Here is a 115,343-nt window from a genome sequence, read left to right on the forward strand (position 1 = left end):
TACTTATTTGGATCTATCAAAGAACAAAGATTTCATGTACACCATTTCAAATACGAATGAAGGCGGTGGCATCACCTCATTCAAACGCAATGAAGCCGGCACGTACGACAAGATCGCCGACAGCTCTACGGAAGGCTCTGCACCTTGCTACATCTCTTACGATGAAGACCGTAAACTCCTTTTCACTGCAAACTATCACGGCGGTTTTGTTACCGTTTATAAAGAGAACGCTGACGGCACATTGACCGTAACCGACCGCGCGCAGCACGAAGGATCCAGCATCCATGAGAACCAAACAAAACCACATGTTCATTACACCAGATTATCACCTGACAAGGAATTCTTGTTGGTCTGTGATCTGGGAACGGATCGCATCTATTCATATGCCGTATCGGATGACGGCAAGCTGGAAGAGAAAGCGCGTTACCAAGCGACTCCCGGCACCGGTCCTCGTCACCTCGTGTTTCACCCTAACGGTAAGATTGTCTACCTTTTCGGCGAATTAAGCAGTGATCTTGAGGTATTGCGCTATGATGAAAAAAATGGCTCTTTCGCTCTTCTGCAAGTCATTCCGACCATCCCGGCTGAGCATACCGGTTTTAACGGTGGCGCAGCCATCCGCATTTCGGCAGACGGAAAATTCGTTTATGCATCGAACCGCGGACATGATTCCATCGTGGTATACGCAGTTTCCGAAAACGGCGAAAAGTTGGAATTGGTGGAATATGTGCCTACGGAAGGCAAGACGCCACGCGATTTCAACTTGGATCCAAGCGGAAATTTCGTGATTGCCGCCCATCAGGATTCCGATAACTTGACCTTATTCGAACGCGATGCGTCGACAGGCAAATTGACGCTGCTTCAAAAAGATGTGTACGCTCCTGAATGCGTCTGCGTGTTCTATTGATTCTTATTTTTCGATAAGACTCTACCCTCAAAAAACTTCCCGTTCTATGATGAACGGGAAGTTTTTTTGTCGCTTCGCATCCTTTTCTGTCATACCGCCGCCTTTGAAAAACAGAACATCTGATGATGATAAGCAAATACCATGCGCATTCCTATTTTTTTTCGTATACTCAAATATGAAGAATACGAAAGGGGAAAAGACATGATCACAGGATTCCATCATCTGTCGGCGATAACGAAGGACGCAGACAGGAACATGCAATTTTACACACAGGTACTCGGGCTGCGTTTGGTGAAAAACACGGTCAATCAAGAAAACTTGAAGGATCCGCATTTATTCTATGGGGATTATCAAGGCAATCCCGGTACGGTGCTCACTTTTTTTGAAATTCCGAAGGTGGGAAACCGTCACGACGAAGACTCTTATTTCCACACCGTCTATTTGAATATTCCCAAAGGAAGTCTGCCTTTCTGGAAAGGACACCTTTCCTTGAACCAGATTTCCTTTAATGAAGGAAGCGAAAGTGAATTACTATTTGCGGACCCGGACGGCATGGACATCGGTTTGATTGAAGTAGATGACATCATCGCCGCTGAGAACGCAACGCGCCATACGGCTATCCCAAGGGACAGACAAATCATCGGCATCCACGGCATCCATTACACCGTCCGTGCCCTTGAACAAACACTGGCCTTTTTCACCCAAGTGCTAGGGATGCGTTCGGAGGACAATGTTGTCTACCCGCAGAACTCCCGTGAAGACGTGAATTGGTTGGCGCAATCGACAAGTACGGAATCGTCCCGACTCGGAAAAGGCGCCATCGATCACATCGCCTACAGCGTTCCCGATGCCTCGGATTTTGAAGCTCTGTTGGCCAACGCAAAAGAAAAATCTATTTTGATTGAGAAAGTCATCGACCGGGGTTATTTCAGCAGCATCTACCTGCGTGAACCCAGCGGTCTGAGGATAGAGGTTGCCACGGAGAAGCCCGGCTTCACCTTGGATGAAACATTGGAGCATCTGGGCGAGTCTTTTGCCTTGCCGGATTTCTTGGAACCGAAACGGGAAGAAATCGAAGAAAACATCAGAAAGAGGGTTTAGCATGCACCATTTCAAAGCAAAGGATTTAACCGATAAACAGATGTACAAATTCCTTAGCGGCAGCATCATCCCGCGTCCCATCGCATGGATTACGACTCAGAACCCGGAAACCAAGATCGTCAATGCCGCACCATTCAGTTTTTTCAGTGCCGTCTCGAATGTCTCCCCCTTGCTTACGATCGCCATCTTGCGTAATGGCGGGAAGATAAAGGATTCCGCTAAAAATCTTTTGTCAGGGAAACAGGGTGTTGTCCATATCGTCAGCGAGGAATTGGTTGAAGAAATGAATAAAACATCCGCTCCGCTTCCCGATACTGAAAGTGAGATTGATTTGACCTCATTGACACTGACTGAAAGCCATTCCGTATCCGTGCCCGCCATCAAAGAAGCCAAAATCCGAATGGAAGTCACCTTACACCAATATGTCCCCGTCATGGATGATGAAGGGAATGTCATTACCGATTTGTTCATCCTGCAGGCAAATGAATTCTATTTTGATGATTCCGTCTTTGACGAAGAAAAACAATATGTCCTGGCCGACCAGTTGAAGCCGGTTGCCCGTCTAGCGGGAAACGAATACGCAACGATCGGTGATATCTACTCAATCAACAGACCCAAATGACAAAAGCGGGTTCCCTGAACGATTTCAGGGAACCCGCTTTTTATGGCATGCCATTTATTCTTTCGTTGCAACGCTTCCGATTTCAGCGTTCGCGGCCGTTTCGCCGGTTACAGCCAAAGTGTAATTTTTTACTTTATCCATATTTGTGATGACAACGACCATCGCGTTATCTTTTTCGGCTGCCTTTAATTGCTCTAAATCAACTTCGGCAATCAAGGTATCCGGTGTCAATGCTTGACCTTCTTTCACAAAAATAGTAAAAGGTTTGCCGTTCAATTCCACCGTATCCAACCCCATGTGCAACAGCAATTCCACCCCATTATCCAATAGGATGCCGATTGCGTGCTTTGTAGGGAAGACGCTTAATACTTTCCCCTGTGCAGGGGAATAGATATTCCCATCCGTTGGAATGACTGCGAATCCATCGCCCATCATTTTTTGAGAAAAAACTGGATCTGAAACTTCTGTAATAGGGACCAATTTCCCGTTGACTGGTGAAAATAAAGTTGCTTTTTCAGCAAGTTGTTTATCTTTTTTTAAAAAGCCAAACATATTATCGCCTCTTCCTGATTAATAATCTTAATATTCAAATTCTACACTTCATTTTAACACAAATGTGTCGGTTTTGTTACTCTTTCTCATAACGCTTACAAAAATAAGTTACCAGCAAGCATCTTCCGTAAGACATGTGACGAAACTGCCGGAAGGCAAAAGCATAGCAGAGAAAAAACATTTCTTCATATAAAAAAATAATTATGCCAGGTCTAAAGCCCTATTTTGATATGTATTTTCTGAAAAGTGTTGGCTTATCTTTTTTGTTTCGCTATACTTAGGAAAGAATAAAATTATATTTTGAAAGGAATGAATACGGAATTGATAGAAATTATAAAAGCAATCATCCTCGGCATTGTTGAAGGCATCACGGAATGGCTACCGATCAGCAGCACCGGACATATGATTTTGGTTGATGAATTCATCCGATTGAATCTTACGCAAGAATTTAAAGATATGTTCTTATATGTCATCCAACTCGGAGCTATTTTGGCAGTCATCGTCCTCTATTTCCACAAGCTGAATCCTTTTTCTCCCACTAAAACAAAAGCGGAGAAAACGCAGACGTGGGATATTTGGAAGAAAGTTGTTGTCGGCTGCCTACCGGCTGCAGTGATCGGGCTGCCATTGAATGACTGGGCGGATAAACATCTCTTGAACGCAACAGTCGTTGCCATTGCCTTGATCGTCTACGGGATTTTGTTCATCGTTGTCGAGAACCGCAATAAAGATAAGGACCCTCATGTGAAGGATTTTAGCGATCTGACTTACAAAATGGCATTCCAAATCGGATTGTTCCAGGCGCTTTCCATCATCCCGGGAACATCCCGCTCTGGATCGTCGATTTTGGGTAGTATGGTGTTGGGGACTTCCCGCTTCATCGCGACCGAATTCTCCTTTTTCATGAGTATTCCGATCATGTTCGGCATCAGTTTCTTGAAAATCATCAAATTCGGCTTCCATTTCAGCGGACTAGAGGCAACTGTCCTTTTATCCGGAATGATTACGGCATTCATCGTGTCGGTCCTGGCCATCAAGTTCCTGATCGGCTACTTGAAACGGAATGACTTCAAGGCATTTGGTTGGTACCGCATCGTACTGGGCGCCATCGTATTAATCTACTTCTTCATTTTCTGATGAGACACCTGCTCCCGTCCACAATTTCTGTGGATGGGATTTTTTTATCCGCAATTTTCAAATATCATAGTCCTCCCTTCTTGTTTGTAATCATTATAATTTAAAAGAGGTGTTTATAACCCATGAAAACCTTATTATCTAGCGTATTCGCCATTATTATTGTGTCAGAATTATGTACATTGAGAATGATATTCATTTCCGTTTGATTGTAATGATTATAATCTACTTCCTTAAAGTGCTATGATTCAAATAGAAAAAGAAATGAAAAAAAGGAGTGTCTCGTATGAAAGATCTATTAAAGAATAAGGCGATGATCGCTACCATCATCAGCGGTATTCTCATCGTTATCGGAATCATCCTGCAATGGCAAAATTTAGATACAGCAGCAGCCATCATTTTCGTCCTTTCCTTTGTAATCGGCGGTTTTAAGCAAGCAAAAGAAGGCGTCATCGATACCTTTGAAAACAAACACCTGAACGTGGATATTTTGATGGTCCTTGCGGCAGTCGGCGCATCCCTCATCGGTTATTGGATGGAAGGCGCATTATTGATCTTCATCTTCTCACTTTCCGGATCATTGGAAGAATATGCTATGGATAAGAGCACAGAAGCCATCACCGCTTTGATGAACATCGTGCCTGATGTTTCAAAACGCATCAAAGCAGACGGCACAATCGAAGAAGTCGCCACGAAGGATCTAAAAGTCGGCGATACGTTGTTGGTTCCAAAGGGGGCAAGCATCCCAATCGACGGCGTCATCAAGGAAGGCCTCGGTTTGATCGACGAAGCCGCCATCTCCGGCGAATCGGTCCCGGTGGAAAAGAAAGTGGGCGATGAAATCTTCGGAAGTACGATCAACTTGAATGAAGCCATTAAGATGACCGTAACAAAAGAATCGAAAGATACTTTGTTCGCTAAAATCATCCGCATGGTCGAGGAAGCGCAGAGCACACCTTCACAAACGGCCAGTTTCATCAATCGCATCGAAAATACTTATGTAAAAATTGTATTGATCTTTGTCCCTGTCATGATCGCCATCTTCTACTTCTTGCTGAACTGGGGCTGGAACGAATCCTTCTACCGCGGCATGGTGTTACTGACAGTGGCATCCCCTTGCGCCTTGGTTGCATCGGCAACGCCGGCTACCCTATCTGCCATTTCAAACGCAGCAAAACGCGGCATCCTGTTTAAAGGCGGTATCCCGATCGAGAACTTCTCGCAGATGGATTGCATCGCATTCGATAAAACCGGGACGTTAACGGAAGGCAAACCAAAAGTAACGGAAGCCGTCTATGCAGCTGCAGAAGATGAAGAGCATATCATGTCAGTTGTGTATGCTTTGGAGCATAGCTCTACCCACCCGATTGCAACTGCTCTAGTGAATTATTTGGACACAAAAGAGTATAAACATACAAAAATGGACTGCATCCAAGATTTGACAGGATTTGGACTTGCAGGTTCTGCTTTCGGCAGCGACTGGAAAATCGGCAAACAATCCTTTGTTGTATCTGAAAATCAACAAAATAAACAAAACCAACAGATTGTTGCCGATGCTTTCACCCTTGAAAAGGAAGGCAAAACCGTTATCTATGTTTCTAAGGATGATAAGGTAGTCGCTTATTATGGGTTATTGGATACACCAAAAAAAGATGCAAAAGATATGATCGCCTTCTTCAAGGCAAACGGTGTCCACACCATCATGATCACCGGCGACAATGAAGCAACCGGCCAAACAATCGGCAAACAATTGGGTGTAGATGAAATCCGCGCAAATTGTCTTCCAGAAGATAAGACAACCATCCTAAGAGACCTACAGAGCCAGTATAAGCTTGTCGGCATGGTTGGGGATGGCATCAACGATGCCCCTGCCCTGGCAAATGCCGATATCGGGATCGCAATGGGCGAAGGTACGGATATCGCAATGGAAACGGCTGATGTTGTCTTGATGAAAAATGAGTTGGACAAATTGGAATATGCTTACGGCCTCTCTATTAAATTGAAAAAAGTGACGATGCAAAACATCATCTTTTCGGTATGTGTCATCCTCACGCTGATCACCTCCAATCTATTCCAATTGATCAACTTGCCGCTAGGTGTGGTTGGACACGAAGGCAGCACAATCCTGGTCATTTTGAACAGTCTGCGTTTGTTGGCAGTCATCCCAACGTATGCCTCGAACAAACCGATGAAACCAATAGTCAAAAAAGAAGCCCCGCAAAAGGCAGTCGAAGAAAATTAAAAAAAATGAGGAGCGGATTCATTTCCGCCCCTCATTTTTTGTAGTTTTGTCTGTTCTTTCCGAAGAAATTCAGCGTTTCCGTTCATCATGAGAACGATGCTTTATGCACAAAAGCTCCCATCACCCAAGCCATTGTAAACAGCTTGGGTGATGGGAGCTTTCTTATTTAAAAGTGTAAGCGAAACAGGTAGGGTCCGCTTTTTCGCTTACTTATTGGTTCTTGGGAAAAAAGCATCATAGAGAACTTTTACGGCCCTCGCTTCATCTTTTTCGTCGATTCCGAACATGACGCTGACCTCGGATGAACCTTGGTTGATCATCTCCAAGTTGATGTCCGCTTCTGCCAACGCTGTACATGCTTTGGCAACCGTCCCTACGGATGATACCATTCCTTCGCCGACGATCATCAGCAAGCATAGGTTTGGCTTGATGCTTACATCATCGGCATCCAATTCCGTCTTCAAACGATACAGCAACTCTTGTTCTTGTTGCATGGTCATTTGATCTTCGCGCAAGATGATGGATAAATCGTCGATGCCTGAAGGCATATGTTCAAAATTCAAGCCAAAATCTTCGAATATTTGCAGTACGCGGCGTCCGAATCCGATTTCCCTGTTCATCAGGTATTTGCTGATATAGATACCGATGAAGCCGGTCGAGCTGGCAATACCGGATACGATATGTTCGTTTGCCGGTCTTGACTTGGTGATGCTAGTACCTGGTGCGGATGGATTGTTTGTATTTTTTACCACCACTGGGATTCCGCCACTGAACGCCGGTTGCAAGGCTTCATCATGGAAAACGGAGAATCCGCTGTAAGATAATTCACGCATTTCACGGTAAGTTAGATGAGCGATTTTCTTAGGGTGTTTCACCAATTTCGGATTTGCCACATAAATAGCATCGACATCTGTGAAGTTCTCATACAAGTTGGCTCTGACGCCGTTTGCGACAATCGCACCCGAAATATCCGATCCGCCCCTAGAGAAAGTCAACAATTCGCCCTCTTTTGTGTATCCGAAGAATCCTGGGAAAACGATGACTTCCTTAATATCCCTCAAAGCATACAAGTTTTTATAGGTTTCCGGCAATACGCGGGCATTTCCTGGATTGTCGGATACTAAAAGTCCGGCATCTTTCGGATTGACATATTTGGCAGGTATTCCTTCTTTGTTAAAGAATGCAGCAATCAATTTCGCATTGTTGTCTTCCCCACTCGCCTTAAAAGCATCCATTGCATACCATTCATCTTTGAACTGGGTTTGAATCAAATCGGCATAATTTTTTGAAATTTCTTCCATAATACTGTTATCGAGTTGCAACTCGTCGACGATGTCCTGATATCTCTTTAAGATTTTTGCCAGAGTGATGTGATAATCTTCTTTTTGATTCACTTCATTCGCCAATTGGATCAATAAGTCCGTTACTTTTTCGTCGGAATCATTTCTCTTGCCTGGAGCGGAAACAACGACAACTCTTCTGTCCGCATCATCTTTTACAATCTGCAATACTTTTTTTAATTGAGTTCCATTTGCAAGTGAACTCCCGCCAAATTTAATTACTTTCAAGCCGCACACTTCCTCGCATAGTTTCTTTAATCAGATTCTCATTTTTTCTTTGTTTTATCATTTATGTTTTAGAATATCATCATCCGGCCCGTATGGCAACACATTTTAGGTTCTTTCCAACGTTAAGTGAAATTTAACACATAAGGACAGACTCCGATAAAATATATTTGGACTACTCCTCTAAGACTGGAAAGGACCACATTTTAGAATTGCACAAATTTTGTAACATATTTGTATTATGAATGCTATGGTCATTTTCAAGAAAAAGAATATACTATGGAAGTAAGTTAATTTAGGAGGTCATCGGATCAGTGGAAAAAAAGAATCCTTGGAGGATGTTATTCGGATTGTCTGTTTTAGCAAGTATCAGCTCAGCATTGTTTCAGTCGCATTGGAAGAAAAAAGGTTCCGATAAGACGAATGTATCTACCTCATTAACGCCCTATGTCGGTACTTGGAAAAATGATAATCGATCCTTGAAGGTTGAAATTACTGATGACCTGGATATCTTGATCAACAACCAAACATTGGATGCAACGCTGGAAGAAGTGAAGCCTGATGAATTAGTGTTCCGGGACCATTTCGGCTATTATATAATATTGAAAAAGCAATCATATCCTAGTTTATACATCTATGACGAAGCAGAAGAGAAAGAATATCACTTAAATCGCGTACAACCCAAATAAAAACATACGAAGGCGGGATAGAAAATCATTTTTGGATGATTTTCTATCCCGCCTTCTTTATTTTGTCGCATCAGCTTTTCGGTTTGATTTTCCATATTTCATCAGCATAGCGTCGGATCGTATAGTCTGACGAGAACGGCCCTGAGTTGGCAATATTCATCAATGCCATCCGGTTCCATTTCCCTCGATCGGCATAGATTCTGTCCGCGCTGTATTGCGCTGCGATATAGCTGTCGAAATCCTTCAACAGGAAGTACTCGTCATTGAATTTCACCAAAGAATCAAAGATATCGCGACCTTCTTGTTCGATGCCCGGAATGGAGCCATCGACAAGCATGTTCAGCACACGCTTCACACGCGGGTTCTTTTCGTAGATATCGTAGGCATGATAGTTGCCGTTGCGGTAATACGACTGAACTTCTTCACTCTTTAGTCCGAAGACAAAGATATTTTCGTCGCCGACATTGTCCCGGATTTCTACGTTTGCGCCGTCCAAAGTGGCCATTGTTATGGCGCCGTTGGACATCAATTTCATATTGCTCGTCCCGGAAGCTTCTTTACCGGCCAAGGAGATTTGTTCACTGATATCCGCGGCTGGAATGATCAATTCCGCAAGGGAAACGCCGTAATTTTCCACAAAGACGATTTTGATTTTATCCCCGATGGTAGAGTCATTATTGATCAAATCGGCAATCGCATTGATCAATTTGATGATTTCCTTCGCATAATAATAGCTTGGTGCCGCTTTTGCACCAAAAATGAAGACGCGTTTCGGGAAATCCAAAGAAGGATCATCCTTCAGCTGCAGATAGCGGTCCAAAATATGCATAACGTTCAGCAGTTGGCGTTTGTAGGCATGCATCCGTTTGATCTGCACATCGAAGATGGCAGTCGGATCGATTTCAATCCCCATTGTTTTCAGTACATAGTCGGCAAACCGCTGTTTATTTTTCAACTTCACGGTTTCTAAAGCTTCCAAGACTTCTTCATCTTCCCGGAATGCCTTCAACAGACGAATTTCCAATGGATTTTTCTTCCATTCTGCCCCAATCGTATCATCCAACAAATCCGTCAACGCTTCATTGGCGATTTGAACCCAGCGTCGTTGCGTGATGCCGTTCGTTTTGTTGTTGAACTTCTGAGGATACATCACAAAGAAATCGTGCAAGGTTTCAGCCATCAGGATATCGGTATGCAGTTGCGCAACCCCGTTGACGCTGTGGCTGCCGATGATCGCCAAATTGGCCATTTTGATCTGGCCCTGGTCGATGATGGCTGTCCGGTAGGCCAATTCATTTCCATAGATAGGTATTTTTTTCTCGATGTGACGGCGATTTATTTCGGCGATGATTTGGTAGATGCGCGGCAATAGCTCCGCAATCATGCCTTCCGGCCAGCGTTCCATCGCTTCCTGCAGAATGGTATGGTTGGTGTAGCTGATCGTTTTTTTCGTTATTTCCCAAGCCTGATCCCAGCCTAAGCCTTCTTCATCCAACAATATCCGCATCAATTCGGGAATTGCCAAAGTCGGATGGGTATCATTGATATGGATGGCGGTCTTTTCCGGAAATTGATTCCAGTCCAGCTTCAGTTTTTTGAAGTACCGGATGATGCTTTGTATCCCTGCGGAAGAGAAGAAATACTCCTGTTTGACGCGCAATAAGCGCCCTTCATAGTTTGAATCATCAGGATACAACACTTCGGTTATGCGCATGACGTCATCCCGTTCTTCCACTGTGGAAAAATTGGCTTCTTCGCCATAGGGGATTTCGGCAGACCATAGACGCAGATTATTGATAACCCCGTTTTTGTATCCGACTTGAGCGGTATCGTAGGGGACGGCCAAAATATTACGCGTATTTTCATAGCGCACCGTCATCTTGCCATCTTCATCGGCCGCGAGATTCACTTGCCCGCCGAAACGGACGATGACGGCCTTATTTTCTTTTCTGACTTCCCAGACGTTGCGGTTCCGCAGCCAGTTTTCCGGTAATTCAATTTGGTAGCCGTTGACGAATTTTTGCTGGAACAGACCATAACGGTAACGGATACCGTTACCATGGCCTGCAAGACCGGTGGAAGCGATGGAATCCATGAAGCAGGATGCCAATCGCCCTAGACCGCCATTTCCCAAAGCGGGGTCCACTTCACCTCGTGCTACTTCATCAAAGTCGAGCCCCAGTTCCTGCATGCCTTCGCGCACGCAATCCAGGATGCCCAAATTCAATAGGTTGCTTTTCAGCATTCTTCCCGGCAAAAATTCCATGGAAAAATAGTAGACCTGTTTTGATTGATCTGCTATATAATCTTCAACCGTACTTTTCCACTCTTCAGTGTATAGCCCTCTCACCAAATCGCCGAGCGCGATGAAACGTTCAGTAGTTGATCCTTCATCATAACCATATGCAAATAATTCTTCGAACTTTTTTGTATATTCTTTTTTGAATTCTTGTACATTGAATGCCATGTGAATACCAGACCTTTCCGTTACTCATTTACTAAAGATTCATATATTTCCAGGTAATCTTTAGCCGGTTCTTTCCAGCTGAAATCCTGGCTCATCGCTGTTTGTACCATCGCAGCCCAAGCTTTCGGCTGATTCTCGTATACATCCAAGGCCCGGTAGATGGTCCCAAGCAGCGCATAGCCGCTGAAGTCCATGAAAGTGAAGCCGGTCCCTTCGCCTGTATAAGCGTTATACGGCACAACGGTATCTTTTAAGCCACCTGTTTCATGAACGATCGGCAAAGTGCCGTAGCGCAATGAAATCATTTGTGACAAGCCGCATGGTTCAAATGCGGATGGCATCAGGAACAGATCGCTGCCCGCATACATCAATTGCGCCAACGTGATATCAAAGTCTATCACGGCGCTGAATCGATCCGGGTATTCGGAGGCAAAGTAACGGAACGAATTTTCGTACTCCGCTTCTCCCGTTCCCAAAATGGCGATTTGGACATCGCGCGAATTCAATAATTCCTCAGCTTTTTCTTGGACCAATTGATATCCTTTTTGATCCGTCAAGCGTCCGACGCTCGTTATCAATGGGATATCAGGGTTCACTTCCAGCCCCAAGCGTTCTTGCAGCGCTGCTTTATTTTTAGCTTTTCCGGATAAATCAGTGCTGGAGAAATGGTAGAGCAGCTTCGGATCGGTTTCCGGGTTATTGATATCATAGTCGATGCCGTTGATGATCCCTCTTATTTTGCCGCTATTGTAGCGTAGTGCGCCTTCCAATCCTTCGCCGAATTCCGGTGTTTGGATTTCATTGGCGTAGGATGGACTCACCGTCGTCACGACATCAGAAAAATTGATGCCGCCTTTCAGGAAATTGACGTTATCGTAATATTTCACTCCGGCCTCATGGTAGATGTTCATTCCTGTTCCGAAGATGCTGGAAAGTACGACCGGATCAAAGATACCTTGGAAACGGATGTTGTGGATGGTGATCACTTTACGGATGTCCTTGAATGCCTGCACCCACTTGTAATTGAATCCTAAGCCGCCCATTTCGATTGGCTTCGTCACATTCGCCCAAGCGGTGCTCTCTTCAGCGATCATGTAGGCATCAGGGGTTCTTTCGAATATTTTTTTGTTCATTTTTTGAAGGAACTGAATGCCTTCACGGTTATGATTGCTGCCGTCTTCATTCGGTGTCCACGGGCCATCATCGTAGTCCAAGTAGAGCATGTTGGAAACCGCATCGACGCGGATACCGTCCAAATGGAACTCCTCCAGCCAGAAAATGGCGTTTGAGATCAGGAAACTGTGCACTTGTGATTTGCCTAAGTCAAAATTCAACGTGCCCCAACGATTGTTGACGCCACGGTTCGGATCCGCATACTCGAAAGTCGGCGTCCCATCAAAATAGGACAGCGCATAGTCGTTACGGCAGAAATGGCCTGGAACCCAGTCCATGATGACGCCGATGCCTTCTTTATGAGCCTCTTCAACAAATTCCCGCAATTCCAATAGATTGCCATAGCGCGCAGCCACAGCATAATAGCCGGTGATTTGATAACCCCAAGACGCTTCCAGGGGATGTTCCATCAATGGCATGAATTCGATATGTGTGTAGCCCATCTCTTTCACATACGGGATCAACGCTTCCGCTAGGTCCTTGAAGGAATACCAACTTCCATCTTCATGTTTCTTCCAGGAACTGAAATGCACTTCATAGATATTGAGGGGTTTTTGATAAATGGCTTTCCTCTTCTTGTTTGCTTGCCATCTGCCGTCTTTCCATTTTTTGTCAGGCATGTCAAGAATGACGGAGGCATCTTTCGGTGGAACTTCATACGCGAAGGAATAAGGATCTATTTTGTATTTCTTCTTGCCGTTCTTATCTTCGATATAATATTTGTAGCATTGTCCTTCTTTAGCATCCTCAGTAAAAACAGACCATCCGCCCGTCTTGCCGATTCTATGCATTTCGATAGGTTTCCAATCGGAAAAATCGCCGACTAATGAAACGCTCTTCGCATTAGGTGCCCAAACCGTAAACCGCCAGCCGTCTTTATTGTCCTCATTGCGTTTTTTACTGCCAAAAAAACGATAGCTCTCAAAGTGTTCTCCAATGTTAAACAAATACATTTGTTTTTCAAGCTCATTGAGTATGTTCATTTCTGCACTCATTAAAGCACTCCCCTCTCAACTATATTGTGATTCAAAAAAATCAGAATTGTTATATATCGCTCGATTTAACCTCATCTTCATCATGTTGTTTATCATAACATTTATCGGTTTGTTTTGCCATAAAGCATAATAAATATATTGAAACAAGTATTATTTTTAGCCATAAATAGGACAAAACTATCCCTTTACAAAAAATCTAATTAACAACAATGGAAACGAATAACATTCTTTCTATATCAATATAGCAGATTCATATTTTTCGTTGATTGTAAAATTAAAGTAAAGTTAGAATATGATTAGAAAACTTAAAAATAATCTTCTTGCATCCTTGCTCAACGAATAGATCCCTTGTCGGACCGCATACGATAGAGAATTCCAATTTGAATACTTATTCACAAGAAATCAAATCTTATGAGCAACTATCTTGCGTACGTTTACAATTAAGCTAAAAAAAGAATCCCAATTTGTAAATAGTTTAGACATCCTATTTACAAATTGGGATTCCTATTGTTTTTCATTATCATTTGAATCTTTGCATAAGCAGTTCCACCGTTGGGATATCCGCCGGAGCCCAGTCGAGACGATCGAGATTACAAATGCTTTCCCAACGCATATCTTGATGCTCGGAAAGTTGCGGTTCTCCCTCTTGCAAGCCGCACAGCAGCGTGGCCAACTCCACGGTTCCGAAAGCATATTCATGAATCACGGTAACAAGTTTTTCCTTTACGATAACTTTACAATTGAATTCCTCCTGCATTTCACGGATGAGCGCCTCTTCCTCGGATTCGCCCGCCTCCATCTTGCCGCCCGGAAATTCCCACAGTCCTGCCAACGATTTGCTGCAACCTCTTTGGGCACAGAAGATTTTCCCATCCTTTTCTAACACGGCTCCAACAACCTTTACCATCTTCAAAAAAAACCTCCATTATTTCCTGAAATTCACATGACTTAAATCATGTCTATTCTGGACTATCTTTCTCATAAGAATACTTTATTGATTACCCTGCCATCCGTGACTTCAGGGAACTTCAACCCGATGGCATGCAGGAAAGTAGGCCCTTCGTCAACCAACCTGCCCTTTTCGATGACGGCATCCGCGTCAATTCCCGGACCTGACAGCAGCAGCATCGTGCCGTAGTTTTTCTTTTTGGGGCTGAATCCATGTGTGGCTTTATGCAGCTTGCGATCGGGCAGACTCTTCGCGGTGCTTTCCATGAAAGGATAGCGGACATCGCTTTCGAAATAGTAGCCGCGTTTCGCCTCTATCATAAACAGGCAGTTCTCGTCCGCTCCCATCTTGCTGGCTTCTTTGGCAGAATAGATGGTATCGATTCTGTCATCCAAACCTTTCAGGGCATCCAATATCATCTTGTTCGTGATGCTATCGTCCCTGCGGTAAATATAACAAGCTCCGTCGGCGGCTTTCGCCAACACTTTCCAATCCTTGATGTCTTTCTTCTTATCTAACGTTTGCCAACCTTTATCCAAAAACAAGTGATTGGGGCGGATAACGGTATGTGTATCGATCTGATAGTGATCCCCCAATACGGCGAATACCGTATCTTCAAAAATGCCGCTTTCCTTCATGGCGTCCATTATTTGGCCGAGATGACGATCCATCCTGACGATGGCTTCCTTCGCCTGATTGCTCAAGACACCGTATCCATGCCGCATGCTATCCAAATCCACAAGGTGGACAGCCATCAGATCCGGTTGCTTCGTTTTGATGGTATCGACGGCGATTGCTGTGATAAATTCGTCCAATTCCGGTTGTGCGATGCCATTGCGCATTTTCCCGAATTTTTTATTCATCGCTAGTGCGTAGCGCATACTGGAAGCAAAAGCGGATACCGTCACTTGGGTTTGCCAGGGGCGATTCGGGAAGATCTCGGCCAGGTTATAATCGATGGAGGGACTCTTACCCGTCACCGGCCACAGCAAGGCGCAGACCGTATAACCTGCCTGCTTGGCGACGTCAAATATAGTCGCTTTCTTGATTTCTTTTGCATACCAATACCAATCAGGGGACTGCCGTTCTGGTTGAAGATGCGTATTGTGAATGACACCATGGCGATTCGGATACATTCCGGTTGCGATCGAAGTATGGGCAACATAGGTCAGCGAAGGATAGACAGACTCCACTTCTTTGACTAATGCGCTTCGGTTAATAATTTCTTGAAAATGGGGCAATGTCTTGGCAAAAGCCAAATCATCAGCACCAAATGCATCTAATGAAATGATGTACAGTTTTCTTTTCCCCATATCCACGCCCTCCTATACGATTATTTTACCATATGTTTGCATCGCCTTATGTGAACGTTTTAAGAAAATGGTAAATATTCGGCAAAAACAACGATTTTTGAAATTCCCTTTAAAACGCTGGCCTTTCTTTTCGCGATAATGCTGCATATCTTATTCGAAACAAAACAACAAAAAGAGCATCCTCTGAACCCCATCAAACCTCCCTGGAAAGAACGTTGGCCTTCTTCCCGTGTTACTTGCCGTCGTCACTGTTCTGGGGCTCCTGCAGCGTCGGACTTTTCCATGCAGAACCATCCATTCCCTTTGAGATTTGTATCCCGTTTCGGTTCGTCGGTTCGGGATTCCACTCCATCTCACAATGGACATGCTTGCCGTTTTCCGGCGCACATGTGAAAAAGTCCAGAATGATTGTTCCAGACCTTCTCCATCATTATTTTTCCGTTCTTTTTTCCTCAGTGGGTTGTTCCGCTGGGCTTTCCGTTTTCACCTCACTGCCGAGCAGTGTATTTTGGCTCATGTCCTCTTTCGATGGTTCTTTCGGATTTTCCGCTGGCTTATTCGCTGCGTTTTTTGCATCCGTTTTTTTTGGATGTGTGCGCACAAATCTTTCTTTCCTTCTGTCTTCGATTATTTTCTTTTCTTGGAGCTGTCTTTCTATCCGCTTCTTTCCCCAACGGGTTTTGAAGAATATTTTTTTGATGAGCCAAAACAGCAGAACCAATCCCAATGCGGCAACAATATATGGCAATGCATAGATGAGCCCGATGGCAGCATCTTGCACCCAGTAGTAGAAAGCATACACAGAATCCAGGAAAGCTTCTTTTACACGGCCCCAAAACGGAACCGCTCCTCCGTGGTTCGTGCTGATGCGGGAACGTTCAGTAACCGTTAAATGGAGAGCGGTATAATCGATCAGAGAATCCATATTATCCAATTCGGACTGCAACACTTCCCGCTCGGAGATGGTTGCGCTCAGACTGTCTTCGATGGCCAGGATTTGATCGACTGCTTCCGCTTTATCCAACAAGGCCAACAGCCGCTCTTCCTTCCTTTGCAGCACGCTGATGCGGGTTGCGGTATCTTTGTAGGATTGCGTGACATCCTGGTTGCCGATTTGTTCGCTGATTTTCGTCCCCAGATTTCCCTCCAAATCCTGCATGAACGGATTTACGGAAGCGTTCGGAATGCGGATGGTATAAGTCCCTTGACGGTAGTTTGTGGATGTGGAAGCAGAATTGTAGATGCCGTTGTTCCCGCTGTATTCATAGGAATATTCAATATAGGCGCCGTATTTTTTGATAACTTGATTCAAATAATCAACTGAAGCCTGATATTCCAGCGTCTCGTAGGATAGAGTGATGGTGGTGATGACTTTTTCGCCAATCAGCAACCCTTGACCTGTGGCACTGTCGGTTTTTGCCACCTCCATCGTTGATACGCTGTTGACGCCAGCCGTATCCTGGGTCGTATTCGTTGTTACATTTGTCCACAAGGAGCAGCCAAACAACGTCAGAGACAGGAGAAATACAATAAATAGTTTCGCTCTCTTCACCAAAATCGCCTCCCCATCAAAAATGCCCATATTCTTATCTAAATTATACAGCATTCCCGAACCAGCTCCTAAAATAAAGCCCTTACAAAAAAAACGCAAAAAAAAAGATTGAAAGTCCCTAAGAACTTCCAACCTTTTAGTACGGCATGATAAATCATGGATAACTCCTGTTCACAGCAGTTGTTATCAAACATCCACATCCTGTGGTGTGCAAAGCACGCATGTCCCGTTAAGATTCGCAATCACCAGCCGCCAAAGCGGAATGAGTAAACTCATCTGATTGCTCGTCGCCTCATCGCATGTATAGAATAATACCATGCCCCCGCTGCAATAGCAAGCCTATTTCCAAATTAATGCTCATTTCCCCTTTTCGAATTGTTGCATCCAAGCTTCTGCAATCAGTTCATGCCCTTTTCCGGTGGGATGGACGCCGTCTTCCGACAAGGCTTCGTAGCCTACTTCTTCGCCCACTTCGTTAAGATAGCGGTCCAAGCCTATGCACTCGGCCCCAAAGTTGTCCGCCAGTTCCCGGACGATGGCGATTTTCGGATCCAAATCTTTGCGCCACATCTTTCGGTCCTCCGGAAAAGGGAACACAAACGGCTCCAGCAAAATGATGCGTGCTTGCGATTGGTTCCGCAAGGATGCCAGTAGATGCGTGTAGCACATCTTGAACAAGGCCGCTGTCTTCTCTGTCCCAAAAAGGCTGTCGTCGCCCACATTTTGCCACGTATCATTGATGCCGATCAAAATGGTCACAACATCCGGCTGAAGGGATACACAATCCTTGTGCCAACGCTCAACCAGATCCGTCATTGTGTTGCCGCTGATGCCTCTATTGATGACCTGATAGCATTCTGCTTCGCCGCGACGCTGGAATTCTTGCTGGATCATCGAAACATAGCCGCTGCCCAGCGAATCGGGATTCGCCCTGTTTCGATGCACGTCAGTGATGCTGTCCCCGATGAAAAGCAGTTTTTGTTTTTGCGTCGTTTCCATCTCCCTCACCTCCCGCAAATTTTTTCATAAAACAAGGGACCGAGACAAAACGCTTTTTGTCCCGGCCCTGCTGCAAACGTGTAATCGCCTATTTATTTTGGATGACTTCGATCTTATAGCCATCCGGATCGGTGACGAAATAATACCTGACCGATGAGTCCGGCAGGCCTTTGTAGTCCGTGACGGTGAAGCCGGCCGCCACCTGTTTGTCGTGCAATTCTTCGAATTCATCCACGCCAAGCGCGATGTGCCCGTAGCCATCGCCGATATTATACGGTTCGTGGTCATAGTTGTAGGTCAATTCCAATTCATAGTCATCGTTTTCCAGGCCTAAATAAACGATCGAGAATTTGTGCTCAGGGTAATCCAACATTTTCTTTTCTTTAAAACCGAAAGCTTCTTTGTAGAATGCCAATGATTTATCCAGGTGCTGTACGCGAATACAAGTATGAAGCATTTTCATATCCAACCATCCTCTCTTTTCTACCTGTCTTTTATCATACCGAATATTGCCGTTTTTTTCAAAGTTTTGTCGCAAAAATAGACTTGCTATATCTTGTAATCTGAATTATCCTAGAAGTTAATGATTCAGAGAAGGAGCCGTCAAATGAAGACATGTGTATATTGTCATAACCGCATTCCAAAAGAAGCTTTAATTTGCCCCATGTGTGGATCAGATGTTTCCGCTTCTGAAGCGATCCATAAAGATGAAGTGTATCAAGCCTCTCTATTTGAGGATAACCCAACTGATGTTGTTGACGTCACAAACAAAGAGGATTCTTTACCAAATTCAAGATTGCAAAAAAAGGCATTTTCTTTTCAACAGCTGAGAGGTAAATTTGTCCGCTATTGCTCTTTTTTATGGAAGAAAATGAAAGATCCCGATGAATCAAGGAAAACGCGCCGGGATACCCACGAACTATACGGCTATTTCACCTTCATCGCATCCGCCCTGTTGTCTGCAGGCCTCATCACAAGGATGTTGGCCGCTTTTGCAGTTCAGTATGACTTGCTGTCGCAGATATCCTTGTTTCCGGCAGTTTCGTTTAAGATCGAACCGCTCGTTTGGTATATGAAGGGTTTCCTGCTGCTTCTATTATATTATTTGCTGTTCCCGATCTTATCCTACGTCATCAAAACCTATTTTTTGCATAGACGCCATGCATTTCCTAATTGGATGACGCAATTTGCCGGAATGAATGCATTCAGCTTTGTTTTATTGGCCGTCTCCTTTATCTTTGGCATGATCGCCCCTATCCTTATGGCGGTGCCTGTCCTTTTATTATTCCTGATCCATTTGATGTCCTATCTCGTGACCTTCATTGCCAGCCTCTACCAGACGATCAATGAGACAAAATACGAAACACTCTATCTGTGCTTAGGCGGCATCAGCGCACATCTGCTCATCATGATCAGCATCACCTATCTGCTCATCTTCAAAATGTAAAACAAGCTGCAGGATTTGCTCGCATAAGCGAGTCATCCTGCAGCTTGTTTTTAAATATCCATATCGGTGAACGCATACGGCACCAATGCTTTAAGCGTCAGTTCCATGATTTCGCCGTTGTTTTTCGACAGATAGACCGGCGTTTCGTAGTCGCAAAGTTCCACCATGACTTGCCTGCAGATGCTGCATGGCGGCAAGAAATCTTCGGTATCCCCCGAAATAGCAATGGCCATCACGTCCTCTTTATGATAGCCTTTCGCGATGCCGGCAAACAAGGCCGTCCTTTCGGCACAATTGGTCGCACCAAAGGAAACATTCTCGACATTTACCCCGGTGATGACTTCCCCGCTCTTATAGAGGACAGCCGCACCGACAGGAAAATGCGAATACGGGCAATAGGCATTCTGTTTGGCCTCTTTCGCTTTTGCCACTAATTGTTCAACATCCATTTGCTTTCCCTCGCTTATCTTGATGAATCGATTTTTCCATTTCCCCGCATCCCCCGGACAAATAGCCTTAACCCAAGTATACCGACTTTACATCCTTTTTGCCAATTTTGGCAATACCGCGGCCCTATTTGACACGCATCCGGCACGGAAAGGATGCGAACGAGCGACTGCACTAAAAAAATAAAGGAGCGCGAACCCCCCTTATAATCACGGGTGTTCGCGCTCTTCATTCTTTCTTGAAAATGACTAATCTTTCAATCCCGGAATATTGGCCATATAGTTTTCCAATGCTTTGATTGCTTGAACCATCAAGGCGGCATTCACTTCATAAGGCAAACCATGAACCGGTGCTTCCGGTTTCGTAGCCAATGTGGCGATGTCCAAGATTTCTTCGTCCGTGAGACGATCCAAATGCAAGTCATGCAGGCTCTTGGGGATGTCCAGATGTTCATAGAACGGAATCAGGTTATCGATTTCCGCCCATTTCTTCTCGAACGCCAGTTGTACCAGGATGCCATAGGCGACCTTGTGACCGTGCAGAAAATGATGCGATTCCGGATAAGCGGTGATGGCATCGTGGATTTCATGCGCAATGGTCGTCCGGGCCAATGTATCCCCCATCCCACCGACCATCCCGCTGATGGAGATGATGACTTCCGCCAATTTCGCGAAGGTCTCCGTAGCTTCACCGGCTTCCAAACCGGCGATGGCCATTTCCGCATAGTCAAGGATGGCTTGTCTGCAGATGGAAGCCGCGTGGCGGGCCATCATCAACATCGGCTGATGCTCATTTTCAGGCAAGGACAGGATTTCATCGGACTCGTACCATTTCGCCAATGTATCCGCCAATCCGGCCACAAAGAAATCTTTGGGGGAATCAACGAGCAATTGCGGATCCAGCAGCAGGATGGAAGCTTGTTGCGGCATGAAATCATAGCGGATGAATACGCCATCCTCCGTATACATGACGCTCAGCGGTGTCCAAGGCGCACAGTTGCTGGCCAATGTAGGCACCATGACATTCAGCAGACAGCCCGCTTTGGCTGCCGCATATTTGACGGCATCCATGATTTTACCGCCGCCCACAGCGATGATGGCATCCGCTTGATGGCTAGTTGCCAGTTCGGCAATGCGATTCACTTCCTCGTAGCTGCATTCTCCGCCGAACTTGTCTTCCCATATTTCAAAGTCCGCCGCATACAGGTCATCCAAATAAGGACGGGCTTTTTGCCAGGACACGCCGCCGTGTACGACTACTATTTTTTTTACGAATCTTTCCGAAAGACGTTTCGGCAACGTCGCCAAGACACCAAGTCTGCACTCATACTCTTGCGGGCCGGGTCTTACGGTTAATGCAGTTGTCATCTTCCTTTACCTACCTCTCCCAAAATAATCAGACCGTGCGCACAAACGGGTCTCTGCTGATGCCCGCTGCCAATACTTGTTTCGCATATTCTTTGGCGCCAAACAAGGAATGATCGCGGTAATTGCCGCATTCCTTCGCTGTCGTTGCCGGAACGACCGTCGTTTCCAAGACGATGTTCAATACTTTTTCCAACGCGGAAGCGATCTCTTCCGTCGTGTGCTCGCCCCAACAAATCAGATAGAAGCCCGTGCGGCATCCCATCGGGGAAAGGTCGATGACGCCGTCGATGTAGTCGCGGATATTGATCGCCAACAGATGCTCCAATGTATGCAAAGCGCCTGTCGGTAAGGAATCTTGGTTCGGTTGCACAAAGCGTAAATCAAATTTTGTCACAATCGCTCCTGTTTCGTGTTGTTCATAACCTGCTTGACGGACGTAAGGCGCCTTCACCAAGTTGTGGTCGAGTTCAAAACTTTCTACTTTTGCCATTCTTCATACCCCTTTTCGAATAAAAATATATATTAAAAAATCCTAATAGTCACTTTTTCATTATACCGAAGATTTCACAAAACTTCCTTAAAAATTTCGTCTGATTTATGCTATCATACAATGATAGGAAGTCGTTCCATAAAACGATCCACGAAAGGAGGAACGCGGTACTATGCTTTCCATTGTTTTTCAGCAAATGTTGACGATGTTCGCTCTCATGTTTTTTGGCTTTGTTTTAGTGAAGGCGAAAGTCATCACCAGTGAAGGGACGCGCCAGATTTCAACGATTTTGTCGCTCTTCGTTATGCCGGCGACGATGATCACGTCCTTCAATGCGGCGTTTGATGCGCATCGCTTGAAATTATTGTTTTGGGCTACCTTCGCGGGTTTCCTGACAATTTTCACAAGGATTTTCATCGCCCGCCTCCTTCATAAAAAAGACGACCGCATCGACCAATATGCCACCATCTTCCCGAATGCGGGTTTCGTGGGTATTCCCTTGGTTCTGGCCACGGTCGGGTATGAAGGGGTCTTCTTCATGTCGGGTTACATCATGGCAAATAACGTCACGCAATGGACGTATGGACAATACCTTATTTCAGGGGATAAGGAGGCGATGACGCTGCGGCAAACGTTATTGAACCCTGGGATGATCGGCGCCGTCATTGGTTTGGCCATCTACGTAACCCGCCTACCGGTTCCGGATTTCCTATGGAATGCAACAAACAGTCTGGCCGGTTTGAACACGCCCTTGGCCATGGTGATTTTGGGCAGTTACATCGCAAACAGCAATCTGTTGGAAGTATTCGCTTTTCCCAAGGCTTACTGGACTTCGCTGTTGCGGCTTGTGGTGACCGCTTTTGTCTCCATCTTCATTATTTATTTGCTTCCGATAGACAACTATGTAGTGGAAATCGTCTTAACGATTGCATCCTGTGCTCCCGCTGCCACAAATACCGCCATCCTGGGCCGGTTATTCGGCGGAGATTACGAATACGGAGCACGCCTTGTGGTTTTGACCACACTGCTTTCTATTCTGACCATCCCCCTGATCGTGGAATTCGCCCAAACCCTGTTCGGGTGAAAGGTGCGCTGAAAAATCGGTTGATTCGGATTCTTAAAGATAAGAAAAAACTTCGCAGCCTGTAATGGCTTCGAAGTTTTTTTAGGTTCATTTTTTATTGTTAGAGCGATCTTGCGGGGGCCGCGCTTTTTCCGACAACCTTCCAGACAACTTGCGCCAACCAGAAATCCACCATGCTGTGGATGACGGTGCCGACGCCGATCAGAAGCATGACGGATGTCAACAAACCTTTGTCGTAATAAGCAGTCGTCAAGTTCCCGGCAAAATAGAATAACGTCACGACGATCACTTCGCAAGTGGCATGCAGGACGCCCAGGACCAAGCTGAATAACAAGGTTTGCTTGCCGCCTTTGGCCAGCTCAGGTTTCTTTTGGATATATTTCGCTCCGAAATAAGAGAAAATCATATGCGTCGCTGCTCGTAACGTGACAACCAACGGAAATCCGCCTAGCATAAAGCCTACTGCTGTACCGAATGCGACAGCAACGGCAATGCCTGGCGAGATAAACATCGCAATCATCGTTGCAACATGGCTTGCCAATGTAAAGGATGCAGGCTCCAATATTATTTTAAATGGCGACACCATCGGTATCAGAATCCCGATTGCGATCAATAATGCCGCTATAGTAAGATCTTTTGTTTTCATGCGCGTCTTCATGTTTACATCCCTCCAAATATATATTTACAACTGTCTTGACAGTTTCAGTTAATTATATAATTTTTTGTGTAGATGTCAAGTGCCCTTTAGCCTTCGAAAAGGATGCCCGCTTGCTTCAGCTCGTGTTTGATGCGGACCAAAGCCGCTTCATCTTTGCAGGCGATCGTATGGATATGCACACCCCCGGTAAGGGATGATAGCATGGTCACTTCTTTGGCGGCCACTTTTTTCATGAAATCAGCTACATCATGGCGTGAGCCGATATGCAGTTCCCCGGTTATGGTCCCGTACAAAGGATGCTCCACCTGCACATCGACCACTTCACCGCCGTTATCGACAACGATCGTCAATTCCGTTTCGACTTCTGCTTCACTGTGCAGGCAAGCCACTTTGGCGGTGAAGGATTTATCCTCCCCTTTTAAGGCTTTGCCCGAAAGATATCCCCTCGGCGTCGCAATCACTTCTATCCCTTTTGCGCGGATCAAGGCGATGTCCCCTACAATGATTTGGCGGCTCACCGAAAATTGTTCCGCCAACTGCGTAGCATTGACCGCTTGATCGGATGCCTCCAATATTTTTATGATTTCATTTCTTCTGTCTGTTGCTTTCAACTGTATCACCTTTCCTGTGCGGCTTCTCACCCTTAATAGTACCCATTTTTCATCCCTATCGCAAGTGGACAAATCGACCCGAGCCTAATTTCCCGGAAACGGCAAGAAAAGATGAGTCAAAAACCGTTCTTTCCGGTCTATGCCTCATCTTTTCTTGATCGCAAAACGTATTATTTTTTTGAAATAAGAAGCGCATCATTTTAGGTGTTTCACAGATTCCTAAACTGTTTGACGCCCTCACATGATGGCTAGCGGTCCAAGCCTGCCTCTCGGAATAAAGATGAAGGGTTCTCTTGGCTCTGTGAGCCAAGACATACTGTTCGACTAACCTGCTGAGGCAGGAAGTCTCTCAGCAATTGCGCTCTACGATGCTCATTTGCATGGGACTCTTAGGGATTCATCCCTTAGAGTCCCAGTATAAGGTGACCGTAGGGAAAGTTGCAGGCCAGATTTCCTAAATTGTCATGCCTCTTGCGATTTCAATCGCTTAGAGGCATGATACACTTGGCCGTTTTTTGGTCACAGTGTTTCCTTACTAGTCGAGGCAAGGCGGGCTTGTCCCGCTTTTCTTTTTTCGTCATTTATTTTTTGTGGCGGCTATGTAGCAGCCGAGCAATCGGAAATAGACGCTGTTTTTCTGAAGCAGCCGCAAAGCGCCGTTCACGTTTTCTTCCGCGATATTGCCCTCGAAGTCCAAATACAGCAGATATTCCCACTTCTCCCCTTGGACGGGGCGGGACTCGATTTTGATCAAGTTGATGTGGTATTCCGCAAAGTGCCGCAATAATTTGAACAGCGTCCCCGCTTCGTTATCCAACGAGAACACCACACTCACCTTGTTGCAGCGCGGGTTTGATTCCAAGTCTTTCCCCAGAATAATGAAACGCGTCGTATTTTCGCTCTCGTTTTGGATGTTATCCGCCAGAATGGACAGGCCATGGATTTCGGCTGCCCTTCTGCTGGCGATTGCGCTCTTACGGACATCCTGCGAATCCTTCACCAACTTAGCGCTGTCGGACGTGCTATGGAATGGTATTTGACGCCATTTTTCATGGTTTTTGAAGTATTCCGTCGACTGTTGGAACCCTTGCGGATGGGAATAGACTTCCTCCACTTCATCCAAGTTTGTCCCTTCCAGCCCGATCAGATGCTGTTCGATTTTGATGTACTGTTCCCCAACGATGGAGAAACCATATTTGGCCAATAGGTCATACACCTGCGAAATCGCACCGGTCGAGGAATTCTCGATCGGCAAAACGCCGTAGTCGATTTCCTTGTTCCGGATGGCCAAAAACAGAGACTCAAACGTATGGTAGTTTGACGGGTTTGCTGGCGCTTCGTCGAAGTAAGCCAACATCGCCTCTTCACAGAAGGAACCCGTTTCCCCGAAATAACCGATTTTCGGATCGTTCTTCGGCGGATGGCTGGCGAACAGCTGGTCGTAATCGACGGTGGAGGCCCGGACATCTTTCTGGACCTCTTTCGATAAGTCCATTACCGTCTCCAAAAAGTGACGGACCTGGACCTCGGAATCCTTATCCGTTATCTGCCGGATGTTTTGAAGCAGCACTTGTCGCTCGCGTTCCTTATCGTAGATCGGTAAAGATTGATTTTTTTTGTAATTGCCTATTTTTTTGGATACCGCCAGTCTTTTCTCGAATAAAGAGACCAATTCCTGATCGATGGCATCCAGTTCTTTGCGATAGTCCTCTAGATCCGACATGTTTCCACTCCTCAGCAAAAATTATTGGTTTTTGTACAATTTGGAGTCCAACAACAAGTCCAAAATCGCGATGGCGGTCACGGCTTCCAATACCGGAATCGCGCGCGGCACGATGATCGGGTCATGTCTTCCTTCCACTACCAATTCGGCATTGGTTTTTTCTTCGATGTCGATGGTTTGCTGTTTGATGGAAATGGACGCCGGTGGTTTGATGGCTACCTTGAACAAAATCGGCATGCCATCGGTGATCCCGCCTACGATGCCGCCGTTATGATTGGTGCGCGTTTTGATGGTGTCCCCCTCATAATAGTAGGAATCGTTCGCTTCGGATCCGAGCATTTCGGAAATGCCGAAACCTGCCCCGAATTCCAACCCCTTGACGGCTGGCACGGAGAAGATGATGTGGGATAGGACCGATTCCACGGAATCAAAGAACGGATTCCCAATTCCGGCTGGGATGCCCAACACGCAGACTTCTGCCGTTCCGCCTAAGGAATCGCCTTTCGCTTTCGCTTCACGGATGATCTCTCTCACTTGCGGTTCCAGCGCTTCGTTCAGCAAAGGCAGTTCTTTTTCCGAAAACCCTCTCAGCAGGTCCGGCGTCACTTCGCAATCCGAGAAACTTTCGTCTTGGATATTTGCCACACTCTTGAGATGCGCTCCAATCGTGATGCCCTGTTTTTCCAACAGTTGCTTCGCGATGGCACCCGCAAAAACAAGCGGTGCTGTGATCCTTCCAGAAAAATGCCCACTCCCGCGATAGTCGTTGAACCCTTCGTAGCGGACATAGCCCGGATAATCCGCTTGGCCCGGACGCATCAGTTTTTTCATTAGGCTGTAGTCCTTGGAACGGGTGTCGCTGTTGCGGATGATTGCAGTCAAGGAACTCCCGGTCGTGCGATCATTGAAATAACCGCTCACTATTTCCGGTTGGTCTTTTTCTTTGCGCGGCGTCGTCAAGGCGCTTTGGCCGGGCGCCCGTCTCTTCATTTCTTTTGCCACGTTTTCCATATCGATTTCATGTCCTGGTGGCAGACCGTCGATGACGATGCCGATAGCGGCGCCGTGTGATTCGCCAAAAATGGACACTTTCAATTTATTTCCCCATACATCGCTCATTGAATCTTGCCCCCTATTGATTGATAATCTTCCCAAAAATTGGGGTACGATTTTGATACGCATTCCGCATCCGTAACAGTGATCGGTTCTTCGCACACCGTAGCCGCAATGGCCAGCATCATGGCGATGCGGTGGTCTTTGAAACTCCAGACCCGTTCGCCGCCTTTCAATGATTTGATACCATTGATCAGCAAGCCCTCCGGAAGTTCCTGGATATCCGCTCCCAATTTTTTGAGTTGGCTGGCGGTCGCCTCCAAGCGATCACATTCTTTGATCCGCAATCTGCCGGCGTTGATGATTTCGGTTCTGCCTTCGCTCAGGCAAGCCGTCAATGCCACCACCGGGATGATATCCGGACATTGGGCTGCATCGATCAGCGTACCGTGAAGGCCTTCGTTGGCCGTACCGATCATCCCTGTGTCCACTTGTTGGAAAGTGACGCCCATCGCCTCCAGAATGGAGACCACTGCCCGGTCACCCTGCAACGAATCTTTTGATAGGTCTTCGACCTGAACAGCATTCCCCAAGGCGTCGGCACAAAGGAAAAAGGCCGCTTGAGAGTAGTCGCCTTCAATGCGGTAATCCGTCGCATGATAGCTTTGATTCCCTTTGATGATGAACTTTTGATTCCCCTGATTTTCGATGTCCACGCCGAAGTCTTTCATGACCTGCAGCGTCAAATCGATGTAGCCGACCGATTCCAAAGGCGTCGTGATCGTGATCACGGAGTCTCCCGCCAACAAAGGCAACGTGAACAGCAGACCGGTGATGAATTGGGAACTCACATTGCCCGGGAACGAAAAGTGTCCCGGCTTCAGCATCCCATCGACCGTCAGATTCAATTCATCTTCTGTCGCCTGATAAGAAATGCCTTGTTCCTCAAAAATATCGTAATAGATGGTCAACGGGCGCTTGCCTAAATTCCCTCTCCCGACAAAACGGCTGACGCCGGCAAACAAGGTTGCGATCGGAACAATGAAACGAAGCGTCGAGCCTGATTCATTGCAATCGATGACGCGTTCCTCGGAGCTGGCGGCATCGCCGGTCCTCTTTACATTGCGTCCTGCTCCATGGATGGTCAACGTACTGCCGTCCTGTTCGATGGTTGCACCAAAAGTTTTCATTGCCTCGGTCGTCGCGATAATATCATCCGACAGGGCGATATTATCGATTTTACAACTGCCGTCGGAAAGGGCTGCACAGATCACTGCACGATGCGCCAAACTTTTTGAAGGCGGCACAGTGACTGAACCCGAGAGTTTTTGGGGTAAAATTGTCAAATCCATTTTATTCCTCCCGTTTCTTTTTTCTATATTCTCTTCTATACTATTCTTTCTAAATCATCAAAAAATGAAATGGATTCGTTCTGGATGATGCTCTCGCCGATTTCTTTCAGCAGAATGACCTTTAGATGATCGCCCAGGTTCTTCTTATCCAGGGTCATGATGGCCAGGAAACTGTCCCACTCGCCGACCTGGAATTCGGTCGGCAGTCCGATTTGTTTTGCCAATGCTTCGATTTCATCGGCCGTGCCCGGTTTGGTGATGCCCTTTTTTTCGGAAAGACGGGTGATCGCCACCATGCCGATCGTGATGGCTTCGCCATGGGAGTACTTGGAATAATCTGTGTAGGTTTCGAGCGCATGCCCGATGGTGTGCCCGAAGTTCAGCAGCATCCGTTCCCCGGTATCTTTTTCATCCGTTTCGACTACTCTCCGTTTGATATCGCAACAGGTATAGAGGATGTCCTCTATATGAAGCATCAATTCTTCCCTTGTGTGCATCGTCTTCAAAAAATCGAAGAATGCCGCATTTTTGATGCAGCCATATTTGATGACTTCGCCCATGCCATCACGGAAATAATGGTCCGGCAAAGTGTCCAGCATTTGCGGATCGATGAATACTTTCTTGGGTTGGTAGAAGGCTCCCACCAAGTTTTTCCCTCTCGCTAGATCCACGCCCACTTTTCCGCCGATGCTGCTGTCAACCTGCGCCAACAATGACGTCGGAATTTGGATGAACGGGACACCGCGCAAATAACTGGATGCCGCAAACCCTGTGACATCGCCGATGACGCCGCCGCCCAAGGCAATGATCAGCTCATCGCGCGTCAACTGGAAATCCAATAATTGATCGTAAATGCGGGGAAGGACCATAAAATCTTTCGTATGTTCCCCCGCAGGCAACGTAATCAGGACCGTTTCATAACCAGCCGCCTGCAATCCGGACTCCAATTGGCTTCCATAATACATGCCGACATTGTTATCGGTGACGATGGCGATTTTGCTGCCGCTATAGATTTTTTTGATTTCTTCAGGCAAACGATGGCGCAATCCATTTTCAATAACGATAGTGTAGCTGTTGTTTCCAAGACCCACTTGTAACTCTGACATTTTTCCACTCCTCACTTAGATCGAGACCAGACAAAAAGATTTCTATCCTTATTCTACCTTATCCAAGTGTTTCCCTTCAATGGCAATCAGTTGTTTTACGGTAGCCATCAATTGATCGAACTCGTCCGGGTTCAAACATTGTTGGCCATCACTCCATGCGTTCTCAGGGTCATGATGGATTTCGATCATCAAACCGTTTGCGCCGGACATGACTGCCGCTTTGGACATCGATGGTACCAGGTAAGAAGAACCGCCCGCATGGCTTGGATCGATGATGATCGGCAAGTGGGAAAGCTTTTGGATAACCGGTACAGCTTGAATATCCAACGTATTACGCGTTTCCGACTCAAAAGTACGGATGCCGCGTTCGCATAGAATGACGTTCTCATTCCCTTCGGACATGATGTATTCCGCCGACATCAACCATTCTTCATAGGTTGCCGACAAACCACGTTTCAATAGCACTGGTGTCTTTGTCTTGCCGACTTCCTTCAATAGATCGAAGTTCTGCATGTTTCTGGCACCGATTTGGATAAGATCGACATCTGCCTCGAACTCATCGACGAATTTCGTGGACATCAACTCCGTTACGATCGGCAGGCCGGTCGCTTCTTTCGCCAATTTCAATAAGCGCAGCCCTTCCAATTCCAAACCTTGGAAGCTGTATGGCGAGGTCCGCGGTTTGAACGCTCCGCCACGCAAGAAGTTTGCGCCGGCAGCTTTCGCGCGGCGGGCAATATTGATGATCTGTTCTTCCCCTTCAACGGAACAAGGGCCTGCAATCACACCGAAGTAGCCGTTCCCGATGCGTTGACCATCGATTTCAACAACTGTATCATCCGGATGGAACTTGCGATTGGCTTTCTTGTAAGGTTCTTGCACCTTCAAGACGCGTTCGACGATATGGTGTTGTTGGATGCTGTCCATCGACACTTTCGTCGTGTCGCCTACCAAGCCCAAAATGGTCATGTTTTCGCCCACTACCGGGCTGACGATGACGCCCTTATCCGTCAAACGTTTTGTCAGTTCATTGATTTCCTCTTGTTTTGCGTTTTTCTTTAAGATGATGATCATATTGTGTTCCCCCTGTTTTGTTTTCTCATGCTTTAAAAAAAAACGGCGCTCATTTTTATATGAGCACCGTTTTGAAGCTTCGTATCCAAAAATTCCGATGTCCCGTTGATTTGCTTGACATCTTAATCTTTACATCCATGATGTAGTCTCATATTCACCCTATGAAGTTTTTCGCAAACAAAATAGCCAGCGCTAAAAAAGAAGCCCCAGAATGTAAAGTATGTAAAATAAAAGTTTGTTTGCAAATGATTCATAATGTTCAGTGAGTTCATCAATTGGACCTCTTCTCTTTTGTATCATTTTTTGTATCCAAGCGATCGCATCTTCTGCCCGAATGAGCACCATAAACAATCGATTTCCACTATTATAGCAAATACTCTCATCTAATCAAGTCTTTTTTTAATTATTTTTTAATTTAATTTTTATCTTGAAATTTAATGCCCCATCAACTACACTTTGCTAAAAGGAGTGAAAAAAATGCAATTTTTTGGATTATTTGGCGAGCATTTAAGCCACAGCTTTTCCGAGAGAATTCATACGGAATTTTATAAGCTGATCGGCCTGCCCGCTGCCTATAAACATTTTGAGATCGCTCCGGATGATATCGAAAGCGCTATTGCAGGCATCCGTGTCCTGCAGTTGACAGGCGTCAACGTCACCATTCCATACAAACAAACCGTCATCCCTTATATGGATGACATCACACCCGAAGCCCTGAGGATCGGTGCCGTAAATACGATTACGGTGAAGGATGGCAAGCTTTACGGCGCAAATACGGATTATTACGGTTTCGGAACCATGTTGGAATCAAGTGGTGTTCTTGTCAAAAATCAAACCGCGATGGTCCTGGGATTCGGCGGATCCGCAAAAGCGGTTGTCCTGTACCTGTTGGATCATGGCGTCAAAAATATTATCATTGTTTCACGTAAAAAAGGCGAACTGACGGACGTCCCTGATGATCCGCGCATCCAGCTGAAGGGCTATGATGAAGTCGGATCCGTCACAGGAGAGCTGATCATCAATACGACGCCGCTCGGCATGTTCCCGGATAAAATCGGCATCAGTCCCGTTCCGGTCGAAATCATCCGCAACTTCAAATCGGCCGTTGATCTGATCTATAATCCGCGGCAAACAGAGTTTTTGCGTTTAGCGGAAGCAGCCGGCCTAAAAACGTGCGATGGGCTGAAGATGCTCGTGCATCAAGCCATCAAATCGGAAGAAATTTGGTTGGAACAAGCATTTGAACCAAAAATAAATCAGGCAATTTATGAAAAAATAACGTCATCATGAGAGAAGCAGGTGAAGAGTTTGGGTAAAAATATCGTTCTGATCGGGCTGCCGGGTGCAGGCAAGACGACTCTTGGCAAGTTATTAAGCGAGGCACTGGGCTTCCCTTTTATCGATTCCGATTGTTATATCGAGGAGCGGACCGGGAAAACCATACCAGAGCTTTTCGAAGCAGGTGAAGAATCTTTCCGCGCCATCGAAGCGGAGGCGTACAAGGAAATCGCCCTTTTGGAGGACACCGTCATCAGTACCGGTGGCGGCGTCGTGAAAAGAAACGAGAACATTGAAGCGTTGAAGAAAAATGGGACCATCTATTATATCGATCGTCCGGTCGAAGATATCACCCACGATATCCAAATTTCGAACCGTCCTTTGTTGAAAGATGGTTTGAAAAAGATCTACTCTTTAAAAGCTGAAAGAGAAGCCCTCTACAACGCGGCGGCCGACATCGTCATCCGCAATGACAAGCCTTTAGAGGAAATCGTTGCAGCGATTGCGCAACAACATGCAGCACAAAATAACGAATGAAGGTGATTCCCATTAAGACCCCAAACAAAGATATGACCATCACGATAGTCGGTCTGGGCGTCATCGGCGGTTCGTTCGCCATGTCCTTGCAGGAGGCCGGTTACCACAATATTTACGGAATCGACATAGACCAAAACACGTTGGATAAGGCCAAGGCTCAACGGATCATCAAGGAAGGATACACGGACGGGAAAACCATTTTGCCGACTTCCGACCTGGTCATTTTTTCGCTGTATCCCCGCCTGGTCCATGATTTCATCGTAAACCACCGCACCTTTTTCAAAGATGGCTCGATTTTGACGGATGCGACCGGCGTCAAGAAATTCTTCATCGCCGATATCATGGAAGTCCTGCCCAATTCGATTGATTTTATCTTTGGCCATCCGATGGCCGGTCGCGAAAAACGCGGCATCGATTTTGCCAGCAGCTCGGTCTACAAAGGGGCAAATTACATTTTGACCCCTATCCCTTCCAACAAAAAGGAAAATTTGGACTTCATGGAAAGTTTGATCATGGAAATGGGATTCGGCCGGATCACCCGCATTTCCGCCGACTACCATGATGAGCTGATTGCCTTTACGAGCCAGTTGCCGCATGCGATTGCGGTTTCCTTGGTGAACAGCGACGTCGAAGGCCGCGAAACCGGAAAATTCACCGGCGACAGCTACCGGGAATTGACGCGGATCGCCAACATCAATGAGGATCTGTGGAGTGAACTGTTCCTGGAAAACAAGGAACCCCTGCTGAAGAGCATCCAACAATTCGAGGACCAGCTGGACCTCATCAAAAATGCGATCAAAACGGATGATAGCGCAGCTTTGAAGGAACTCTTCATCAAATCGACAAAACGCAGAGAACAATTGGATAAATAAATTCACTTGAATCCATAAGGAGGCTGGGACATAGGTCCTAGCCTCCTTCGCATTTCCTAACAATTAATCGTAAACGTGTTCCAAAAAGCAGACCTGAAGTCACTTCACGAATAATGCTCAGACGGTCTGCGACCATCCTCCGCTTATTCGCTCCAGTGATTCGGGTCTAAACGCTTTTTGTCTCACTCTCTTTATTTTTGTTGGCTGCGGAGGATTGTGGTTTTCCGGGGAATACCCCGCCGAAAACGGTTAGGCGGGGTTAAAATACAGTTTTCTCCACGGAATAACCTGTCGAAGGCTCCACGGAAGGTTATTTTCGCGATGGAACAATCAAAAAAACCGTCGTTGACTTTTCGGAAGGTTTTCCCGACATTATCTGCGCCAAATAACCCGCCGCGCTCCCTCGATCCAGCAATCGAAAATACGGAACAGATCCGCCCTTTTGCTGATCCGTTCTTCGCTACTTTTATCGGCTTTGTTCAACCACAGCCAAAAGAACGTCCCTTCCGGAATGCCCTTGGTTGACCATCCCCACATAGTGAATTAAAATGAAGGAAAGGTTTGTCATTGGCGGAACGGCAAAAAATAAACAGAGAGCTGGCAGATCATCATGCGGGAAACGATTAAAAAAATAAGTTATTACATCATCATTTTTATCTATGCAAGTTTCATCCTAATCACTGGCTATGAATTATTTCAGATCATTCAGACAAACGGGACACCAAAACAATCGGAGCATTTCCTGAGATTCGTGCAGGCCGGTTTTGGGCTGATTGCCCTGCAATTCCCTACCGTATTAAGGAAACGAACCTCCATCCTGTTGCCGCAAAGAATCAGCTTCCTTTATGCCATCTTTCTGTATATGGCGCTTTTGCTGGGCAGCATTGGCGGTTTCTATAATACCATCACCGATTGGGACAAAATTCAGCATGCCCTGAGCGCCGCTTTAGTAGGGGTCCTCGGTTTTTCCGTCATCGCCAATCTGCAACAGAACGGCAATGAAGAGCTGAAGCTGACGCCTTTGCTCTCCTCTCTTTTTTCCTTTTGTTTGGCGACAACCATTGGCGTCTTTTGGGAATTTTACGAATTTTTTGCGGATACCTATCTCGGCCAAAACGCCCAAAAATTTATGACGGCCGATGGCACTTTACTGGTAGGACAAGCAGCGCTTGTGGATACGATGGGCGACCTGATCGTCAACTGCACCGCCGCGGCCATCGTCGCCACTCTGGGCTATATTTCCCTGAAGAAGGACATCGGATGGCTGGAAGGCTATCTTATCGTCATTTCCCAAGATGAAACGAAGGAGAGAAAGAATAATACTAAGAAAAAAAGGAGAACAAAATGATCCATATCCAAAACCTATCACTGGCCAACATTGACGAAGCCATCCATCTGGTTGTGGATGATTGGCAACGCAAGTATGTTTTACCCAACGCTGAAATGATTGCATGGGCCTATGTCGATCCCCAAAACCTGTTCCCGCTTGCACTTTATGATAACGAGACGCTGGTCGGCCTTGCTTTTGTACGGCGTGAAAAAAACACGGCAATCATGACCCTCCAACAAATCATGATCGGGCAAACTTTTCAATCCAAGGGCTTCGGCTCCGATGGCACTCGCAGGATAGTCGAATGGATCGAAGAACAGTTCGACTGCCAATTGGTTCAAGCGAACGTCGCCATCGGAAACCAACGCGGACGCGACACCTTGGAAACAGCCGGGTTTATGAAGCGTTCAACCGATTTGGACAAACGTGAGATCGAAATGATCTATATTATGAAATGATGATAGATAAGGAGCGAACAACATGAAACCTGGACAATACGAAGCCTACATCCAATGGCGTGCAAGCATGGTCGATTTTGCGGAGGACCTGGACGATGACGAAGCCGCACACAACATCATTTGGGGCGCAAACGATCCCGATGCGAGAGAAGATTTCAATCTGCTTTTGGCTTTCAAATCTTTGGATCAAGTCAGTTTCAACGAAATGAAACTGATGGAGATCCAATACGACAGCGAATTCATCTAAAAACTGTTGGCTATACACAAAAAAGTTGCGGACGCTTTTGCGTCCGCAACTTTTTCTATTACCATCATATCTTACTAGGGAAATGAGGCCATCCCTCTGCTTATCGCTTGATTGCGCCCGATTCCGAATTCATGAAGTCCTCTACTTCTTCTTCAGAGAATTGGTTGCAGTCCCCGTTGATGGTGTGCTTCATGCTGGATGCCGCAATCGCAAAGTCGACGGTGTGTTCCGCTGTGAAGCCTGCTAAAATCCCGTGAAGGATGCCGGCTGCATAGGCATCGCCCCCGCCTACGCGGTCAACGATCGGCGTGATGGTATGGACGTTGGAATAAGTCGTTTCCCCGTCCTTCCACATCGTCCCCTGAAGAACATTGTGGCTGGCGGAATGCACTTGACGAATGGTGGAATAGATCACTTCGATGTTCGGGAATTTCTCGGACATCTTATCATAGTAATAGGTCATATCGTCTTTTTCGCTGGTGTTTTCCGCGATGCCCATCAAATACAAAGCATCCAATTTACCGGCGGACAGATAATCCACCATAGGCAATACTTGGTCCAATAACGCGCCGCATTCGGCCTGTGTCCATAATTTCGCACGGTAATTGATGTCATAGCTGACTTTGATGCCTCTATTTTTCGCTTCCTTCACCAATGCGACCGTCCAATCGGCCCAATTCTTCGATAAGGCAGCCGTCACTCCGGAAATGTGGAACAGTTTCACATCGTCAAATAACTGATCGAAAGACCATTCCAATTCTTGCATGCTTGAAAAACTGGAGTAGGCACGGTCGTAGACGACGGATGCCGCCCGTTCCCCTACACCGCTCTCCAAATAATAGGTCCCGAGGCGTTCCCCGCCTTTACTCAATAGAGACGTATCCACACCATAGCTCTTTAGATGCTTGCGCACGGCAACGCCTAAGGGATTGGCTGGCACTTTGCTGGCGAATTCCACGTCGTGGCCAAAGTTGGCCAAACTGATGCCGACATTCGCTTCCCCTCCGCCGTAATGCCCTGTAAAGTTTGTAGAATAGGTCATCAACGTCCCTGGATCTGTTGAAAGACGCAACATGATTTCACCCAATGTCAAAATTTTACTCATCCTATCACACGCTCCTCGATTATCTTTTTATGCCAAAAATATTTGAACGCGTTTCCATCGCCCGTTAAAAAAGGTGCGTATTCGCATTCGCTCTACCTTATAATTTCCAAATAAGAAATATTGTTTTCGTTTAGGAAATAACTAATTTCATTATACGTTCAAATGAAACCTTTTTCAACGGTTAATACGATAAAAAACGGACTGATTTCAATTAGGCAACTCTAATGAAATAGTTTGTTCACATTTTCAGGAAAACGCGTTCTTTTCCTGTGCAAAAAAATAGGAGACCGGCGTGTTTTGCCTGTCCCCTATTTTTTCTATAGATATCCATGACTATCAATGGTTGAACGGATTCAATCGCTTCAATTCGGCTAACAACTGTCTTTTTGTTTCCAAAACTTTTGCAATCGTCTGTTCTTTCTCAAAACGATATTTCGGCGTGCTGACGCTGAACGCTCCAAAAATTTTCCCGTTCACTACCAAAGCGGCACCGATGCAGATGACGTCCAAATCGCTTTCTTCGTCATCCGTTGCATAGCCATCTTCTTTTACCTTCGCAATCTGCTGCTGCAGGATGTTGACATCCGTAATGGTCTTTGGCGTATCCGCGACCAGTTCGACGCGCTTCAGATAAGCCGCCAACGCCTCCTCGTCAAACTCGGCCAACAAAGCCTTGCCCATAGCCGAACTATACAGATGATTCGTGTTTCCGATCCGGGAATTGATGTTGGCGATCGCCTTTTGCGTTTCCAGTTTATTGACGTACAATATCTCATCCTTATCCAGGATGCCCAAATGGACCGTTTCGTCCAGGCTAGCCTGCAAATTTTTCAAATAGGGATCGGTGACTTTGATGATATCCAAGCCGGCCAAATGGTTGTTCGCATGGCGGATAAGCGCCGTTCCCAACGTGAAAATTTTATTCTGTTCATCTTTTTCGGCATAGCCGATCAACAGCAAGGTATCCAATATTTTTAATGCCGTTGGACTTGACAGACCCGTATTCGCTGCAATGGCAGTCAACGTTTGCCCTTCACGACTATCCGATAGAAAGTCGATAATTTTTGCCGCCTTTATCAGCACTGTCCCGTATGGTTTTTTCTCTTCTGCCATGCTATTCACCCGATTTCATTTATTTCCTATATGGAAATAGTTTACACGAGATTCCGAATTCCGTACAGTTAAATTTCCGAATAGGCAATCCGAAAAAAAATAAGGCAAAATGCCTAGGGAAGCAAGTAGCTCAGGAAATACCCGGAAACAAGTTTCCTCCGGTGAACCGGAGTGCCGCCGGAGCAGAGACTCAAAAAAAATGTATCCTCCGGTCGGCTAGGCTTCGCCGGAGTTCGGCTGCCCGGAGAAAAGTCTGCTCCGGCCGACATTTTCCTCGCCGGAGCTGGGGACCCGGGAGATCCCCGTTCTCCGGCGAATGCTTCCTTGGTCGGAGATGGCGCTCTGCTCCGATGAACCGGAGTACCGCCGGAGCAGAGACTCCAAAAAAATGTATCCTCCGGTCGGCTAGGCTTCGCCGGAGTTCAGATGCCCGGAAAAAAGTCTGCTCCGGCCAACATTTCCCTCGCCGGAGCTGGGTACCCGGGAAATCCCCGTTCTCCGGCGAATGCTTCCTTCAGCGGAGATGGCGCTCTGCTCCGGTGAACCGGAGTCCCGCCGGAGCAGAGATTCCAAAAAAAATGTTACCTCCGGTCGGCTAGGCTTCGCCGGAGTTCGGATGCCCGGAAAAAAGTCTGCTCCGGCCAACATTCTCCTCGCCGGAGCTGGGTACCCGGGAAATCCCCGTTCTCCGGCGAATGCTTCCTTGGTCGGAGATGACGCTCTGCTCCGATGAACCGGAGTGCCGCCGGAGCAGAGACTCAAAAAAAATGTTACCTCCGGTCAGCTAGGCTTCGCCGGAGTTCGGATGCCCGGAAAAAAGTCTGCTCCGGCCAACATTTTCCTCGCCGGAGCTGGGTACCCGGGAAATCCCCGTTCTCCGGCGAATGCTTCCTTCAGCGGAGATGGCGCTCTGCTCCGGTGAACCGGAGTCCCGCCGGAGCAGAGATTCCAAAAAAAATGTTACCTCCGGTCAGCTAGGCTTCGCCGGAGTTCGGATTCCCGGAAAAAAGTCTGCTCCGGCCAACATTTCCCTCGCCGGAGCTGGGTACCCGGAAGATCCCAGTTCCCCGGCGAACGCTTCCTTGGTCGGAGATGGCGCTCTGCTCCGCTGAACCGGAGTACCGCCGGAGCAGAGAATCCAAAAAAATGTCACCTCCGGTCGGCTAGGCTTCGCCGGAGTTCGGATGCCCGGAAAAAAGTCTGCTCCGGCCAACATTTCCCTCGCCGGAGCTGGGTACCCAGGAGATCCCCGTTCTCCGGCGAACGCCTCCTTCAGCGGAGATGGCGTTCTGGTATCCAAACCTTGTGGGAAAAGTGTAAAAATTTAGGGCTGCCTCGAAAAATGAGGCAGCCCCTTCTATCCCAACATCATCATGGAATTTCTTTTAGTTCTTCGATCTGCGTGACTTGCCATCCTTTTCCATCGATCCAGGATAGGGTGACGCGGTCAATTTTTGCTTTGGCTTTGTCGGAAACAGTCGTCGTGACTTGTTGGTCACCGGCGTTTCCGACCCACCATTCTACCATTTCAGAGGCGTTGATGCCCGTCGCCGCTGCTGTCGCTTGTTTGATCTCCGTTCGGTCTGCGGAACCGTCGTCATAATTGGTTACATGTTCCCCCGTTTGGGTCGTTCCGACGGGCGCCCAATCGCCGGTATAAGCTTTTTCGACATTGCTATCTGTAGAAGCAACTGCCTTAGTCTCCGTTTTCTTAGCTGAACTGTCCGCAGCGGTGCTATCCTTCTTGCTGTTTTTCGACTTGGAAGAGTCGGATGCGGCGCTGGACTTGGTGCTGCTTACGCTTTGTTCATTTGTTTGGCCTTTCGTCGCCAAGGAGGCAGGTGCTTCCTCACCGGAACCGTAGAAGAACTGATAAAGTAAAACGAAGCTGAGCAGGACTCCCCCTACGATCGCCAACGCAACATATAGCTTATTTCGTTTATTGTTTTTATAAAGGTCTTTACGTGTCTGTTTAGGATTATTCTCGGACATATGTATACTTCCCTTCTGAATTTACACCAGTTTATCACATTTACAATACGGCAGGTTTAAATTCCTTTTACAACTATGTGTCAGGGTGGTGCCAAGGCTACCGTTCCCTCATTTCCCTTTTAGCCGTGCTTCCCTTTCTTTTGCCGCCCTGATCCTTTCCAACACGCCAAATACGCTGTCCACGAAGAAGATCGCCAACGCGATGGCGCCAGAGATTTGCAGCGTCTCGACTAGGCTGGCTTGCGCCGTTACGTAATCATTGCGGATGAAAGCATAGACAACCTGATAGACACCCATTCCCGGAACTAAAGGGATGAAGCCCGGGATGAAATAAACCGTAACCGGCGTCTTCAGCTTGCGGGCCAAAAGATGCGACAACCACGCGATGAAAAGGCCGGCGAACAGGGTTGCCGTCACCTTGCTCATGTAAAACAAACCGATCAGATAGACGCCCCAACCCAACGCTCCCGTCAACGATACGAAAGGCAAGGTCCTCTTCGGCGATTCCAGCGTTATGGCGATGAACCAAACCGAAACATAGGCGATCGCCATTTGAACGATGATATTTGTCATCCGAAAATCTCCCCTCCCACGATCAGTCCTGAACCGATGCCGATTGCGATGAACAAGGCAATGACGAAGGCCTCTAAAACTTTGGCTGAGCCGGACATGTAGTCCCCGCGGAACGTATCCCGGATACCGTTCGTCAGCGCGGTTCCCGGAAGCAATGGCATGATGGCACTGATGATGATCAGGTCGCTTTGCACGGCAAAAGGTGCAACCCTCATCAGAATGGTAGCCACAAGCGCAACCGTAAAGCTGGATAGCATATTCTGGATGAACGGACGTACGCGCCATTTCCTTCCGAGACGCAAAATGATGGCTACCGCCGTGCTGACCGGCAGCGTCAACAAAAAGTCATTAAAGGTCCCGCCCATCAGGAAGATGAACGATTGGATGAAGCCGATGATGGCGAAATCCTGCAGCCGTTCATTGTACTGGATTTCATCGATGTGCTGCAGGGCATGATAGGCCTCATCGAGGGACAGCTTGTCATCGATGAAATCCCGCGATACCGCATTCACTTTTGAAATTTTATTGAGGTTTGTGGAACGTTCGGTAATTCGTTTCACGACGGTGATGGCGTGCATGTTCGGGCTGTCCAGCGAAGCGACCAGACCCGTCGTCATGGCCAAGGTATCGGCCATCTCGAGACCGGTCTTATGGAGGATCCTTGTGACCGTATCTTCCACACGGTAGGATTCCGCGTTGCTTTCCAGCATGATTTTGCCGGCCAAAACGGCGGTATCCATATATAATTCATAATCCATTTCAGGATTGGGTTTATTAGTCATAAACGGCTCCTCTCGTATCGAACACAATCACTGTCCATTATAGCTCATTCTGCCTAATAAGTTTTCACAAAAAGAAGCATTCTTTTATGCAGAATGCTTCTTTTTGTGAAATTTATTTTTTCTTATCGTCACTGTCGTCAACGATCTTTGCAGTTTCCGGCAATTCCATGAATTCTTCCAATTTTTCGTAGGCTTTTTCTGTGTTGGTCAGATCGGGGAAGACAATGTCGAAATCATCGCTGATGCGCAGCACAGCTTCATCGCCGGAAAAGGTAGCCGGTACGTTCGTATTCAATGCCATATGCGTATTCACTCCTTCAGAAACTTTATTTTGGAAAAGCATAATCCTTCCGCAAGCAAAAGTAAAGTATTTTGCCATCCTTCCGGAAAGGAGTGACTTCAGAGATCCAACAGCTTCATCAATCCCGCTTCGCTGAACGCCGTGATGGATTCCCCGCCGGACTGTGTGACGGAATCGATCAGTTCCCTTTTTTGGGCCTGCAGTTCATTGATGCGCTCTTCGATTATTCCGGTTGCGATCATGCCGATGACTTGGTCTACCACCTAAGCTAACCGCCCCGAGATAAGTGAAAATCAATTTTTTTGTTGACTCGACAATTTTATGATTGACAACCCTTTCAATGTGACATACTATATAACTATTAACACATCACATTAGAATTAGAGGTGAGAAATTGGAACTTACGGAACGACAAAAACAGATCATCGAAATCGTGAAGAAGCAACAGCCGATTTCCGGGGAGAAGATAGCCTCCCTGCTCGGTTTTGCCCGCGCCACCCTTAGGCCGGATTTTTCTCTGCTGACGATGAGCGGCGTCCTCCTGGCCAAACCGAAAGTCGGGTACTTGATCAATGAAGAGCACAGCAATTCCTTTTTCGTCGATCAGATCGCCAAACAGAGAGTCGAAAAAGTGATGGCCATATCGGTGAACCTCACCAAGGAAACCAGCATCCAGGACGCCATCATCCAGCTCTTCCTGGAGGACTGCGGTTCCCTCTATGTCACCGACAATCTTGAGATCCTGGGCATCGTCTCCCGCAAGGATCTGTTGAAGAGCGCATTAGGCGAAAACGATTTGACAAAAATACCGGTCGGCATGGTCATGACGAAAATGCCGAATCTCTATACCGTCTTCAGCGACACCACAGTATTGGACGCCACCAAATTATTGGTTGCCCATAGAGTCGACGGTCTGCCGGTCATTTCCAGAAAAACCTATGAAGAAACCGGCAGGAAAGAAGTCATCGGAAAATTTTCAAAATCAACCGCCAGCAGACTGCTGCTTGATATCTTCAACAAAGACATATAGGAGGCACGCGCACACATGGAACCTTACGCAATTTACCTTATCTCCGATTCCATCGGGGAGACAGCCGAGCTGGTCGTCCGTTCCGCCCTGTATCAATTCGAAACGGACAATTACCAAATCAGGAAATATTCCTACGTCCAGACGACGGAAGAAATCGAGAGCATCATAGAAAAAGCAGCCTTATCCGAAAACGCCATGATTTTTTATACCTTTGTAAAACGGGAGATGGCTGCCCACATGAAAATGCTGACGGAGCAGAAAAAGCTCTTCAGCGTGGATATCTATACCCCTATCCTGAACGGATTGTCCCAGCTGTTCCAAATGCAGCCCTTGGAAAAACCGGGCATCAATCGCCAACTGGATGAAGAGTATTTCAACCGGGTCGAAGCGATCGAATTTTCCGTCAAGTACGACGACGGACGGGACCCGCGCGGCATCGAGAAAGCCGATATCGTCCTGATCGGCGTATCGCGGACATCGAAGACGCCGTTGTCCATCTACCTGGCGAACAAGAATCTCAAAGTGGCGAACATCCCGCTCTTCCCCGAATCGAAGCCGCCGAAGGAACTTTACCAGATCCCGCCGGAACGCATCATCGGCTTGGTGAACTCGCCGGCGAAATTGAACGAAGTCCGCAAAGAACGCCTGAAATCCTTGGGGCTGCCCCCTTCGGCCAGCTATGCCGGCATGGAGCGTATCCTGGAGGAACTGGAGTACGCGGATCAGATCATGAAGAAGATCGGCTGCAAAAAAATAGACGTCTCAAACAAAGCCATCGAAGAGACGGCTGACCACATCCTGCACTACATGGATGCCCTACATATAAAACGAAAGCAACTATAATCCAACATCAGGGAGGAAGAAGAATATGACAAAGCAATGGGTTTACCGTTTTTCAGAAGGATCAAAGGAACAAAAAATGTTATTGGGAGGAAAAGGCGCTAATCTGTCGGAAATGACGAACCTCGGCTTGCCCATCCCGCCCGGCTTCACCATCAGCACGGAATCCTGTATCCATTTCTTCGATGAAGGGAAAACCCTTTGGCCTGCTTTGAACAAGCAAATTGAAACCGCTCTTACCGAGTTGGAAGAGACAGTCGGCAAGTCTTTCCATGATCCTGCCAATCCGCTGTTGGTTTCCGTCCGTTCCGGCAGCGCCTTCTCGATGCCGGGCATGATGGACACGATCCTGAATCTCGGTCTGAACGATAAATCCGTTGAAGGCTTGGCAGAACAGACGCAGAATCCTACCTTCGCCTACGACAGCTACCGCCGTTTCATCCAGATGTTCGGTGATGTCGTGAAGAACGTTTCCCGCATCCATTTCGAATCCATCCTGGATACCATCAAGCACGTCAACGGCTACGAATTCGATAATCAATTGACGTTGGAGGATTTGACCGATCTGATCAGGCAATACAAGGAAGTCTACTTGCGCGAAACCGGCGAAAACTTCCCGCAGGAACCGATGGACCAATTGCGCCAATCGATCCAGGCCGTCTTCGCTTCCTGGAACAATGAAAGGGCTATCTTGTACCGCGACATCCACCATATCGCACACGATCTCGGGACAGCCGTCAATGTGCAGAGCATGGTGTTCGGGAACCGCGGCGACGACTCCGGGACCGGCGTCGCCTTCACCCGCAATCCCGCGACGGGAGAAAAGAAATTGTTCGGCGAATTCCTCATGAACGCCCAAGGGGAAGATGTGGTGGCCGGCATCCGGACCCCACTCAGCATTGATTCCCTACAGCTGGTCATGCCGGCGGTCTACACCGAATTCAAGACTATCGCAGAGAAATTGGAAGAACACTACCGCGATATGCAGGACATCGAATTCACGATCGAAAAAGGCAAACTGTACCTGCTGCAGACGCGCAACGGGAAACGGACGGCGACAGCCGCCATCAGCGTGGCCGTGGACTTGGTCAATGAAGGCATCCTTTCCAAGGAGGAAGCTGTGCTGCGCATCGAAACGGGCCAATTGGATCAGCTGCTCCACCCCACTTTCGATGAAAAGGCCCTGCCGAATGCCATCCTCTTGGCAACCGGGTTGGGCGCTTCGCCGGGTGCAGCTTCAGGACATATCTACTTCTCCACCCAGGATGCCGAGGAAGCCAACAAACAGGGAATCCCGGTCATTCTGGTCCGCCGCGAAACTTCGCCCGAAGATTTGGCCGGCATGGTCAGCTCCGAAGGCATCCTGACGGCGCGCGGTGGGATGACCTCCCATGCGGCCGTAGTCGCCCGCGGACTGGGCAAATGTTGCGTCGCAGGCTGCACCGCTGCCGTCATCAATGAAGATACCCGGACTGTCATCATCGGCGACATCATCCTGCACCAAGGCGATACCCTTTCCATCGACGGCGCAACCGGAAGGGTCTATGCCGGGAACGTCCCGAAACAAAATCCGACTTTGAGCGGTGACTTCAATACCTTCATGGGCTGGGTCAATGACATCAAGCAAATCGGCGTCAAAGCGAATGCGGACTCCCCTGCCGATTTGAGACAGGCCCTTGCATTGGGGGCGGAAGGCATCGGCCTCTGCCGGACTGAGCACATGTTCTTCCATAAGGACCGGATCCCTGCCATGCGGAAAATGATCCTGGCCCGCTCCGTCGAAGAACGCAAGAAATACCTGTCGCAACTTTTGGGCATGCAGCGTCAGGATTTCTACGAAATGTTTGCCTTACTGCAGGAAAAACCGATGACCGTCCGTCTGTTGGATCCGCCGCTGCATGAATTCCTGCCGGTCGCCAAAGAAGACAAAATCGCCTTGGCCGATGCGATGGATACGACCCTGTCCCAACTGGAGGAACACATCGACTCGCTGCATGAAGTGAATCCGATGCTGGGGCACCGCGGTTGCCGTCTGGCGGTCACTTACCCGGAAATCTACCGGATGCAGGCGCGCGCCATCATCGAAGGCGCCCTCCAGGCCGCGAAAGAGACCGATAGTGCCATCACGCCGGAAATCATGATTCCGCTTGTGTGCGACGTAGATGAGCTGCGCTATGTGAAATCCGAGATTGAGGAAGAAATCGACGAAGTCTTCATTGAACAGAATATAACCATCCCTTACCACATCGGCACCATGATCGAAATCCCGCGGGCAGCGGTCACTTCCGATGAAATCGCCACGGAAGCGGACTTCTTCAGCTTCGGCACGAACGACATGACGCAAATGGGCTTCGGCTTCTCGCGTGACGATTCCGGGAAGTTCCTGCAAGAATACGAAGACAAGGGCCTCCTGAAACCCAATCCGTTCCATTCCCTGGACGTAAAGGGCATCGGCAAACTGGTGAAGCTATCCGCCACTTTAGGGCGCGAAGCCAATCCTGACCTTGTCCTCGGCATCTGCGGCGAACACGGCGGCGACCCAAGATCCATCGCCTTCTTCTACAGCATCGGCTTGGATTACGTTTCCTGCTCCCCGTTCCGCGTGCCGATCGCACGTCTGGCCGCGGCACAGGAAACCATCAAACAACGCAAACAGGAAACACTGCCTGAGCACACGAAGGTGAAAGAAGCAGTGCATTAAGCGATAAGAACGAATGACAAAACGAACGGGGCTGTCTCTAAGAGGCAGCCTTTTCTTGTTATGCGTTTGATGCGGAGGGGCATCGGGGGCCGGAATACCCCGCCAAAAGCGCTTCGGCGGGCTAAAATACAGTATTTTTTCATAGAATAGCCTTCCGTAGGCGCCGCGGAAGGCTATACTTGGAATGGATCAATCCGAAAAAACCGCCGCCGACTTTTCGGAAGGTTTTCCCGGCATTCTCTGGGCCAAATAACCCGCCACGTTACCCGAGAACCAGCAACCGATAACATGGAATGCAGGGATTCACGAATGAAGCATTTCGCAACAGCCCGTTCGTTTTATTTTGTTCGCCGTTTTTTACGGCTTGCGAAAAGCCATAAAAAAGCCTTCTATTGCTTTTTTAGCCTGTTCATTGAAAGAACTTTTGTGCTTATTGGCTATTATTCTTATATTGCCTCCAAAAGGTTGTCAACAAGCAGAAAATATGGCAGTATATAAGAAACTTTAGGTGCCAGATGTGAATAAAGCGGCACCGCGAAGGTTCAATCAAAGACCCTGAAACAATACGAAAATCTACCCTATGGAGGAATGTAAAATGATGGAATTACCTAAATGCCCGAAATGCGGCTCAGAATACACCTATGAAGACGGCACGATGTTGGTCTGCCCGGAATGTGCCCACGAATGGAGTGCGGACGCAGCAGCAGAAACACAAGAAGACCAATTGGTTGTGAAGGATGCAAACGGCGCTATCTTGAGCGACGGCGATACCGTTACGGTCATCAAAGACCTGAAAGTAAAAGGAAGCCCCACTGCCTTGAAAGTCGGCACAAAAGTGAAGAACATCCGCTTGGTCGAAGGCGACCACAATATCGATTGCAAAATCGACGGTTTCGGCGCAATGAAACTGAAATCCGAGTTCGTCAAGAAGGCTTAATTTCTCCTGTAATACGAAAACGTGCGAGGCAATCCTATTGGATGGCTTCGCACGTTTTTTATTTTCATTCATGTGGATGATCGGTGAATAGCTATTCTTCGAGGACCTCAACTGCCTTTCAATAATACAGCGGCTGTCACGCCCGACAGCTGGGAGATAGTTTACGGATCACCATTCCTTTCTGGTCGGATACCTTTGCAAAAATCCGAATGATCATCACCCCCTACTTCACTTCACCAATCCATTGACGATAAGCGATGCATGATACCCAGTCCGCTCAGAGCAATCATGCCCAAATAAAAACACACGCATCACTCAGCATGTGTTTTTGTTTGGGGTATTAACTGGGCATAGACAGGCAACGGAAAGGACAGCCAGTGCGCGAAAAACACCATTTTGTCTTTCTGGTCTGCAAAATGATTTGCCTGACGCGAACATTGCGATCACTCCCCTACTATCATTGTAAGAAGCCTGCCTTTTTCTTATCATCTTGCCTTCATTATACTAGCCTTCTTTGCCGTTCTCAATAGGTTTACATCATCATTACAATCTTTACGCTTTCTTCATTTTATGAGGCATTTACCCTTTCGAAAGTGCTTTCTTTTGACTTTTCTGCCGCACTTGCATACAGTTAATCTACCAGGAATATTCCTTCCCTGGTTCACTTATCGAAACTGACAGTCAGTGTGAACGCAAGGAGGTACGCAACATGTCCAGCATTTTAATTACCGGTGCAAGCGGGAAAATCGGCCAAACGCTAGTCGCCCATCTCAAAACGAAATACGACCTAACCTTAGTGGATAGCGACTTTTCCAGTGTGGACGAAAGGCTGCTAAAAGGCACTACTGTGAGAGAATTGGATTTGACCGTCATCGGCAATCTGGATGGCCTTTTGGAGGGGATCGACTATCTCATCCATCTGGCCGACGATTCTTCTCCCGAAACGGATTTTGATGATGCGCTGATCAATCTGAATTACAGGCTTCCCTACAATCTTTTCGACGAGGCATCCAAATACGAAAACTTCGTGAAACGGATTATTTTTGCCAGTTCGCTCGATACAGTCGGCGCCTATCCAAAACATGTACAAGTCTCCGTGAACGACCCGGTCCGGCCGATGGACCTGTATGGCGTATCGAAAGTCTATTTGGAGGGACTGGCCAACTACTTCGCTTACAACAAAGGACAGGAGGCAATCGGCATCCGCATCGGAAAGTTTGATGCAGACTTGAACGATCCTTCTCTTGACGAAACCGTGCTTGCGGAATACCTCTCTCCGCGCGACCTGTGTCAGTTGGTCGACTGCACCTTAACGGCCACTTTGCAGGAACCCTTCCTTTTGGTTAACGGCCTATCGGACAATCGCTTCCCGCGTTTGGATATCCTGCAGGCACGGACGACCATCGGCTACAAACCACAAGACGATGCCTTCACCCTGAAAGGTTATTTCGGTGTCGATATCGGCGATCCGGTGGAGCTGGATGAATGATTTCAATGGAAGGAGCAGCCCGCTCCACCAGAATTTTGAATACCGATAATCCACGCCCCGGTCCCTGTACCCTTTCATTTGTGAACAAAATATCTATGTTTTTGAAAATGCGGTCCTTCTGTTAGAGGTAGCTATTGAACAATAGGAAACGTACTGGTACTATAGCTATTGTGAGAAACTTTTAATATACAAATATATATCCGTATATAGATGGAAGGATGACCGTAATGGCAAAGAAAAGTAAAGGCAATCAAATCCAACGCAGAAATGTAACACCAACGGTTCCAAATCTTCACAACAACGGCAATGCGCAGGCAACCAAAAATATCCCCGCATCTGAAAATCCGGCATTGCAAAATTCATACACCTATACGATGGCAGGGATGCTGCTGGGTGCATTAGTGGGCTACTTCTTGTTGGGCAATCTGAATCTAGGTTTCGGGATTGGTATCCTGATCGGTGGTGTCGTCGATGTCTTCTTAAACAACAAGAAGAAAAAGAAGCGCGAAGCAATCGAAAAAGAAAACGCCGAGAAAAAAGTGTAAGCCTATTCCTGATCAGCGCGCGGGTATTGATTGGGAATAAAATTTAAAAATGCTGAAAGTGCTGGATTCTGTAACGTACAGAATCCAGCACTTTTTTCTATTTATAGAAATAATCAATCAAAACCAAGTATGTCCGGATGAAAAAAGAGAAAAAAAAAGTCATAGGCTGAACGGATACATCCAACATATGACTTATTTTATTATGCGGCCAAGAAGACTCGAACTTCCACGGGAGAAACTCCCACCAGCCCCTCAAGCTGGCGCGTCTGCCATTCCGCCATGACCGCGAAACCAACTATTTCATTATAATATTGAAGCGCTTTTCTGTCAACGCCTGTCTGATAATTTATTTCTCAAACATCTGGAAAGGTAATTTGAGAAAATAAAGCCCATTGCAAATATTTATTGTATAGAATTTACTTGAATATTTCTGTAAGAATTCTCTTCTCCACGGATCAATTGAGCCAAACCGATATTTTTCTTCCCTTTACAGCAGTTACCGTTAACAATGAGCATGGTTATTTTGAAACAAAACATTTATTTATTAATGTGATAACTCCAGCACCTTCTCGTGAACTGCCGATTTATAATTGTTATGATGCATTCCTTGAAATAAGAATACATCATAACGCTTCTTTGAAATTTATATCTAGGTTTGTATTCGTTATTCGATAAGCTTTACCGTTGTATATTTGCTTAATGAATCTAAATCATTGGAACTTGCATCAACAGAGAATTTAGCTCCATTAACATCAACTATTTTTGCTATAATACGTCCGTTAATATGACCATTTGGCCCGCCATTATCTGTAACAGTGCCATTTGGTGCATAAAGAATTCCATAAATTTCACTGGTCCCACCATTAAATGTTATATTTCCATTGATAGAATAAAAAGTCACTGAATCCGCTGAAGTTTGAGCGGCACTATTAGCAGTTATATTCCCAGTAGCAACCACGACTCTATCCCCCGGTATACGGGCTGTGATAGTTAAATTCCCGATAAAATAAATATCGTCAGTGCCTGCGACTGCATTATTAAATTCTGCGACTGTTGTGCAAATAGTAGCTTGAGCTTTTATTAAATTCGAAAAATCCGGCATAGGTATTACGGGATTATTTGTAATCGTGTCCCCTGTAATCGTTCCACTCACATTGGCTGTACTTGTAGAGCTGACAACATCACCGTCTATTTCATTCCCTGATCCATTAAAAGAAACCCCATTTCTACCATATACACTTCCACCGATTATGTGTTTGCCGCCGGTAAAAGTAAGAGCACCGCCGCCAGCAAAAACAGCATAATTAAAAGCATCTCCACCTTCAGTTGCCTTTTGAGCTACTGCACGTGCCTTTACATTGGTTTCTAGTAACCCCAAAACTCGAGCAAAAGTATATGAAACATTTTTTGTGGAGACAACTTCAATTTTGCTTGGATTATTATCATAAGTAGTGTCAACCAATGTTTCTGTTTTTGGAACTCCATTCGCTTCAGCATAATTTTTAGCTGTGGCTTCAGCATCAATGGCTGTCCCCAAGTCCTGTGCTCCAGCCAAAGCAGCTGCATCCGCTGCATTTTGAAGTTGGCTCTTTTGTACATAAAGGTTACCGACGTCAACGACTAGAGCAGCAAATCCCAGAAGCACCGTTAGCATTAAAGCAACCATAATCAGCGCTTGACCTTGCTCTTCTTTTTTGAGTCTCTTGATTAGCTTCAGCAACATCATCCCCACCTCTCAAAAAGTATTCTTGTCTTGAACTGAAAGACTGATCGACTAATTTTCTTAATACCATTTTCCCTAGTCATTTCCATCTATTACATTAACCAAGATATAGAATTGTATCAGTACTGATGTCAAATCCTCAATTATTGAAGATGAGCTTATCTCCAATCTGCAATTTTTCATTTAAGATGTATGCATTCGCTTCAATGACATATTTTGCTTTCCTGACGATAGGCGAGATGCTCCCAGGTTTCACGCTGTCCATGATATGAACGACTCGGTTCTCCTTGTCCAAAAAAATGACATCAATCGGGAATTTCATGAAGAAACAATGCACGCTATTGCAGGGAGTTATCATTAAACCACTATTTTCGGGTATCGATTTGACACCCATCAAACCGCGGAAACGGCTGAAAAAGGTTTCCGCGATTCGTAGATCCTCCAAAATGACTTGATTGGTTCTTTCGTTAATTAATTTAGCCATATCACATTTTACCTTCCAATACGTTTCTTGCTTTGTTCTCTTCGTGCAACGTTTCTTCTGCCCGGTAGGTAAATTGGTAGCCACCGGACTCAAATGAATCCTGATTGTAGATTTCTTTATTTGTAAAAATTTCCCGGTTCAATTTGAATATCCCGGGCGGTGAGGTCATAAGTTCGATATGAATCGGAAGATAAGCCTTCGACAGAGAGCGGTACCCTTCCAGCCATTTACGATTGGTGTGACTGGTTGTTACATGTACCGTCAACAAATAAGGGATTTTAGGGCCATTCAAGACCAAATCAGCATCTGACGACATCTCTCCGAACCCAATAACTATCTCGCCAATTTTCTTCGGCAACAGCATCTCTTGCGAAGCTTCGGAAAAATCTATCCGCTTATATTCTAAATAACGCGGAATCTGCAGCGCTTTTTTCATTTTCAACACGTATAGCAGTCTCCCTATCATAAAAGCAAATAGCGGCAAAAGAAGTACAATAGCCACTGCGGCTCCATTTTTTGCGAAGAAATCTCGAATATTGAGGATGAACAATGCTGTTCCAGAAACGACTGTCACAGTTCCTTTTATGTCTGCCTTTACGATCGTCAAGGGATCTTCAGCTGCTACATTCACAGTAAAGTCCTGTTTTTCCAACGATGCGTCTTCCGACAGGTTGACCGTAAGGGGTGCATCCACTGTTTGGTTTGGTTTCAAAGTAAGGATTTTTTCTTCTGAAGATGCGTTTTCGGATGCCAGCGTTACATGCACCGTTTCGCTTCTGCCGGAATGATTTTCCAAACGCAGCGGCATGGTCACCTCTCCGCCCGGTTTCCCGGCCAGATTTGTTTCAACCAACGATCCTTCAATTTCGCCGGAAGACACGACTTGATAGGTTCCCATCTCTTTTTCCAAAGTGAAATTACCGCCCGGATAGCTGCCTTGAACGACTAGGGTAGCGAAGAAGTCACCTTCCACATCAAAAGGCAGCACCATGGTATAGATACCATCTCCCGTTACGGCATCGCCGCTGCTTTCCTGTTCGCCATCGCGCATGGGATAGATTTCTTGTCTGCCGTCCGCAAAGTTTCCAACCAAATTGAAGCTGTTTATCGTAATATCTTGCGTTCCGTCCATTTGAAGATAGCCGGTTACGGTTTGGTTTTCCGACACCTTGAAGATGGCATCTTGGAGAGCCACCTCGCTGGCCAACACGGGCAGTTGCTGCACGGACACTGTCGTCAGGCTGTTCGTCACAATTGTTCCCCCGTCTTTGATTCGGGTATCCAAGGTATACGTTCCTGCTTGATCGACTTGATCGTAACTTCCCACGTAATTGCCCGCTTCAAGCGTCAAAGGGATCGTTTCTGTCTCAGAAGCGCCATTTTTAGATACCACAACTTCCACGGACATGTCTTCATTAAGTTCGCCGGTAACGGCAACCGATAACGCAATCGGTTCATGGAGCGGTAGCTGTGTATTGGCTTTTGGTTCCACAAGCCAAGATTTTAAGGATAGATCCTTGTCGCCGAACAATTGTACATTGCCCGTCCCGTTGATGACCAGTTCCCACTCTCCGTTCAATTCTTTGTCTGCTTGATTCATCGTGACGATGCTGTAGTTTTCATTTTTTTGTACGACAACTTTACCTGTCGTATCCGTTCCGTTTGCCGACCGGACAGTAACGTTGGTACCCGTTGTGTCATTGGCTACTACCATCGTCACCTGTGAGGTATAATTATCCACCTGAAAAGGCAAAATAGTCTCTCCGGTGACCGGCATTGTTTCGTTCCAAAATCCCTGCCTGTTCTTCAACGTCCGCAGCACTTCAAAAAAGTTGACCGCGATTTCGCTGGAGCTTCCAAGAAACTTGGCTTCCCCCCGCGTGTCCGTTGCTATCCTCTGTAGCGTGCTTGGGTCAGCAGTACCGAATCCAAGTGCATAGACCGCGTAATTCTTAAGCCCGAGTTGGGCTGTCGTTTGCCACAGTGTATCCATGTAGGCGGACATGAAAGCGGCATTTTCGCGCAATGCGTAATCCGGTTCCGGCACGCCATCCGTCAAGAAGATGATGACTTTCCGGATATTTTTGTCAGTATAGCTGTCCAATTGTTGTTCCGCCTTTTGCAAGGCCAACTGGTAATTGGTGTTCCCGTCTGCACCCACAATAGCCGCTAGCGTTCCTTTGATTGCCTGTTTGTTCGTTGCATCTCCGACCGATTGCATCGGGGCCAATTCTTTCACGTCCGTCGAAAAGGAGACGATGCCCACATAATCTTCCGGACTGAGCATATCTACAAAGATTTCAGCGGCCGTCTTCCGGAGATTGCCGGGATCCGTCTCCGCCATGCTGCCGGATGTGTCGATGACGAGGGATACGGCAATCTCTTCCGAGGTGCTGTTCTCTGCTGCCGATAAGGATGGCATAAATCCGAATCCGACGATAGCCATCGTTAACCAGATGGTCATTATTTTTTTTAGCTGCATGCTCTGCGCCTCCTTTCCTGCGGTTATTTCATTAAGGTGTTCATGACGTTGATGGCAGCCGGTCCCAGAATGACGACGAATAGCGCCGGAAACATGAGGAATACAATCGGGAAGAGCATCGTAGTCGGTATTTTAGCCGCTTTTGCTTCCGCCCGTTGGCGTTTGCTCAGCCGCATCGTATCCGCCTGGATCCGCAAGACATTCCCGATGTTGGATCCCATTTCCTCGGCCTGGATGATGGACGTAACGAAAGTCCCCAAATCAGCGACTTGTGTCCTTTTGACCATATCCCGCAAAGCTTCGGAGCGATCCCTGCCTTTATTCATCTCATTCATGGTGTACAGCAACTCATCGCTCAAAGGCCCTTTCATCTTGTCCGTCGTCCGATAGATGGCCATGTCGAATGACAGTCCGGCCTCCACACTCACATAGAGGATATCCAAAAAGCTGGGCAAAGCATATTCGATCTCCTCTATCCTTTTTTGCGATTTTGACTTCAAGGAAAAATAGGGCAGCAAAAATCCGATGGCGCCCGCCAAGAAAACATACAACGTGTTGGACGGTTGGGCGGTCACTTTCATCAGATAGTAGGCCACAAACGAAAGGAGGATGCCCAACATCAGCTGGGTGGCGATGACATTGTTGAACTTTATTTTGTCTTTTGCGCCGCTGCTGCTGAGCAAAAGATCATACTGGTCTTTGATGGCCGATGGCGCCAGATTCCCTAATGTTTGGATTATTTTTTCATAGCCCGGATTGATGACCCGTTCGGCAAAGGATTCCCGCATTTCTTCATCAAAGACATCGCGGGTATCCGCCATCTCCTTGACATTATCGAGTCGCTCCCGCAGCATCTGTCTGGGACGCAGCAATAGATCATAGCACAGATAAAACAGAAGCGAACTGGTGACAAACAGCGACAAGTATACAAGCAATTCCATTTTTATCCCCCCTATAATTTAACTTTTACGATTTTAGTCAATGCAAAGGCTCCGACTAGTATCATGCCGACCGCAACGCCCAACATCATCAGGCCCAATGGTTCGGTGAATAGGGTGCCGATATATTCTGGATTAAACATAAATATCACAGCGGCAATCGCCACCGGCAGGATGCCAATGACAACGGCCGACATCTGGCTCTGCGAAGTGAGTGTGTGGATATCCCCTTTCAGTTTGACCCGCTCGCGGATGGTTTGGGAGATGGTATCCAGTATTTCGGAAAGGTCCCCACCGACCTGCAGATGAATCAGCAAGGTCGTGATTAAAATGTCCAGGTCCTCATCATCCGTGCGTTTCGCCAATTCTTGCAAGGCCTCATCCATGTTCTTACCGTAGGAATTGTCACGCAATACTTTCGCAAACTCGTCGGCGATGGGTGCCTCCATTTCCCTGCTGACGACAGCCATCGCCTGCGGGAAACTGAACCCTGCCCGCAAACCATTGGCGATCAGACTCAACGCCTGCGGCAATTGGGCATTGAGTTGCTTCGCCCGTTTCTTGCGGGTGCTTTCCACAACGGTTTCCGGCAATCTGTAGCCAAGGATGAATCCCAACGCCAGCAGCAACCCGTTATCCGTCAACAGAAACAGCACGCCCCCTAAAAAAAGCCCACTCATTATGGAGATTTCAATGAATTCGATGGGTTTCATCTTGATATACGCCTGCAATAATTTCAATCTAATGTTCGCATAATAATTGGATTTTTCGATATTTTCTACAACCTGTTTCAACACCCCCAGCAAAAGGGTAGATTGTTTTGTTTCTTCTTCCGATTGGTATTCCTGAAGCGTCTTGCCCGTCCGTAATAAGCGGTTCTTGATGCTGTATCTGCGCTCAAAAAACAACAAATATAACGTATAGAAGCAAAAACAGGCTGTCACAAAGATGAACATTACTAACATCGTATCCATGTCAGCTCCCCTTTCTGAAAGGGTCCAGATTGCTGCCTATTGTTTTGAAAAGGCTTGGCGGGACGTGCTCGCCGTGCGCTTTTATTTTGTCCAGAAAATTCGGCATGATGCCGGTGGCTTGCAGCTTACCTTTGACGGTTCCGTGTTCATCGAATCCATTTTGCTTAAAGATGAAAACATCCTGCAAGGTTACCATATCCCCTTCCAAGCCTATGATTTCACTGATTTTCGTCACTTTCCGCGTGCCATCGATCATCCGTTCAACCTGGACAATCAAATCGATGGCAGACGCAACCTGCTCACGGATGGCGCGGGACGGCAATTCAATCCCTGACATCATCACCATCGTCTCCAAACGGGACAGACTGTCTCTCGGCGTATTGGCATGGATGGTCGTCAAGGAGCCATCATGCCCCGTATTCATCGCCTGCAGCATATCCAAGGCTTCGCCGCCCCGGACTTCGCCAACGATGATGCGGTCTGGCCGCATCCGCAAGGAATTGACGACGAGATCACGGATGGTGATGTGCCCCTTGCCTTCTATATTGGCCGGCCTTGATTCCAAGGTGACCACATGCGATTGTTGCAGTTGCACTTCAGCCGCATCCTCGATTGTGACAATCCTTTCCGATTCCGGTATGTAGCTGGAAAGAACATTCAGCAGGGTCGTTTTCCCCGAACCGGTTCCTCCCGACACGAGAATATTGATCCGTCCTTTTACGCATAGGCGCAGGAACTCTGCAATGTCGCCATTTAACGTTCCAAACGTAATCAGATCATCGGTCGTCAAGGGATCCTTGGAAAATTTACGAATGGTGATGGAAGGTCCCTTCACAGCCAATGGCGGAATGATGATGTTGACCCGCGAGCCATCGGGCAGACGGGCGTCCACGAGTGGTGAACTCTCATCCACCCTTCTCCCCAAAGGAGAGATGATTTTGTCGATGATGTGCATGACATGTTTGTCATTGCGGAATTCGTTGTCCGTCTTCACGATTTTCCCTTTTCGTTCAACGAAAATATTCATGGGACCGTTCACCATGATTTCGGTTACGGTATCATCATTCAACAAGTCGCTGATCGGGCCGAATTGATAGATTTCATTCATGACGGACTGGCTTACCTTCTGCTTGTCCGCAAAAGACAGATGCCGTTTCTGCTCAAAGATCCTGCTTCCGATGATTTCATTTATTTTTTCCAACGTCTTTTTCTGTGCAGAGGCGTCATTGTCCTCTTTTGTCGCAGGGATCTGGTCAATCACAATCTGCAGGACATCATAGGCCAATTCATCCAGGTCTCTTCTTCTTTTCACCAATCCATTCTGAATTTCTTCTTTTTCTTCGGCATTCGTTGCCGCTGCAAAGCCGAAATTCCCATAAGTTTCCAGATTCATGTTACTCACCCTCTTCTTACTGTTTCTTTGTTTTTACGCTTTCATCGGCTCATCCTGAATAAATTGCATGCGCATTTTATCGATATTTTTGGAAAGGATATTTTTCGGATACTCATAAACAAGCGGCACACCGCGATTCAAAGAGGAAAGTACCCTGCGATAATCTAACCCGATCGAAGCATCCACTTTTTTATTCAGTGTAGCTTCCACATCCTTTTTCTTGATGTCTCCTCTGCTGTCTTCTTTGTTCAGTACGATCCGAAGTTTGGATTGTGGAAAGTTGAGGTCCTTCAAGGTGACGAGCAATGCCTTGGTATTGCGGACGGATGAAATTTCTGGGGCGGTGATGACCAATAGATGGTCAGCCAGTGCCAAGGCTGGCATAATCGTCTCGATGAACCGCGCCGGCATGTCGACGATGACGTAGTCAAATGACTCCCTTAACGCTTCCAGTATGATGCGGATATGTTCGGCATTGATGAATTCATTCATTTGTGGTTGGAGGTTTGCCGGCAAGACTTTGATGCCGGACTCGTGGGGAATGAGGTAGCTTTCAATCAAGTCGCTGTCCATATGCCGGATATCATCGATGACATCCGAAATGGTAAATTTTGGGTACAGATTCAGCGCTAAGGCAGCATTGCCCAAGTCCAAATCCAAATCGACGAGGACAATCCTTTTTTCAGGATCCTTTGCCAAGGATACCGCCAGATTGATGGACACGAAAGTCTTCCCGACACCGCCTTTGGTGCTGAATACCGTGTAGACTTGTCCGAGTTCACTTTTTCTGATTTTTTTCTGAGGAGCTTCCTGTTTGGTGGTCACGGTGCGTTCCTTCAATTGCTGGATACGATAGATGGCATTCAGCAACTTTTCCGGATCAACCGGTTTGACCAGTACATCCTTCGCACCGGCAAACAACGCATTGTGCATCGTCTCCTCCAGCAACTCTTCCTCCATCATGATGATGCCGGTGTGAGGATACTGGTCAGAAATCTTTTTTGCGAATGCATATCTTTCACCGTTCCTACCGGAACCCATCAACAGAATGTCCGCCGGGGAGCGTTCCATCGATTCCCAGGTCTGCTCTTCATCGATGAAGTCGCCAGCCAATCGGATATAATCAATGTTTTTCAACATCTCCACAATACGCAGGCGTTCCGTTTCCGAATCAGCTAATAACAATAATCTCATCTTATTCACTGTGCTCACCGCTCTTTCCATGAATCAAAATTTGCTGTTCCGTAATTTGGTAATTCTTGTTTCACAGTGTCTACAACATTTCGAAGCGTAAAGTAGAACGTTCCATTGACTGCTGCATAGGCGATCACTTCTGCTTGCGCTGGTGTCACTAATAACGTCAACGATGTAGGGATGCCCGTTTGCTGTCCTTCTGTTCCCGTCGTATAGGGGCCTTTTTCTAAAATTTTAATATTCTGCAGTTGTGTCATTACAACCTTTTGGTCTGCGGAAGGAGTGTAGTTCACCAAAACGTCAACACTATCACCGGGCATAATGTACCCACCAATACCGCTCGTTTCGGTTGTAGGCACCGTAACCGCCCTCATATTTTCAGGGATTTGATAGGCCAATGGTGAATCGCCGGTATCCGTCACGATGCGATCGGTCAATACTTGTTCCCCTGCAATCAACGCTGTCGTGGTTGTACCCCCTACTACATCTGCGATACTCGTATACGTGTCCGCATGCACTGCTTCAGTCGGGATTTTCTTTATTTCCAGCATTTCTTCCGTCACTTTCACATGGGCAGGAACCGTGCTGATGGCCACGACCACTTCACTCATTGCCGCTTTATTTTCCTGGCTGGCAGCCTCTACTTGACCCAGATAGAAATACACCATCCCTGTAGTGATTAATGCCAAAATTGCTGTGATGATCCAAATTCTCTTTTTTGTTTTCATTCAGATTTCACCTCTCCCTAATTTTTCGAATCATATTATCGTTATCGCCAATTATTGTCCCCCAGATTACAAACGTTCTCTATGTATTTGTCATTCCATTCTCATACTGACTTGGCTTTGCAGTGTGACGGGGTCAGGCAGAATGGTACTCGGCAAGAACCCCACTAATGGCGATATCTTTGTTGATACGGTTACGGTTACCTGACTGCCTTTAGTATATGTACTAGGCGAAACAGTCACAACTTTGATTCCCGTGACTACAGTTGCTTTTCCTAGGGCAACGGATTGTGCATTAACGAATTCTGTTGCATCCAACACCGATACCGCTCTAGCTCCTTCTCTCGCCGCTTCGGCAACCGAAATTTTGGCATACAATAGCCAGCCAACATCCATCGATCCTAAAATCAAGATCAAAAGAATCGGCAGAACCAAGGCAATTTCAACGAGTGATTGTCCTCTTTCACTTTTTCTCAGTTTCGATAAGATTTTCAAGACAATTACCTTCTTTCATCAAAAAATGTCAATGCCTTGATTATAAACAATCAAAACCAGTACGGCTCCACCAGCGATGGCGATACCATAAGGAATATAGATTTTTGTGTAATTCTGACCATTTTTAACGAAACGTTGTTGCAAATGATCAATTTTTTCGTTATAGCCAAGTTGGTTCATTAACTGAAATAGAAAACGTATAAGAGATAACACCATTTTCTTTATATAGTCTCGTAATTTCCCCGTATATAGCAAGTATACAAGTACCATGAATCCGCCAACCAAAGCAGAATAGAGTGCTGTAACCAGTGAAAAACGCCAGCCCATCAAGGCCCCTATAGCTCCCATTAGCTTGACATCTCCGGCACCCATCCCACCCACGACAAAAGGCAGAAAGAATATGGCCAACCCTACTAGCAATCCTCCTATACTCTGTATCAATCCCATCCAGCCTCCGGCGAATAAGTTTAACAAAATGCCAATCAAGATTCCTGGAAACGTTATTTTATTCGGTATTTTCCTTTCTTTTGCATCAAAGAAACCTGATAACATAACCAGTATTAATAAAAAGATATCATTTGTAAGTGCCATTTCAATTCTCCTCCCACTGTTTTTTATGATTTAAATATTTATAATTGCAGATAACATTTCAGCATAATGGAGTAGCACTTTTAGAAAAAATTCCCGCTAAATAAGCGGGAATTTCACATTAATATTAATATATGCTATCAAGCTGGAACTACTAATTTAGTGTTAATCTTGCTGAATATATCACTAATTTTAGCACCTAAAGTAGGCATTACTAAAATTGCTGCAATTGATATTAATGCAATTATCAATGCGTACTCTACCAAACCTTGCCCTTCTTCTTCTTGAACTAATCTTTTCATGATTTTCATGATGTGTTCCTCCCTAATATATATTATTTTATATAAATTGAACTTAAACTAGGTTCATAAGTTCAGTATATATAGTTATTGATTAAAAAACGGATGTACTAAAGAATTCATTTCATTGTGTAATTTACACATTAACCAGTAGATAAAATCGGAATTTTTATGCAGGAACAATTAATTTATCCTTTATCCCTTCAAACACATTACTAATTTTAGTGCCTAACAAAGGCATTGCTACAATTGCCGCAATCGAGATTAATGCAATTATCAACGCATACTCCACTAAACCTTGTCCTTCTTCTTCCTGAACTAATCTTCTCATGATTTCCATGATCTTTTCCTCCTCTTTCTATCCGCTTCTTTATGTTGTTGTTGTTTATGAGGCGACTTCTTTTGATTGAAATCACTTCATTGAGCAACAACTCCATTTGTCAATAGACATGCCTTCCCATTTACAGATCTATTCAAAAATAGAGTTCTTCAAAAACAATTTTAGGCAATAACATTAAATCCTTCTAACCTCTTTATATACATTTCTACTAAAAACGTTTATAATTTTTATTAGGATAGTATCTTTTGAACAAATTAAATAAAGCTAGGGTTTAAGAATTTTACTGGAAGATTGAGCGTATCTTTAAAAGTAAGTTTATTTTACTAACTTGTTAAATTGCTTGTTAAATTTGGATTATCATAGGGATGTTCCGTTGATTAAACAGCCGCAGTGTGTTGTGCTTGGAAGATTTTTAAGATGAGTTTTGATGATAGGACTTTGTGTTGAATCTCTTTGTTTTTGTGTGGTTGGTGACATTGGTGAAGTTCTTGCTGAAAAAAGTTGGATGGTAAAAGTGGTTTGATGATGAATTATTGGAAAGAAGAAAGAATTTTGTGGAATGTTTGATGTCGGATTTCATTGATGTGATACGTTGTATTTAACTTATGACTTTATTTTATATTATTTTTATGAATGTTCAATCCACAGATTTACGGATCCTGTATAAAATATAGACACTATTCAGTAATTTGTTCATATTTTTAACATTTGATACGAAATTATTGTTTTTTTAAGGAGGTTTTTTTGATGGCAGATGATATGGACAGCAGAAGTACACGCAGAACCAAGCATTTATTTAAGGATGCATTATTGAGATTGTTGGAAACGGAAAGCTTCGCATACATATCGGTCAAGGATATCGTAGAGACTGCTGACTTTAACCGCACAACTTTCTATAATCATTACATCGACAAATTCGATTTACTGGATGACGTAACCAAAGATCTACTGGACGAATTTGGGGATGCCCTCCAAAAAAGCTTTCAAAAGTATTATCCAAACAGTAAAATACTGATGAAAAAAACAGATATCACCATTTTTGAATTTGTTTATCAGAACAGACACGGCCTTTCGATCTGCAAGCAAACCGAACTTCTGCCGAATTTCTCACAAAAATGTTCACAGGCTGTGTTGGATAAGCTGATCGATGTATGGTCCCCACAGGTTGATATGGCGGAACACAGATTTAAGGCATATACAAAAATATTTACCTATGGATTGATGGGTACAATTTCCGGTTGGATGTCTGAAGACTTTTCTACTTCTCCTGAAACGGTTACACAAGAATTTATCGATTTCTACAATTTTAAAGTCGAAAACATGCACTAGTAATCATTAGCTTATTATTTAGCTCCTATAGAACAAAAAAGATGGGACCGCGTTCACAACGAACGCGATCCCATCTTTTTTATGGTTCTTAAGCTTCACTTCTGCAAATTTATCCCGCTATCGCCAGCTTCCCGCGGCATTTCCCGCAGACATACTTCTTAGTGTCGATTCTGCGTTTGCGGTGATAGAGCTGGCCGCACTTGCCGCAACAATACATCCATTTTGGTTTGGTACTCTCTGAGTTGCGCAGATCCTTGACGAAGCGGCTCCCTCCGCTCTGCTTCAACAGCAGCTTGAAATCCTGATCGATGTGCCGATAGCCGCGCCCTTCCAAGTGCAGATGATAGTGGCACAGCTCGTGCTTCACGACATGCTCGAGTTCTGCCAGTCCGTGCAGTTCCAGCACGCGCGGGTTGAAGTCGATATCGTGGCTTGCGAGATGGTAGCGCCCGCCCGTCGTGCGCAGGCGGCTGTTGAAATAAGACTTATGCACGAAGGGTTTCTGGAAGACGGTGCTCGAGATATGCTCCACCAACTGCTGCAATTCTTGATTATTCACTGTTTTCCCCTCTTATTTCGTCTGCGGCAACATGGTCAAGGCAATCCGGCCTTTGTTCAGGTCGATGGCATCGACCCAGACGGTCACGATATCCCCTACTGCCGCGACGTCGGACGGATGCTTGACGAAACGGTTGCTCAGCTTGGAGATATGGACCATGCCATCCTGCTTGACGCCGATGTCGACGAAGGCGCCGAAATCGACAACGTTGCGGACGGTTCCCTGCAGTTCCATCCCCGGCTTCAGGTCTTCCATGGATAGGACATCCTGGCGCAGCAATGGTTGTGCGATGTCGTCACGCGGATCGCGTCCTGGTTTGGTCAAGCCGGTCAGGATATCCTGCAGCGTTTCTTTCCCGAGTCCGGTCACTTCCCGGGCTTTGGTCCGGTCCAATGTACCCAAGGCTTCCCGGGCGTGGTCAGTGCCGATGTCCTTCAGGTTCAGGCCGGCAAGCTCCAGTATTTGTTTGGCAGCCGGATAAGATTCCGGATGGATATCGGTGTTATCCAGGATATTCTTGCCGTCCGCGATGCGCATGAAGCCGACTGATTGTTCGAAGGCTTTCGGCCCCAAACGCGGCACTTTCTTCAATTGCTGGCGGCTGTCGAACGCCCCGTTTTCTTCCCGGTAAGCCACGATGTTCGTGGCGATGGTCTTGTTCAGGCCGGCAACGTGCTGCAGCAACGGCGCACTGGCGGTATTCAGGTTGACGCCGACCTGGTTTACGGCCGTTTCGACGACGAAATCCAGACGCTCACCCAGGCGTTTTTGGGAAACATCGTGCTGGTATTGACCGACACCGACCGATTTCGGATCGATTTTGACCAGTTCCGCCAATGGGTCCTGCAGGCGGCGGGCGATGCTGACGGCACTCCGTTCTTCGACTTGATAATCCGGGAATTCTTCCCGGGCGATGTCGCTCGCGGAATAGACGGAAGCGCCCGCTTCGTTGACGATCACATAATAGACCGTCTGTTTGACCTCTTTGATCTGATCGGAGACGAACAGTTCCGATTCGCGGCTGGCGGTGCCGTTGCCGATGGCGACCATTTCCACGTTGTAGTCTTCCAGCATCTTGCGGAAGGCTGGGCCTGCGGCGGCGCGTTTCTCCTGCGATGCCGGTTTGTGCGGATAGATGACGCTCTTCGCTAATACTTTCCCGGTCGCATCCACGATCGCCAATTTGCAGCCGGTGCGGTAGGCCGGATCCAGTCCGAGGACGGTCTTCCCTTTCAAAGGCGGCTGCAGCAACAGATTGCGCAGGTTGTCGCCGAAGACGTCGATGGCTTGTTCATCGGCCGCTTCGGTCAATTCGTTGCGGATTTCTCTTTCGATGGCCGGTCCGATGAAGCGTCGATAGCTGTCTTCATAGGCAGCGATAACGAACGGTGCCGCGATGCTGTTCGGCTTCTTGAGCACTTGCTTGTTCAGGTAAGCGAAGATTTTGTCTTCATCCACCTGCACGGCCACTTTCAGGATGCCCGCTTTTTCGCCGCGGTTCATCGCCAGGGTGCGGTGGGATACCAATGAGGAGATGCCTTGTGAGAAGTCATAATACATTTCGTAGACGGCTTTCTCGTCCTTCTCAGCATCCTTCACCGTGCTGACGACCATCCCGGTCTTGCGGGTGAAATCGCGGATGTATTCGCGGTAAGCCGGCTCATCGCTGACGATTTCGGCGATGATTTCATGCGCGCCCGCCAACGTTTCTTCTATCGTAACCAATTCCATTTCAGCGTTCAGGAATTCCTTTGCCTTCGCTTCGACCGTTCCGGCTGTCGGGCCTTCCAGTAGCCAGTCCGCCAAAGGTTCCAGCCCTTTTTCGCGGGCGATGGCCGCTTTCGTGCGGCGCTTCTGTTTGTAGGGGCGGTACAGATCCTCCACCCGTTGCATCTTGTCGGCCAATTCGATCTTCTGTTTCAAGGCCGGGGTCAGTTTGCCCTGCTCCTCGATGATGCGGATGACCTCTTCTTTGCGTTTGTGCAAGTTCGTCAAATAATTGTGGCGCTCTTCGATTTCTCGGATCTCCACTTCATCCAGGGAGCCGGTCGCTTCCTTCCGATAACGGGCGATGAAAGGAACCGTATTCCCGTCGCCCAATAATGCCAATACTTTTTCGATCTGTGCTGGCCTGAATTGTTTCAGCTCGGCTTTCACCAAATCCAAGACGATATCTTTTGCTTCTTCTGCCATATGCTTATTTCCTGCCTTTCCGATTGAAGGGGGCTGTACGCTAGGGACCTGCTGTTATCCCGTCGCCGTGTCCCGTTGCGCGCCAAAAGCGTCCCGGGTCCCAGCGTTTTATGTACGGCCTCCGTTATTTTCTTACCTTATAATCATGCTTCAGCCCGTCTTTGTCAAATACAACTCCGTGCAGCGTGCCGCCGTAGACGGCCCCGCCATCGATGCCGATTTTGTCGTCACTGATCCAGAGGTCCGAATTATCGTTGTCCCCGTGCAGGACAAAGGTCGGCGTATGCCCAAAGACGATCGTTTTGCCGGTGCGGTTCTTCTTCTGATGGAACGGATGGCGGATCCAGAGGAAATCTTCCGGATTGCTGTTGTGCCAATCCTTTTTGTCCAGATCGACGCCGGCATGGACAAAGATGTAGTTCTCCCACTCATAGTAGAGCGGCAGCGTCGCCAAGAAGGCGAGGAAGTCTTTGTAATGGAACTTCATCATCATAGCTATCTCGGTCGGCGAATATTCTTCATCGATGTGGTCATGCAGAAAACTTTCGAACGTCGCCAAGCCGCCGTTCAGGAAGTAATTCTGGGCATATTCCTCGGGCGCTGCGATGAACTTCTCCAGTATCTCTTCGTGGTTGCCCTTCAGGTAAACGGCGCCCTTCTGCTCGACCAGTTCCTTCGCCAAAAGGAAGCATGCTTTCGGGTTCTCCCCGCGGTCGCCCAAGTCACCGATGAAGATCAGCTTTTGCTTCTCTTCGTCCCACTTTTCCAGCAATTTCTTCATTAAAGTGATCTCGCCGTGGACATCACCGACTACAAATACTTCATTTTGCATACTCTTCCCCCACTTTCCCTAAAACTGTCCTCATACACCCATTTTAGCACACTGTTCCTTATCGCGTGCTCCCCTTTTCTTGATAATATATAGATGGGCAGCGTCAATTTGTTCATCCTTTTGCTGAATCTACCCCAAAAGTAATCCGCTTTCAATAAAAATACGCATTTTACCGAACATTCTAATCATATTCTTAGGGTATCATTCACTTTCTCGGTTGCATGCCCGAATCGATTTGGTTATAATAGTCAAGTGGCAAACGGATGGGGTTCATTCGAACTTATTTTCACTACCTTCCCCATTGACGCTGCACACAAAAAAAATACAGATGGGAGATCTTTTCAAAATGGAAAATTTCTTTAAGTTAAAAGAACATGGAACAACGGTTTCTACCGAAATCGTTGCCGGAATCACAACATTCTTCGCCATGTCCTACATCATTTTCGTCAATCCTTCAATCCTGGCATTAACTGGGATGCCTAGCCAAGCGGTATTTTTGGCAACAATCATTTCGGCTGCGGTAAGTACCTTGTTTATGGGCCTTTTCGCTAACGTACCTTACGCTTTGGCTCCGGGTATGGGCTTGAATGCTTTCTTCACTTTCACGGTTGTATTCTCATTGGGCTTCACTTGGCAACAAGCGTTGGCGATGGTATTCATCTGCGGCTTGCTCAATGTGTTCATCACCGTGACGAAAATCCGTAAAATGATCATCAAATCCATCCCTGAAGGCTTGCAACATGCCATCAGCGGTGGGATCGGCATCTTCATCGCCTATATCGGCATCAAGGGTTCAGGCTTCCTGCAATACACATCTGATGCTGGTTCTATCCTGTCAGTCAATGGCGCACCTTACGATGCAGCTGCTGAAAGTTATAAAGGTGGGATCGGAGCGATTGTTTCCGGTGGCGGCATCGTCCCTGCTTTGGTGAACTTCACTTCCAGCCCAGCCTTGTTGGCTTTGATCGGTCTGATCATCACTGTCATTTTGATGGTCAAAAACGTACGCGGTGCTATCCTGATCGGCATCGTTGCTACGACTCTTATCGGCTTCCCGATGGGTGTTGTTCACATTTCTGTGGCTGACATGCAAGCGAACTCGCTTGGCATTGCCTTCAGCCAATTGGGTACAACGTTCGGTGCCGCATTCGGCGCTGAAGGCATGCAATCCTTGTTCGCAGATCCGGCAAAACTGCCATTGGTTCTGATGACCATTTTTGCCTTCAGCTTATCTGATACATTCGATACAATCGGTACTTTCATCGGTACTGGCCGTCGCACAGGCATCTTCTCGGTTGAAGACGAAAAAGCACTTGAAGAAGGATCCGGCTTCAGCTCAAAAATGGACAAAGCTTTGTTCGCTGATTCGATCGGTACTGTCTTCGGTGCTATCTTCGGAACATCCAACACAACCACTTATGTGGAAAGTGCTGCCGGTATCGGTGCTGGCGGACGTACTGGTTTGACTGCCGTTACCGTTGCCGTACTGTTCATCATCAGCGCGTTCTTCGCGCCATTCATCGGCATCGTGCCTGCAGCTGCTACGTCTCCTGCATTGATCATCGTTGGTATCTTGATGATGGGTTCTTTCGTGGAAATCAACTGGAATGACCTTGAAGAAGCTATTCCTGCCTTCTTCGCATCCGTCTTCATGGGGCTTTCTTACAGCATCTCTTACGGTATCGCTGCAGGATTCATCTTCTTCTGTATCGTTAAGGTTGTCAAAGGCAAAATCTATGAAATCCATCCAATCGTTTGGGTTTCAACCGCCCTATTCGTGGCTAACTTCATCATCCTAGCCTTCCTTTAAAATCTATTCCTATTATCTTGTGAGGCTGTCTCTAACGAGGCAGCCTTTTTCTAACCTTATTTTTGGAGTGGCACATAAAAATGGTCTAGAGAGCCGTTTCGCCGGAGTTCGGCCGCCTGGAAACGAGTCTCCTCCGGCCAACATTCCCCTGGCCGGAGAAGAGTACCACGGAAGGACTCCGTTCCCCGGCCAACGCCTCCTTGGTCGGAGCAGCCGCCCTCCTCCGGTTAGCTGCACTTTCGCCGGAGAAGAGACTCCAAAAAAATATTACCTCCGGTCTGCTAGGCTTCGCCGGAGTTCGGCCGCCTGGAAACGAATCTCCTCCGGCCAACATTCCCCTGGCCGGAGAAGAGTACCACGGAAGGACTCCGTTCCCCGGCCAACGCCTCCTTGGTCGGAGCAGCCGCCCTCCTCCGGTTAGCTGCACTTTCGCCGGAGAAGAGACTCCAAAAAAATATTACCTCCGGTCTGCTAGGCTTCGCCGGAGTTCGGCCGCCTGGAAACGAATCTCCTCCGGCCAACATTCCCCTGGCCGGAGAAGAGTACCACGGAAGGACTCCGTTCCCCGGCCAACGCCTCCTTGGTCGGAGCAGCCGCGCTCCTCCGGTGAGCCACACTTTCGCCGGAGAAGAAACTCCAAAAAAATATTACCTCCGGTCTGCTAGGCTTCGCCGGAGTTCCGCCGCCTGGAAACAAGCCTGCTCCGGCCAACATTCCCCTCGCCGGAGCAGGATAACCCGGAAGACTCCGTTCCCCGGCGAACGCCTCCTTGGTCGGAGCAGCGTGCATGAAATTGGAGCTGCTTCATGCATCCATCCCAATCATTATCGTATTATTGCCAAAAGTCCATTCATATTTCCTCTTTAACATATAAGATAAAATATGTCCATTTTTTTACATGTTCTTTTTTTAAAAATAAATGGTTGCGATAATGCATTTTAATCGATATAATTAACCGAGTGTTAAACTGAATATCTCCATAGGGGAGTAACTAGCAGTATATAACTGTGGTAACGTCAACAATAAGTAGAGTAGTCCTATCTGCTGGTGTTACCTTAAATAGTGAGACTTATGCATACAGTATTGTCCAACAGACAATTTTATGCATAAGTCTCTTTTCTTTTTAACGCTACTATAACAGGTCAAGAGAGGGGAAACACCGTGTCAAAAGAACAATTGAACAAAGCGTTCTTCGCCCAGAACGAAGAAGAAGTTTTTGCAGAGCTTCAAACAACCAAGGCTGGTCTTTCTAAGGAAGAGGCGGCAAAGAGACTTGCTGAATACGGAGAGAATGTATTAGAAGTAGGCGAAAAACGCTCTACTTTGCAAAAATTCTTGGATCAATTCAAGGATTTCATGATTATTGTTTTATTAGCTGCTGCCATTATTTCAGGTACTGTCGGTCATGAAATTGCGGATGCCATCATTATCTTGGCTGTTGTTATCATCAATGCTGCTTTAGGGGTATTCCAAGAAAACAAAGCGGAAGAAGCAATCGAAGCTTTGAAGAAAATGGCTTCTCCTTTAGCCAACGTCAGACGCGGCGGCGAAGTCGTCCAAATCAAATCAGAACTACTTGTGCCTGGCGATATCATCGTCTTGGAAGCTGGAGACGTTGTTCCTGCAGATGTCCGCTTGTATAGCGTCAATTCGCTTAAAGTAGAAGAAGCTGCTTTGACTGGTGAATCTGTGCCGGTTGAAAAAGATTTGCTTGATGTAGCGGAAGATGCTCCTCTGGGCGACCGCAAAAACATGGCTTTCTCAAGCACAAACGTTACATATGGCCGTGCAGAAGGTGTCGTAGCTTTAACAGGTATGAACACGGAAGTCGGCAATATCGCTCATATGCTACAAAATGCAGAAGAAAAGAAAACACCGTTACAAGAAAACCAGGATCAAATGGGTAAATCATTGACCATCCTGATCTTAGCTATCGCTATTGTGATGTTCATCGTCGGATTCGGGTTCAATGGCCGTCCTTGGTTGGATATGCTGATGGTATCCATTTCTGTAGCCGTAGCTGCTATCCCGGAAGGTTTGCCGGCTATCACTACCATCATCTTGGCATTGGGTACGCAAAAAATGGCAAGCAGAAACGCGCTTGTCCGTAAATTGCCTGCTGTTGAAACATTGGGTGGTACAGAAGTCATCTGTTCCGATAAAACGGGTACACTGACTCAAAACAAAATGACGATCGAAAAAGTTTACTACAATGGCCAAGTGCATGACGCTCATGAAGCTATCGATCTATCCTTACCGGTAATGAGAATCATGAACTTCGCGAATGACACGCAAGTCGCTAACGATAAATCATTGATCGGTGACCCTACTGAAACAGCGATGGTTCAATATGGGTTGGATAAAAACTTTGATCTAGCCGGCGAATTAGCTAAAATGCCTCGTGTTGCTGAAGTCCCTTTCGAGTCAGATCGTAAAATGGCTTCTACCATCCACACAAACGGCTCTAAATTCTACGTTGCTACCAAAGGTGCGCCGGACGAATTATTGAAACGCTGCAACTTCATCGTTAAAAATGGTGTTGTATCACCAATGACGGCAGCAGACAGAGAAGAAATCCTTGAAACAAACCATAGCCTTGCTATCCAAGCTTTGCGTGTATTGGCTACAGCATACAAAGACATCGATGCTTTACCGGCTGCAATGACTTCCGAGGCTGTTGAACACGACTTAGTATTCGCTGGTCTGATCGGTGAAATCGATCCAGAGCGTCCAGAAGCTAAATTGGCTATCGCTGAAGCTAAAAAAGCCGGCATCCGCACCGTCATGATCACTGGTGACCACAGGGACACTGCTGCTGCCATCGCTACTCGTTTAGGCATCCTTGATGGTACAATGACTGCTCATTCAGTCATCACTGGAGCTGAATTGAATGAAATCTCTGATGATGAATTCTTGAAAACCGTTCAAAACTACTCCGTATACGCGCGTGTTTCCCCAGAACATAAAGTACGTATCGTTAAAGCTTGGCAAGATAATGGCAAAGTCGTTGCCATGACTGGTGACGGTGTCAACGATGCACCTTCATTGAAACAAGCTGATATCGGTATCGGGATGGGTATCACTGGTACGGAAGTATCCAAAGGGGCTTCCGACATGGTCCTTGCTGATGATAACTTTGCCACAATCGTTCACGCAGTTGAAGAAGGACGTAAAGTATTCGCTAATATCCAAAAGGCTGTCCAATACTTGCTATCCGCTAACTTGGGTGAAGTTTTGACCTTGTTCATCGCTACATTGTTAGGCTGGACCATCCTTGAACCGATCCACTTGTTATGGATCAACCTAGTTACCGACGTATTCCCTGCTATCGCTTTAGGTTTGGAAGAAGCTGAAAAAGACGTTATGGAACAAGCTCCGCGTGGACGTTCTTCTAACTTCTTCTCAAACGGCGTATTCACAAGCATGATTTACCAAGGTATCTATGAAGGCGGCATTACCTTATTCGTGTTCTGGTTGGCTACTTCTTACTATGGTTTTGATTTGCATATCGCTGAAGCTATGGCTTTCTTGACACTTGGATTCATCCAATTGGCACATGCCTTCAACTGTAAATCTGTGTTCAAATCAATGTTTTCTGTTAACCCGTTAGGAAACAAGCCATTCAACTATGCCATCTTACTTTCCTTAGTCTTGATGCTATTAGTGGCGTTCATTCCTGGATTGAACACAATCTTCGGAATCTACGACATGACTGGCCAACAATGGCTAATCGTTGTCTTGGCTGCTTTATCCGTTATTCCATTCGTTGAAATCGCGAAAGCCATTTTACGCGGTGTTGGATACGATAAAAAAGTCAACGGCATAAAATAATCTGAACCTTAACGCTTTAGGGACCCGCTTCTGTGGGTCCCTTTTTTCGTAGGATAAGGTGTTATTCAATTTTTAGAGCCAGTCGAGCGAGACCTCATCGGGAATTCCAATATCTTCTAAAGGCATATTACCGATGGACGGCTTCGCCGGGGATCCCGGTATCATCTGATTGGATTTTCCCGGCGAGCATAACCTCATCGGGAAATCCATTATCTTCCAAGGGCATATTACCGGTGAACGAGGCTTCGCCGGGAATCGAAAGGGATATGAATGTCGAATCCCTGATGAAGGATTTTGAAAATATTTCTGGTACATAGAAAAGAAACCAGATAATCCACACCACAGTAAGTTCTGTGTGTTTGACTATCTGGTTTCTTTTTTGTTTTTACTTATCTTCTTAGTGCTCGGTTTCTACCTAGGTATTCATCTCGCTCTATCTCAAACGCGTTCTGATTTGCAGGGGATTCCGTCTAAGCTGGCTAATCCGCATGGGCAAAATCAGCCCATTTGCGGTTAGCCTTCTTAGTACTCATCCCCTAACGCAAATCATCTCGCTCTATCTCATCGTGACGAATTCTTCTGCTCCGGTCGGGTGGATCGCCACGGTGTTGTCGAAATCGGTTTTGGTGGCACCCATCTTGATGGCCACTGCGAAGCCTTGGATCATTTCATCCACGCCGTAACCGATACCGTGCAGGCCGATGACCTTCTCGTTCTCGCCGACGCAGACCAGTTTCATCTTCACCTGTTGGCGGTGGGAAGTGACGGCCGTGTACATGGAGGCAAACGATGACTGGTACACTTTTACCTTGTCCTCGCCGTGCGCCTCCACAGCCTCTTTTTCGGTCAATCCTATGGTGCCGATCGGCGGATGGCTGAAGACGACGGTCGGGATATTCGCATAGTCCAGCTTTTCGGTTGGCTTGTTGTTGAAGAGCCGCTCCGACAATCTTCTGCCGGCCGCAATCGCTACGGGCGTCAGCATCTTCTTGCCGTTGACATCGCCCACCGCATAGATGCCGTCGACCGAGGAGTTCTCGTATTCATCGACGATGATGAAGCCTTTGTCGCTGACTTTGACGTCGGTCGCTTCGATGTTCAAGCCGTCGATGTTGGCGGTCCGGCCGATTGCCCAGATGATCTTATCGACAATCTCGGTGGAACCGTCCTTCAGATGCAGACTCAACGTGCCGTCCGCATTCTTTTCGACCGCTTTGGGACGAGCATGTGTATGCAGCGTCGGCCCATCCTTTTCGATTTCCTGCATGATACCATCAACAATGATGGTATCGTATTTCCGCAGTGGGCTGTCATAGCGGACGAACAGATGTGTATCCACGCCGAGGTTATGCAGCACACCGGCCAATTCGATGGCGATGTAGCCCGCGCCCACGACTGCGACCTTCTTCGGCAGCTCTTGCCATTCGAAGAACGTATCGGAAACATCCCCTAGCTCGCTGCCCGGTATGTGCGGTCTCACCGGTTTGGCCCCGGTTGCGATCAAAATATGTTTGGCTCTGATTTTTTCACCGTTCACTTCGACGGTATGGTTATCCACAAACCGCGCATGACCTTCGATGACTTCCACATTGCGGCGTTCAAATCCCGCCGCGTATGAGTTCCGTGAGCGTTCGATATAGGCTTCCCTGTTCTTGAGGAGCGTCGGGAAATCGACTTTGTGCTCCCCTGTTGCGAACCCGTAATCCGGACCGTATTTATGGATGGCTTCGGAAATCTGCGCCGCATACCACATGATTTTCTTCGGTACACAACCGATGTTCACGCAGGTTCCGCCGAGCTGTTTCCCTTCAATAACGGCCGTTTTTGCCCCGTATTCGGCTGCGCGGTTCATCGTTGCGATGCCGCCGCTTCCGCCACCGATGGCGATAAAATCAAACTCTCTCATTTTAGCCCTCCTTTGTTTCTTATGGTAAATATTTTCAATCAACTGCTTATCTATTTGTAAACAACTTTCCCGGTCGGATGTTGTTTGTCGCTCTTATCCAGGCTATCGTTTATTTTTCTCTTCCAGCCAGATGCAGCCGATTGTTTGGGATGCGGGGATGATGGCTTGGTGTCTGCCATGATTGTCATAGACCTTATAGAAAAGTTTGCCTTCCTCATTATACCCATAGGCATATACCACTACCCAGTGATTTTTATATTTGCTGTGCAACAATTTCGTCGTCCCAACGATGACCGGAACGGGATCGGGCCGGTCGAGCAACTGCGGCACGATTTTTTCCGTGATGATGCCTGTCTTTGCGGTCCAATCCGGGATGTCCTTCAACAGCTCATTCAAGCCATGCTGGACGTCCCAGAAAAAGGTCCCTTTATAGGGCATGAAGTCATCAACGACCGTTTTCAATCCCGCCACCAACGTATCCTTATCCAACGAACGCTGATACTTTTGCAAAACGGCATCATGCAGGAGCACGGCGCCGCAGTAGGTCCCGCAGATGCCTGGTTTCTCGTTGTTGATCCAAGTACTATATTTTGCGAAACGCCCTGGCTTTAGCCCGATCCATTTCACGGGATAGCTTTCTTTGACTGTTTTTGCATCTCTGCTGCTTTTTGTTGTTTCTTTTTCCACATCTATCCCTCTTTCACAAATCCGTCAGTCGATTCCTCTCATTATACCCCTTATCCCCCAATGAAATAAACGATTATGCTCGTCGCTCCGGATAAAAGGATCAGCCAAATCGAATCGATTTTTGTGAGACGGATGGCCAGGAAGGCGCCGATGAAGATGGCGGTCGCCAAAAAATTGACGGTGATGCCCCCGAAGGCTGTCCCACCCGATTGGAAAATGGCGGCAACAAATAAGGACAGCCCAGCAGCCGCAATCAGCGCAACCACGGCCGGACGCAAGCCACCCAGGATACCTTGCACCACCTTAATGTCCCGGTATTTGTAATACGCCCATGCCAGAATCAGGGCAATGAAGATGGATGGCGTCACCGTTCCGAGCGTCGCAACGATGGCGCCGAGCAGCCCGCCTACCTTCGTGCCGACAAAAGTGGCGGAATTAATGGCGATCGGGCCGGGTGTAATCTGCGAAATCGTGATGATATCCGTATATTCCCGCATCGTCAGCCACCCTTGGTTCGTCACGACTTCATTTTTGATCAATGGCAAGGAGGCATAGCCTCCGCCGATGGTGAACAGCCCGATTTGAAAAAAAGATAGGAATAATTGCAAATAGATCATATCAGAGTGCCCCTTTCTTTTCATGATACGTCAGATTGATGAAACCAATCAATCCGGCAAGCAAGATGATGATGACGACATGGACATCAAAGAAGAAGGAAGCGATAAAGGCTGCCACCAGCAACAGGATATTCACGATGTCTTTTTGCTTGACGACGCTATCGACCATATTGAAGACGACGTTGACGATGACTGCCGCCACACCGGCTTGCATCCCGATCATGAGCGCATCCACAAACGGATTCTCCCTGAAATTCATATAAAAATAGGAAATAAGCGTGATGATGATGAGCGGCGGAAAGACCGTCCCAAAGACAGTCACCAAAGCTCCGGCAATGCCGGCCATCCGATAGCCGATCAGGATGGAGGTGTTGACGGCGATGGCCCCTGGCGTCGATTGCCCCAAAGCCACCAAATCCAGCATCTCGTCTTCTTCGATCCACTTCAGGTCCTCCACGAATTTCTTTTGCATCAACGGGACGATCACGTATCCTCCGCCGAAAGTAAAGGCGCTCAGAATAAAGGTCGATTTAAATAACGTCCAAAATAATGCCGCTGACTTTTCTTGTTTTGCCACACAATCCCCTCCACTTTTTAGATTTTACGCGCAATATCCAACAGTATGAATTTTACCAAACTCAAGCTACATTGTAAAAAGAACAAGTCCACAATTTTGGCATTAGCATTTGTCTATTGTTACAGATTTGGCTGTTTCCTTGTCAGACTTTTGTCCGAACTTCCTTAAATTTTTTCAAAATAAATGGAAAATGATTGTTGTTCGTGTATAGTTAGAATGTGGGCAATAAAATTAATGAACATTAGAGGAGTGAATCACCATAGAAGCTTGGATTCAAAGTATCATGGAACAGTTTGGCTACATCGGTGTAGCATTTTTGATTATGATTGAAAATCTTTTCCCGCCCATCCCTTCAGAAGTGATTCTGACTTTCGGCGGTTTTATGACGACGAACACGAGCCTTTCCATCATCGGGATGATAATAGCCTCCACGATCGGAGCCGTGGTCGGCGCGGCCATCCTTTACGGGGTCGGCACGCTGATTGATGTGGAAAGATTGGAAAAAATCGTGGACAAATACGGCAATATCCTGCGCATCACCAAGGATGACATCCACAAAGCGGATGCCTGGTTTGACCGCCACGGCGTCTGGACGGTCTTCTTCTGCCGGTTTGTCCCGCTGATCAGAAGTTTGATTTCCCTGCCTGCCGGTATGGCGAATATGAGCTTCGGCCTGTTTATGCTTTTCACGACCTTGGGAACCGTGATCTGGAATACGGTGCTCATCTATCTGGGAGCAGCCGTCGGATCCCAATGGGAAACGATCGTCGCCTACATGGATATCTATTCCAACGTCGCTTATGTGCTCCTTGCGATTTTGCTTGTCGCTGCCATCATTTGGTACATCCGCAAAAGGAAACAAACCGCTAAAGCTAAGTAATAAAGAAGCCATTCTCCGAACTCGGGGATGGCTTTTTTGTCTTGGGAAAAAGCAAAGCGGTGGCGATAATGGTCATTGGCACGTATACTATACTTACATGCAACCCCAGTAACAGCTCCTCATCAACCTATCATTTCAAGAAAAAGAAAGGATGTTCTATATGAAACTCACCTTTACAGATGCCGCCGTTGCCGAATTAAAAAAACGCGTCGATCTACAGTCGCTCAGCCTCTTTTATGCAACCGGCCCATATTGCGGTTGTCCGAGCACCGGCATTTTCGCCTTACGGGTGAACGAAAAGGATTCGATCGAATACGACGCAATTGTTGAAACAAACATCGGCAAGATTCCTGCGCAAAAATGGGCGCTTGTCTTTTTGGATAGCGATAACCTGATCGATTTCAACCCGAGCCAGCAGGCTTTACAGTTAAAGAGCGAACGCGGCTTCCTGAACCTGAACCTTATGGTAGAAGAAATCATACCGGAATGACCTGTCAGCCGCACAAAAGCTGTTTGGCATGACGAATCGTCGGCGCATCACAGTTTCGTCACATTTATGGAATATTTTTTTCACAAGCTTGTGTTAGGATTGCATCAGAATGGAGTGAGAACATGACCTGTACGCAAAAAATAAGCTACCTCTCTGCAGATGGCGAGCAAAACATTTCCGCCTCCATCTGGGAACCGGATGGTCAGCCGGTTGCTGTCCTGCAACTCGTCCACGGGATGGCCGAACATATTGGACGCTATGACGGATTAGCCACCTTCCTGACGGAACAGGGCTTTGTGGTTGCGGGGAACGACCACTTGGGGCATGGCGACTCTGTGTCCGCTGATTCCGAATTGGGCTATATGACCGCCGGAAAACCCGACGAAGCAATCGTAACCGACATCCATACCCTGAATCGCTATTTGCATAAGCAATATCCGAATGTCCCGTTGTTCATTTTGGGGCACAGCATGGGTTCCTTTGCCGTGAGGGTCTTCCTGCAGCGGTATTCGGATCAAGTGGACGGCGCCATTTTGATGGGCACGAGTGGTCCGCGACCAGAGATAAAAGTGGTTTTGCCGCTGTTGGCATTGTTGAATCGACAGGCCGGCAGGAAAAAAAACGCTCTGCTCGATCAACTGATCTTTGCTGGCTACGCAAAGGCTTTCCCTGATGATGCCTATCAAAGCCGCTTTTGTTGGCTCAGCAAAAACGCTGAGTCTGTCCACAGATTTGAAGAAGATGAAAAATGCGGTTTCCTTTTTACGAACAACGCTTTCTACGGCTTGCTCGCCTTGCAGGATAAAGGCTGCAGCCTGAATTGGAGCCGGCCGATCCGACGTTCCCTGCCTATGCTCTTCGTCAACGGCGAGGCTGACCCTCTGGCGCAAGGCGGCGCAGGAACGAAACGGATAAAACAGGAATTGCTTAAAAATGGCTTTGAGCACGTCATCTTCCTTTCCTATCCGGAACTGCGCCACGAAGTCCTGCATGAAAAGGAGAAAGATCTCGTTCACCTGGACATCCTACATTGGCTGAAAAAACAACTTTAGTAGAAAACAGAGTAGCTGTCTCTAAGTGGCAGTCTTTTTTCTTGCATTTTCTCGTTATGTATTGGGCGCGGAGGAGCATCGTAGTCCAGAATAACCCGCCGAAAGTGGTTCGGCGGGTTAAAATACAGCGGTTTCCACAGAATAACCTTCCGTAGGCACCGCGGAAGGTTATTCTTGGGGTGGAGCAATCCGAAAAACCCGGCGACGCCTTTTCGGAAGGTTTTCCCGACATTATCTGGACCAAATAACCCACCGCTGCTGCCCCCTAACCATCAACCGAAAAAATGGAATGCAGGGATTCACGAATGGAACATTTCGCAACAGCCTCTCTGTTGTTGATATTACTTAGAGATTGATAAAATTACGGATGTTCAAACGAGTCAATACATCCACGCAAAAAAGCATCGGGGCGGTTTTCCCCCCGATGCTTTTCTTCATTCTTAAAATTTCACTTTGATCTGTCTAGCGGCGCGCACTTCATCCAGTCGTCTGACCGATGTGTTGTGCGGTGCTTGCGTGACGGTTTCCGGCGTTTCTTCCGCTTCGCGGGAGATGGCGATCAACGCATCCGCAAACTCATCCAGCATCTCTTTGTTTTCCGTTTCGGTCGGTTCGATCATCAACGCTTCTTCGACGATCAGCGGGAAATAGACGGTCGGCGCATAGAAGCCGAAGTCCAGCAGGCGTTTGGCCATATCCAAGGTCCGTACGCCCAGCTTCTTCTGTCTGTTTCCGGATAGGACGAATTCGTGCTTGCAGATGACCTGATACGGCGTTTCGAAGTCCGCTTCCAGGCGTTTGCGCAAGTAGTTCGCATGCAATACCGCGCTCTCGGAAACTTTCCGCAACCCGACAGGCCCCATTGTCCGGATGTAGGTATAGGCACGGACAAGGACACCGAAGTTGCCGTAGTAGCCTTTCACTTGGCCGATCGTGTCAGGATAATCGCTGTTCAACACGTAGCTGCCGTCAGCTTGCTTATCGACGCGCGGCACGGGCAGAAATTCTTTCAGGAACGCCTTCACGCCGACCGGGCCGGCACCAGGGCCGCCGCCGCCGTGAGGGGTACTGAAGGTTTTGTGCAGATTCAAATGGACAATGTCGAAGCCCATCGTCCCTGGCGTCGTTTTGCTCAAGATGGCATTCAGGTTTGCGCCATCATAGTACAACAGGCCGCCCGCGTCATGGACGATTTCCGCAATCTGTGCGATATCACGTTCGAACAGACCCAACGTATTCGGGTTCGTCAGCATCAAGGCTGCCGTTTCGTCGTCGACTGCTACACGCAACGCGTCCAAGTCCACCAAGCCTTCTTCCGTCGAAGGGATGCTTACGACCTCAAAGCCGGCGATGTGCGCGCTGGCCGGGTTGGTCCCGTGGGCGCTGTCCGGTACGAACACTTTTTTGCGTTTCAGGTCGCCGCGTTTCTCATGGAAGGCACGGACCATCATCAAACCGGTCCATTCCCCATGGGCTCCGGCTGCCGGCTGCAAAGAGATGCCGTCCATGCCGGTAATGACAGCCAAATCTTCCTGCAATTCGTGCATCAACTGCAACGCTCCCTGAACCGTCTCGATCGGTTGGTACGGGTGGATGTTCGCGAAACCATCCAAACGGGCCGTCACTTCATTGATTTTTGGGTTGTATTTCATCGTGCACGAGCCCAACGGATAGAACCCGTTTTCCACGCCGAAATTATCTTGGGATAGATTTGTATAGTGGCGCATCAATTGCAATTCGCTGATTTCAGGTAGCTCAGCAGCCTTTTTGCGCAACAGATGTTCCGGTAATTTTGCGCCGATGTCCGTTTGCGGCACGTCGCCTTTCGGCAAGCTGTACGCCACACGGCCCGGACGGCTTAATTCAAATATCACTTTCTTCGTTTCATTCATGGATGCTGTCCTCCAAAACTTCGATAAATTTGTCCATTTCTGCTTTCGTTCTCTTTTCGGTCGCGCAGACCAATAGATGGTTCGGCATAGCGTAGTCCAGCGCCAAATCGTAGCCGCCGATGATGCCTGCTTCCAGCAGGGCACGGTTGGCTTTTTCCGCCGTAACCGGCAAGGCCACGACGAATTCATTGAAGAAAGGCGAAGTGTTCATGACGGTGAACCCTTTTTCCCGGAAAGCCTGCGCAAAATAGGCGCCTTTATCGAAGTTCAGCTGGGCCATCTCCTGTACCCCTTGTTTCCCTAAAGCGGCCATGCAGACAGCCGAGGCCAAAGCGTTCAACGCTTGGTTGGAGCTCATGTAGGAGGTAGCTTTTTCCCGGCGGATATGTTGTTCCCTGCTTTGCAGCGTCAATACGAAGGCACGCTTCCCTTCCAGATCGACGCTCTCGCCGACGATTCTGCCCGGTACTTTGCGGATATTTTTTTGCGTGACGGAGAAGTAGCCGCAATGCGGTCCACCGAATGACATCGGCAAGCCGAATGGCTGGGTGTCGCCGACGACGATATCCGCGCCAAGATTGCCTGGCGCTTCCAGCAGCCCTAGGGCCAAAGGATTCGCCATCACAATCAGCTGGGCGCCTTTTTCGGCAGCGATCGCCTTGATGGCCGCCAAGTCTTCGATCGATCCGAAGAAATTCGGGTATTGGACGATGACGGCAGCGGTATCTTGGGTAACCATGCAACGCAATACGTTCAGGTTCGTCACATCGTTTTCCAAAAGGACTTCGAAGACATCCAGGTTACGTCCTTTAGCCGCAGTTTTTACGACTGCACGGCCGTTGGGATGAACCCCTTGCGAAACTACCACTTCGCTCCGTTTCGTCACGGCAGCCGCAAGCGCGACGCCTTCACTCAGGGATGAAAAGGCATCATATAAGGATGAGTTCGTTGCCTCCATCCCGGTCAGTTCGCTGATCATCGATTGAAATTCAAAGATGGCCTGCAATTCCCCTTGGCTGGCCTCCGCTTGATAGGGCGTATAGGCCGTATAAAATTCGGAACGGGAAATGACCGCATCGACCACGCTGGGAATGTAGTGATCATACGTACCGGCTCCAAGAAAGATCGGCATGTCATTGCTGCTGACGTTTTTTGATGCCATTTGACGCATGTACGTCAACAACTCGGATTCCGAGATGGCTTCCGGGATATCCAGGTCCCCTTGCAGGCGGATCGCCTTCGGGATGTCGGTGAAAAGATCCTCTATGCTGTCGACGCCGATGACGGCCAACATTTCTTTTTCATCTTCAGCCGTATCGGGTAAGTAACGGAAACGTTCTTCAGTCATTTTAAGCCTCCTCTGCAGCGACGAAGGCTTCGTATGCAGCGAAGCTCATCAAGGCATCTAATTCAGTTGGGTCGGAAAGACGCATTTCCAGCATCCAGCCGCCTTCAAAAGCTGCTTCATTGATTGTTTCCGGGCTTTCGGACAATGCTTCGTTTTGTTTGGTGATGGTGCCTGATACGGGTGCATACACTTCCGAAACGGATTTTACAGATTCAACAGTGACCACTTCGTCCCCTTTTGCGACTTCATCCAGCCCTGTTTGGTATTCGACAAACACGATGTCCCCCATCAGTTCGGCTGCGTGTTCCGTAACCCCGATGCGGATCGTATCATCAGTCAGTTTTTCTACCCATTCGTGTTCTTCCGTGAAATAAAGTTTTTTTGCATCAGTCATGATAATCTCCCTTTCGCGCCCAGGCGCTTTATCTATTTTTATTTTTTATTGGTCTTCATCATTTATTCCGTTTATAGAAAGGCTTCTTCACCACTTCGGCAGCAACCATTTTGTTGCGGATCTCGATGTTGATGACCGAGCCGATTTCGACGGCATCGGCCTTCAGCAGCGCCATGCCGATGCTTTTCTTCAACGTCGGCGATTGGGTGCCCGAAGTCACTTCGCCGATTTCCTCGCCGGCAACCGAGAATACTTTATAGCCATGACGCGGGATGCCGCGATCGATAGCCACGAATCCGAATATTTTTTCCGCCAAACCTTTTTCCAATTGTTCGGTCAATGCGGCCTTGCCGATGAAATCAGCTGCTTTTTTGGTTTTGACGGCAAAGCCCAATCCGGCCATCAACGGCGTTATCTTATCGGAAAGTTCCTGCCCGTATAACGGCATGCCTGCTTCCAGGCGCAACGTATCGCGCGCCCCCAAGCCGCATGGCAGCAATCCGTATGCTTCCCCGGCTGCAAGCAGTTTTTCCCACATCGCTTGGGTTTGGCCGCTTTCCAGATAAAGTTCAAAGCCGTCCTCGCCGGTGTAGCCTGTACGGGAAACCAAAACATGCGGAATGCCCGCAACAACTTGGTCATCCTTGAAATGATAGTAACCGATGCTGGTCAGGTCCGTCGCGGTCAAGCTTTTCAAAATCGCTTCCGCATGCGGCCCTTGCAGTGCGATCAAACCGAGTTCATCGGAAATATTCACGAGCGTCACGCCTTCTGTTTGGTGTTCCCGCATCCAAGGGTAGACCTTTTCGGTATTCGATGCATTGCAGGTCATGATAAAGCGTTCCTCATTTATTTTGAAGATGATGACGTCATCCACTGCGCCCCCATCCGGATAGCACATGATGTTGTATTGGGCCTGATTCTGTTTCATTGCCGTAACATCATTCGACAGCAACGCGTTCAAGTACCCTTCCGCTCCCGGTCCGGATATGACGATTTCGCCCATGTGGGAACAATCAAATAGTCCCGCTTTGGTTCGAACCGCTTCATGTTCGGCCATTATGCCGGAAAACTGGATCGGCATTTCCCAGCCGCCGAAATCGATCAGCTTCACACCGTTCGCCTTATAGTAGGGATATAACGGGGTATGCTTCAATTGTGTTGTTTCGTTCACTATTTTTACCTCCTTGAATGATAAACGGTTTTATTCGGTTAATACGCGCCGTCCAATATCGTATGTTGTTCGGGCATCGGAATAGCATAGCTCCAGAGATGAAAGCGCTATCGTTATCTATCTTCTATTATTCTATCACATGAATCCGATTATCCCACTGATTTTTGTTTGCAAGCTCCCAAAATTCCGAATCGTTCGTATCAGGAATAAAACCAACCTCATATTAGCACACACTTACTTTTTATCCTAACGATATGCATACGTTGCAATGCAATAAATTCTATTTCGTTCGGTTTTAACGCTTTCAAAAAATATATTTTACCCCTTTGCGTCTTTTATTCTAATTGATAGTTGTATCCGAACACTTTTACATGTAAAATGAATAATTAAAAAGATAAATGAAGATTTTCTTTCTGAATTTTCATTTATGATGAAAAAAACATTAATTTTTGGTAAAGTATACAAGAAGTCATGTACTTATTAATTCGGTGAGGTGGAAAAAATTGAAAAAAGTTTTAGTTGCAAATCGCGGCGAGATTGCGATACGTGTGTTTCGTGCACTAACTGAGCTGGGAATCCCTACTGTGGGTGTTTACGCTCAAGAAGATGAAGGATCTGTCCATCGTTTTAAAGCGGATGAAGCCTATCTAGTGGGTAAAGGGAAAAAACCGATTGACGCTTATTTGGATATTGAAGATTTAATACGCATCGCTAAAGATGCCGGCGCAGATGGCATCCATCCTGGTTATGGTTTCTTGTCTGAAAACATCGACTTTGCAAGACGTTGCCAAGAGGAAGGCATCAAATTTATCGGCCCTTCCTTGGAACACTTGGATATCTTTGGCGACAAGATCAAAGCAAAAGTAGCTGCAGTTGAAGCAGGCATCCAATCTATCCCCGGTTCAGACGGTCCTGTAGCGAATATCGATGAAGTCTTGGCTTTTGCCGAAACGTATTCCTATCCGATCATGATCAAAGCGGCTCTAGGCGGCGGCGGACGCGGTATGCGCATGGCCTTCAACGAACAAGAAGCCCGCGAAGGCTTCGAGCGCGCACGCAGTGAAGCATTGGCTGCATTCGGCAGCGATGAAATCTATGTAGAAAAATATATCCAAGACCCTAAGCACATCGAAGTGCAAATATTGGGAGACGAACACGGAAACATTGTCCATCTTTATGAGCGGGACTGTTCCGTACAACGTCGTCACCAAAAAGTAGTGGAAGTGGCTCCATGTGTAGCCATGTCCGATGAAATGCGCCATAAAATCTGCAATTCCGCTCTACAATTGATGAAACATGTCGGCTACGTGAATGCCGGTACGGTCGAATTCCTATTGGAAGGCGATCATTTCTACTTCATCGAAGTGAACCCGCGTGTCCAAGTGGAACACACCATCACGGAAATGATCACCGGGATTGACATCGTGCAATCGCAGATTTTGATTGCACAAGGACAAGATCTGCATAAAGAAATCGGCATTCCGCAACAAGAAAACATCCCTTTGATCGGGGCTGCCATCCAATGCCGGATCACTACGGAAGATCCGTTGAACAACTTCTTCCCTGATACCGGAAAAATCAATACCTACCGTTCTCCAGGCGGTTTCGGTATCCGTTTGGATGCCGGTAACGGTTTCCAAGGTACGGTCGTAACGCCGTTCTTCGACTCCTTGTTGGTGAAGGTCTGCGTGCAGGCTTCCACATTCGAGCAAGCTGTCCGTAAAATGGAGCGCGCTTTGATCGAATTCCGTATCCGTGGCGTGAAGACAAACATTCCTTTCATGTATAACGTCATCACACACCCTGTCTTTGTGTCCGGCGAAGCGAAAACGACCTTCATTGACACAACGCCTGAGCTGTTCGAATTCCCTAAAACACGCGACCGCGGTAACAAGACGATGCAATACATCGGAAACATTACGGTCAACGGTTTCCCGGGCATCCAAAAAGGCCACAAGCAATTCTATGACAAACCGAGAATTCCGACTGATTTGGTTGTTCCCGAAAAGAAAATCATCACCGCAAAAAATATTTTGGATGAAAAAGGTCCAATGGCCGTCAGTGAATGGATCAAAGAACAGGATCGCGTCCTATTGACGGACACGACTTTCCGCGATGCCCATCAAAGTTTATTGGCAACCCGGATCCGCACGCATGAAATGGAAGCCATCGCCGCTGAAACGCAAAAAGGGATTCCACAATTGTTCTCTTCTGAAATGTGGGGAGGCGCCACTTTTGACGTAGCCTACCGTTTCCTTAGCGAAGATCCATGGAAACGATTGAGAAAACTGCGTTCACAAATGCCGGATACTTTACTGCAAATGTTGTTCCGCGGTTCCAATGCGGTCGGTTATCAAAACTACCCTGATAACGGTCTGGAAGAATTCATCAGACTCGCTGCTAAAAACGGCATCGATGTTTTCCGTATTTTCGACAGCCTGAACTGGACAAAACAAATGGAGAAAAGCATCCAGTATGTCCGCGACTCTGGCAAGATTGCGGAAGCGGCAATCTGCTACACCGGGGATGTCAATGATCCGAACCAAACAAAATATACGATCCAATACTACAAGGACATGGCTAAGGAATTGCAAACTTTGGGAGCACACACCATCGCCATCAAGGATATGGCCGGCCTATTGAAGCCACAGGCTGCTTATCGTCTGATCAGCGAGTTGAAGGATACGGTTGACCTGCCGATTCACCTGCATACGCATGATACAAGCGGAAACGGCATCTATACATATTCAGAAGCGATCAAAGCGGGCGTTGACATCGTTGACGTAGCCATGAGCGCCATGAGCGGTACAACCAGCCAACCGAGCATGAGCAGTCTGTTCTATGCTTTGCAAGGATCTGAACATGAACCAAACATCAATATCGAGAATGTCCATAAAATCAACCGCTATTGGGAAGATGTCCGCGATTATTACGAGGAATTCGAAGGCGGCATCCAAACCACTTCAACAGAGGTCTACGACCACGAAATGCCGGGCGGCCAATATACGAACTTGCAACAGCAAGCGAGCGCAGTCGGCCTGACCGATGAATGGGACAAAGTAAAAGAAATGTACGCTGACGTGAACGACATGTTCGGCGATATCGTCAAGGTGACGCCTTCCTCCAAAGTAGTCGGAGATATGGCACTCTTCATGGTCCAAAATAAATTGACCGAAAAAGATGTCTATGAAAAAGGCGAAACCATCGATTTCCCTGAATCAGTAGTTGGCTTCTTCAAAGGCGATCTAGGTCAGCCGACCGGCGGATTCCCGGAAAGATTGCAAGAAATCATCTTGAAAGGCAAAAAAGCCATTACCGAACGTCCGGGCAGCTTGCGTGAACCGATCGATTTTGTTGCCTTGAAAGCTGAACTGGAAGAGAAAATCAAACGCCAAGCAAGCGAAGAGGATGTCATCAGCTACTTGATGTACCCGCAAATTTTCTTGGATTACGTTACGATTTACGATAAATTCGGGGACGTCACAAAACTGGATACCCCTACTTTCTTCCACGGCATGCGTACGGGTGAACAAATTGAAGTGCAGATCGAAAAAGGTAAGACTTTGATCATCAAATTGAATCAAATCGGTGAACCTGATTCTGACGGCATCCGCATCCTCTACTTTGATTTGAACGGCCAAGGCCGTGAAATTGAAGTAAAAGATATGAGCATCACGAGCACGAAAGCCATCCGCAAAAAAGCGGAGCCTACCAATAAAGAGCACGTCGGCGCAACCATGCCGGGTTCCGTGTTGGAAGTATTGGTTAAACGTGGCGACCGTGTCGCTCAAGGCGATCCTGTCGTGATCACCGAAGCAATGAAGATGGAAACAATGATCCGTTCAACAATCAACGGTGTCGTCGATCAAATCTACGTCATCGACGGAGACCAAATCGAAGCCGGTGATCTATTGATCGAAATCGAAGCAAAATAACAAATAGCAATGCGAAGGGAGCAGAAACGATGTGAGGAACATTTTTCTGCTCCTTTTTGCATGCTGTGATAAGCATCAGGAGGAACTGCGTTGAAAAAAGAATTGCGACAAAAATTAAAACCCTATGTACACTTGACCCAGTATTACGAAACAGATCAGATGAAAATCATCCACCATTCGAATTACATCCGTTGGTTCGAAGAAGCGCGCGTCGACTTTCTTGATCAAATCGGTGCGAATTACGCAAAAATGGAAGAACTGGGCATCACCAGCCCGGTGCTCTCGGTGGAAGCGCAATACAAAGCCATGGTCCGCTTCGGTGATTCCGTCTATATTTTGCCGAGCATCGAAGCCTATAATGGCGTGAAATTGACGCTGAGCTACCGCGTCCTGGATGCCGTTACCGGTGAATTGCGCACAACCGGGAAAAGCCAACACTGTTTCTTGAACGAGGAAGGCCGCCCGCTCTCCCTGAAAAGGACGCATCCCGACATCCACCGCTGTTTTAAAGCTTATCACGAACACATCTTCGAAATCTGAGGACGTCATTGACACTTAAATAAAGTAAAAGGGGATTGTTGAATTGGAAAAAAACAGTCTGTACTTCGTCCTGCTTTTAGCCGTCATGTATATCCTCACCCTTTCCAGCGTCAAAGGCAAGCTGGGGGAATATTTCATCAACCAGCGTTTGCGGCGACTGGACAAAGAAAAATATATCCTCCTGGAGGATGTGATGATTCGGAATGGGGATGCCAAGACTGCCCAAATTGATCATATCGTTGTCTCTGTATATGGCATTTTCGTCATCGAAACGAAGAATTATTGTGGCTGGATTTTCGGTAATGAGAACGGCAAATATTGGACGCAGGTCATCTACAAGGTTAAAAACAAGTTCCTGAATCCCATCATCCAAAACAAAGGCCACGTAAAAGCTTTGAAGGCATTATTGGCAGATTACCCGCTTGCAACCTATATCCCGATTGTCGTTTTCTCCATCCAATCCGATTTCAAAAAAATGGACGTCCAGTCGGAAGTCATCTTCAGCCCCAAATTGATGCGGACGATTGCAAAATATAAAACAGAAACGCTCTCTGCAGGTGATATGAACCAGATTGCTGAGCTGATCAAAACAGCGAATAATGTTGGTGCCTCGGCAAGAAAAGAGCATGTGCAGCGCATCCACGAAACGATTTCAATGGAAGAACAACACGTTTCAGAAAAGATCTGCCCGCAATGCGGCGGTGAGCTGTTTGAACGGAAAGGGAAATACGGCAGCTTCACCGGATGCTCCCGCTATCCATCTTGCCGCTACATAAAAAAAGCATAATGAAATAAGAAGGTGCTGCCTCATTTGGAGACAGCACCTTCTTATTTGTCTTTTAATGGAACTTTTTCTTCATCGAGGATGCTGATGAAGCGGTCCGTCAAATTGGCGGTAAACCCCCACAAACGGTGATTTTCTAAATGATAGAACGGCACCGAATGCACCCCGATCCTGAACTTATAATCCTTGCCGTTCGGAATCAGCTCAAACGGGAAATCTTCGGGATGATCCAACTGGACAGTCGATGAATAATAGGTCGGTTTATTCTCGACAAAGTACGCCAATGGCATCGTGAAAAGCTCCTGCACCTCTTCGTTGAAGTGGATGTCTTCCAATTTGATGTTTACGATTTCCCCGACAAAACAGTGGATGATCGCATATTCATTCACGATGTAATCCATTTCGCCCAGGATTCGGATATTGTCCCGCGAGAGGTTCAGCTCCTCCATCGTTTCCCGGATCGCCGTTTCTTCAAAGCTTTCATCCGATTCCACAGAGCCTCCGGGAAAAGATGTTTCCCCCGGTTGCGAGATATTATGGCCGCGAACTTCATATAAAATATGCAGTTCATCTCCGACCTTGATCAAAGGGAGCAATACCGAGAAATAACGGTGCTCACCGACCGGCTGAACCAAATGATTAGCCAAAACTGTTTTTATTTCCTCCAACATCTTATTCACCACCCGCTTTTCTTCTATGCAACCATTATACACTATTTACTTCGAATTCGAAATAAAAAGGTTTCAGCTTATCCGCCGATTATTTTTACATGGAAGCGGCGGTTGCGCGGCCCATCGAAATCCCAGAAATAGACGCTTTGCCATATACCGAGAATCAACTTGCCATCCGCGATGATCAGCGTCTCGCTGGCGCCTGTCAGCGATGATTTTAGGTGGGCATCGGAGTTGCCTTCCGCATGCACATAGCTGGCCTTGTTCGGAAAAGATTCGGCATAGCCCCTGTTCAGGTCTATCTTCACATCCGGATCGGCATTTTCATAAAAGGTAGGTGTGGAAACTCGTGACTTCAGTCATGAGAGGAAACACCTACGGTCTCAACTCCTTTGTTTTAAAGTATAGCCGTATCCGTCATTCCTTTGGATGATGCGGCAATGTTTGTAACTAACCCCTTGCACAACTAATCCGGTGCTTTGGATGTTGAAATAACCGCTTTTGCGAACAGCCACTCGTCCGAGGTGAATGCCTTTCTTCTTGCCGTTTGGCACGGTTGCTCGGACGACGTCGCCCGTCTGAAAGCTGAAAAACTGCTTTTGGCGTGTCAGTTGCTTGGTGATGATGCCGCAACTGTTCGTCCGGCCGCGGAACCGGCTGCCTCGTCCATAGGACTTGATGCACAAAACCTTGTCTGTTACCAAACGATAGCCGCTGGAAGGGATTCTGCCAACGCATAAAGCGTCATAATAGTGTTCTTTCGGCAACCCCATGCCGGTCGTGCGGTTGTATTGCGTCTGTCCGCCGGTGCCTTGGCTTATGTGTGGCAACAACTTTTCTAAGTCAGCCACCAAATGGTGTCGCATGCTGTTGGCCCAAGCCGCATAGCGCAGACCGATGAACGTTTTGTTTGTCCTTAGGATTTGCTCTATCCGTTTAATGCGCGTCTGGTCGAGTTTGGTTTTGGAGCTTTTTAGCCGCTCCACGTATTCGGCCAGCGTGCGATTGTCCTTATCCTGATTGCACGTATGACAGGCTACATTCAAGTTGCTCAGGCGGTCGGAACCGCCGCGGGACTTGGGATGCATATGCTCCACTTCCAGATGTTTGTCTTGGGAGAGGCCACCGCAATATTGACAGGCATGGCCTTTCTTTTCCAACAGGTAATGGCGGATTTCGTAACCCATCAACGTGCCTTGCTGGTAGACCACGTCCGTAATGGAAGCATTCTCCATCTTCTGCATGTCGAATTTGACGGATTCCACCGCCGCCAACTGAATCATGCAGAGATTTCGCATTTTCTTGACGAAATGTACGATATCCTGCTCAATCGACACAACGGACGGCGGTAGCCATCCCTCCGGTCTGCGGGTATCCGCGTTGAATTTAGAATCCTTCTTTTTAAAGCTATTTCCCCACTTGGGTTTACGGTACCGCGTCTGCAATAAAGCAACGATGCGCTCTCCGCGGTGTTCCAGTTCGGCAAAGAAAACCGCATGGGCTTCACTGTCTACTAAGGCAACGCCTGTTATTTTGGCGCCCGGGTCCAACTTAATCTGATACGTTTTGTCGGCGGTGTGCGCCGCATTGTCCTTCAACCGGATGGTAAAGGGGTACTGCTTATGTATGGTTGCCGAGCCGTCACGAAGAAGTATCCGTGCTTTTGCAGGCGTACAGTTGTCCATTGGTTGTTTTTGTTTGCTTAACACGAATACCATTTCGTTCAGCTCCTTTTTGCATTTATTTTACAATCAAAAATAAAACTATCTCTATCTGTCGAATGAAGCTGGCAGACAGGTAACGGAGGCCGTTCGGCCTCTCTCTCCTCGACAAAGTTAAAAAAGTTTTTTACATCAGCAGCACGGCCCTAACCCTTCGGACTGTTTAGACTGCTGACCATGACTGTTCCTGCTGGAGAAGCACAAGAGACCATGATGGCTAATTTAACGTAGCTCCCGCAAAGCGGAAACTGAGTCTGCTCAACTAAGGCTTTTACAAGCCTACGACTTCAGTCGTGGGTAGTTGACGATCAGATTTTTCGCGCCATCCGGAAGCGGGAATGCCTCCGGACCGCTGTTGCCTTCGGCAAAAGTTGTCATCGAGAGGATTTCGGCACCAAGCACTTCCGCATAGAAGTGAGCTGCTTCCTTGCTTTGGCCTTCGAAGTTCAGATAGGGGAATATATTTTTTATCATCGGATACCCTTCTTTCTATTTTTATCCTATATACAATAGTCTACCCAAAAACGGATATGCGGTCAAAAGATAACCGCCGCCTCCAAGGATCAGTTTGCCTCCACCCTTGAACCACGCAAAAAATCATCTCACGATTTCGATGCCTGCCATTTGGCCGATGTCATGATGCTCTTTCCCGGTTTTTTTATCCGTGAAATCGATCGTTACGATGCCTGAGAGCCCTTCTTTGATGACTTTGTTCATGCCCGCCTCAGTGGGGGCGATCAACTCCCCAGCCTGCAGAATCTCCGCCGAAATCGTTAGCGCCGCCTGGCGGTTCTCCAGAGCTACCTCAACCCGTTCCTCACTGATCAAGCCAACTGTTATTTTGCTGCGATTATACGTCGCAAACCGATGCTCTTCGCCTCCGATAGTCAGGTTGCAGAGGAAGCCTTCGAAGGAGAAGCCGTTGAAAGGGATATCCGCAAGGGAAAAGACGAGACTCGTTGACTCATCGCTAAAATGGTTGCTCTGGATCCAGACATAGCGTTCCGGAAAGGAAGTCCCCCAGTCTTTTTCCAGATAGCCCTTTCCTCCGCCAAAATCGATGCTCTTGCTGCCGATTGCCAGCTTTCCCTTCACGGCATGGCTCATGCTGATGACGCCATGGTAGCATTCCATCTTCGGAATATAGGCAAAAAAGCCCATGATCGAGGGCATCAGAACCGTCCGTTTGATTTCCTGGAAGGGCCCCAATGTCAACAGACCGTCAACCTGGAATTGCCCATCTTCCAGATGGACGCTGACGAGCGTTTCGGAAAAAATGTTGTCGCCGATGTTGATGAGGAACGGTTCGCTGTTGCAGACGAAGTCTTCGATTGCATAACGCAGGTAGCCGGTGCGCATCTCCTTTTGGCCGTTTGCGGCGATATGCACATACGTATATTGGATGAAACTATGCGAATCACCCTCCGCCAGGACAATCCCCGGAATAAAACTGATGACCGTTCTTTCATCGGCTGATACTTGCTTGTAGTACCAGCCCTCAAAATAGTTTTTCTTCTGCAGGTTTCCCTGGAAATGAATCGGATGGGTCACTTTATTGATCATATCGTCACGCTCCCTCTCAAAGTCATCCTTTATTGTAAATAAATCCAATCGGCACTCCCTTCACTCCGAAAAAAAGACAAAGACAGCCGACACGCGTAAATGCTATGCCGGCTGTGTTCGCTTTCTCAGAATCGGAAAAGCATATCGTTCTTTAGTTTTTCGTGATGCTTACGACGCTGGTGCCGTCGACTTCCAACGTGACGTTGTCTCCCGCCTTGATGAAAGGCAATTGTTTGTTGATCGATACTTTCGCGATGTAGATGGTTTTCGCATCATCCTGCAAGGTGAAGTAATAGGTCGTTTCCCCGTCGATGACCACCGACTCCATCGCCGCAATCGTTCCGGTGATGGTCTTCGTCTCCACGATTTCTTTCGTTTCATCGGTCGCGATATCCGTAACGCCGCCGGTATAAGCATTCCATGCCGCGGTCAACGAATTGCCGACTCCCACTTTCTGATAATTTGTGGCATTCACGAAAGCATACAACTTGATCAAGCCAGCATCGTCTTTCAGGGACAATAGATAGACAGGCTTGTTCTCCATATTGAACAACAATGGGAAGGTGCTCTTATAGCCTTTTTCCTGCACGGAACCCTGCGCACTTTCCATCGCACTCCATTCGGTCGCCGTACTGACGTTATAGCGTTTAGCTTCTTTCGTACGGGAATTGACCAGAACGAAGCCGATGTTTGATTCATCGGATGCGACGGATGTCATCCCCGTATAAAGATACAAGTCATTATCCAATACGATGTAATTATATCCCCCCGCATTTTGGATGACGCCTTTTTTACTGATGACGCTATTCAAAAAGCCACTTTGATATTGTCCATTGTAATTGATCTGGGTCATCAGCATATCCGCCGGGAACACACGATCAACCCAATCCGGAACATTTTCCTTATCGTAACGCGTAATTTCTCCGGTAGATGCATCCACCACGAAGACCCCGATTACTTCTTTCGGACCCATGAAGCTGAACTGCCTTTTCACAATCGACGCAATGTAGTAGGGGTTTCCCTCTTCATCCAACTCGAATACAGGTTTCTCGAACATCGCGGTTGGATGATGGAAAAAGATATGGCGCGTGATATCATCCCCAAAAAAACCGGAATGGGAATAGTGGATATTTTTTTTCAAATCCACTAATGCGGATTCGCCTGTGACCATATCGACGGTCACATAATGCGGAATGCCATCTTTGCGGTTATTCAGCCAACGGAAAAAGTTGACATATTCCAAGGGTGATACCCGGACCGATTTCCCTTGATAGGCAATCTGTGTATATTCCGTGCTGACGTCGAATTGGGAAACCAAATTCAGCATTTCCCCCAATTTCCGGCTGCCCAAGCGCTCGGCCATGTCCCTGTCGATTGTCGGTATCTGGGCCGGATCGGTGACGGTCAAATCCTTCGCGAAATCCCCTTCGGTGTAGCTGATCAAAGAGGCATAATCTTTCGAACGCAGCACTTGCGAGCCGACCGCCATGCCCCCGATGATGAGCAAAAGGCTGACTGTGATGATGCCGCCCGTGATCTTATTTACTTTGTTCGCTTGCGTCCGGTTCACTACGTTCATCAATGCCGCACCTGCAGCCAAATACAAGAGCATATTCACCCAGAATTCAGGCGACTCAATCGTTACCGGCGTCAAGGCCGAATACCAATACCCCAATAAAACGATTGCCGGAAGCCCATATGCAATCGCTATGCTTTTCCATCCATTTTTCACAAAACAACACCCTTTCTTTCCCCTAAAACAATCTATACTCCATTATAACATTGTTTACATTCAACCGTAAATTTTCCTGATAATATTGCTCCTTCCAATTTATTTTCCTTCAATAAAAAAGTCACCCTCCCGCAAAGGAAACTTGTTCTCTTTGCGGGAGGGTGATCATTATGATGATTAATTGATGTTAGAATTGCCTGTCAGGAAGCGGTCCACTTCACGGGCGGCCAATTTGCCTTCCTGTAAAGCCCAAACGACCAAACTTTGTCCACGGCGCATATCGCCACATGCGAAAACTTTATCCACATTTGTCGTGTATTCATTTTCTTTTGCAAGAATGTTGCTGCGGAAATCGCGTTGCAATGCCAATTCATCTGGAATCGTATCTTCCGGACCAGTAAAGCCCATTGCCAACAAGACAAGATCAGCTTTCCAAACTTTTTCAGTGCCTTCAACCGGCACCGGATTCAATCTGCCGACAGCATCGCGTTTCCACTCGATTTGGGTCGTGTGGACAGCCGTCACTTCGCCAGCTTCATTTCCTTCAAATTTGGTTGTGTTGATTTCATAATTTCTTGGATCGGAACCGGTCAAATAGATGGCTTCCTCTTGGCCGTAATCGGTTTTCAGTTTCTTAGGCCATTCCGGCCAAGGATTTGTATCCACATCGCGTTTGTCTGGAGCTTTCGGCATGATTTCGAACTGGAAGACACTGTTCGCGCCTTGACGGATGGAAGTGCCGACACAGTCGGTACCAGTATCGCCTCCGCCGATGACGATGACATTTTTGCCTTTTGCGCTGATGCTGCTTTCTTTTGTTTCGTCAGCCAAAATGTTTTGCGTGTTTGCCTTCAAGAAATCCATCGCCATGTGGACGCCCTTCAGATCATTTCCTTCAGCATTGATGCCGCGCGCTTGGGTGGCACCGCCGCATAGAACGACTGCATCGTAAGTATCCACCAATTCTTGGCTGCTGATGTCTTTGCCGACTTCTGTATTGCAGACAAAGGAAACGCCAGCTTCTTCCAAAATGGAGATGCGTCTTTGGATGATATCCTTATCCAATTTCATGTTCGGAATGCCGTACATCAACAGACCGCCGGGACGGTCGTTTCTTTCGAAAACAGTGACTGCATGTCCGACAGAAGTCAGGTAATGGGCAGTTGCCATTCCGGCAGGACCAGAACCGACAACGGCAATGCGTTTGCCGGTTGCGGGTGCTTTAGCAGGTTTTACCCAACCGTTCTGGAAGGCATGTTCGATGATCTCGTACTCGATGCTGCTGATGGTCACAGGCTCATCGATATGTCCAAGTGTACAAGACCCTTCACAAGGTGCAGGACAGACCCGACCTGTGAATTCCGGGAATGGATTCGTCAACGTCAAGCGTTCATAGGCTTCACGCCATTGTCCACGGTAGACCATGTCATTCCACTCAGGGATCAGATTATGTAACGGACAGCCGGATGCCCCATTCGGCAACATGATTCCCGCTGAACAGAACGGAATCCCGCAGCTCATACAACGAGCTGCTTGGGTCCGGATCTTTTCTTCAGTTGTTTCTTCTCGCATTTCATCCCAGTTAGTGATTCTTTCTTCTGGAGAAATCTTCTCATAATTGGAACGGCCATACTCCATAAATCCAGTTGTTTTTCCCATCTTATCCCTCCTCCTTAATGCGTTGCTACAGGTTTGTAGCGTTCATCGAAAGCGTAACGCATAGCTTCATCGCCTGTCAAGCCGAGCCCGTTTGCTTTTTCTATATTATCCAAAATAAATTTATAGTCATTGGAGATGATCTTTGTGAATTGGCCTTGCATTTCGTCCCAATTCGCCAAAATTCTTTGCGCTTTCGGACTTCCGGTATAGATCATATGCTCTTGCAGCATGCGCTTGATCGTATCGGTTTCCGCTTCGTTCAAGTCTTTTGTCGCGCTGACCATTTCTTTGTTCAAGTTAACTTCATCGAAGTCCAGGATATAAGCTACCCCACCGGACATGCCGGCAGCAAAGTTACGGCCTGTTTTGCCGATGATCAGTACCGTTCCGCCTGTCATATATTCACAGCCGTGGTCACCGATTCCTTCGACAACCGTATCGACACCGCTGTTGCGGACGCAGAAACGTTCGCCGGCAATCCCGTTGATATAAGCCTTACCGCTCGTAGCGCCATAGAATCCGACGTTCCCTACGATGATATTTTCTTCCGGTGAAAAGGTCGCTTCATTCGGGATGCGGACAATGATCTTACCGCCCGATAGACCTTTACCGATATAGTCATTGGCATCTCCTTCAAGGGTAAGCGTCATCCCTTTCGGAACGAAAGCCCCGAAACTTTGTCCTGCAGAACCGACGAAAGTCAATTGAATGGTATCTTCCGGCAAGCCTTCTGCACCATATTTTTTGGATACTTCGCTGCCGATGATGGTGCCGACAACACGGTCCACGTTATGGATGGCAGATTTTGCCACAATCCGTTTTTGCGAATCGATGGCCGGTTTCACCATTCTTAAGAGACGGCGCATATCCAATGTTTTTTCCAATTCATGATCTTGTTTGGTTGTGCAATGTCTGCCCACATTCGGCGCTGCATACGGTTGATAAAGCACGCTTGATAAATCAACTGTCTTCGCTTTCCAATGTTTCACATTTTCTTTCATTCTCAATTTATCGCTGCGGCCCACCATCTCATCGATGTTGCGGAATCCTAATTTAGCCATGATTTCACGCATTTCTTCAGCGACGAACATCATGAAGTTCACGACGTATTCCGGTTTGCCTTTAAAGTTTTTGCGTAACGTTTCATCTTGTGTGGCAATGCCGACCGGACAAGTGTTCAAGTGGCAGACGCGCATCATGATGCAACCGATCGCCACTAACGGCGTCGTTGCGAAACCGAATTCTTCGGCACCCAACATGCAGGCAATCGCCACGTCACGGCCAGTCAACAACTTCCCATCCGTTTCGACACGGACACGGTCGCGCAATTGGTTCAACACAAGCGTTTGATGCGCTTCGGCCAAACCTAATTCCCATGGCAAGCCGGTATTACGGATACTTGTTCTTGCAGCTGCACCCGTACCGCCGTCATAACCACTGATCAGGATTGTGTCAGCCTTGGCTTTTGCAACACCGGCAGCAATCGTGCCGACGCCTGCTTCAGCAACCAACTTCACGTTGATGCGTGCATCACGGTTCGCATTCTTCAAATCGAAGATCAATTCTTTCAAATCCTCGATGGAATAGATGTCATGATGCGGTGGCGGTGAAATCAAGCCCACACCGGCGATCGAGCCCCGTGTCTTGGCGATTTCAGGGTAAACTTTCGGTCCCGGCAATTGTCCGCCTTCACCCGGTTTAGCCCCTTGTGCCATTTTGATTTGGATTTCTTCTGCATTCACCAAGTAATGGCTGGTTACGCCGAAACGTCCGGAAGCAACCTGTTTGATGGCACTGTTCCGTGAATCGCCGTTTTCATCCAATTGGAATCTACGCGGATCTTCTCCACCTTCACCGGAGTTGCTCTTCCCGCCTAAACGGTTCATCGCAATCGCCAATGTTTCGTGGGCTTCGATGCTGATCGATCCGTAAGACATGGCTCCTGTCTTGAAGCGTTTCACGATGCTTGCTGCAGATTCCACCTCTTCGATAGGAATCGCATCCTGCGCATTCGGTTTCAGCTGCAACAATTGTCTCAGCGTATAAGCATTCTTATCATCGTTGATTTCGTTTGAAAATTCTTTGTATTGATCATAGTCACCTAAACGGACTGCCTGTTGCAGACGGTAGATGGTGCTTGGATTGTACAGATGCTCTTCTCCAAGTGCCGAGTATTGGAAATGGCCGCCGACTTCCAGCGTTTCGCTGTAAGGAGCAGTCGTTTCATAGGCACTTTCGTGACGCATTTTGTTTTCCATTGCGATTTCAGCCATGCCGATTCCTTCGATTCTTGTCGGTGTGCCGGTGAAATATTTGTCGACAACTTCACTGCTGATACCCAACGCTTCGAATATTTGAGCGCCATGATAGCTGCGCATCGTTGAGATACCCATTTTCGTCAACACTTTTGACATGCCGTGTACAGCGGCATAGATGTAGTTCGCTTGCGCTTTTTCAGCATCGACGCCTTCCAACAGATCCTCTTCCGCCAATCCACGGATGGTGGCAAAGGTCAAATACGGATTGATGGCATTACAGCCATAGCCGACAAGCGCACAGAAATGATGGACTTCCCTCGGTTCGCCCGATTCCAGCACAATCCCTACATTCGTACGCGTCTCTTCACGGATCAAATGGTGGTGCAAGCCGGATACAGCCAACAGCGCCGGTATTGCCGCCCATTCTTTATTCACGCCGCGGTCAGATAGAAGCAAAATATTTGCGCCATTGCTGATGGCTTTATTTGCTTCACGGAATAAACGTTCCAACGCTTTTTCCATGCCTTGCGCATCTTCTTCTACACGGTAAAGGAGAGACAACGTGACTGTCTTCAGGTCTTCGCTGTCTAAAGCTTTTATTTTAGCCAGTTGTTCATCGGTCAAGATAGGGCTATCCAGATAGATGGCATGTGTCCCTTCTTGATCCGGTTCCAACAGATTCCCGCAGTTACCGATCAGCATCGTATCTGATGTTACGATTTCTTCGCGGATGCCGTCGATTGGAGGGTTGGTAACCTGTGCGAATAGTTGTTTGAAATACAGATACAACATTTGCGCTCTGTCCGACAGCACAGCCAACGGAGAGTCGATCCCCATCGCACCGACGGAGTCAACAGCAGAGACGGCCATCGGTTTGATCAATGACTGGATGTCTTCAAACGTATAGCCGAAAGCTTTTTGTTGCAATAGAAGCGGTTCTGCATTTTCTGGAACAACCTCATTGCCAGCAGGCAAAGCAGCTAAGGTTGTAAGGTGACGGTCAACCAATTCCCCATACGGTTGTTTGGCTGCAACGATTTCTTTTATTTCTTCATCGGCGATGATTCTCTTTTGTTTTGTGTCGATCAGGAGCATTTTGCCTGGTTCCAGACGGCCTTTGTAGCTGACATCTTCCGGACGGACATCTACGACGCCGACTTCTGATGACAGGATGACGCGGCCATCTTTGGTCACGTAATAACGCGCCGGACGCAAACCGTTTCTGTCCAACACAGCCCCTACGATATCGCCATCAGAGAAGCCCATTGCAGCCGGACCATCCCATGGTTCCATCAAGAAGTTGTTGAAGGCATAGAAATCTTTTTTCGATTTCGACATGCTTGGGTTCTTTTCCCACGGCTCAGGAACCATCATCATGATAGCTTCCGGCAAAGAAAGTCCACTTAAGTATAGGAATTCAAGGTTATTGTCGAACTGAGAGGAGTCGCTCCCTGATTCATCAATGACCGGATAAAATTTATCTTTCGATTCAAATAGATGTTCCTGCATGCTTCCTTGACGGGCACGCATCCAGTTGACGTTTCCACGGATTGTGTTGATTTCGCCGTTATGGATCAGGTAACGGTTCGGATGAGCTCTTTCCCAACTTGGGAAGGTATTTGTACTGAAACGAGAATGCACCATAGCCAAACCGGAAGTGAAATCCAAGTCCGTCAAATCCAAATAGAAGTTGCGCAACTGTTCAGCAGTCAGCATCCCTTTATAAACAATCGTTTTTGATGAGAAGCTTGGGAAGTAGAAAGAACCTCCGCGGCGTTCGCTCATCGGAACGATTTTCTTTTCGGCAACTTTACGGATGGAGAATAGCTTGCGCTCAAACTCCAATTCGGACATCCCTGCGTCGCCTTTTCCGACAAATATCTGGATGAAGCGAGGCATAGCGGATTTTGCTGTTACGCCGATTTCGGAGCTGTCGATCGGAACTTCACGCCAACCTAATACTTTTTGGCCTTCCGCTACGACGATTTCTTCCACCATCTTCATTTGTTCCTGACGAAGGTCTTCATATTTATGGGCAAACAGCATGCCCACACCATAGTCACCTTTTTTAGGTAAACGGATGCCAAGTACGTCACATTCCCTGCTAAAAAATGCATGCGGGATTTGAACCATGATACCGGCACCATCACCAGTCTTCTCATCGGCCCCATGTGCCCCACGATGTTCCATATTTTCTAATAAATCTAATGCATCAGCGACCAATTGATATGATTCGTTCCCATTGATGTCAACAATAAAACCCATTCCACAAGCGTCATGCTCATAGGCCGGATCATACATCCCTTGTTTAAGAGGGAGATTAGTTTTGTTCATTTGGCATCCCTACTCTCTTTATATGTTATCTAGCATATTATAATCAAACTCTAATTTATTTACAATCCATTTTCAAACTTTTTTTCATTTTACCACTCTTATATTCCGTTGGTATAACAATATTTATAGATATTTTTTCGCCTTTTCCCAGTTTACCCAAGCATGTAAGGTATTGCGCCTAATTGATGCAATTAAACGTCACATAGGGTTATCATAGATGTGCGTTAAGCTGACATCCCTTTGTACGTTATTTACCTTAAATTCGGATAGTTCTATTTTGTAAAATTAAAATTTTTCTGAATTCAGCATATTCTCATTTTAGAAAAAACAAGTAAAACGTTTACAGTTTATGAACAAATCACAAATCTCATTTGGATAAACCTTCTCATCAGACTTATCTTTGGGCTTTTCTCTTCGCCGGTTGCCAAATGTGTCTATAAAAAAACTCTTTTCTTTTGCGGCAATCGCTAAGAAAAGAGTTTTTTATTTATTTAGTCAAGGTCAATAACATCTCTCTGACCGTCTTGCACGCCATGGCGGTTGAAGCGCCGGTGTGATCGTACGGTGGGGATAATTCCACGACATCCGCAGCGACCAATTGGTTCAAATCCTGCAAGGCTGCGATGCCTGCAAGCAATTCTTTGTAGGTGATGCCGCCTGGCTCAGGTGTTCCCGTTCCCGGGAATACGCCCGGATCTAGCACATCCAAGTCGATCGTAACGTAAACGGGCACGTCTTTCAATTGTTGGACGATCTCTTTAACGGTATCGATGGAAAATCTTTCCATATAAGTATGCTCTTTTGCCCATTCGAATTCTTCCTTCAATCCGGAACGGATGCCGAATTGGAAGATGCGGTTGTCGCCCAGGAAATCATGGCAACGGCGAATGACGGAAGCATGCGACAATTTTTCGCCGAGATAATCTTCCCTTAAATCCGTATGCGCATCGATGTGGATGACGTGCAGCTCCGGATATTTCTCATAGGCCGCTTGAATCGTAGGCAAGCTGACCAGATGCTCTCCGCCGACCATCAAGAATTTTTTGTCGTTCGCCAGCACTGCTTTTGTGTATTCAGAAATATCGTTTAATACGCGTTCCGTATTTCCGAACGGCAAATCCAAGTCGCCGCCGTCAAAAATGGCGACATCTTCCAAATCGCGATCCAAATATGGGGAATAGCTTTCCAGGCCAAATGAATCTGTACGGATGGCTTGCATCGCAAAGCGTGTACCCGGTCTGAAACTGGTGGTCCCATCATAAGGAATCCCGAATAATACTGTAGATGATTCTTCAAATGACGATTCGCAACCGATAAAGGTCTGAACGTTAACATGTTTATTCACTATCTGCCATCCTCCAACTAAATGCGTTTTTGCTGTTTAAAGTTCTTTTATGCCTTCAAAACTTTGATTTGATGCGGCATTTTTTCTTCCGTCAGTACATTTCCCAACGTTTCATTGTAATAATGGTAATGTTGGACAACCGATTCGGAAATTTCTTCACCAGGGATGATCAACGGGATCCCCGGCGGATAGATCATGATTGAATCGGCACTGATGCGGCCTACCGCGTCATCGATGGATACCACCTCGTTGTCCGCATAAAACGCGTCGCGCGGGCTGCAGATCAATTTGTTGATTTTATAGGTCATCACATGCGGATCAAAATGTTGCTTTGCTTTTTTGTATTTTTTGCGGACATCCATCAAGGCGTCGACCAATTTTTGGATAGATTCGCGTGTATCAGCCGTACTGATGACAGCCATCACGACATATCCTTCAGCCAGCTCCAATTGAATACCATATTGTTCCTTCAAGATGGAATAAACTTCAAAGCCTGTCAAACCGATATCATTGACGCGGATGACCAATTTTGTCCAGTCATAGGATTGGTCAAAATTCTTTTTGACATAATCGGCTTTCAACACTTCATAGTCGCCGAAGGATTCGATCATTTCAATGGCTTCGCTGACGACTGGGCGCAATTTTTTGTAGCGGTCTTTCCCGTATAAGGCAAGCTCGCTGCGGGCTGCATCGATGGAGCTCATCAATAGGTAGTTTGCGCTGGTGGATTGCAGCATGTTCAAAACTTTCTGCAGTTTCGTCGCAGAGATGCGATCCCCCTGCATCACCATGATGGAGCTTTGCGTCAAAGAGCCACCTGTTTTGTGCATGGAATACGTGACGCAGTCAGCTCCCGCGCTCAAGGGATCCCTCAATTTGCCGGGCATGAACGGCAGATGTGCACCATGTGCGCTATCCACGATCACAACAACGTTTCTTGCATGCGCAATGTCACAGATTTCCTTCAATTGGTTCAAGGAACCGAAGTAAGTTGGATAAGTCACCAACAGTGCTTTCACCTTCGGATTTTCATCCAATGCTTTTTCAACTCGTTCCACTGAAATCCCATGGGAAATCCCGAAGGACAAGTCCATTTCCGGTTGGACAAAAATCGGCTTTGCACCGCTTAAGATCAAGGCGTTCATAACGGACTTATGGCAATTACGCGGCACCAATATTTCATCATTGGGCCCTACGACACTCATAACCATCGTTTGAATGCCAACCGTCGTCCCATTTACCAAAAAGAAGGCTTGATCGCCATTGAATGCTTTGGCAGCCAATTCTTGGGCTTCTTTAATCACTGATTGAGGATGACTCAGCAAATCCAATTCTTTCATTGAATTTACATCCATTTGCATCGTCATTTCTCCTACGGTCATTTTGAAAGGCGTCATTTGCGCGCCCATCTTATGGCCTGGTACATCGAATGGTGTAACATCCTGTTTTGCGTATTTTACTAATGCTTCAAATAGAGGCATTTTTGTTTGCGTTAACGTTTTAGGTTTTACATTTGAAATTTGGTAAGTGATTTTATCAGTATGTCCTTCCAAATGTGTATCTGTAGTGATCATAAATTTTTCAGCCAATTAGACTTCCCCCTTAATGTAAAAAATGGGCATAAAAAAAGCTCTCCAACCAAAGGAAAGCTTCGATGTCTATCAGCTGCTTTTCCTCTTATCGCTCATAGGACTTGGATAATCCTACGCTCAGGTTGGGCACCCAATATCAATTCAAAAAACTGCGAACTGATTGGTTTGCCACCGTATCTTCGACCCCTCGTCTCAACGGCTATTAATAAGAGATATTTAATTTATGCAAGCTAAATTCTATACAACTATGATGCATATGTCAATCATTTTGCGCATAATCGTGTATTTTTTTTCATACAAAAAACGAACGTTTTCGAAATATTATCATTCCAACATTCCGGTTTCAACTTTCTTACAGCAGAAAAAGCTTCCGGATTGTTGTTATTTCAACAATCAGAAGCTTTTTCTGATTATGCAATCATTTTCGATTCTTTTTATTCTTGTCTGTCAGTTTCGATTTGATGCACTACAATGATCGCTCTTAAACTTACGAAAAACTGAATGATGCGTTGATAATACATTTTGCAAAAATAAAACCCCGGAACCATCGATGAAATGGTCCCAGGGTTTTAGAAGTTGTTACTCCCACTCGATGGTTGATGGTGGCTTGCTCGTAATGTCATACACGATGCGGTTAACGTGCTTCACTTCGTTTACGATACGACGCGAAATCTTATCCAATACTTCGTAAGGGATGCGCGCCCAGTCGGACGTCATGCCGTCGATGGATGTTACGGCACGGATGCCGATTGTGTAGTCGTAGGTACGGCCATCACCCATGACGCCGACGCTGCGGAATCCAGGAAGGACGGTGAAGTATTGCCATACATCGCGGTCTAATCCAGCGTTTGCGATTTCTTCGCGCAGGATGTAGTCTGATTCGCGGACGATTTCCAATTTTTCTTCGGTGATTTCGCCGATGACGCGGATACCCAAACCAGGGCCTGGGAATGGTTGGCGCCAAACGATGCTGTCAGGCATGCCCAATTGTGTTCCCAATTCGCGGACTTCATCTTTGAACAATGTGTTCAATGGTTCAATCAATTTGAATTGCATATCTTCAGGCAGTCCGCCTACGTTGTGGTGAGACTTGATTGTTTGCGCAGTCTCCGTCCCACTTTCGATGACGTCGGTGTAAAGCGTTCCTTGCGCCAAGAAGTCGATACCTTGCAATTTCGTAGCTTCGTCGTCGAATACGTAAACGAATTCGTTACCGATGATTTTACGTTTTTGTTCCGGATCGCTGACGCCTGCCAGTTTGTCCATGAAACGTTTTTTCGCATCGACACGGATGATGTTCAAGCCGAATTTGCCTACTAGGCTTTCCATAACTTGATCGCCTTCGCCTTTGCGCAATAGACCGTGGTCAACAAAGATACACGTCAATTGAGAGCCGATCGCTTTGTGCAGCAGCACGCCGACTACGCTTGAATCTACACCGCCGGATAAGCCCAAAAGGACTTTCTTGTCGCCGACCGTTTCTCTGATTTTTTTCGTTTCGATTTCGATAAAGTTGGCGATTGACCAGTTTCCTGAGCATCCGCAAATTTCAAATGCGAAGTTTTTCAACATTTCGTTACCATGTACGGAGTGCTGCACTTCCGGATGGAATTGCACGCCATAGAATTTTTCTGATTGGTTGGCAAAGGCAGCAACAGGACAGTTGTCGTTCGTTGCTGTCACAGTGAATCCTGCTGGAATTTCTGTGATTTTGTCGCCATGGCTCATCCAAACAGTTTCCGTTGCAGACAGACCTTTGAATAAAGGTACGTTCAGATCAAGAATGCTGATGTCTGAACGGCCATATTCTCTTTCATCAGCCGGAATGACTTTTCCGCCGAAATGATCCGTCATCAGTTGCATACCGTAACAAATACCCAAGACAGGAATCCCCAAGTCAAAAATGGCTGGGTCCACTTTAAAGGCATCGTCTTCATAAACGCTGTTCGGGCCGCCTGAGAAAATGACACCCTTGACGTTCCCCATCGTTGTAATTTCTTCAGCCGTTGTGCGGTGTGACAACAATTCTGAGAACACACCAAATTCACGGATACGGCGTGTTATCAATTGATTGTATTGGCTACCGAAATCCAATACAACAATTTTTTCCATTTCGTTAAATTCCTCTAACATCAGATTATCTCTCCATTTTCATTAATATTTTTTGATGTATAGTTCATCAATAAAGTGATTGGTTGTTTTATGAATCACTAAATCTGCACGCGTGATTGTAGGATAGATGTACTCACGAAGGTTCTTCAAATTGATCCTTTTCCAAACCCCTCGCGCCATTTCAATGGCATCTTCCCGCTTACCGATGGCATAGTTGTAATAATAGTTATCCGGTTGATCTTTCGCTAAATCCATCAACATTTCAAACCGTTCGATATACCACTGTTCGATCATGTCCTCCTCAGCATCCACATAGATGGAGAAATCGAAGAAGTCACTGACATAAATCTGCTGATTGCTCGGCAACTGCAACACATTGATCCCTTCCACAATCAAGATATCCGGATGGGTAATCTCTTCGAAACTATCCGGCACAATATCATAGATGCGGTGAGAATAGACAGGGAATTTCACATTTGGTTTGCCTGTTTTTACATCCAAAAGGAATTGCACTAAACTTTCCATATCATAGCTTTCAGGGAATCCTTTTTTATCCATTATATTCCGTTCTTTCAGAATATGATTGGAATAAAGAAAGCCATCAGTGGTGACTAATTCAATCGTTTTTTCCGGATATGCTCTTTTCAAAAGATTCTGCAGAACACGCGCCGTGGTGCTTTTGCCGACAGACACACTCCCGGTGACACCGATGATGAGTGGTGCCGGTTCATACGCTCTTCCCAAAAAACGGCTTTTTGACCGTTGCAAATCCCGATAGTGTTGAAAATAAACATCAAACATATGTACCATTGGCACGTAGACATCCCGTACATCTTCTAGTGACAACCTATCGTTCAAGGAAGTTAAGTCAGATAATTCTTCTTCCGTCAGCGTAGGTAGTGAATCTTGATGGAAAGTTTGCCATTCTTCACGGTGGATCTCGTAATAGTTTCTGTCTTCTATCATAGCTTTCCCCTTCTGCAAAACATCACACTCCTTGCAATTGTAACATACTTTGAAAAAAAATTAACCCTCTTAAATGCGAACGTTCAAATTTAATTGGATGCTAACCTTTGTATCTAGCGTCCGTTCGTCTTTTAAGTTTCTCTAAAATTAGCTGAAATGGATTTACTTTATATTTTTGCTCCGATACAATGAAAATACTAAAAGAAAATAGTCATATAAAGTAATCAAAAATATTCCTGAAAAGAAGCATACCTTGGTTGCTAGGTCGATACGGCAAAAATACTCCTGTTCATGGCCTTTTCTTACTGAAACAGCGCGGTATCCTGTTCATGGCTTTTGATGCCAGCTTGAATAGCATTCCATCGTTTGCAAAATGCCTTGCAAGACAGCATAATAGTATATGCCAAACGGATTCAGCAACGGGTTCCTGTGAACCTGTTTGCTCCATGAAAAAGTAAAGGACGATCGAGACATGATGAAAATAAAATGTGCAACCGGTAAGGCGCACGGAAAAATCATATTGATGGGGGAGCACGCCGTTGTTTACGGGGAGCCTTCCATTGCCTTGCCATTTCCAGCCGTCGATATGGTAGCCACCATCTGCGAAAAGGAAGGTCCCTTAACGGTGGACTGTTCCTATTATAACGGGATCGCTTCAGAGATGCCGGAGGTTCTGGAAAGCTTACGGACAGCGATCCTTACTGCATTGGATGCTTTGCAGAAGAAATCCGACAATCTATCCATTACAATCGAAAGCTCCATCCCTGCCGAAAGGGGCATGGGTTCCAGTGCAGCTGTTTCGGTTGCATTGACGCGCGCACTCTTCCGCTATTTCGATGCGGAGCTGACCGATGAAAGACTTCTTACTTTAGTGAACATCGCCGAAAAAATAGCGCATGGCAATCCGAGCGGGTTGGATGCCGCCATGACAAGCGGCGATGACCCACTCTACTTCATCAAGGGAAAACCTTTCGAAAAATTCCCATTGAACATTTCGGCCTGCATGATCGTCGGCGACACAGGCATCACGGGGCAAACAAGGGAGGCCGTCGCAAGCATCGCCCAAAAACTGAAAGGCGAGCAAAAGGACCTTTATCTGAACGCCATCAAAACATTGGGACGCTTAACGGGTCAAGCCAAATGCGCCATCGAAGAAAACAATCCCGCATTATTGGGCAAGTTAATGAACGAAGCACATGCTGAACTGACCTTTTTGGATGTTTCCAGCAAAAAATTGGATCAGCTCGTAACGGCAGCCCGTTCCGCAAACGCATTGGGAGCGAAATTGACCGGCGGCGGCCGCGGCGGTTGCATGATTGCCCTCGCGGCAACCCAAGCGGAAGCAAAAAAAGTGGAACAAGCCCTGCAGCAAGCCGGCGCCGTGCGTACATGGATCTATCAAATGGGAGGTAAAAAAGATGCAAAATAAAGCCTGTGTCCGTGCACACACCAATATCGCCCTCATCAAATATTGGGGAAAGCGCGACGAAACCTATTTTTTGCCGATGAACAGCAGCCTTTCGTTGACGTTGGATAAGCTCTATACCGATACGATGGTTTCCTTCGAGGAGGATTTGGCGGGGGATGTTTTCTATCTCAACGACGAATTGCAGGGAGAAAAAGAGACGCAGAAGATTTCCGCATTTTTGGATCTGTTCCGGAAAGAAAAGAAGACAACGGCCTTCGCGCGGGTGGAAAGCCATAATCATGTCCCCACCGCCGCCGGATTGGCCTCATCTGCCTCCGCCTTCGCGGCATTGGCCGGAGCGGCCAACCGTGCCCTTCAGCTGCATCTTGATCCGCAGACCTTATCCACCTTTGCAAGGCGCGGTAGCGGCAGCGCCACCCGCAGCATCTACGGCGGATTTGTCGAATGGGACATGGGGACGACATCCGATGATTCCTTTGCCATCGAAGTGGATGATGCCAGCTGGGATATCGGCATGGTGATCGTTGCCGTCAATAAAAAAGCAAAAGAGGTATCCAGCCGCGAAGGGATGAAACGCACGGTGGAAACCTCGCCCTTCTACCCTGCCTGGACCCAAGCTGCGAAGAAAGATATCGTTTCCATAAAAGAAGCCATCGCCAAAAAAGATTTCATCCGCTTAGGCGAAATCACCGAAGCGAACGGCATGAAAATGCACGGTACCATGCTCGGTGCGGAACCGCCCTTCTCATATTGGGAACCGGATAGCATCCGCGCCATCAATATCGTGAAACAATTGCGCAAAGAAGGGATTCCCTGCTACGTCACGATGGATGCCGGCCCGAACGTAAAGGTCCTCTGCAGACTATCGCAGGCGGAGACAATCAAAACGGCGCTGCTGTCATGCTTCAGCGCAGATAAGCTGATCATCACCGGTCCGGGAGCAGGCATCCGTGAGCTTACGGCGACAGAACGCTCCGAATATCAATGGAATGAATCTTTTGAAGTGAAAGGATGGAAGAAATGACTGTCATTGAAGCAAACGCTCCAGGAAAATTGTTCATTGCCGGCGAATACGCGGTGGTCACACCCGGACACCCGTCCATTCTGGTCGCCTTGGACCAATTCATCACGGTGTCACTCGAAGAAGCGGACACCCAAGGGACCATCCGCTCTGGACAATTCGGCGGCATGCCGATTCCCTGGACAAGGCAAGAAGATCAATTGGTCATCGACCAACGGGAAAACCCCTTCATCTATATTACCGAAGCAGTAAAGATGACCGAGCGCTACATCAAGGAACAAGGCATCCCTTTGTCATTTTTCCATCTATCCGTGAAGAGCGAACTGGATAACGCAAGCGGCAAGAAATATGGCTTGGGTTCCAGCGGTGCCGTCACGGTCGCCACCATCAAAGCGTTGCTGTTGTTCTATCATATCGAACCGGATTTTGAATTGGTTTATAAATTAGCCGCATTGGCGCATCTGTCCGTAAAGAGCAACGGCTCGTTCGGCGATATTGCCGCCAGTGCGTACGGAGGCTGGATTGCCTATGCCTGTTTCGACAGGGAATGGGTGTTGGAACAGATGGAAGCGATGGCCTTCAGCGAGCTATTGAAAACGCTTTGGCCGAAACTGATGATCAAACCCTTGACGCCACCCGCAAATTTGCGCCTGCTGATCGGCTGGACAGGCTCCCCGGCTTCGACCACCCATTTGGTGGACCGCGTCAATGATGTACGTGAAGACATCGATGACTTCTACAAAACCTTTCTGGCGTCCAGCAGAGACTGCGTAAACGGGATGATCCAAGCCTTTGAAAAAGGCGACATGCAGCTGATCCAAGCCGGCATCCGGCAAAACCGGAACTTGCTGCACCAATTAACCGCACACACCGGCGTTGTCATCGAGACTCCTGCCCTGACGCAATTATGCGATTTGGCGGAGAAAAACTTGGGTGCAGCCAAATCATCCGGTGCCGGCGGAGGCGATTGCGGGATCGTCATCATCGACAGACAATCCGGCATCATCCCGCTGATTTCCGAGTGGGAAAAAGTCGGCATCATGAACCTGCCGCTGCATGTGTACACAAATGCGAAGACAGCGAAAGCTATCGAGTGGAAAGAGGCTTAAAATGACTATCGATTCAGAAAGAAAAGATCAGCACGTAGCGTTTGCTGAGCAGCAATACCAAGACATGGGCCAAGCCGATTTTCAGAAAATGCGCTTTGTTCACCATTCGCTCCCTGAAATAGCGGTGGCAGACATCTCATTGGAAACAAAGCTGGCAGGCTTCACGATGGCAGAACCCTTCTACATCAACGGGATGACCGGCGGCAGTGAAAAAACAAAGAGCATCAATGCCGATTTGGCTGCTGTCGCTAAGCTGACCGGTTTGGCGATGGCGTCCGGTTCCGTGAGCGCAGCGCTGAAAGATCCGAGCGTATCCGACAGCTTCGCCATCATCCGCAAAGTGAACCCGAACGGCCTTGTCTTCGCCAATATCGGCGCCCATCATTCGCTCGAGAATGCGAAACGTGCGGTCGCTATTTTGGAGGCAAATGCGCTCCAGATCCACATCAACGCACCCCAAGAAATGATCATGCCCGAAGGAGACCGTGATTTCACGATGTGGCTGCGCCAAATCGAAGAAATTACGGCGCATGTCGGCGTACCGGTCATCGTGAAGGAAGTCGGTTTCGGGATGAGCCGCGAAACCATCCGGCAATTGATCAATGTCGGCGTCCGGACGATCGACGTTTCCGGCAAAGGCGGAACGAATTTTGCCGCCATCGAAAATGCCCGCCGGACGCATATCGCTTATGATGATTTGGAAAATTGGGGTCAATCCACCTTGATTTCGCTGTTGGAAGCACAGGCCTTTCAGCAAAAGGCGGAAATCATCGCTTCCGGCGGCATCAAAAATCCGTTTGATATCGTCAAGGCACTGAGCCTTGGCGCCAAAGCGGTCGGTCTTTCCGGCCAATTCCTGCATATGGTTTTGGAGGATGGTCCGGTGAAAACAGCTGAAACAGTTGCCGCCTGGAAAGAACAGATTACGACGATCATGGCCATGCTGGGCAAAACTTCCGTGGCTGATCTGCAACAGACTGATGTCATTTTCCAACGGGACATCATCGACTGGTGCGATATGCGCGGACTCGATTACCGCCATTACGCCAACCGATCAAACAAATAACAAAATGGCAGCTCAGAAAACATTCTCTGAGCTACCATTTTTTATTTAGTTAGAATTTAGATAGTGGCAAATTTTCAAAAGAAGGTTATCACAGTGCCCATACCATGAGACTGATGCTGACGATCCCTACGATAACGGAAAGGATCATGTTTTTCGATTTGTAGGAAACGACTGCGGTTATCAGGGAAGGAAGCAACTTAGCGTTGTGAAGGACATTGAAGGATACCTCGTTCTCCCAAAAAAAGATATCCGAGAAGATCAATGCAGCGAAAATGGATACCGGCAGAAAACTCATCCACTTCTGGAACCAGATGGGGATGCGCGCATTTTTGAGCACGACGATCGGTATCAATCGGGGCAGGTAGGTCACGATGCCGCCGCCGATGATCAGCCAAAAGATTTCATTGTTCACGCAAAATTCCCTCCTTTGCATCCTTTTTGTTCTGCAAATACAGGCCAAAGCCTGATGCGCAGACGGAAGTGATCACGATGGCGATGTTATGGTGCAGCAAGTTCATCAATACGACTGCCAGCAGCCCCGAGAAAATGGCCGTCCATAAGACGATACGGTTCTCGATTTGTGAAATCAATAAAAAAATGAACATGGCGATAAGGATATAATTCATCACGACCGGCGAAATCGCAATGCTTTTCCCTGCCAAAGCTCCGATGGCCGTACTGGCGATCCATGTCGCATAGGCGGTGATATTCGCGGCCAGACCTCGATTCGGCGTCCACTCTTCATCGTTCTTGAAGTGCATCGTGTTGACAGCGAAGGATTCATCGGTGATGGTCTGCGCAAATAGCATGCTGAATGGGATCTTCTTCGCCTTGATCTTTTGAGCCAGACTGGAGCTCATCAATAAGTGCCGTAAATTAATAAAAAAGACCATGACGACCATTTCCAAAATGCCGGCTCCTGCCGCTGTCATGGAGGCGATCATGAACTGAGCAGCCCCTCCATAAATGAACATGCTCATGAATAAAACGGCCACCCAATGATAGCCTGATTGCTGCAGCAACACCCCGCAGGCAAGCCCCATCGGAATGTAGCCGAAGCATACCGGATAGATGGCCTTCATACCGGCCACCCAATCTGATTTTGACATGTGCTCCCTCCTCTAACAAAATATTTACATTTCTATGCCTCATTTTATCACAAATATTTCAGATGAGAAGGCCCATTTTGCCTGGTTCTATGACGAAAGGAAATGTATCCGCTCCCAAGGAAAAGCCTCCCTCAGAACGGATTTTCATTCTTGCAAAAAAACCACCGACGGGCAACATGCCCGTTGATGGTTTTCTTCATTAATCTTTTAAATGTAAACACTCGCACTGACAGGCGGCTCAGTCGGTCACAACCCCGTGGATCAAGATTGTCTCCACCTTTTCGTTGCCGATGGTATAGGCAGCCTGAATCATCGCTTCCGATTGGCTGAAATCGGCCTTATTGGCGTACATGCGAACAAGCGGTTCTCCTGCCGAAACAGGATCGCCGACTCTCTTCAGTACCCTCAAGCCGGACGCCAAATCGATTACGCTTTCCTTCGTCGCACGGCCGGCGCCCAACAGCATGGCCGCGATGCCGATGTGGTCCGCAACGATTTCGGTGACATAGCCGGACGCCTTGGCCAGGACATCTTTTTCAAAAGCAGCCTGCGGCATGATGCTGTAATCGTCCACCACGGCAGGGTTGCCACCCTGTGAAGCGACGAATTCCTTGAACTTCTCCAAAGCTTTGCCGTTGCGCAAGTTTTCGATGACCATTTCCCGCGCTTCCGCCAAGTCCTTGCCTTTTCCGCCAAGGAAGACCATTCGGCTACCGAGCTCGATGCAAAGCTCCTTCAGGTCCTTCGATCCACGCCCTTTCAGGGTTTCGATCGCTTCTTCGACTTCCAATGCATTCCCGACGGCACCGCCCAAGGGCTGGCTCATGTCGGAAATGACGGCCATCGTTTTGCGCCCGGCCAAGTTGCCGATTTTCACCATGGCGTGGGCTAATGCCCTTGCGTCTGCTTCCGTCTTCATGAAGGCGCCAGCACCAATCTTCACGTCCAAAACGATGGCATCCGCACCGGCGGCAATTTTTTTGCACATGATCGAGCTTGCGATCAACGGCATGGAATTCACGGTTCCGGTCACATCCCGCAAGGCATATAATTTTTTGTCGGCCGGACAAAGATTGCCGGACTGTCCGATGACGGCCACTTTATTTTTATTTACGATTCCGATGAATTCTTCTTCGCTTATTTCTACGTGGAACCCGGGGATGGATTCCAGTTTATCGATAGTACCGCCCGTATGGCCCAATCCGCGACCACTCATTTTTGCAACCGGCACGCCCACGCTGGCAACCAATGGCGCTAAAACGAGTGTCGTCGTATCGCCGACGCCGCCGGTCGAATGTTTATCCACTTTTATGCCGGCGATGCCGGACAGGTCGATTTGATCGCCGGACTCAGCCATAGCCATCGTCAACTCCATCCGTTCCTGATCCGTCATATCCTGGAAGAATACGGCCATCGCAAACGCGCTCATTTGGTAATCCGGTACCGTTCCATCCGTATAGCCTTCGATGATGAAGCGGATTTCTTCCTTGGATAAGGCTTTGCCTTCTTGCTTCTTGATGATTAAATCTACCATTCTCATTGATGATTCCCCCATCTGCTGTTTTCTCTTTCAATCAAACCCATTTCAACGAGCGGAACATGCATCGGCTTTTCTAAGCCAGCCTGCCGTTTTCAGTCTCGTGCTTCCAACACTTTCACGCCATCTGCCGTTCCGACCAAGACGGTGTCTACGCAATCCAGGAACAAGCCATGTTCCACAACACCCGTATAATGGATCAATTCCTCGGCAAGCGCCTTCGGATCGGTAATCTCCCCGATGTGCAGATCGATGATGAAGTTCTTCGCATCCGTCAAATACAATGAGCCGTCCGCATTTTTTCTGAATGTCGGATTGTATCCTTTCGCTTCGAAACGATTGAATAGGCAAATGGAGCCATATGTTATCACTTCCACCGGCAAGGGGAACGCGCCCAAATGTTTCACCATTTTGCTTTCGTCGACAATCCAAATGATTCTCTTGGAATGGTCCGCAACGATTTTCTCAAACAGCAACGCTCCGCCGCCGCCTTTTACACCTTGGAAATCTTCGCTGATTTCATCGGCTCCATCGATTGTGATGTCGATGTACGGCACATCATCCACGCTTTTCAATGGAATCCCCAATTCCGTCGCCAATTCCTTTGTCTGAACGGAAGTCGTAACCCCTGTGATGTTCAACCCTTCTTCTTTGACGCGTCTACCGATTTCTTTCACAAAATAATACGCAGTGGATCCTGTGCCCAAGCCTACTGTCATGCCATCTTTAATATACTCCGCCGCCTTCAGGCCAACCAATTCTTTTAATTCCATATTCTTCCTCGTTTCTTCAAGATGATAGAGCCATTATAACATATGGCACTGCAGTGTTTCTATGGTTAAGCGCTTCATTTGCGAACTACCGGAATACTTGGCACACTGCATTCCTCATGAAGCACGCATTTGTAAGGTTTTTACACCATTATAAAAATAGCATGAGAATAACGTCAACTGGGGCTGTCTAATATCGGGATAGGCCCATTCATGCATTTTTTTGGATACGAGGATTGTGTAGTTCCGATCGGCATAACCCGCCGAAAGCGGTCCGGCGGGTTAAAATACAGCGTTCTCCACAGAATAACCCGCCGAAGGTTCGACGGAAGGTTATTCTCGCGATGGAGCAATCAAAAAAACCGTCGCCGACTTTTTGGAGGGTTTTTCCGACGGTATCTGGGCCAAATAACCCACCGCGATCCCCGATTCGGTGGCAACTGGAAACAGGGAATGCAGGAATTCTCGAATGGAACATTCCAGAATGACCTGGCTTAGAAGTCTGAGAATAGCAAAAAAAGGTTGTCTCAATGAGAGACAACCCCTTCCGAAAACTAAAAATACTATGAAAAAAAGACCATTTCGGGTATTTTCCGCCCCTCTTTTCGCTATAATGGATGATGTATTGTATCATAATCTTTGGGAGAGGAGCTTGTCATGACGCAATCATTCAGAAGTGTATTCGATATAATCGGGCCGATTATGGTCGGACCATCCAGCTCCCATACCGCTGGGGCCTTGGCACTCGGCAAAGCGGCCGCACAATTATTTGAAATCAAACCCAGTAAAGTCACGATCCATTACTATGAATCGTTTGCAGATACGCACTTAGGCCATGGGACTGATTTCGCCATCCTTGGCGGAATTTTGGGCTTTTCCGCCAGCGACCCGATGATTCCCCAATCATTGGAAATGGCCAAATCCCAAAAAATTGCCGTTTCCTTTATTGAAGAAAAAGGCGAGTCGCCAGTAGGCCACCCCAACACGGCAACCATGACACTGGAAAAAGGCGACAAAAAACTGACGGTTACAGGCAGCTCCATCGGCGGTGGAGCCATCGTGATCAACAGCGTCTCAATGGCTAACTTCACCATGACCTTGGATGCCCAATTGCCGCTTTACTTTATCCGCCAAAACATCCTGCATGAACACCTGTTCACGGAAGATGATTGGCAAAACTATTTTTCCAAGAAAAACTACGGTTTAAATGATATCCGTATTTTCAGGGAGAAGGATATCGAATGGGTCATTCTGTACCTGGAGACGTATCCTTCCAACGATATCATTTTCGAAATAAATGCCATGCCTTTTGTTGAAAAAGCCATCCTGATCCATTAGAGAGGAACTGTTGACATGTACCAAACCATCGCAGCATTAGTCAAAGCCGCCAACGAGGAACAAGTACCCATCTCCGAATTGATGGTACGACAAGAAATGAATAAGAGCCACCGCACCCGCGAAGACATCTGGGAGCAGATGCGGCAAAATTATCTCGTCATGAAAGCGGCCGTCGAAAAAGGCTTGCAGGGTGACGGTGTTTTCTCCCCAACGGGATTGACGGGCGGCGAAGCGGTCAAGCTGCAGAAATATCGGATGCGCGGCAAAACGCTGTCCGGCGACGATCTGCTCATAGCAGTTGAAAGTGCGATTGCTACCAATGAAGTGAATGCATCGTTGGGCATCATCTGCGCTACCCCGACGGCGGGCTCTTCCGGAACCTTGCCGGGAGTGATGTTCGGCATCAAGGATAAGTTATCCCTGACCGAAGAACAGATGGTCCAGATGTTATTCAGCGCCAGCGGATTCGGCATGGTCATCGCGAACAATGCGATGATTGCCGGTGCGGCCGGCGGGTGCCAAGCCGAAGTCGGCAGCGCCTCCGGTATGGCGGCGGCTGCAGCCGTCGAAATCGCGAGCGGGACCCCCGACGAGTGCGCGGAAGCGATGGCGATGGCCATCAGCAATCTGCTGGGCCTCGTCTGCGATCCGGTTGCCGGACTTGTTGAGATTCCTTGCGTCAAACGCAACGCGATCGGTGCCGTGAATGCCTTGATCAGCGCCGATATGGCTTTGGCCGGCCTC

General features: G+C 47.2%; 101 protein-coding genes and 1 tRNA gene (2 of these 102 cut by a window edge). 36 read left to right on the forward strand and 66 right to left on the reverse strand.

Annotated elements, in window-relative coordinates:
- From BM101_RS01885 to BM101_RS01895, 3 genes are all read left to right on the forward strand, one after another.
- Positions 1–907: the 3' portion of a lactonase family protein gene (locus tag BM101_RS01885; RefSeq protein WP_087030071.1), read on the forward strand. Its footprint begins 125 nt before the window's first position; only the last 907 of its 1,032 coding nucleotides appear in the window; its start codon lies beyond the left edge, outside the window; it ends in the stop codon at positions 905–907.
- Positions 908–1,108: 201 nt separating this feature from the next.
- Positions 1,109–2,008, forward strand: coding sequence for a VOC family protein (locus BM101_RS01890; protein ID WP_087030065.1), 900 nt, complete (start codon positions 1,109–1,111; stop codon positions 2,006–2,008).
- A gap of 1 nt (position 2,009) precedes the next feature.
- Entirely contained in the window at positions 2,010–2,630 is a 621-nt protein-coding gene (locus BM101_RS01895; protein WP_087030062.1) for a flavin reductase family protein, read from the forward strand.
- Between the two features lie 54 nt (positions 2,631–2,684).
- On the opposite strand, the gene BM101_RS01900 is transcribed toward BM101_RS01895, so the two are convergent.
- Positions 2,685–3,182: a PTS sugar transporter subunit IIA gene (locus BM101_RS01900; protein WP_087030058.1), complete on the reverse strand. Its 498-nt coding sequence runs from the start codon at positions 3,180–3,182 to the stop codon at positions 2,685–2,687.
- Positions 3,183–3,503: 321 nt separating this feature from the next.
- Here BM101_RS01900 and BM101_RS01905 point away from each other — a divergent pair, with 321 nt between their 5' ends.
- Both BM101_RS01905 and BM101_RS01910 read left to right on the forward strand, forming a co-directional pair.
- The gene (locus BM101_RS01905) at positions 3,504–4,319 is read left to right on the forward strand and encodes an undecaprenyl-diphosphate phosphatase (protein WP_256212103.1); all 816 of its coding nucleotides are present in this window, start codon (positions 3,504–3,506) and stop codon (positions 4,317–4,319) included.
- A gap of 283 nt (positions 4,320–4,602) precedes the next feature.
- Complete coding sequence (locus BM101_RS01910) at positions 4,603–6,558, forward strand: heavy metal translocating P-type ATPase (RefSeq protein ID WP_087030052.1); 1,956 nt, start codon at positions 4,603–4,605, stop codon at positions 6,556–6,558.
- A 206-nt stretch (positions 6,559–6,764) separates the two neighbouring features.
- On the opposite strand, the gene BM101_RS01915 is transcribed toward BM101_RS01910, so the two are convergent.
- Positions 6,765–8,126: an aspartate kinase gene (locus BM101_RS01915; protein ID WP_087030049.1), complete on the reverse strand. Its 1,362-nt coding sequence runs from the start codon at positions 8,124–8,126 to the stop codon at positions 6,765–6,767.
- A gap of 311 nt (positions 8,127–8,437) precedes the next feature.
- Between BM101_RS01915 and BM101_RS01920 the strand changes: the two genes are divergently transcribed.
- Positions 8,438–8,812 (forward strand): DUF4828 domain-containing protein, encoded by a 375-nt coding sequence (locus tag BM101_RS01920; RefSeq protein WP_087030046.1) that lies wholly within the window; start codon positions 8,438–8,440, stop codon positions 8,810–8,812.
- A 70-nt stretch (positions 8,813–8,882) separates the two neighbouring features.
- Here BM101_RS01920 and BM101_RS01925 read toward each other — a convergent pair whose 3' ends face one another.
- From BM101_RS01925 to gloA, 7 genes are all read right to left on the reverse strand, one after another.
- Positions 8,883–11,279, reverse strand: a complete 2,397-nt coding sequence (locus BM101_RS01925; protein ID WP_087030042.1) for a glycogen/starch/alpha-glucan phosphorylase — start codon at positions 11,277–11,279, stop codon at positions 8,883–8,885.
- 20 nt (positions 11,280–11,299) lie between these two features.
- The gene (glgB, locus tag BM101_RS01930; RefSeq protein ID WP_245825559.1) at positions 11,300–13,447 is read right to left on the reverse strand and encodes a 1,4-alpha-glucan branching enzyme; all 2,148 of its coding nucleotides are present in this window, start codon (positions 13,445–13,447) and stop codon (positions 11,300–11,302) included.
- A 520-nt stretch (positions 13,448–13,967) separates the two neighbouring features.
- Positions 13,968–14,354: a (deoxy)nucleoside triphosphate pyrophosphohydrolase gene (locus BM101_RS01935; RefSeq protein ID WP_087030040.1), complete on the reverse strand. Its 387-nt coding sequence runs from the start codon at positions 14,352–14,354 to the stop codon at positions 13,968–13,970.
- A gap of 71 nt (positions 14,355–14,425) precedes the next feature.
- Positions 14,426–15,709: an alkaline phosphatase family protein gene (locus BM101_RS01940; protein WP_087030037.1), complete on the reverse strand. Its 1,284-nt coding sequence runs from the start codon at positions 15,707–15,709 to the stop codon at positions 14,426–14,428.
- 430 nt (positions 15,710–16,139) lie between these two features.
- Entirely contained in the window at positions 16,140–17,315 is a 1,176-nt protein-coding gene (locus BM101_RS01945; RefSeq protein ID WP_087030034.1) for a DUF4349 domain-containing protein, read from the reverse strand.
- 303 nt (positions 17,316–17,618) lie between these two features.
- Entirely contained in the window at positions 17,619–18,260 is a 642-nt protein-coding gene (locus tag BM101_RS01950; protein WP_087030031.1) for an SGNH/GDSL hydrolase family protein, read from the reverse strand.
- Between the two features lie 88 nt (positions 18,261–18,348).
- Positions 18,349–18,723 (reverse strand): lactoylglutathione lyase, encoded by a 375-nt coding sequence (gloA, locus tag BM101_RS01955; RefSeq protein WP_087030029.1) that lies wholly within the window; start codon positions 18,721–18,723, stop codon positions 18,349–18,351.
- 144 nt (positions 18,724–18,867) lie between these two features.
- Here gloA and BM101_RS01960 point away from each other — a divergent pair, with 144 nt between their 5' ends.
- On the forward strand, positions 18,868–19,707 hold the full coding sequence (locus BM101_RS01960; protein WP_143084405.1) for a TMEM33/Pom33 family protein: 840 nt from the start codon (positions 18,868–18,870) through the stop codon (positions 19,705–19,707).
- A 50-nt stretch (positions 19,708–19,757) separates the two neighbouring features.
- Here BM101_RS01960 and BM101_RS01965 read toward each other — a convergent pair whose 3' ends face one another.
- The 3 genes from BM101_RS01965 to BM101_RS01975 form a co-directional block, all read right to left on the reverse strand.
- Complete coding sequence (locus BM101_RS01965; RefSeq protein ID WP_087030024.1) at positions 19,758–20,156, reverse strand: cytidine deaminase; 399 nt, start codon at positions 20,154–20,156, stop codon at positions 19,758–19,760.
- A 246-nt stretch (positions 20,157–20,402) separates the two neighbouring features.
- Positions 20,403–21,521, reverse strand: a complete 1,119-nt coding sequence (locus BM101_RS01970) for an iron-containing alcohol dehydrogenase family protein (protein ID WP_087030021.1) — start codon at positions 21,519–21,521, stop codon at positions 20,403–20,405.
- Positions 21,522–21,549: 28 nt separating this feature from the next.
- The gene (locus BM101_RS01975; protein ID WP_087030019.1) at positions 21,550–22,011 is read right to left on the reverse strand and encodes an S-ribosylhomocysteine lyase; all 462 of its coding nucleotides are present in this window, start codon (positions 22,009–22,011) and stop codon (positions 21,550–21,552) included.
- 172 nt (positions 22,012–22,183) lie between these two features.
- Between BM101_RS01975 and BM101_RS01980 the strand changes: the two genes are divergently transcribed.
- Complete coding sequence (locus BM101_RS01980) at positions 22,184–23,095, forward strand: AEC family transporter (RefSeq protein ID WP_087030017.1); 912 nt, start codon at positions 22,184–22,186, stop codon at positions 23,093–23,095.
- Positions 23,096–23,195: 100 nt separating this feature from the next.
- On the opposite strand, the gene BM101_RS01985 is transcribed toward BM101_RS01980, so the two are convergent.
- The 7 genes from BM101_RS01985 to aroF all read right to left on the reverse strand — a co-directional run bounded on the left by BM101_RS01985 (position 23,196) and on the right by aroF (position 30,672).
- Entirely contained in the window at positions 23,196–23,753 is a 558-nt protein-coding gene (locus tag BM101_RS01985; protein ID WP_177194324.1) for a hypothetical protein, read from the reverse strand.
- An 86-nt stretch (positions 23,754–23,839) separates the two neighbouring features.
- Positions 23,840–24,373, reverse strand: coding sequence for a transcription repressor NadR (locus BM101_RS01995; RefSeq protein ID WP_409373487.1), 534 nt, complete (start codon positions 24,371–24,373; stop codon positions 23,840–23,842).
- Positions 24,374–24,941: 568 nt separating this feature from the next.
- Positions 24,942–26,087 carry a prephenate dehydratase gene (pheA, locus tag BM101_RS02000; RefSeq protein ID WP_087030005.1) on the reverse strand — a complete coding sequence of 382 codons (1,146 nt, stop codon included), beginning with the start codon at positions 26,085–26,087 and terminating at the stop codon, positions 24,942–24,944.
- A 21-nt stretch (positions 26,088–26,108) separates the two neighbouring features.
- Positions 26,109–27,206 carry a chorismate synthase gene (aroC, locus tag BM101_RS02005; protein ID WP_087030002.1) on the reverse strand — a complete coding sequence of 366 codons (1,098 nt, stop codon included), beginning with the start codon at positions 27,204–27,206 and terminating at the stop codon, positions 26,109–26,111.
- On the reverse strand, positions 27,203–28,492 hold the full coding sequence (aroA, locus tag BM101_RS02010; protein ID WP_087029999.1) for a 3-phosphoshikimate 1-carboxyvinyltransferase: 1,290 nt from the start codon (positions 28,490–28,492) through the stop codon (positions 27,203–27,205). The genes aroC and aroA overlap by 4 nt, the downstream gene beginning before the upstream one ends.
- Before the next feature lie 35 nt (positions 28,493–28,527).
- Entirely contained in the window at positions 28,528–29,598 is a 1,071-nt protein-coding gene (gene aroB, locus BM101_RS02015; protein ID WP_087029997.1) for a 3-dehydroquinate synthase, read from the reverse strand.
- A 48-nt stretch (positions 29,599–29,646) separates the two neighbouring features.
- Positions 29,647–30,672 carry a 3-deoxy-7-phosphoheptulonate synthase gene (aroF, locus tag BM101_RS02020; protein ID WP_087029994.1) on the reverse strand — a complete coding sequence of 342 codons (1,026 nt, stop codon included), beginning with the start codon at positions 30,670–30,672 and terminating at the stop codon, positions 29,647–29,649.
- A 477-nt stretch (positions 30,673–31,149) separates the two neighbouring features.
- Between aroF and aroE the strand changes: the two genes are divergently transcribed.
- The 7 genes from aroE (at position 31,150) to BM101_RS02055 (ending at position 35,394) form a co-directional block, all read left to right on the forward strand.
- Positions 31,150–31,962, forward strand: a complete 813-nt coding sequence (gene aroE, locus BM101_RS02025) for a shikimate dehydrogenase (RefSeq protein WP_087029992.1) — start codon at positions 31,150–31,152, stop codon at positions 31,960–31,962.
- Positions 31,963–31,980: 18 nt separating this feature from the next.
- The gene (locus BM101_RS02030) at positions 31,981–32,487 is read left to right on the forward strand and encodes a shikimate kinase (RefSeq protein WP_177194325.1); all 507 of its coding nucleotides are present in this window, start codon (positions 31,981–31,983) and stop codon (positions 32,485–32,487) included.
- A gap of 2 nt (positions 32,488–32,489) precedes the next feature.
- Positions 32,490–33,359: a prephenate dehydrogenase gene (locus BM101_RS02035; protein WP_245825557.1), complete on the forward strand. Its 870-nt coding sequence runs from the start codon at positions 32,490–32,492 to the stop codon at positions 33,357–33,359.
- Between the two features lie 321 nt (positions 33,360–33,680).
- Complete coding sequence (locus BM101_RS02040; protein ID WP_087029983.1) at positions 33,681–33,884, forward strand: hypothetical protein; 204 nt, start codon at positions 33,681–33,683, stop codon at positions 33,882–33,884.
- Between the two features lie 85 nt (positions 33,885–33,969).
- Positions 33,970–34,707 carry a hypothetical protein gene (locus tag BM101_RS02045; RefSeq protein WP_087029980.1) on the forward strand — a complete coding sequence of 246 codons (738 nt, stop codon included), beginning with the start codon at positions 33,970–33,972 and terminating at the stop codon, positions 34,705–34,707.
- Positions 34,704–35,147, forward strand: coding sequence for a GNAT family N-acetyltransferase (locus BM101_RS02050; RefSeq protein WP_087029977.1), 444 nt, complete (start codon positions 34,704–34,706; stop codon positions 35,145–35,147). Before BM101_RS02045 ends, BM101_RS02050 begins: the two co-directional genes overlap by 4 nt.
- Positions 35,148–35,169: 22 nt before the next feature.
- Positions 35,170–35,394: a hypothetical protein gene (locus BM101_RS02055; protein WP_087029975.1), complete on the forward strand. Its 225-nt coding sequence runs from the start codon at positions 35,170–35,172 to the stop codon at positions 35,392–35,394.
- Between the two features lie 100 nt (positions 35,395–35,494).
- Here BM101_RS02055 and BM101_RS02060 read toward each other — a convergent pair whose 3' ends face one another.
- From BM101_RS02060 to BM101_RS13995, 7 genes are all read right to left on the reverse strand, one after another.
- Positions 35,495–36,499 (reverse strand): sugar kinase, encoded by a 1,005-nt coding sequence (locus BM101_RS02060; RefSeq protein WP_087029972.1) that lies wholly within the window; start codon positions 36,497–36,499, stop codon positions 35,495–35,497.
- Between the two features lie 336 nt (positions 36,500–36,835).
- Positions 36,836–37,612 (reverse strand): IclR family transcriptional regulator, encoded by a 777-nt coding sequence (locus BM101_RS02065; protein ID WP_087029969.1) that lies wholly within the window; start codon positions 37,610–37,612, stop codon positions 36,836–36,838.
- Positions 37,613–38,983: 1,371 nt separating this feature from the next.
- Positions 38,984–39,604: a YrrS family protein gene (locus BM101_RS02080; RefSeq protein WP_087029964.1), complete on the reverse strand. Its 621-nt coding sequence runs from the start codon at positions 39,602–39,604 to the stop codon at positions 38,984–38,986.
- Positions 39,605–39,712: 108 nt separating this feature from the next.
- The gene (locus tag BM101_RS02085) at positions 39,713–40,177 is read right to left on the reverse strand and encodes a threonine/serine exporter family protein (protein ID WP_087029962.1); all 465 of its coding nucleotides are present in this window, start codon (positions 40,175–40,177) and stop codon (positions 39,713–39,715) included.
- The gene (locus tag BM101_RS02090) at positions 40,174–40,959 is read right to left on the reverse strand and encodes a threonine/serine exporter family protein (RefSeq protein WP_087029959.1); all 786 of its coding nucleotides are present in this window, start codon (positions 40,957–40,959) and stop codon (positions 40,174–40,176) included. Before BM101_RS02090 ends, BM101_RS02085 begins: the two co-directional genes overlap by 4 nt.
- Positions 40,960–41,071: 112 nt before the next feature.
- Complete coding sequence (locus BM101_RS02095; RefSeq protein ID WP_143084408.1) at positions 41,072–41,260, reverse strand: hypothetical protein; 189 nt, start codon at positions 41,258–41,260, stop codon at positions 41,072–41,074.
- 98 nt (positions 41,261–41,358) lie between these two features.
- Positions 41,359–41,523, reverse strand: a complete 165-nt coding sequence (locus tag BM101_RS13995) for a hypothetical protein (RefSeq protein WP_177194326.1) — start codon at positions 41,521–41,523, stop codon at positions 41,359–41,361.
- A 131-nt stretch (positions 41,524–41,654) separates the two neighbouring features.
- On the opposite strand from BM101_RS13995, the gene BM101_RS02100 reads away from it, so the two are divergent.
- The 6 genes from BM101_RS02100 to BM101_RS02125 all read left to right on the forward strand — a co-directional run bounded on the left by BM101_RS02100 (position 41,655) and on the right by BM101_RS02125 (position 48,802).
- The gene (locus BM101_RS02100) at positions 41,655–42,290 is read left to right on the forward strand and encodes a helix-turn-helix transcriptional regulator (protein WP_218149860.1); all 636 of its coding nucleotides are present in this window, start codon (positions 41,655–41,657) and stop codon (positions 42,288–42,290) included.
- 15 nt (positions 42,291–42,305) lie between these two features.
- Positions 42,306–43,133 carry a pyruvate, water dikinase regulatory protein gene (locus BM101_RS02105; RefSeq protein ID WP_087029950.1) on the forward strand — a complete coding sequence of 276 codons (828 nt, stop codon included), beginning with the start codon at positions 42,306–42,308 and terminating at the stop codon, positions 43,131–43,133.
- Between the two features lie 25 nt (positions 43,134–43,158).
- Positions 43,159–45,831, forward strand: coding sequence for a pyruvate, phosphate dikinase (gene ppdK / locus BM101_RS02110; protein ID WP_087029947.1), 2,673 nt, complete (start codon positions 43,159–43,161; stop codon positions 45,829–45,831).
- A gap of 595 nt (positions 45,832–46,426) precedes the next feature.
- Positions 46,427–46,768 carry a zinc ribbon domain-containing protein YjdM gene (locus BM101_RS02115; RefSeq protein WP_087029944.1) on the forward strand — a complete coding sequence of 114 codons (342 nt, stop codon included), beginning with the start codon at positions 46,427–46,429 and terminating at the stop codon, positions 46,766–46,768.
- Positions 46,769–47,477: 709 nt separating this feature from the next.
- Positions 47,478–48,257 carry an NAD-dependent epimerase/dehydratase family protein gene (locus tag BM101_RS02120; RefSeq protein ID WP_087029941.1) on the forward strand — a complete coding sequence of 260 codons (780 nt, stop codon included), beginning with the start codon at positions 47,478–47,480 and terminating at the stop codon, positions 48,255–48,257.
- A 227-nt stretch (positions 48,258–48,484) separates the two neighbouring features.
- Positions 48,485–48,802 carry a hypothetical protein gene (locus BM101_RS02125; RefSeq protein ID WP_087029938.1) on the forward strand — a complete coding sequence of 106 codons (318 nt, stop codon included), beginning with the start codon at positions 48,485–48,487 and terminating at the stop codon, positions 48,800–48,802.
- 203 nt (positions 48,803–49,005) lie between these two features.
- On the opposite strand, the gene BM101_RS02130 is transcribed toward BM101_RS02125, so the two are convergent.
- The 13 genes from BM101_RS02130 to BM101_RS02190 form a co-directional block, all read right to left on the reverse strand.
- Positions 49,006–49,089 (reverse strand) — tRNA-Leu (locus BM101_RS02130).
- 377 nt (positions 49,090–49,466) lie between these two features.
- Positions 49,467–50,528: a pilus assembly protein TadG-related protein gene (locus tag BM101_RS02135; protein ID WP_087029935.1), complete on the reverse strand. Its 1,062-nt coding sequence runs from the start codon at positions 50,526–50,528 to the stop codon at positions 49,467–49,469.
- A 136-nt stretch (positions 50,529–50,664) separates the two neighbouring features.
- The gene (locus BM101_RS02140) at positions 50,665–51,009 is read right to left on the reverse strand and encodes a DUF192 domain-containing protein (protein WP_087029932.1); all 345 of its coding nucleotides are present in this window, start codon (positions 51,007–51,009) and stop codon (positions 50,665–50,667) included.
- Between the two features lies 1 nt (position 51,010).
- Positions 51,011–53,491, reverse strand: coding sequence for a vWA domain-containing protein (locus BM101_RS02145; protein WP_087029929.1), 2,481 nt, complete (start codon positions 53,489–53,491; stop codon positions 51,011–51,013).
- A gap of 23 nt (positions 53,492–53,514) precedes the next feature.
- The gene (locus tag BM101_RS02150) at positions 53,515–54,432 is read right to left on the reverse strand and encodes a type II secretion system F family protein (RefSeq protein ID WP_087029926.1); all 918 of its coding nucleotides are present in this window, start codon (positions 54,430–54,432) and stop codon (positions 53,515–53,517) included.
- Between the two features lie 11 nt (positions 54,433–54,443).
- Positions 54,444–55,403, reverse strand: coding sequence for a type II secretion system F family protein (locus BM101_RS02155; protein ID WP_087029923.1), 960 nt, complete (start codon positions 55,401–55,403; stop codon positions 54,444–54,446).
- 1 nt (position 55,404) lies between these two features.
- A complete protein-coding gene (locus BM101_RS02160) occupies positions 55,405–56,796 on the reverse strand; it encodes a CpaF family protein (RefSeq protein ID WP_087029920.1) in 1,392 nt (463 codons plus the stop codon).
- A 33-nt stretch (positions 56,797–56,829) separates the two neighbouring features.
- The gene (locus BM101_RS02165; RefSeq protein ID WP_245825595.1) at positions 56,830–57,990 is read right to left on the reverse strand and encodes an AAA family ATPase; all 1,161 of its coding nucleotides are present in this window, start codon (positions 57,988–57,990) and stop codon (positions 56,830–56,832) included.
- A gap of 14 nt (positions 57,991–58,004) precedes the next feature.
- Positions 58,005–58,718: a Flp pilus assembly protein CpaB gene (gene cpaB, locus BM101_RS02170; protein ID WP_087029914.1), complete on the reverse strand. Its 714-nt coding sequence runs from the start codon at positions 58,716–58,718 to the stop codon at positions 58,005–58,007.
- A gap of 90 nt (positions 58,719–58,808) precedes the next feature.
- Positions 58,809–59,210 carry a TadE/TadG family type IV pilus assembly protein gene (locus BM101_RS02175; protein WP_177194329.1) on the reverse strand — a complete coding sequence of 134 codons (402 nt, stop codon included), beginning with the start codon at positions 59,208–59,210 and terminating at the stop codon, positions 58,809–58,811.
- Positions 59,211–59,228: 18 nt separating this feature from the next.
- Entirely contained in the window at positions 59,229–59,801 is a 573-nt protein-coding gene (locus tag BM101_RS02180; RefSeq protein WP_087029907.1) for an A24 family peptidase, read from the reverse strand.
- Positions 59,802–59,938: 137 nt separating this feature from the next.
- Positions 59,939–60,109, reverse strand: coding sequence for a Flp family type IVb pilin (locus BM101_RS02185; RefSeq protein WP_218149861.1), 171 nt, complete (start codon positions 60,107–60,109; stop codon positions 59,939–59,941).
- A 157-nt stretch (positions 60,110–60,266) separates the two neighbouring features.
- Complete coding sequence (locus BM101_RS02190) at positions 60,267–60,437, reverse strand: Flp family type IVb pilin (RefSeq protein ID WP_218149862.1); 171 nt, start codon at positions 60,435–60,437, stop codon at positions 60,267–60,269.
- 747 nt (positions 60,438–61,184) lie between these two features.
- On the opposite strand from BM101_RS02190, the gene BM101_RS02195 reads away from it, so the two are divergent.
- Positions 61,185–61,766, forward strand: coding sequence for a TetR/AcrR family transcriptional regulator (locus BM101_RS02195; RefSeq protein WP_087029903.1), 582 nt, complete (start codon positions 61,185–61,187; stop codon positions 61,764–61,766).
- A gap of 109 nt (positions 61,767–61,875) precedes the next feature.
- On the opposite strand, the gene BM101_RS02200 is transcribed toward BM101_RS02195, so the two are convergent.
- The 3 genes from BM101_RS02200 to BM101_RS02210 all read right to left on the reverse strand — a co-directional run bounded on the left by BM101_RS02200 (position 61,876) and on the right by BM101_RS02210 (position 65,350).
- Positions 61,876–62,325: a SprT family protein gene (locus tag BM101_RS02200; RefSeq protein WP_087029900.1), complete on the reverse strand. Its 450-nt coding sequence runs from the start codon at positions 62,323–62,325 to the stop codon at positions 61,876–61,878.
- A gap of 12 nt (positions 62,326–62,337) precedes the next feature.
- Positions 62,338–64,518, reverse strand: a complete 2,181-nt coding sequence (locus tag BM101_RS02205; protein WP_087029896.1) for a Tex family protein — start codon at positions 64,516–64,518, stop codon at positions 62,338–62,340.
- Positions 64,519–64,642: 124 nt separating this feature from the next.
- Positions 64,643–65,350: a metallophosphoesterase gene (locus BM101_RS02210; RefSeq protein ID WP_087029892.1), complete on the reverse strand. Its 708-nt coding sequence runs from the start codon at positions 65,348–65,350 to the stop codon at positions 64,643–64,645.
- Positions 65,351–65,696: 346 nt separating this feature from the next.
- Here BM101_RS02210 and BM101_RS02215 point away from each other — a divergent pair, with 346 nt between their 5' ends.
- Together BM101_RS02215 and BM101_RS02225 are read left to right on the forward strand one after the other, a co-directional pair.
- A complete protein-coding gene (locus tag BM101_RS02215) occupies positions 65,697–67,160 on the forward strand; it encodes an NCS2 family permease (protein ID WP_087029889.1) in 1,464 nt (487 codons plus the stop codon).
- A gap of 1,161 nt (positions 67,161–68,321) precedes the next feature.
- The gene (locus BM101_RS02225) at positions 68,322–70,991 is read left to right on the forward strand and encodes a cation-translocating P-type ATPase (RefSeq protein ID WP_087029883.1); all 2,670 of its coding nucleotides are present in this window, start codon (positions 68,322–68,324) and stop codon (positions 70,989–70,991) included.
- 556 nt (positions 70,992–71,547) lie between these two features.
- Here the strand turns inward: BM101_RS02225 and gorA are convergent.
- The 4 genes from gorA to BM101_RS02250 form a co-directional block, all read right to left on the reverse strand.
- Entirely contained in the window at positions 71,548–72,897 is a 1,350-nt protein-coding gene (gorA, locus tag BM101_RS02235) for a glutathione-disulfide reductase (RefSeq protein WP_087029877.1), read from the reverse strand.
- A 102-nt stretch (positions 72,898–72,999) separates the two neighbouring features.
- Positions 73,000–73,584 (reverse strand): dihydrolipoamide dehydrogenase, encoded by a 585-nt coding sequence (locus BM101_RS02240; protein WP_087029874.1) that lies wholly within the window; start codon positions 73,582–73,584, stop codon positions 73,000–73,002.
- A gap of 50 nt (positions 73,585–73,634) precedes the next feature.
- Positions 73,635–74,201 carry a chromate transporter gene (locus BM101_RS02245; RefSeq protein WP_087029871.1) on the reverse strand — a complete coding sequence of 189 codons (567 nt, stop codon included), beginning with the start codon at positions 74,199–74,201 and terminating at the stop codon, positions 73,635–73,637.
- A 1-nt stretch (position 74,202) separates the two neighbouring features.
- Positions 74,203–74,778 (reverse strand): chromate transporter, encoded by a 576-nt coding sequence (locus BM101_RS02250; RefSeq protein ID WP_087029868.1) that lies wholly within the window; start codon positions 74,776–74,778, stop codon positions 74,203–74,205.
- 259 nt (positions 74,779–75,037) lie between these two features.
- On the opposite strand from BM101_RS02250, the gene BM101_RS02255 reads away from it, so the two are divergent.
- From BM101_RS02255 to BM101_RS02265, 3 genes are all read left to right on the forward strand, one after another.
- Positions 75,038–75,658: a DedA family protein gene (locus BM101_RS02255; protein WP_087029865.1), complete on the forward strand. Its 621-nt coding sequence runs from the start codon at positions 75,038–75,040 to the stop codon at positions 75,656–75,658.
- 160 nt (positions 75,659–75,818) lie between these two features.
- A complete protein-coding gene (locus tag BM101_RS02260) occupies positions 75,819–76,148 on the forward strand; it encodes an iron-sulfur cluster biosynthesis family protein (protein WP_179193080.1) in 330 nt (109 codons plus the stop codon).
- A 122-nt stretch (positions 76,149–76,270) separates the two neighbouring features.
- Positions 76,271–77,200 (forward strand): alpha/beta fold hydrolase, encoded by a 930-nt coding sequence (locus BM101_RS02265; protein WP_087029859.1) that lies wholly within the window; start codon positions 76,271–76,273, stop codon positions 77,198–77,200.
- Positions 77,201–77,640: 440 nt separating this feature from the next.
- Here the strand turns inward: BM101_RS02265 and gcvPB are convergent, their stop codons facing one another.
- Genes gcvPB through gcvT form a run of 4 tightly spaced genes read right to left on the reverse strand, consistent with a single transcriptional unit; the run spans position 77,641 to position 82,008 of the window.
- Positions 77,641–79,092 carry an aminomethyl-transferring glycine dehydrogenase subunit GcvPB gene (gene gcvPB / locus BM101_RS02270; RefSeq protein WP_087029856.1) on the reverse strand — a complete coding sequence of 484 codons (1,452 nt, stop codon included), beginning with the start codon at positions 79,090–79,092 and terminating at the stop codon, positions 77,641–77,643.
- Positions 79,085–80,440 (reverse strand): aminomethyl-transferring glycine dehydrogenase subunit GcvPA, encoded by a 1,356-nt coding sequence (gene gcvPA, locus BM101_RS02275; protein WP_087029854.1) that lies wholly within the window; start codon positions 80,438–80,440, stop codon positions 79,085–79,087. Before gcvPA ends, gcvPB begins: the two co-directional genes overlap by 8 nt.
- A gap of 1 nt (position 80,441) precedes the next feature.
- On the reverse strand, positions 80,442–80,834 hold the full coding sequence (gene gcvH / locus BM101_RS02280) for a glycine cleavage system protein GcvH (protein WP_087029852.1): 393 nt from the start codon (positions 80,832–80,834) through the stop codon (positions 80,442–80,444).
- A 58-nt stretch (positions 80,835–80,892) separates the two neighbouring features.
- A complete protein-coding gene (gene gcvT / locus BM101_RS02285) occupies positions 80,893–82,008 on the reverse strand; it encodes a glycine cleavage system aminomethyltransferase GcvT (RefSeq protein WP_087029849.1) in 1,116 nt (371 codons plus the stop codon).
- 503 nt (positions 82,009–82,511) lie between these two features.
- Between gcvT and BM101_RS02290 the strand changes: the two genes are divergently transcribed.
- The 3 genes from BM101_RS02290 (at position 82,512) to BM101_RS02300 (ending at position 87,270) form a co-directional block, all read left to right on the forward strand.
- Positions 82,512–85,943 (forward strand): pyruvate carboxylase, encoded by a 3,432-nt coding sequence (locus BM101_RS02290; protein WP_087029846.1) that lies wholly within the window; start codon positions 82,512–82,514, stop codon positions 85,941–85,943.
- Between the two features lie 90 nt (positions 85,944–86,033).
- On the forward strand, positions 86,034–86,483 hold the full coding sequence (locus tag BM101_RS02295; RefSeq protein WP_245825555.1) for an acyl-CoA thioesterase: 450 nt from the start codon (positions 86,034–86,036) through the stop codon (positions 86,481–86,483).
- A 43-nt stretch (positions 86,484–86,526) separates the two neighbouring features.
- Positions 86,527–87,270, forward strand: coding sequence for an NERD domain-containing protein (locus tag BM101_RS02300; RefSeq protein ID WP_087029843.1), 744 nt, complete (start codon positions 86,527–86,529; stop codon positions 87,268–87,270).
- A 41-nt stretch (positions 87,271–87,311) separates the two neighbouring features.
- On the opposite strand, the gene BM101_RS02305 is transcribed toward BM101_RS02300, so the two are convergent.
- From BM101_RS02305 to coaA, 12 genes are all read right to left on the reverse strand, one after another.
- Positions 87,312–87,938: an NUDIX hydrolase gene (locus BM101_RS02305; protein ID WP_087029840.1), complete on the reverse strand. Its 627-nt coding sequence runs from the start codon at positions 87,936–87,938 to the stop codon at positions 87,312–87,314.
- Between the two features lie 77 nt (positions 87,939–88,015).
- A complete protein-coding gene (locus BM101_RS02310; RefSeq protein ID WP_087029837.1) occupies positions 88,016–88,297 on the reverse strand; it encodes a secondary thiamine-phosphate synthase enzyme YjbQ in 282 nt (93 codons plus the stop codon).
- Positions 88,298–88,321: 24 nt separating this feature from the next.
- Positions 88,322–89,656 carry an RNA-guided endonuclease IscB gene (iscB, locus tag BM101_RS02315; protein WP_087029834.1) on the reverse strand — a complete coding sequence of 445 codons (1,335 nt, stop codon included), beginning with the start codon at positions 89,654–89,656 and terminating at the stop codon, positions 88,322–88,324.
- A gap of 282 nt (positions 89,657–89,938) precedes the next feature.
- Entirely contained in the window at positions 89,939–90,133 is a 195-nt protein-coding gene (locus BM101_RS02320; RefSeq protein ID WP_087029832.1) for a VOC family protein, read from the reverse strand.
- Positions 90,134–90,256: 123 nt separating this feature from the next.
- Positions 90,257–91,270, reverse strand: a complete 1,014-nt coding sequence (locus BM101_RS02325) for a tocopherol cyclase family protein (protein WP_245825551.1) — start codon at positions 91,268–91,270, stop codon at positions 90,257–90,259.
- A 103-nt stretch (positions 91,271–91,373) separates the two neighbouring features.
- Complete coding sequence (locus BM101_RS02330) at positions 91,374–92,954, reverse strand: hypothetical protein (protein ID WP_087029826.1); 1,581 nt, start codon at positions 92,952–92,954, stop codon at positions 91,374–91,376.
- A gap of 177 nt (positions 92,955–93,131) precedes the next feature.
- A complete protein-coding gene (locus BM101_RS02335) occupies positions 93,132–94,613 on the reverse strand; it encodes a glutamate synthase subunit beta (RefSeq protein WP_087029824.1) in 1,482 nt (493 codons plus the stop codon).
- Positions 94,614–94,627: 14 nt separating this feature from the next.
- The gene (gltB, locus tag BM101_RS02340) at positions 94,628–99,205 is read right to left on the reverse strand and encodes a glutamate synthase large subunit (protein WP_087029821.1); all 4,578 of its coding nucleotides are present in this window, start codon (positions 99,203–99,205) and stop codon (positions 94,628–94,630) included.
- A gap of 487 nt (positions 99,206–99,692) precedes the next feature.
- Positions 99,693–100,550 (reverse strand): agmatinase, encoded by an 858-nt coding sequence (gene speB, locus BM101_RS02345; RefSeq protein ID WP_245825549.1) that lies wholly within the window; start codon positions 100,548–100,550, stop codon positions 99,693–99,695.
- Positions 100,551–100,597: 47 nt separating this feature from the next.
- The gene (locus BM101_RS02350; RefSeq protein ID WP_218149864.1) at positions 100,598–102,139 is read right to left on the reverse strand and encodes an aminotransferase class I/II-fold pyridoxal phosphate-dependent enzyme; all 1,542 of its coding nucleotides are present in this window, start codon (positions 102,137–102,139) and stop codon (positions 100,598–100,600) included.
- A gap of 582 nt (positions 102,140–102,721) precedes the next feature.
- Positions 102,722–104,275: a glutamine-hydrolyzing GMP synthase gene (guaA, locus tag BM101_RS02360; RefSeq protein ID WP_087029814.1), complete on the reverse strand. Its 1,554-nt coding sequence runs from the start codon at positions 104,273–104,275 to the stop codon at positions 102,722–102,724.
- Between the two features lie 21 nt (positions 104,276–104,296).
- The gene (gene coaA, locus BM101_RS02365) at positions 104,297–105,220 is read right to left on the reverse strand and encodes a type I pantothenate kinase (protein WP_087029811.1); all 924 of its coding nucleotides are present in this window, start codon (positions 105,218–105,220) and stop codon (positions 104,297–104,299) included.
- 472 nt (positions 105,221–105,692) lie between these two features.
- Here coaA and mvk point away from each other — a divergent pair, with 472 nt between their 5' ends.
- The 4 genes from mvk to fni are packed head-to-tail and all read left to right on the forward strand — an operon-like array spanning position 105,693 to position 109,845.
- Positions 105,693–106,649 carry a mevalonate kinase gene (mvk, locus tag BM101_RS02370; RefSeq protein WP_087029808.1) on the forward strand — a complete coding sequence of 319 codons (957 nt, stop codon included), beginning with the start codon at positions 105,693–105,695 and terminating at the stop codon, positions 106,647–106,649.
- Positions 106,639–107,673, forward strand: coding sequence for a diphosphomevalonate decarboxylase (gene mvaD / locus BM101_RS02375; protein ID WP_087029804.1), 1,035 nt, complete (start codon positions 106,639–106,641; stop codon positions 107,671–107,673). Before mvk ends, mvaD begins: the two co-directional genes overlap by 11 nt.
- Entirely contained in the window at positions 107,670–108,779 is a 1,110-nt protein-coding gene (locus BM101_RS02380) for a phosphomevalonate kinase (protein ID WP_087029801.1), read from the forward strand. The genes mvaD and BM101_RS02380 overlap by 4 nt, the downstream gene beginning before the upstream one ends.
- 1 nt (position 108,780) lies before the next feature.
- Positions 108,781–109,845, forward strand: a complete 1,065-nt coding sequence (fni, locus tag BM101_RS02385; protein WP_087029799.1) for a type 2 isopentenyl-diphosphate Delta-isomerase — start codon at positions 108,781–108,783, stop codon at positions 109,843–109,845.
- A gap of 88 nt (positions 109,846–109,933) precedes the next feature.
- Here fni and BM101_RS02390 read toward each other — a convergent pair whose 3' ends face one another.
- From BM101_RS02390 to rpiA, 4 genes are all read right to left on the reverse strand, one after another.
- A complete protein-coding gene (locus BM101_RS02390) occupies positions 109,934–110,257 on the reverse strand; it encodes an AzlD domain-containing protein (RefSeq protein ID WP_245825547.1) in 324 nt (107 codons plus the stop codon).
- The gene (locus BM101_RS02395) at positions 110,247–110,954 is read right to left on the reverse strand and encodes an AzlC family ABC transporter permease (protein WP_087029793.1); all 708 of its coding nucleotides are present in this window, start codon (positions 110,952–110,954) and stop codon (positions 110,247–110,249) included. The genes BM101_RS02390 and BM101_RS02395 overlap by 11 nt, the downstream gene beginning before the upstream one ends.
- 238 nt (positions 110,955–111,192) lie before the next feature.
- The gene (locus tag BM101_RS02400; RefSeq protein WP_087029791.1) at positions 111,193–112,494 is read right to left on the reverse strand and encodes a pyrimidine-nucleoside phosphorylase; all 1,302 of its coding nucleotides are present in this window, start codon (positions 112,492–112,494) and stop codon (positions 111,193–111,195) included.
- Between the two features lie 92 nt (positions 112,495–112,586).
- Entirely contained in the window at positions 112,587–113,264 is a 678-nt protein-coding gene (rpiA, locus tag BM101_RS02405; protein ID WP_087029788.1) for a ribose-5-phosphate isomerase RpiA, read from the reverse strand.
- Between the two features lie 654 nt (positions 113,265–113,918).
- Here rpiA and BM101_RS02415 point away from each other — a divergent pair.
- On the forward strand, positions 113,919–114,599 hold the full coding sequence (locus BM101_RS02415) for a serine dehydratase beta chain (RefSeq protein WP_087029783.1): 681 nt from the start codon (positions 113,919–113,921) through the stop codon (positions 114,597–114,599).
- Positions 114,600–114,614: 15 nt separating this feature from the next.
- Positions 114,615–115,343: the 5' portion of an L-serine ammonia-lyase, iron-sulfur-dependent, subunit alpha gene (gene sdaAA / locus BM101_RS02420; protein WP_087029780.1), read on the forward strand. Its footprint extends 198 nt past the window's final position; the window shows 729 of its 927 coding nt (coding positions 1–729); it begins with the start codon at positions 114,615–114,617; its stop codon lies beyond the right edge, outside the window.

Origin of the sequence: Trichococcus palustris (assembly GCF_900114465.1) — a bacterium.
GTDB classification, from domain to species: domain Bacteria; phylum Bacillota; class Bacilli; order Lactobacillales; family Aerococcaceae; genus Trichococcus; species Trichococcus palustris.

Excerpts from the sequence above, each read along its gene's own strand:
- iscB (WP_087029834.1), bottom strand. The coding sequence starts at position 89,656 with ATGGTATTCGTGTTAAGCAAACAAAAACAACCAATGGACAACTGTACG.
- BM101_RS02215 (WP_087029889.1), top strand. The coding sequence starts at position 65,697 with ATGGAAAATTTCTTTAAGTTAAAAGAACATGGAACAACGGTTTCTACC.
- gloA (WP_087030029.1), bottom strand. The coding sequence starts at position 18,723 with ATGAAAATGCTTCATACTTGTATTCGCGTACAGCACCTGGATAAATCA.
- BM101_RS02060 (WP_087029972.1), bottom strand. The coding sequence starts at position 36,499 with ATGAGTAAAATTTTGACATTGGGTGAAATCATGTTGCGTCTTTCAACA.
- BM101_RS02205 (WP_087029896.1), bottom strand. The coding sequence starts at position 64,518 with ATGGCAGAAGAAGCAAAAGATATCGTCTTGGATTTGGTGAAAGCCGAG.
- BM101_RS02395 (WP_087029793.1), bottom strand. The coding sequence starts at position 110,954 with ATGTCAAAATCAGATTGGGTGGCCGGTATGAAGGCCATCTATCCGGTA.
- gorA (WP_087029877.1), bottom strand. The coding sequence starts at position 72,897 with ATGAGAGAGTTTGATTTTATCGCCATCGGTGGCGGAAGCGGCGGCATC.
- BM101_RS02155 (WP_087029923.1), bottom strand. The coding sequence starts at position 55,403 with ATGGATACGATGTTAGTAATGTTCATCTTTGTGACAGCCTGTTTTTGC.
- BM101_RS01950 (WP_087030031.1), bottom strand. The coding sequence starts at position 18,260 with ATGGAAACGACGCAAAAACAAAAACTGCTTTTCATCGGGGACAGCATC.
- mvk (WP_087029808.1), top strand. The coding sequence starts at position 105,693 with ATGATGAAAATAAAATGTGCAACCGGTAAGGCGCACGGAAAAATCATA.
- BM101_RS02090 (WP_087029959.1), bottom strand. The coding sequence starts at position 40,959 with ATGACTAATAAACCCAATCCTGAAATGGATTATGAATTATATATGGAT.
- BM101_RS02140 (WP_087029932.1), bottom strand. The coding sequence starts at position 51,009 with ATGGCTAAATTAATTAACGAAAGAACCAATCAAGTCATTTTGGAGGAT.
- aroF (WP_087029994.1), bottom strand. The coding sequence starts at position 30,672 with ATGATCATCATCTTAAAGAAAAACGCAAAACAAGAGGAAATCAATGAA.
- pheA (WP_087030005.1), bottom strand. The coding sequence starts at position 26,087 with ATGTCGGATCTAGAGGACTATCGCAAAGAACTGGATGCCATCGATCAG.
- BM101_RS01970 (WP_087030021.1), bottom strand. The coding sequence starts at position 21,521 with ATGACAACTGCATTAACCGTAAGACCCGGCCCGCAAGAGTATGAGTGC.
- BM101_RS02055 (WP_087029975.1), top strand. The coding sequence starts at position 35,170 with ATGAAACCTGGACAATACGAAGCCTACATCCAATGGCGTGCAAGCATG.
- BM101_RS02165 (WP_245825595.1), bottom strand. The coding sequence starts at position 57,990 with ATGAGATTATTGTTATTAGCTGATTCGGAAACGGAACGCCTGCGTATT.
- BM101_RS02400 (WP_087029791.1), bottom strand. The coding sequence starts at position 112,494 with ATGAGAATGGTAGATTTAATCATCAAGAAGCAAGAAGGCAAAGCCTTA.
- BM101_RS02180 (WP_087029907.1), bottom strand. The coding sequence starts at position 59,801 with ATGGCACTTACAAATGATATCTTTTTATTAATACTGGTTATGTTATCA.
- gltB (WP_087029821.1), bottom strand. The coding sequence starts at position 99,205 with ATGAACAAAACTAATCTCCCTCTTAAACAAGGGATGTATGATCCGGCC.
- BM101_RS01895 (WP_087030062.1), top strand. The coding sequence starts at position 2,010 with ATGCACCATTTCAAAGCAAAGGATTTAACCGATAAACAGATGTACAAA.
- BM101_RS02135 (WP_087029935.1), bottom strand. The coding sequence starts at position 50,528 with ATGATGTTGCTGAAGCTAATCAAGAGACTCAAAAAAGAAGAGCAAGGT.
- aroB (WP_087029997.1), bottom strand. The coding sequence starts at position 29,598 with ATGTCAGAGTTACAAGTGGGTCTTGGAAACAACAGCTACACTATCGTT.
- fni (WP_087029799.1), top strand. The coding sequence starts at position 108,781 with ATGACTATCGATTCAGAAAGAAAAGATCAGCACGTAGCGTTTGCTGAG.
- BM101_RS02080 (WP_087029964.1), bottom strand. The coding sequence starts at position 39,604 with ATGTCCGAGAATAATCCTAAACAGACACGTAAAGACCTTTATAAAAAC.
- mvaD (WP_087029804.1), top strand. The coding sequence starts at position 106,639 with ATGCAAAATAAAGCCTGTGTCCGTGCACACACCAATATCGCCCTCATC.
- BM101_RS02065 (WP_087029969.1), bottom strand. The coding sequence starts at position 37,612 with ATGGCAGAAGAGAAAAAACCATACGGGACAGTGCTGATAAAGGCGGCA.
- BM101_RS02085 (WP_087029962.1), bottom strand. The coding sequence starts at position 40,177 with ATGACAAATATCATCGTTCAAATGGCGATCGCCTATGTTTCGGTTTGG.
- BM101_RS02265 (WP_087029859.1), top strand. The coding sequence starts at position 76,271 with ATGACCTGTACGCAAAAAATAAGCTACCTCTCTGCAGATGGCGAGCAA.
- BM101_RS02045 (WP_087029980.1), top strand. The coding sequence starts at position 33,970 with ATGCGGGAAACGATTAAAAAAATAAGTTATTACATCATCATTTTTATC.
- gcvPB (WP_087029856.1), bottom strand. The coding sequence starts at position 79,092 with ATGAATGAAACGAAGAAAGTGATATTTGAATTAAGCCGTCCGGGCCGT.
- BM101_RS01975 (WP_087030019.1), bottom strand. The coding sequence starts at position 22,011 with ATGGCAAAAGTAGAAAGTTTTGAACTCGACCACAACTTGGTGAAGGCG.
- ppdK (WP_087029947.1), top strand. The coding sequence starts at position 43,159 with ATGACAAAGCAATGGGTTTACCGTTTTTCAGAAGGATCAAAGGAACAA.
- cpaB (WP_087029914.1), bottom strand. The coding sequence starts at position 58,718 with ATGAAAACAAAAAAGAGAATTTGGATCATCACAGCAATTTTGGCATTA.
- BM101_RS02190 (WP_218149862.1), bottom strand. The coding sequence starts at position 60,437 with ATGGAAATCATGAGAAGATTAGTTCAGGAAGAAGAAGGACAAGGTTTA.
- aroC (WP_087030002.1), bottom strand. The coding sequence starts at position 27,206 with ATGAGCGATGTATGGGGAAATAAATTGAAAGTGTCCATTTTTGGCGAA.
- BM101_RS02105 (WP_087029950.1), top strand. The coding sequence starts at position 42,306 with ATGGAACCTTACGCAATTTACCTTATCTCCGATTCCATCGGGGAGACA.
- BM101_RS02120 (WP_087029941.1), top strand. The coding sequence starts at position 47,478 with ATGTCCAGCATTTTAATTACCGGTGCAAGCGGGAAAATCGGCCAAACG.
- rpiA (WP_087029788.1), bottom strand. The coding sequence starts at position 113,264 with ATGGAATTAAAAGAATTGGTTGGCCTGAAGGCGGCGGAGTATATTAAA.
- BM101_RS01960 (WP_143084405.1), top strand. The coding sequence starts at position 18,868 with ATGAAGACATGTGTATATTGTCATAACCGCATTCCAAAAGAAGCTTTA.
- BM101_RS02095 (WP_143084408.1), bottom strand. The coding sequence starts at position 41,260 with ATGGCATTGAATACGAACGTACCGGCTACCTTTTCCGGCGATGAAGCT.
- guaA (WP_087029814.1), bottom strand. The coding sequence starts at position 104,275 with ATGTTAGAGGAATTTAACGAAATGGAAAAAATTGTTGTATTGGATTTC.
- BM101_RS01945 (WP_087030034.1), bottom strand. The coding sequence starts at position 17,315 with ATGCTGTATAATTTAGATAAGAATATGGGCATTTTTGATGGGGAGGCG.
- BM101_RS01910 (WP_087030052.1), top strand. The coding sequence starts at position 4,603 with ATGAAAGATCTATTAAAGAATAAGGCGATGATCGCTACCATCATCAGC.
- BM101_RS01965 (WP_087030024.1), bottom strand. The coding sequence starts at position 20,156 with ATGGATGTTGAACAATTAGTGGCAAAAGCGAAAGAGGCCAAACAGAAT.
- BM101_RS02260 (WP_179193080.1), top strand. The coding sequence starts at position 75,819 with ATGAAACTCACCTTTACAGATGCCGCCGTTGCCGAATTAAAAAAACGC.
- BM101_RS01935 (WP_087030040.1), bottom strand. The coding sequence starts at position 14,354 with ATGGTAAAGGTTGTTGGAGCCGTGTTAGAAAAGGATGGGAAAATCTTC.
- BM101_RS02160 (WP_087029920.1), bottom strand. The coding sequence starts at position 56,796 with ATGAATCTGGAAACTTATGGGAATTTCGGCTTTGCAGCGGCAACGAAT.
- BM101_RS02210 (WP_087029892.1), bottom strand. The coding sequence starts at position 65,350 with ATGCAAAATGAAGTATTTGTAGTCGGTGATGTCCACGGCGAGATCACT.
- coaA (WP_087029811.1), bottom strand. The coding sequence starts at position 105,220 with ATGATAGAAGACAGAAACTATTACGAGATCCACCGTGAAGAATGGCAA.
- gcvH (WP_087029852.1), bottom strand. The coding sequence starts at position 80,834 with ATGACTGATGCAAAAAAACTTTATTTCACGGAAGAACACGAATGGGTA.
- BM101_RS01900 (WP_087030058.1), bottom strand. The coding sequence starts at position 3,182 with ATGTTTGGCTTTTTAAAAAAAGATAAACAACTTGCTGAAAAAGCAACT.
- BM101_RS02050 (WP_087029977.1), top strand. The coding sequence starts at position 34,704 with ATGATCCATATCCAAAACCTATCACTGGCCAACATTGACGAAGCCATC.
- BM101_RS01985 (WP_177194324.1), bottom strand. The coding sequence starts at position 23,753 with ATGAAGACGCGCATGAAAACAAAAGATCTTACTATAGCGGCATTATTG.
- aroA (WP_087029999.1), bottom strand. The coding sequence starts at position 28,492 with ATGGATTTGACAATTTTACCCCAAAAACTCTCGGGTTCAGTCACTGTG.
- BM101_RS02335 (WP_087029824.1), bottom strand. The coding sequence starts at position 94,613 with ATGGGAAAAACAACTGGATTTATGGAGTATGGCCGTTCCAATTATGAG.
- BM101_RS02195 (WP_087029903.1), top strand. The coding sequence starts at position 61,185 with ATGGCAGATGATATGGACAGCAGAAGTACACGCAGAACCAAGCATTTA.
- BM101_RS02185 (WP_218149861.1), bottom strand. The coding sequence starts at position 60,109 with ATGAAAATCATGAAAAGATTAGTTCAAGAAGAAGAAGGGCAAGGTTTG.
- BM101_RS01940 (WP_087030037.1), bottom strand. The coding sequence starts at position 15,709 with ATGGGGAAAAGAAAACTGTACATCATTTCATTAGATGCATTTGGTGCT.
- BM101_RS02150 (WP_087029926.1), bottom strand. The coding sequence starts at position 54,432 with ATGGAATTGCTTGTATACTTGTCGCTGTTTGTCACCAGTTCGCTTCTG.
- BM101_RS01890 (WP_087030065.1), top strand. The coding sequence starts at position 1,109 with ATGATCACAGGATTCCATCATCTGTCGGCGATAACGAAGGACGCAGAC.
- BM101_RS02040 (WP_087029983.1), top strand. The coding sequence starts at position 33,681 with ATGGAACAATCAAAAAAACCGTCGTTGACTTTTCGGAAGGTTTTCCCG.
- gcvPA (WP_087029854.1), bottom strand. The coding sequence starts at position 80,440 with ATGACTGAAGAACGTTTCCGTTACTTACCCGATACGGCTGAAGATGAA.
- BM101_RS02145 (WP_087029929.1), bottom strand. The coding sequence starts at position 53,491 with ATGCAGCTAAAAAAAATAATGACCATCTGGTTAACGATGGCTATCGTC.
- glgB (WP_245825559.1), bottom strand. The coding sequence starts at position 13,447 with ATGAGTGCAGAAATGAACATACTCAATGAGCTTGAAAAACAAATGTAT.
- aroE (WP_087029992.1), top strand. The coding sequence starts at position 31,150 with ATGCAATTTTTTGGATTATTTGGCGAGCATTTAAGCCACAGCTTTTCC.
- BM101_RS02415 (WP_087029783.1), top strand. The coding sequence starts at position 113,919 with ATGACGCAATCATTCAGAAGTGTATTCGATATAATCGGGCCGATTATG.
- BM101_RS02125 (WP_087029938.1), top strand. The coding sequence starts at position 48,485 with ATGGCAAAGAAAAGTAAAGGCAATCAAATCCAACGCAGAAATGTAACA.
- BM101_RS02115 (WP_087029944.1), top strand. The coding sequence starts at position 46,427 with ATGATGGAATTACCTAAATGCCCGAAATGCGGCTCAGAATACACCTAT.
- BM101_RS02320 (WP_087029832.1), bottom strand. The coding sequence starts at position 90,133 with ATGATAAAAAATATATTCCCCTATCTGAACTTCGAAGGCCAAAGCAAG.
- BM101_RS02245 (WP_087029871.1), bottom strand. The coding sequence starts at position 74,201 with ATGATCTATTTGCAATTATTCCTATCTTTTTTTCAAATCGGGCTGTTC.
- BM101_RS02380 (WP_087029801.1), top strand. The coding sequence starts at position 107,670 with ATGACTGTCATTGAAGCAAACGCTCCAGGAAAATTGTTCATTGCCGGC.
- BM101_RS01980 (WP_087030017.1), top strand. The coding sequence starts at position 22,184 with ATGCTTTCCATTGTTTTTCAGCAAATGTTGACGATGTTCGCTCTCATG.
- BM101_RS02305 (WP_087029840.1), bottom strand. The coding sequence starts at position 87,938 with ATGTTGGAGGAAATAAAAACAGTTTTGGCTAATCATTTGGTTCAGCCG.
- BM101_RS01925 (WP_087030042.1), bottom strand. The coding sequence starts at position 11,279 with ATGGCATTCAATGTACAAGAATTCAAAAAAGAATATACAAAAAAGTTC.